Raw genomic sequence first — 110167 nt, 5'->3', positions numbered from 1 at the left:
GACGTGTACCAGCGGCTTTTGTCGCTGCTGATCGCGTCATGGATGCGGTCGGAATAGATCATCGCACCCAGCGGCAGGTAGCCCGATGTCAGGCCCTTGGCCGAGCAGATGATGTCGGGCTGCACGCCGAATTCGTCCCGCGACGCGAACCAGTGGCCAAGGCGGCCCCACGCGGTGACGACCTCGTCCGCGACGAAGAGGATGCCGTGGCGCTGGCAGACCTCCCACATCGCCTTGAAGTAGCCTTCGGGCGGGACGATCACGCCGCCCGCGCCCATGATCGGTTCGGCGAAGAACGCGCCGACGCGGTCCGCGCCGACCTCGGCGATCTTGGCTTCGAATTCGTCCACCAGCCATTGCGTGAATGTGGCGTCGTCCATCCCCGCGCCCACGCGGTAGGGATAGGGGGCCGAGACGTGGTGGATCGTGTCGCTGAGGTAGTGGAATTCCGGTGCCCGGTCGCCGGGCTTGTTGCCGATCGACATCGTGGCAAAGGTCGACCCGTGATAGCCGTTGTCGCGGGCTATGACGTGGCACTTTTCCGGGCGGCCGATCGAGGATTGGTAGAACTGCACCATCCGGTAGGCGCTGTCGACGGCGGTGGAGCCACCGGTGGTGAAGTGCACGCGGTTCAAATCACCGGGCGCGAGTGACGCGATCTTGGCGGCAAGGAGCGCAGCGGGCGTGTTCGTCATGTCGACAAAGGTCGAGGAAAACGCCAGTTCGCGCACCTGGTCGGCAATGGCATCGGCCATCTCGTCCCGCCCCAGCCCGATATTGGTGCACCAGAGCCCGCCGACGGCGTCGAGGTAGCGTTTGCCGTCGATGTCTTCGAGCCACGCGCCGTCTCCGCGCGCGATCACAAGCTGCGGATCGGCTTCGAAGGCTTCGAAGTTGGTCCAGGGGCGCAGGGCGTGGCGTTTGTCATGTGCGGCGACGGTCGCGGCGAGGTTGGTCATGGGAGCTCCTTTCCCCTTTGCTGTAGCCAACTCAAAACTTGAAATCAATTCCAATTTGTGCGACCGAAGGTCATGGGATTGAGAGACGAGCAGAAATCGACCCGGCGGGCGGCCATTCTGGACGCGGCGGCGGGGCTTTACCTTGAACACGGGTTCGATCCGGTGCGGGCCGAGCAGATCTCGGATGCGGCGGGGGTGTCGACGGCGACGGTTTACAATTATTTCGACGGCAAGGGCGACATCCTGATGACACTGCTGGTGCGGGAGGCGGAGGCGGTGCTGGACGCGACCCGCGCCCTTGCAGGCGATCCGCCGCCCTCGGCCATGGAGGCGTACCACGCCTGTTTCGCCGCGTGGTTCGAGCCGCGCGACATGCTGGGCAATCGCGACCTGTGGCGGCAGGGGATCGCGCATGCGTTTTCGGAAACCGGGACCGAGGCGGCGTCGCGCTTTCGCGAGGTGGATCGCGAGCTGTGCGCCTGCCTTGTCGAGATGACGGTGCGGTTGAAGGAGCGCGGGGCATTGCGCGGCAATGTCACGCCCGCGCCCTTTGCGACGGCGCTGTTCAACACGGTGAACATGCTGTTCTTCGAGTATTCGCGGGACGCGGACATGACGCTTGATGCGTTGCGCGGGGCGGTGGAAGGCACCGTGACCGCCATCGTCAGCCTGGCCGAGCCGGGGCGGGTCGCACGCGGCTGAACGCGCTTGCCAATGGGCGGGTGCGCAGCCAATGTTGGCGCCGATCACCGATAGAGAGACCTGCATGCTGCCGGGCATCACGACATCCGAAATCTACGCCTCGCTTTACGGCGATGCCGAGGTCGCCGCCTGCCTTGATGACGCGACACAGGTGCGCGCGATGATCCGGGTTGAGGCGGCTTTGGCGCGGGCCGAAGGCGCGGTGGGCGTCGTTCCGGACGAGGCGGCCGCGCGATTGGCGGAGGCTTTGGATGGGATCGGGATCGCGCCGGGGGACCTCGCCGAAGGGGCCGCGCAGGCGGGCGTCGTGGTGCCGGCGCTGGTTGCGGCGTTGCGCAGGGGATTGCCGGACGACCTGGCGCATTGGGTGCACTGGGGGGCGACCTCGCAGGACATCGTGGATACCGCCATGGTCCTGTGTCTGCGGGACGCGATGGACGCGATCGCGGCGCGGCTTGTGCGGGTGATCGACGGGCTTCAGCGCCTGTCGAACGCGCAGGCGGTACAGGTAATGGCCGGGCGCACGCGGGGTCAGGTGGCGACGCCCGTCACCTTCGGCCTGAAGGCCGCGCGCTGGGCGCAGCCCCTGCTCGGGGCCGAGGCGGGGCTGGACGCCCTGGCGCGCGCGCTCTTCCGTATCCAGTTCGGCGGGGCATCGGGTGCGGGCACGGCGATCGCGCCGCACGGGCCCGCCGTGGGCGCGGCCATGGCGCGGGAACTGGGCCTGCATGACGCGCCGCCATGGCACACGGATCGCTCGCCCTACCTTGCGCTCGCGGCGTGGGCGCAGGGCGTGGCGGCGGGCCTGTCGAAATGCGCGGGCGACGTGATCCTGCTGGTGCGGTCCGAGATTGCCGAGGTCACGGCGGGCGCGGGTGGAGGTTCGTCCACCATGCCGCAGAAGGCCAACCCGGTCGGAGCAGAGGCGATCCGGGCGCTGGCGGTCCTTTGCGGGCAGGCGGCGCAGGGCCTTGCCGGGTTCGCGGCCCATGCCGAGGAGCGGGATGGCACCGCGTGGCCGCTGGATTGGGTGTATCTGCCGCAACTGGTGGTGAGCCTCGGCGCGGCCCTGCGGCATGCCGAGGCGCTGGTGACCTCGCTGGACCCGAGGCCGGACCGGATGGCGGCGACGCTGGCCGCGCATCCCGGCGTCATGGCGGAGGCCGCGAGTTTCGCGCTGGCACGCCACATGCCACGGGCGGAGGCGCAGGCGCGGGTCAAGGCGGCCCTTGCCGGTGAAACGCCGATGGCGCAGGCATTTGCGGATATAGACGAGGACTGGGCGGCGGTGCTGGACCCCGCATCGGTCATCCCGGCCTGCCGGGTGGAAGCAACGCGCGTCTTTGCCACGCGCCAGAGATGGAGCGGCTCATGGCCGAGGTGACTGCCGAAGCGCTTGCAGCGGAACTGGCCGCGTTGCCCAAGGGCAGGCGGACGCTGGTGGGGATCGCGGGGGCGCCGGGCGGTGGCAAGTCGACCCTGGCCGACATGCTGGCCGATACCCTGAACGCAGGCGCGCCGGGGCGCGCGGCGGTCATGGGCATGGACGGGTTCCATTTCGACGACCGGGTGCTGGAGGCGCGCGGCGACCGGGCCCGCAAGGGCGCGCCGCACACGTTCGACGTGGGCGGACTGGCCGCGATGCTGGCGCGGCTGAGATCGGGCAAAGAAGATGTCGCGGTGCCCGTCTTTGACCGCGAGATCGAGATCGCGCGGGCCGGGGCCGCGATCATCCCCGCCAGTGTCGACGTCGTGCTGGTCGAGGGTAATTACCTTCTGACCGACCAAAACGGCTGGGCCGCGCTGCGCGACGCCTTCGACCTGCGCGTCATGGTCGAGGTGGACCGCGACGAGCTGGAACGCCGGTTGATGGCGCGCTGGACCGGGTTGGGCATGTCCGTGGATGCGGCCCGCGCCAAGGTGGCCGACAACGACCTGCCGAATGGCGATTTCGTGCGGGAACACAGCGTCGGGATCGACCGCGTCGTGCGGGACGGATGACCGTGCAAGTCGCGCTGATCGGCCTGGGCATGGTGGCAGGCACCTATGCCGACGCTTTGCGCAACCTGCCGGGTATTTCCTTGCGGAGCGTCCATGCACGGTCGGAGGACAGCCGCGAAAGGTTCCTCGCCGCGCATCCCGATCTTGGCGCGAGGGCGGTGGCGGATATTGCCGGGATCGCCGCGGATGACGAGGTGGATTTCGCCATCCTCACCACCCCGCCCGACGCGCGCATGGAGGCGGTCGCGCGCCTTGCGGCGGCGGGCGTGCCGATCCTGATGGAAAAACCGGTGGAGCGCACGCTGTCTGCCGCCACCGCGCTGGTAGAGACCTGCGAGGCCGTGGGCGTGCCCCTTGGCATCATGCTGCAGCACCGCGCGCGGCCCGTCGTCGCCGAGTTGCGCGCGCGGCTGGAGGACCTTGGCCCCCTGCGCGCGGTCGAGGTCGCGGTGCCGTGGTGGCGGGAACAGGCCTATTACGACGCGCCGGGGCGCGGCAGCTATGCCCGCGACGGCGGCGGTGTGCTGATTTCGCAGGCGATCCACACGTTGGACCTGATGCTGTCGCTGGCAGGTCCGGTCGCGCAGGTGCAGGCCATGGCGGCCACGACCGGGTTTCACGAGATGGAGGCGGAGGATTTCGTCAGCGCGGGCCTGCGGTTTGCCAGCGGCGCGGTGGGCCAGCTGTTCGCGACCACGGCCAGCTTTCCGGGACGGGGCGAGACGATTACCCTGCACGGCGCGCAGGGGTCGGCACATCTGGAGGCGGGGGTGCTGCGGATCGACTGGCAGGATGGCCGGTTGGAGGAGATTGGCGCGGCGGCGTCCTCGGGCGCGGGGGCCGATCCGATGGCCTTTACCAGCGACTGGCATGGTCACGTGATCGCCGATTTCGCCGAGGCCATTGAGACCGGGCGGCCACCGCTGGTGCCCGGTCGCGCGGCGCTGGACGTGCATCGCCTGATCGACGCGCTTGAACGCTCTGCCCGCGCCGGGGCGGTTGTGGACGTGGCTTAGGTCGGGGGGGCGGGAATGGCGCTGAAACTGGGCGTTCTGGGTATCGATCACGGCCATATCTTCGGGATGCTGGGTCACATGCTGGCCGAGGGCTGCCGGTGCGAGGCGTGGTGGACGGATGGACCCGCCGTGACCGAGGAGAAGTTCCGCCAAACGTACCCCGATCTGACACGGGTGGAGGACCGGCGGCGCATCCTCGACGATCCGGCGGTGGACCTGATCCTGATCTCTGCCGTGCCTGCCGACCGCGCGGCGCTTGCCATCGAGGCGATGGAGGCGGGCAAGGACGTGATGGTCGACAAGCCCGGCTGCACGACGCCCGAACAACTCGCCGCGCTGCGCGAGGTGCAGGCGCGGACGGGGCGCATCTGGTCGGTCAACTTCTCGGAACGGTTCCAGGTGCCGGCGGTGACGCGGGCGGACGAGCTGGTGCGCGCGGGCGCGATCGGGCGGGTGGTGCAGACGCTGGGGATCGGGCCGCACAAGCAGAACCTCAAGACGCGGCCCGCGTGGTTCTTCGACCGGTCGCGGTATGGCGGCATCCTGTGCGATATCGCCTCCCACCAGGTCGACCAGTTCCTCCATTTCACCGGCTCGACCAGCGCGCGGGTTGTGCATGCGCATGTCGAGAACTCGACCGCTCCACAGCATCCCGGCTTCCAGGATTTCGGGGAAATGGGGCTGCGTTCCGACAAGGGGCATGGATATGTCCGGGTGGACTGGTTCACCGCGGACGGGTTGCCGACATGGGGCGACGGGCGGCTCTTCATCCAGGGCACGGACGGGTTCATCGAGTTGCGGAAATATACCGATATCGGGCAGCCGCACCGGACCAATACGCTGTACCTCGTGAACGGAGAGGAGAACGTGAGCATGGCCTGCGACGATGCGGGCCTGCCCTATTTCGCGCGGCTGATCGCGGATGTGCAGGACCGGACCGAAACGGCGATGCCGCAGGCCCATGCCTTCACGGCGATGGAACTGGCCATCGAGGCGCAGAGGATGGCCGAGGCGTGACGCGGCGGGTCGCCATCATCGGCGCGGGGATCGGGGCGCAGCATGTCGACGGGTTCGCGGCCTTGCCGGGCCGTTTCACGGTCGCCACGATCTGCGATCTGGACGGGGCACGCGGGAAGGCATTGGCCAGCGCGGCGGGCGCAGCGTTCACCACCGACATGCGGCAGGTGCTGGACGATCCCGGCATCGACATCGTGGATGTGTGCCTGCCACCGCATCTGCATCTGGATGCTTGCGAGGCGGCACTGGGCGCGGGCAAGGTGGTAATCTGTGAAAAGCCGCTGGTCGCGTCGCTGGCCGAGTGTGACCGGCTGGAGGCGGCGAGCCGCGCGGCCGGGCAGCCGGTGTTTCCCGTCTTCCAGTACCGCTTCGGGACGGGCAGCGCGCAGTTAAGGGCGCTGATCGCGGCGGGGCTGGCGGGCAGGCCGGTTGCGGGGTCGCTGGAGACGCACTGGAACCGGGATGCGGCCTATTACGCGGTGCCGTGGCGCGGGACATGGGCGGGCGAGCGGGGTGGTTGCGTGCTGGGGCACGCGATCCATATCCACGATTTGGTGTCGTGGCTGATGGGCCCGCCGGTGCAGGTGCAGGCAGCGCTGGGCAACCCGGTGCATGATATCGAGACGGAGGATAGCGCGGCCCTTACCTTCCGGTTGGAAGGTGGCGCGCTGGTCACGTCCTCGGTCACGCTGGGCGGGGCGGACGATCACTCGCGGTTGCGGTTGGTGTTCGAGGGCGTGACGGTCACCTCGGATACCGAGGCCTATGCCCCCGCCCGCGCGCCGTGGCGGTTCGTCGCCCGCGATCCAGTCGCGCAAGAGGCGGTGGACGCGGTGCTGGCAGGCGTCGGTCCGGTGCCGGCGGGATATGCGGGCCTGTTCGGGGCGGTGGCAGATGCGCTCGACGGCGAGCCCAGCGACGCGGTGACGCTGGCGGATGGGCGGCGGTCGCTGGAACTGGTCACCGCGATCTATCATGCGGACCGGACGGCGCGCGCGGTGGACCTGCCGCCTGGCCCCGGCCACCCACTTTATCACACATGGTTGCCGGAGGATGCGCGATGACCACCACCCATGACGCCGAGGAAGATGCCCGGAACCGAGACCTTTTGATCTGGGTGGATGGCGAGCTGGTGCATCGCGATGAGGCGAAGGTCAGCGTCTATGACAGCGGCTTCATGCTGGGGGACGGCATGTGGGAGGGGATGCGGCTCTATGACGGGGAGTGGGCGTTCTTCGATGCGCATATGGACCGGCTCTTTTCCTCGCTGAAGGCGGTGCGGCTGGACCTGGGGATGGGGCCGGAGGAGGTGCGCGCGCTGCTTGACCGGACGGCGGAGGCGAACGGGATGGTGGGTGACGCCCATTGCCGGCTGATGGTGACGCGGGGGGTGAAGGTGAAACCGTTCCAGCATCCGTCGCTGTCGCGGTCGGGGCCGACGGTTGTGGCGATTGTCGAGCATTCGCGGCCGGCCGAGGCGCTGTCGAAAGGCATCCGGCTGGCGAGCGTTCCGCAGGTGCGGGGATTGCCGCATAGTCAGGACGCCAAGTTCAACAGCCATTCCAAGCTGAACTGCGTGATCGCCTGCCTGCAGGCGGAAGCGGCGGGGGCGGACGAGGCGCTGATGCTGGACCCGCATGGCTTCGTGAACACGACCAATGCCTGCAATTTCTTTATCGTGCGGCGGGGGGAGGTTTGGACCTCGACCGGGGATTACTGCATGAACGGGGTGACGCGGACGAACGTGATCGCGATCTGCCGCGACGCCGGCATCCCGGTGTTCGAGAAGAACTATTCGCTGTACGAGGCCTATTCGGCCGACGAGGCGTTCCTGACCGGCACCTTCGGCGCGCAGACCCCGGTGTCGGCGATCGACGGGCGGGTGATCGGAGACGGCGCGGGTCCTGTCACGCGCGAGATCAGGAAGCGGTACAGGGCGCTGGTGGCGCGCAACGTGGCCGAACAGAAAGCCGCCCGCGGGCGCTGATCCCGAAAGGAGCGCGTGCCGCGCGCGTTTTCGATTGCGTTCAGGCCACGCAGGCCTTGGGGGACCAGTCCCCCAAACCCCCTGACATATTTCGAAAGAGAAGAAGCCCCCGTGCCGGGAGAAGCACGGGGGGCGGGGCGCATGGGCGCGCGACGAGGAGATCAGTGTCGCGTATGCATCAGGGGAGAGATGCGCTGGCCATGGGCCCGTCCTTGGTGGGAGCCATCATTTCCCACACGTACTTGTCGACCGCCGCCGCCGAGAGGACGCCGTAGCCCGGCGGAACGAGGGTGCCGCTGACGCCGTCCACGGGATCGCGGAAGGTGGTGCGGAAATCGAGGCCCCACGAGTTGCGGAAGATGAAGTAGCCGCCGCCCGGAGCATCCGTCACGGGGACGTAGCCGGTGAGGCAGACCGCGTGGCCGGAGGCGACGACCAGCGCCGCGTCGTAGACCTTGTCGGTACCCGGATAGGGGACGTAGCCCGTGCGCGTCGTGGCCGGTGCCGTCCAGTTCATGCGCGCGTCGGGCAGGAAGTAGACGGGCAGGCCGACGGCCACGGCGGAGCCGGACTTGAGCAGCAGGTAGGCGGCATCGCTGGCCGACACGCTGCCGGAGCCGCCCGGTTTGGGATAGGCCTGGCCCGGATCGATCATGCCGGTTTCGACGGTCATCTTGTGGTAGTAGAAATGCGCCTGCTTGCGCCGCGCCGCCGACCGGCGGTGCGATTCAGAAGGGCGCGCGCCGTCGATGTCGAAGAGTGGCGTGGCCTGCTGGTAGGGGCGTTGCGCCTCGGTCAGGGTGCCGATTTCGCGTTGCACCATGAGGGCCTGCGCCAGCAGCGTGGCCCCCAGTTCGTAATCCGGCAGGACCGAGCGCACCCAGTCGAGATATTCCTGGCTGAGGCCGCCGCGCATGCGGTTGTAGAGGAAATCCTCGGACAGGGTTTCGGGCGTGGTGTCGCCCTTTTCCCTGGCGCGGAACAGCTCCAGCGCGGCGGTGGCGCAGAAGGCGACGCAGGTGTTGCGGTAGCGCTGGTCGCGGATCGGCCAGGCGCCCTTGGGCAGGACCGAAAGCGTCTTGTCGCGGGCCACGGTGGCGGTGGGGGCCGGTGCGGAGCCGGTCTGGAAGTCGAGGTTGGAATAGGTGCCGATGGCCTCTTGCGAAGGAGCGGCGCATCCGAAAAGTCCGGTCATTGGTCTGGCCCTCCCTTACTTCTGCTGTTCCGGCAGCGCGCCGAAGCTGGCGAGCGCGGCCTGCAGTTCGGCGGCCATGCCGTGGCGGGCGGTGATGCCGTTGGCATCGCCGAGGTGCATGCGCGCGATGTCGGGAGGCGCGGGCCATTCGGTGCCGGCGTCCTGGATCAGTTTCCACAGGAGCGGCGTCTTGGTCTTGTCGATCCAGTCGTCGAGCAGCCATGCGGCGATCTTCTCCCCGGCGAGGCTGTCGGCGGGGTAGTGCAGGCCGCCGATTTCGCGGTTCTCGGCGATGCGGGCGGCGAGCGCGTTGATCTGGGCACCGTAGCAGGTGACCACGTTGGCGGGCATCGCCTTGATCAGCAGGCCCGCGATCAGGTGCGATTGCAGCGAGTGGTTAGACGGGAACGAGGCGTGGCGCGGCGTCGGGATCGACGTCATCAGCGACGGCAGGAGCGTCGCGGGGCGCGCCACGGCGAACAGGTCCTTGAAGACCATGCCGACCATTTGGCCGATCGTGTAGCCCGCCACGATCAGGCCCGCCGTCTTGGGCTTGGTTTCCGGCGACATCGCCAGCAGCGTCGCCCAGTAGGCAAAGCTGTTATCGGCCTGGATCGTGATCTCGGCGTTGCGAGCAGCGCGCTGTTCGTTACGCGCGCGGACGAGGTTGCGCAGCTGGGGTAGCAGCCCTTCGGTCGTCAGCAGTTCCGAGCAGTCGAGGTCGAGGCTGCCTTTCTTGAACCGCGTGTCGGTCTTGACGTCGGGGTTGGCGAACCAGCCGGTGGCCGCGAATTCCGCCAGCAGGATCTGCGCGCGCAGTTCGGCGGGCAGCGTGTCCCGTTCGAAGCGGTGGCCATAAGGCACGTTCGGCCCAACCGTTTCGATCCAGTCCTCGATTTCGAGCACACCGGCGACGGGCAGGGCGGCGACGCCGAGGCTGGTCACGGTGGACATGCCGCCGTTCATCCCGCCGTTCATGCCGCCATTCATCCCCCCGTTCATTCCCCCGTTCATGCCGCCATTCATGCCGCCGTTCATCCCGCCGTTCATGCCACCATTCATGCCGCCGTTCATGCCGCCGTTGCCAAAGCCAATCATCGCCTGGTCCTTCCCCTTGATAAAATTACGTTTTGTGCACACTAAAATACCGCGCGTGACTATGCGCGGGCACCGTCAGGTTACTGTGAAGTTAACGTTTTGCAGGGTGCCTCCCCGTCAATCGGGCAGGCCGGCCTTGGCGAGCAACTTGCCGAAGGCCGCGCGTTTTTCGGAGCTGTTGAAGGCCTGACCCGAGATGAAATCGCGGATCCTGAAGTCCGGCGTGATCTCGTGGTGCAGATCGCGCAGGGGGGCGATTTCGTCGATCCGGTCAAGCCGTGCTAGTGCGCCCATGGTGGCGCGCAGGTTCGAGGTGTAGCGCGGGTTGCGTTCCATCGAGGCGAGGCCGTACTGCGCCGCCTCCTCGTACCGGCCGGCGGTGAAATGCGCGATAGAGGCGAAGTGTTCGAAGCGGAACATCATGGGGTCTTCGGGCGACAGGGCGATGGCTTTTTCGGCGTTGCGGATGGCGGTGTCGTGGTCGTCGGTGAAGGCAAGGACAGGGGTTGACCAGATCAGCGTCTCGGCATCGTTCGGCAGGGCATCGACGGCCTGTTCCACGGTTGCCTTGGCGCGGGGATAGGCGCGTTCGTATATGCCCACGTTGTGGCCCATCATCGCCATGGCGCGGGCATCGCGGGGGTTGAGGCGCAGCGCCTCGCCCAGGGCGGCCTTGATCGCGGCGGTGTCGGTCGCCGGGTCGGAAGACCAGTTCTGGCCGATCTGGATTGAGTGCACCTCGGCCAGCGCGACATGGGCGGGGGCAAAGCCGGGATGGGTGGCGGCGCAATCGCCCAGAAGGGTTCGCGCTTCGCCAAGGCTGTCGCGGTTGAGCGCATAGGTGAGGTGCCGGGCGCGCAAGAGCATCTGGTAGGCGTTGAGGTCGGAGGCGCGGAAGCTTTCGACCGCCTGGAATTCGGCGGCGTGGATATGGGGCACAAGCGCGCTGACCACCTTGCCCGCGATTTCGGCCTGCACGCCGAACAGTTCGGCATCGGAGGTGTCGAAGGTCTGGCCCCAGATCGCCAGCCCGCTTTCGCTGCCCACAAGCTGGGTGGTGACGCGGCACCGGCCCGAGCGCGCATCGCGGCGCAGGGTGGAGCGCAGGGCGTAGGTGACGCCGTGCTGGTCACGCAGGTGGTGGACCGGGTCGGGCGCGTCGGCAAGGTGGCGTGAGGTGGCGTTCGACAGGGTCGGCAATTCGCGGCAGGCGGCGAGGGAGCAGACGATGTCCTCGACGAACATCTCGCCCAGTTGCCGGGTTTCGATGTCGTTGCCGAAGGTCGCCATCGGCAGGACGCCCAGCACGGGCTGGCCATAGCTGCCAAGCACGCGGGCGGGGGGACGGGCGGCATCGGTCGTCGCGCGCTGGCTTTGCTTGATCGCGACGGCAAGGTCCTGCGTGTCGTCCGAGGGTTCCATCCCCAGCTCTTCGTCCATCAGGGCATAGAGCCGGGCATAGACGTTCAGCGCCTGCGCCACGTCGCCGTCATCGGCCAGTGCCTGCATCGCGACACGGGCGGCGCGTTCGTTGAGCGGGTTGAGCCGCAGGGCGGCTTCGGCGAGGCCCCGGCGCTGGTCGGTCGTGGCGTCGGGATCGTCGAACCCGCGCATCAGGGTGGACACCAGCCGGTTCACGATCACGTCGCGCGTTTCCGCAAGCCAGTCGGCGAAACTCTCGCCAAGGTCCTCGTAGCCGTAGAGAAACTGGGGGCCGAGGTTGGCCGGAATCAGGCGCAGGCCTGCCACGTCGGCGCGTTCGGCGGCCCGCATCAGCCGCCAGAGATCGCAGGTCACGCCATCGGCGCGCAGGGCGACCGCCTGCCGCGTGACGTCGAGCGCATCGGTGAAGGTGGCGCTGACGGCGCGCAATTCCGACAGGGTCTGGCGCAGGGAGGCGCGGGCGCGGGCATCGTCCACTTCTGACCAGATGGTCGAGGCGATCAGTTCGCGGGGAACGGGCTGGCCTTCGGCCACGGCCAGCATCGCCAGCACGGCGAGGGAGCGCCGCGCGGTCACGCTGCCATCCGGTGCGGGTGCCGTAGCACTTGCCGCACCGATCAGGCTGAGGCCGGGTAGTTCCGCCATCACGGGGTAAAGAGATCTCTTGCCCAGGGTTGTGGCGGCTACTGTTGCAAAGACGCAACCCTGCCGCAATCCCGGCTTTGCATCGCCGGCGGCAAATCTGCGCGATCTGTGTCGCGTGTGCCGCAAGCCACTGGAGGCTTGCGGCTTTTCCGCGCGTCAGGCGTCTTGCGCGATCCGTGCAAGCGCCTCGTAACTGTCGATCAGGGTGCCCGCGTTCGTGCGGATACCATCGCGCGGGTGCCAGCGGCCGTTCACCGACCCCGGTACGTGCCAGAAGCTGCCCGGCGTGTGCATGGCAAGGCCCAGCAGCGTTTCGGCCACGATCCGGCTGCCAAGCGGGCCGAAGGTATGGCCGGCTTGTGTTTCCATGGCTTCCTCGTGCAGGCCCGCCTGCAATCCCGCGCCGTCGGACGGCGCGGCGAAGGGCAGGCGCACGCCGATCTGCCGCAGGTGGCCGTGACATTCGGCCATGCCGGGCAGGGCGATGCCGGGCAGGTGGGGCGGCGTGGCCGTCACGCGGTGGGTGCGGCGCGCGTCAAAGCTGCCGTCCATGTTGAACTGTGGTCCCGTATCGTCGCTCCAGCGGACGCGCCCGTGGGGCGCGGGTTCGGCAAAGCGCAGATCGCCGGTCACGTCGTAGAGCGAGGTCACCGAGGGGCCGCCGCTGCGGGCGGGTTCTGGCCGGGTATCGGTGCCGAAGGCGGCGCAGAATTCCAGCGGGACCGGCAGCCGCCCGAGGAACCCGTCCGCGTTCAGCCGCGCGAGGAACGCGCGGTAGACGGGGGCACCGTCGGCAAGCGTGTCCGCCAGCACGTCCGCCTCGCACAATTGCGGCAACAGGTCGTTGACGATCAGCCACTGATGCGTCCAGCGCACCTGCTGGCGGGCGAAGTCGAACCGCGCATCGGCCCCGCCCGGAGGAGCGGCCTCAAGCGCGAGCGCGTGCAGGCGGGCAAAGGCTTGTGCCACGGCGCAGGGCCGTGGGGCGTCGTCGCGGAACCGCACACCGCCCGAGGCATCGCGGGCGAACCGGTCGTACAGCATGTCGAGGTCGAGCGCGCCGGTGCGTAGGTTCACGGGCAGGCTGCCATCGGTGTCGAGCGCCATGCAGCTGATGTCGGATGCGACGAACCGCGTGATCATGTCGAAGATGCCGGGGCGCGCCAGCGCCGCGTCGGCCTCCGCGTACATGCGCGCCGTGGGCACCGGATCGGGCCGCACGGGCAGGGCGGTGATGTCGCAATAGGTGGCGTAGCAGCCGCGCGCGACGAAGGCGTCGCGCGGACGCGCCTGAACGTGCGGCGGCAGATGATCTTTGGAGCCGAGTGCCATCGGTAATCTCCTTTCCCGGTTGTAGACACTGCGGGCGGTTGAGAGGGCCGGGCAGCATCGACGTCAGGATGCCCGATCTACCGTCAAGCCATCATCAACCCGCGTCTGACGCTGGCGCCCGCAAGGCCGCTCGACCCGCGCCAAACGCGGCTTGGCTTGGCGCCGGAGGAGGTTTAGGCAGGAGGCATGACCCGTGTTCTTGTCCCTTCCGGCGCGCTTGGCCTTGGCTATGACCGGGAAGCGCTTGACCGCGGCATCGCGGCGCGGCCCGACATCATCGCGATCGACGGCGGATCGACCGACAGCGGGCCGCATTACCTCGGCACAGGCACGTCGAAATACTCTCGCGCCTCGACCCGGATCGAGTGGGCGGGCCTGATGGAGGCGCGCGCGCGGGCGGGCTGCCCGCTGGTCATCGGAACGGCGGGCACCTGCGGGGCGGACAGCGCGGTGGACTGGCTGGTCGACATCACGCGCGAGATCGCCGCCGAACGCGGCGAGGCGGTGAAGGTCGCCGTGCTGAAATCGGGGCAGATTGCGGGCGACGTCGCCGCCGCGTGGCAGGCGGGCCGGGTCACCCCGCTCGAGGTCGCGCCCGAGGTCGATGCGACAACCTTCGCCGGATGCACCAACATCGTCGCCCTGGCGGGCGCCGAACAGGTGCAGGCGGCGCTGGCGACCGGCGCGGATATCGTGATCGCGGGGCGCACGACGGACACGGCTATCATTTCGGCCCTGCCGTTGCAGAACGGCGATCACGCTGGTGGCGCGTGGCATGGGGCGAAGATCGGCGAATGTGGGGCCTTGTGCGCCACCAATCCGCAATCGGGCGTGATCCTGATCGAGTTCGACGCGGACGGGTTCACGGTGCATCCGATGGCGGACGGCGCCCGCGCGACACCGCATACCGTGTCGGCGCACATGCTGTACGAAAACTCCGACCCGTTCATCCTGTATGAACCGGGCGGGCATCTGGATGTGACGGGTGCCGGGTACACGGCGCTGGACGACACGCGGGTGCGGGTCGAGGGATCGGTCTGGCATCCATCCGACCGCTACACCGTGAAGCTGGAAGGCGCGCGTCAGGCGGGGTTCCAGGTGGTGTCGCTGGTGACGGTGCGCGATGCGCATTACGTCGCCAATATCGACAGGTGGGTCGCCGACATCGCCGCCAAGTGCCGCGCCAAGGCAGAGGCGCGGCTGGGCACCGATGATTTCGGGATCGAATTGCGGGTGATCGGTCGTGACGCGACGCTGGGTGCGCTGGAGCATGCGGCAGGTACGGCGCACGAGGTCGGCGTTCTGGCCATCGTGACCGCGCCGGACGCGGCGCTGGCGGGCGAGATCGCCAAGATGCTCAACCCCTACCTGCTGCACTATCCATTGACGGCGGAGGAGGAGGTGCCGACCTTTGCCTTTCCCTTCTCCCCGCCCGAGATGTCGCGCGGCATGGTGTACGAGTTCTGCCTGAACCACGTGATGACGCTCGACCATCCGATGGATGCCTTCCGGCTGGACGTGGTGGAGGTCGGCTGATGGCGCGGCTGGGGGACGTGGCGGTCAAGGTTCGGTCCAAGAATGCCGGGCCGTTCTGGGTGACCATCGACATCTTCTGCGGCTCTGCCAAGGCGTTCGACCGGGTGCGCGCGGCGATCACGGCAGAGCGCGCGGCAGAGGTGTTGCAGACGCCCACGCAGACGCTGAAGCGGTTCGAAATCCCCGACCTGAAAGTGGTCAAGCTGTCGATTCCGCGTCCGGCGGTGCAGGGCACCGTGGCGGACCGGGACATGCACGGCGCGGCGCTGGGCGCCCTGATGGCCGAGGTCGAGATCTGAGCAGTCAGACCGCGTCGAAATCGAGCGTGACGGCGTCCGCCGAGGGCCGGAACTGGCAGGCGAGCACGTAGTCGCGTTCCAGCTCCCAATCTTCCAGCGAAAAATTCTGTACCATCGCGCCGGTGCCGCGCGTCAGCTTGCAGCGGCAGGTCGCGCACATGCCGTTGGCGCAGGACCACGGCAGGTCGAGCCCGGCGCGGTGTGCCGCGTCCAGCAGCGGCTCACCCGGATCCATGCGAAAGCTGCGCGTTGCGCCGTCGATCACCACGTCCACCCGCGCGCCAGTTGCCTCGGGCACGGTGGCGCGGGCGCTGGAAGTCGGCAGCGGGGTGGAGGGCGTGAACAGTTCGAACCGGATGCGATCCTCGGGCGTGCCAAGGGCCTTCAGCGCCGCCGCCGCGCTTTCGATCATGGGCTGGGGGCCGCAGATGAAGACCGCATCATAGGCGGTGGGGTCGATCAGGCCGCGGGTGGCCAGCGTGTTCAGTTTTTCCGCGTCGAGCCGCCCGTTGAACAGTTCCACGTCCTGGGCTTCCTCGTCCATCACGTGGGTCAGGAGGAACCGCGTCATGTAGCGGTCTTTCAGGTCATCAAGCGTACGGCGGAACATGACCTGATCGGTCGTGCGGTTGGCATAGGCAAGCGTGATGGTGCTGTCCGGTTCCTCTTCGAGCACGGATTGCGCGATGGACAGGATCGGGGTGACGCCCGACCCGGCGGCCAGCAGCAGGTAATTGTGCTTCCCGCCCAAGGGCGCGCCGAACCGGCCTTGCGGGGTCATCACATCGAGCGTGTCGCCGGCCTTGAGCGTCAGGGCGTGGGTGGAAAAGGCGCCGCCCTCGATCCGCTTCACCCCGACCGAGATGTCGCGCGCCGAGAGGGGCGAGCAGATGGAATAGGAGCGGCGCACCTCTGCCCCGTCAATCGTCGCGCGCAGGGTCAGGTATTGTCCGGGCGTGAAGCGGTAGGCCTCGCGCAGATCGTCGAGGATGGCGAAGGTCAGGCGCACGGCGTCCTGCGTTTCTGGCGTGACGGAGGTGAGCGTGAGGCTGTGGAAACGCGGTGCGGCCATGGGTCAGAGACACTTGAAATAATCGAAGGGTTCGGCGCAGGCGGTGCAGCGGTATTGCGCCTGACAGGCAGTCGCCCCGAATTCGGAGACGCGGGTGGTGGCCGATGATCCGCAGCGCGGGCAGGCGACGGTCGGTTCGGAGAAGAGCGCGGCCTTGCCCGATGCCTTGACGGGTGGCGCGATGCCGTAGGCGCGCAGTTTCTCGCGCCCATCCTCGGTGATCCAGTCGGTCGTCCATGCGGGCGACAGCACGCGCTCGATGCGTGCGTCGAACCCGGCCTCGCGCAACGCGGCCTCGACCGCGAGTTCGATGGCAAGCACGGCGGGGCAGCCGGAATAGGTGGGGGTGAGGCGCGCGGTGGCGGTGTCCCCCTCGACAGAGACGGACCGCAGGATGCCCAGTTCCGCGACCGTCAGCGCGGGTACTTCGGGGTCGAGCACGGATGCCGCGGCAGACCATGCCCGCGCCTCGGTGAGATCGGTCACCATGTCAGCCCCGGATAGGCGCGCTGCATGTAATGCAATTCGGCCAGCAGGTATCCCATCCCCTCGGTATGCACGCCCTGCCGCCCGCCGGTATGGGCAAAGCCGAGGTCGGGCATGGGCAGCAGCGCCTGGTCGAGGATCGGGGTCATGTCGGCGATCCAGCCCGATTGCAGCGCGGGCGGGTCCGGCCAGATTCCGTCGGCACTCAGCGCATCGGTCACGGTGTCGGCTTCGAACAGCTCACCGATATAGGGCGCGAGGTAGGTCGCCGCGTCGCGCATCCGGCGGGTGCTTTCGTCGGTCCCGTCGCCCATGCGGATGACCCATTCGGCGCTGTGACGGATGTGATAGGCCGTCTCTTTCCGCGCCTTGGCGGCGATGGCGGCGAGGGTCGGGTCGGAAGACGTGACAGCCGCCTCCCAGAACCGACCCATGAACACCGCGAACACGCATTGGCGGTACATGGTGCGGGCGAAATCGCCGTTCTCGGTCTCGCAGATCAGCGCGTTCACGTAGCCGCGTTCGTGCCGGCCATAGGCGAGCGCGTCCTCGTCGCGGCCCGCGCCTTCGACCTCGCCGGCATAGGTGTAGAGCGCGCGCGCCTGCCCGATCAGGTCGAGCGCAATGTTGGGCAGGGCGAGGTCTTCTTCGAGCATCGGCGCATGGCCGCACCATTCCGACAGGCGGTGGCCGAGGATCAGGTGATCGTCGGCCAGACGCAGCAGCGCGGTGAAGAGCGGCGTCGCCATCACATGTGCCCCACGTCGTCGGGGATGTCGTAGAAGGTGGGGTGGCGATAGACCTTGTCATCCGCCGGATCGAACGTTTCGGCGGCATCCGCCGGGTCGGACGCGGTGATCTGCGCCGATGGCACGACCCAGATCGAGGTGCCTTCGCCCCGGCGGGTATAGACGTCGCGCGCGGCCTGCACGGCCATCTCGGCGTCAGCCGCATGCAGCGACCCGCAATGGCGGTGCGCCAGCCCGTTGCGGGGCCGGATGAAGACTTCCCAAAGGGGGATTTCAGGGGATTTGTCAGCCACGTCCACGATCCTCGTCCAGACCCGGTCCGGGCACCGGTGACAGCGATTGACCAAAGGCGATCCTTTGGCCGTCGGGGTCGATCATGTCGAAATCGATGCAGCCGTAATGATCGGGCCGGTGCATGTCGGTGGGGTCCAGCCCGTGTTCCACGAACTCGGCGCGCAGGGCTTCGGCATCGTCGACATAGATGTAGGCGGCCCACCACTGGTTGCAGGCGACCTCTCCATCCTGCGCGCGATCAAGGCCAAGCGTCACATCGCCTCGCTGGACGATAGAGAACCCCGGCGGGTCTCCCCATGCGCCATGGCTGGCAAAGCCCAGCCGTCCGTAGAACGCGACCGAGGCGGCGACATCCGTCACTTGCAGCACCGGCATGGCGCGCAGGGCGGTCATGTCGTACCTCGGGGCGTCACGACCGGGATCATTCCGCCGCCATCTGCGTCTTGCGCTTTTCGACGTGGGCCATTGCGGCCTCGCGCACCCATGCGCCGTCCTCCCACGCCTTCCGGCGGGCGGCGATCCTGTCGACGTTCATGCGGCCCTGTCCCTTGACCACGCGCCAGAACTCGTCCCAGTCGATCTCGCCAAAGTCATAGCCGCCCTTGTCATCGTTCCATTTCAGGTCCGGGTCGGGGAAGGTGAGGCCCAGTTTTTCGCCCTGCGGTACGGTGGCGTCGACGAATTTCTGGCGCAGTGCGTCGTTGGTGAAGCGCTTGATCTTCCAGCGCGTCGACTGGTCAGAATGCTGGCTATCACCGTCGGACGGGCCGAACATCATCAGCGACGGCCACCACCAGCGGTTCAGCGCGTCCTGCGCCATCTCCTTCTGCTCGTCCGAGCCGCGCGAGAGCGTCAGCATGATCTCGTATCCCTGCCGCTGGTGGAAACTTTCCTCCTTGCAGACGCGGATCATCGCGCGGGCATAGGGCCCGTAGGAACAGCGGCAAAGCGGCACCTGGTTCATGATCGCCGCGCCATCGACCAGCCACCCGATCGCGCCGATATCGGCCCAGGTGAGCGTCGGGTAGTTGAAGATCGAGGAATACTTGGCTTTGCCCGACAGCAGCTCTTCGGTCATCTGGTCGCGGCTGATGCCGAGCGTTTCGGCGGCGGAATAGAGGTAGAGCCCATGCCCGCCTTCGTCCTGCACCTTGGCCAGCAGCGCGGCCTTGCGGCGCAGGGTCGGTGCGCGGGTGATCCAGTTGCCTTCGGGCAGCATGCCGACGATTTCGGAATGGGCATGCTGGCCGATCTGGCGGATCAGCGTCTTGCGGTAGGCGGCGGGCATCGGGTCCTTCGGCTCGATCTTTTCGTCGGCGTCGATGCGGGCCTGGAAGGCGGCGAGGAATTCGGGCGTTTCTTCGGTGTCCTGCGACGAGCCGATCAATCCTTGAGCGTACATGGGCGGGCCTCCTGTTATGGAGTATATATTACGAAGTGCACGCAAGCAACGTGTGTTGGTAATGTTTCATCCGCGCGTCGGGCGCAGACGGGCCGCCTGACCTCTCAGGTGAACCGGTCGGGGGCCCCGCCCAGCCGATGATACACGGCCGCAATAGCGTCATGGGCAGCGGGCAGGGGCCAGATGTCGGCGGCAAGGGGCGCGTGGATCGGGGGGTAGCGCAGGACCAGACGCCGCCAGAAGTGCAGCGCGAGGATGCGCAGGGCGGCGGCTTCCTCGGGATCGGCAGGGGGCTGCCAGCCTTCGCGGCCCAGCACTTCGACCAGCAGGGCGGCCATGGCGGTATTGATGCGGGGCGCGTGATGCGTCGTGGTCCATGCCGGCCGCTCGCCATCAGGCAGGTCCAGCCAGACCACGTCGCGCCCGGCAAGGCGTTCAGCATCGCTGGCCCACGGACTTCCAGACGGCCAAACCAGCAGCGCGTCGCCGAGGCCGAAGGGGTGCGTGGGTGCGAGGCGGTCGATCAGGGTGGAGCGGTCAGGCGCCGGGGGCAGGAGGGCAGCGCGCCAGCTGCCGACCTTTTTCGGGGCTGCGTAGACGAGGGGTGCGGCGGCGCGGTAGTCGGCAAGCGCGGACACGGAGAAGCGGTAGGCAGAGGTGCGGCCGGTCCGTTCGCCCTCGACCAGCCCGTCCTTCACCAGCCGCGACATGGCGGTGCGCACGGCCTGCTCTTCCACCCCGATCCGGCTGCACAGCGCGAGGCAGGTCTGCATTTCGACCAGCCCGCCGAGGTCGCCGAGGATGGTGACGAGGATCGACCAGACGCGCGGGCGTCCTTCGGAGGCGAGGAAGGCGGAAAGGCGGTCAAGGTCGGTCATAGGCGACCATGGTGTGCAGTTCGTAGGTGGCGACGGGCTCGTCTGACTGGTTGGTCAGGGCGACGTGCCAGCGGACCTCGCCATAGCTGTCGGTGCGGCGCGTCTTGCGCTTGACGGTCAGCGCGGCGGCAAGGCTGTCACCGGGGGAGACGGGCTTCTGGAAGGCGAGGCCTGTCAACCCAGTATTGGCCAGCACCGGTCCCGGATCGGGATCGACGAACAAGCCCGCCGCGAAGCTGAGCAGCAGGTAGCCATGCGCCACGCGGCCCGGAAAGAACGGGTTCGCCTTGGCGGCCTCTTCATCCATGTGGGCATAGAAGGTGTCGCCGGTGAAATGCGCGAAATGCTCGATATCGTCGAGCGTTATGGTGCGGGAGGCCGTGTGCAGCGTGTCGCCGATGGCAAGCTCGTGGAAGGTGCGGGTGAAGGGGTGCGCGGGCGGTTCGGGTTGCGCAGAACCCGGCACGAATTGCGCGGTGATCGCGGTCAGCATGTCGGGGGAGCCCTGCACGGCGGTGCGTTGCATGTAATGCATCACGCCACGGATGCCGCCCATCTCTTCGCCACCCCCCGCACGGCCCGGCCCGCCATGCACCATGTGCGGCAGGGGCGAGCCGTGGCCCGTGCTTTCCGCCATCGAGGTGCGGTCGTTCAGGTAGACCCGCCCGTGATGGCGCGCTGCGTCGAGCGTGAACGTGCGCGCCGTGGCCGGGTCGTGGGTGACGAGAGAGGTGACAAGCGCACCGCCTGCCCGAGCGGTGAGCCGCGCGGCATGGGCGATGTCGGTGTAGGGCATCAGCGTCGCGACGGGGCCGAAGGCTTCGGTCCTGTGAATTTCCGCCGCCCCATCGGGGTCGTCACAGCGCAGGAGCACGGGTGACAGGTAGGCGCCGTTGGCATCCGTCCCGGCGGACGTGGCGTCGGGGTCGCCGTGGATCAGCGTGGCTTCGGACATGAGCGTTGCGGTTTTGCTGCGCACGTCGTCGCGCTGGCCGAGGCTTGCCAGCGCGCCCATGTCGGGGCCTTGGCGGGGGTCGCCGATGGTGAGCGCCGAAAGACGCGCGGACAGGTCCGCGCCCAGCCGGTCGATCTGTGCATCGGGGACGAGGATGCGACGGATCGCGGTGCATTTCTGGCCCGCCTTCGCCGTCATCTCGGTCACGACCTCGCGCAGGAACAGGTCCCATTCCGGCGTGTCGGGCGTGGCGTCGGGGCCGAGGACGGAGGCGTTGAGGCTGTCCTGTTCGGCGATGAACCGCACCGCCTCTGCCGCGATATTGGGGGCTTGCCGCAGGTGCAGGGCGGTGTCGGCGGAGCCGGTGAAGCTGATGACGTCCTGCCCGCCCAACTGGCCCAGCAGGTCACCGGTGCCGCCCATCACAAGCTGCACCGCGCCGTCGGGCAGGATGCCGCTGTCGATCATCAGGCGGACCGCGGCCTGGGCGAGGTAGGCGGTGGAGGAGGCCGGTTTCAAGATGGCGGGCATCCCTGCCAACAGGCAGGGGCCAAGCTTTTCCAGCATCCCCCAGACCGGGAAGTTGAACGCGTTGATATGGACGGCCACACCGTCTAGCGGTGTGCAGATGTGCTGGCCGACGAAAGTGCCGTTTCGCGACAGCTGCTCGACCGCGCCGTCGACATAGACGTCGCCGTCCGGCATCTCCCGCCGTCCCTTCGACGCGAAGACCAGCAGCGTGCCGATGCCGCCGTCGATGTCGATCTTACTGTCGGCAAGCGTCGCGCCGGTGAGGTAGGACAGCTGGTAAAGCGCTTCGCGGTGGTCGCGCAGGTGCAGCGCGAGCGCCTTGATCCTGCGCGCGCGGTCGTGGAACCCCATCGCCCGGAGCGCCGGAGCGCCGCGTCGGCGGGCATGGTCGCGCATCGCCGCGAAGTCGAGCGCGCCCGATCCGATTTGTCCCAAAGCCGCGCCATCGAGGGCTGAGGCGACGGGCCGCAGGTCACCCGACGGGGCGACCCAAGCGCCGCAGGCATAGCTGGAAAAGTCGATCCCTGTCATGGCGCGCCCCCCGCGTTTCGATGCGCGGGGCAAAGCATTGACCGGGCAGACATTACATGCAAGCGTCGGTACGCCGGATTTTGAAAGGTTTCCCGTGAGCGACGCACCCGACCTGACGCCTGAGGCCCGTGCGCAGCGCGCGGCGCGGGCGATGTGGGAGGGTGACGCGGCCTCGAAAGGGCTGGGGATCGAGATGGGGACGGTCGCGCCGGGGATGGCGGAGACACGGCTGAAAGTCGAGGCGCGGCATCTGAACGGGCATGGCATCTGCCATGGCGGCTTCATCTTTACGCTGGCCGACACGGCCTTTGCGCTGGCCTGCAACAGTTACAACCTCGTCACGGTGGCGCAGCAGGGACGGGTCGATTTCATCGCGCCGGGCCAGCCGGGGGACACGCTGACCGCGCGCGCGGTGGAGCGGCACCGCGCCGGGCGCTCGGGCATCTACGACGTGACGGTGACGCGGGACGACGGCACCGTGATCGCCGAGTTCCGGGGCCTGTCGCGCACCATCCGGGGCACGCTGTTCCGCGAAGAGGAGACGGACGCATGAAGGACCTCACGCCGCGCCGGGAGGATTTGGACCCGATCGAGATTGCCAGCCGGGACGAGATCGCGGCGCTGCAACTGGATCGCATGCGCTGGTCGCTGCGCCACGCCCATGACAACGTGCCCCATTACCGCGCGGCGTTCGAGACGGCGGGGGTGCATCCCGACGACCTGCGCTCGCTCGACGACCTGGCGAAGTTTCCCTTCACGACCAAGCAGGACCTGCGCGCCAACTACCCGTTCGGGATGTTCGCCGTGCCGCGTGAGCAGGTGGCGCGCATTCACGCCTCGTCCGGTACGACGGGGCAACCGACGGTCGTGGGCTACACCCGCGCCGATCTGGAGATGTGGGACGAGGTGGTCGCGCGCTCCCTGCGGGCCAGCGGATTGCGGGCGGGGGATGTCCTGCACAACGCCTATGGCTATGGCCTCTTTACCGGTGGGCTTGGCATCCATGGTGGGGCCGAACGGCTGGGGCTGACGGTGGTGCCGGTGTCCGGCGGGATGACCGAGCGGCAGGTGCGCCTGATCGAGGATTTCGGCGCGGGCGGCATCACGGTCACGCCGTCCTACTGCCTGTCGATCCTTGACGAATACCGCGCGCAGGGGCGCGATCCGGCGAAATCGCCGCTCAAGGTCGGCATCTTCGGCGCCGAGCCGTGGACCAACGCCATGCGGTCCGAGATCGAGGAGGCGTTCGACATGCACGCGGTCGACATCTACGGCCTGAGCGAGGTGATCGGGCCGGGCGTATCGAACGAATGTGTGGAGACGAAGGATGGCCTGCACATCTGGGAGGATCACTTCTATCCCGAGGTGATCGACCCGGCGACGGGCGAGGTGCTGCCGGATGGTGAGCTGGGCGAGCTGGTCTTTACCTCGCTCACCAAGGAAGCCTTTCCCATCGTGCGCTACCGCACGCGCGACCTGACGCGCCTAATGCCGGGTACGGCGCGGTCGATGCGGCGGATGGAGAAGGTGACCGGCCGTTCGGACGACATGATGATCCTGCGCGGCGTCAACGTCTTCCCGACCCAGATCGAAGAGCAGATCCTGAAGCTTGACGCGCTGGCGGCGCATTTCCAGATCGAATTGCGGCGCGAGGGGCGGATGGACGAGATGGTCGTGCACGTCGAAACCCTTGAAGGGGTCGATGCCACCGGGGCGGAGGCGCAACTGGCCGGCCTTATCAAGGAGGCGGTGGGCCTCAGCGTCGCGGTGAAGGCCGGTGCGCCGGGATCGGTCGCGCGGTCGCAGGGCAAGGCCGTGCGGGTGGTCGACCGGCGCGGTGACGGCTGATCAGGCCCCGTTGATCGGGCAGATGCCGTTGGTGTCGAGGTAGACGGAATAAAGCGAACTGGTGCCGCAGATGAACAGCCGGTTCAGGCGCGCACCACCGAAGCAGACATTAGCGACCACTTCGGGGATCAGCACCTTGCCGAGCAGCGTGCCGTCGGGGTCATAGCAATGCACGCCGTCCTCGGCCGACGTCCAGATGCGTCCGCTGCGGTCCACGCGGAAGCCGTCGAACAGACCCGCGGTGCAGGTGGCGAAGACCTCTCCACCGCCGAGCGTGCCATCTGCCGAAACCGTATGGCGGCGGATGTGACGCGGGCCGTCGGGGTCGTGCGAGCCTCCGGTATCGGCGATGTAAAGCACGCTTTCGTCGGGCGAAAAGGCCAGCCCGTTGGGTTTGACGTAGTCATCGGCGGCGATCGCGATCGTCCCGTCAGGCGCGACGCGGTAGACGTGGCAGGCGCCGATCTCGCTTTCGGCGCGGGCACCTTCGTAATCCATCATGATGCCGTAGGGCGGATCGGTGAACCACACCGCGCCGTCCGAGGACACGACCACGTCGTTGGGCGAATTGAGGCGCTTGCCTTGCGAGTTATCGGCGATCACCGTGATCGACCCGTCATGTTCGGTGCGGGTGACGCGCCGGGCGAGGTGTTCGCAAGTCACCAGCCTCCCCTGCCGGTCAACGGTGTTGCCGTTGGAATTGTTGGCGGGCTGGCGAAAGGTGGAGACCGAGCCATCCGCCTCGTCCCAGCGCAACATGCGGTTGTTGGGGATGTCTGACCAGACGAGGTAGCGCCCGGCGGCGAACCATGCCGGCCCCTCGGCCCAGCGTGCGCCGGTCCACAGCCGTTCGACCCGCGCGTTGCCAAGCAGGCAGGCGGCGAACCTTGGGTCCAGCGTTTCGAACCCCGTGCCCTCGATCACTCCGAACATGGCAGCCTCCTGTCCCTTTGCGCCCAGCTTACAGCGAGGCGGTGATCCCGCCATCGACATAAAGCGTGTGACCGTTGACGAAACTGGACGCGTCCGAGGCGAGGAAGACCGCCGCGCCCGCCAGTTCGTGCACCTCTCCCCAGCGCCCGGCGGGCGTGCGCTTGGCGAGCCAGTCGGAAAAGTCCGAGTCGGCCACCAGAGCCGCGTTCAGCGGCGTGTCGAAATAGCCGGGCGCGATGGCATTGCATTGCAGCCCGTGCCGCGCCCAGTCGGTCGCCATGCCCTTCACGAGGTTCGCCACCGCGCCCTTGGTCGCGGTGTAGGGCGCGATCCCCGGCCGGGCGAGGGCCGACTGGACCGACGCGATGGCGATGATCTTGCCCGCCTTGCGCGCGATCATGTGCCGCGCGGCGGCCTGCGCGGTGTGGAATACGCTGGCGATGTTGGTCTGCAACAAAGCCTCGAACGCGTCGGGCGGGAAGTCTTCGAGTGGACCGCGATGCTGCATCCCGGCATTGGCGATGACGATGTCGAGCGGGCCGAGGTCACCCTCGATCCCGTCGATGGCGGCGCGCACGGCGTCATGGTCGGTCACGTCGAAGGCTCGTGTGGCGACGTCTGCGCCTACCTCCTGCAGGCTCTCGGCTGCTTCGTTGAGCTTGTCCTGCGACCGACCGTTCAGCACCACCGATGCGCCCGCCTCGGCCAATCCCTTGGCAAGCGCGAACCCGATCCCTTGCGATGAACCCGTCACAAGGGCACGGCGGCCCGTCAGATCAAAGAGGTGCGACATGGTGCAAGCCTCGGCATCGGTGCGCGGCTGTCAAGCGGCTTGGGCCTGCGCCTCTTTCACCTGTGCGTCCCGCACCAGCGCGGCAAAGCGGTAGGCGCCGTGCGCCATCTTGGTGTAGGGCGTCAGCACGAACAGTGCGAAGACCGCGCCGAGATGCAGCGCAAGCGCTGGGCCCATGCCGCCGGTGTCGCGCAGGGCATAAAGCGCGAGGCCGCTCAACCCGACGAACCCCAGAAGCGCGACAAAGGCGGTGTCGGCCCGCGCGCTGGGCTGGTCGGACAGGTGACCATCGGCCCGTGACTTGAGCCACAGCATCCATCCGCAGCCGAGGGTCAGGAGGATGCCGCCGGGGATGCCGAACGCCTTGGGGATCGACCAGAGCGGGTAGGGGGCGGGCGCATCGGCAAGGTAGTGCAGGATCGTGCCAGATGTCGTCGAGGCAAAGCACAGAAGGAAACCCCAGAGGATGAGCTGATGCGCATACCGGCGGGATTGGCTGAACCGCTCGCCCTGTTCGAAATTGCACCCCTCGCCGTGCCCGCCCGACAGGTCGGCCATGCGCGCGGTCCGCTTCGACGCTGCCGCAACGTGCCGCCAGCGCACCGGCGTGCCACCTACGTCCCGCCAGTACCGGCGGACGCCAAGGGCGAGCGCCGCAAAAGGTAAGAGGAAAGCGGGTGCGAAGATCGCGACCATGACCGAATGCGGCATCCACGCATAGAACCCCGCACCGTCGCCCGCGCGCATCAGCGCGACGATCAGCGCAAAGCCCAGAACCAGCACCGCCGTCACGGCCCATGCGCGGGTGTGGAAGACCCGCCCAAGCACGGCGGGCACGGCATACTCTTCCCAGCTTTCGCGGCGCACGGTGGCAAGCGCGGCGGGCAGGTTCAGGTCGAATTCGTGGGGCGCGGTGTACTGGCAGGCGTAATAGCAGCCCCGGCAATTGTGGCACAGGTTGGCAATCTGGGTGATGTCGGCATCGGCGAAGGCGCGCAGCCGCGTGATCGCGGGAAAGGCCGAGCAATAGCCTTCACAATACCGGCAGGCATTGCAGATTTCGAGCTGCCGGCGGGCTTCGGTGACGGCGTCAGTTGACATGGGCGGCGGCCTCCCGTCCCGCGATGTGACCAAAGACCGACCCGATCGTCATGCCGAACCCGGCGAGGTAGCCTTGTCCGAGGATCGAGCCTGCCATGATCTCCCCGGCGGCCCAGAGGTTCTGCATCCGCCCCGCTTCGCCCGACACGCGGGCGGTGTCGTCGACCTTGAGCCCGAGATAGGTGAAGGTCACGCCGGGGCGGAGTTGGTAGCCGTAGAAGGGCGGTTCGATCAGCGGGCGCGCCCAGTTGGTTTTCGGCGGTTCGATGCCTCTGGTGGCGAGGCCGTCAAGTTCGGTGGGGGTGAAATCACCTTCGCCGCAGGCGGCGTTGAAGGCGTCGACCGTCTGGGCAACGGCGTCGGGTGGCAGGCCCAGCTTGGCGGCAAGTTCGGGGATCGTGTCGGCCACGACCGGCGGGAAGACCGACGGCATGAAGAGGTCACGCGCGCGGGCGTCGATCAGGGCATAGGCCACCTGATCGGGTTGCGCGGCGACCAACCGGCCCCAGATCGCGTAGCGTTTGGGCCAGACGTCTTCGCCTTCGTCATAGAACCGCGCGCCGTCGCGGTTCACCACGACCGAGAACGGCACGCAATCGAGCCGCGTGACGATGCCACCATCGAATTGCGGCGCGCGTCCGTCGATGGCGACCGCGTGGCACTGCGTCGGATCACCAACCGAGGACAGGCCCTGGTCCAGCAGGTCCTTCAGCACCACGCCGCGATTGTAGGGCGTGCCGCGGATCAGGAAGTTGCGCGCGGCCGGCCCCCATGCGCGCGCCAGCCAGTCGAGATCGGCCTGGAACCCGCCCGACGCGACGACGACCGCGCGGGGGGTGAACACCTGCTCGGCCCCGTCGATGTCCGCGATGACCCGTGCGACGCGGTCCCCGTCGACCTCCACATGGCGCACGGGCGCGTCGTAGTGCACGGTGATCCCGAGGTCCTCGGCGCGGGCGTAAAGCGCGTTGACCAGCGCCTTGCCGCCGCCAAGGAAGAAGGCGTTGGTGCGCGACAGGGACAGGGTGCCTGACAGCGACGGCTGGAACCGCACGCCATGCGCCTCCATCCAGCGGTAGGCATCGGGGCTGGACCGGATGGCGAGGCGGGCGAGGTCGGGGTCGGTGTCGCCCTTGGTGACGCGCAAAAGGTCGTCGAAATATTCCTCGTCGCCGTAATCGCCCGTCAGCACGCCAAGCGGCCCGGCATGCATGCAGCGGAAGTTTCGGGTGTGGCGGCTGTTGCCCCCGCGATAGTCGCGCGGCGCGGCTTCGAGCACGGTGACGGATGCGCCGGTTTCGCGTGCGGTCAGCGCGGCGGTCAGTGCGGCATTGCCGCCGCCGATGACGAGGATATCGGGTGCGAGTCGGGTCACGCCGCTCTTGTATCCGTTTGGATACAATTTGCAACGCCCCGCGGCGTCAGGTCGCCACTTCGGGGTTGATGACGTGGATCGGATGGCCCGCGGCGAAGGCGTTCACCTGTTCGAAGATGTCGGTGAATTGCAGGTCGAACTCGTCCTCGGTCACGTATCCGATATGCGGGGTCGGCAGGACGTTGGGGTGGGTGAGCAAGGGGTGCGAGGTGTCGGTGAGTGGTTCGGTATCGAACACGTCGACCGCCGCGTGGATGCGCCCGCGCTGGATTTCGGCCTCCAGCGCGCCGGGGGCGATCAGCCCGGAGCGCGAGGTGTTCACCAGCAGGCTGCGCGGCGCCATCGCGGCAAGGTCCCCGGCCGTGACGATCCCGCGCGTGGCCGGTTTCAGCCGGACATGCAGCGACACGATGTCGGAGGTGGCGAAGAACGCTTCCCGGCTGGCGGCGACCGTCTCTCCGGTGGCCTCCGCGCGGGCGCGGCCCTCGTCCGAGGCCCACCATTGCACCTTCAACCCCAGCGCGCGGGCATATTCGGCCACCGCTCCCGCGATGCGGCCATAGCCGTACAGCCCCAGCGTCCTCCCGCGCAACGTGCGCCCGACGCCCGCCTGCCAGCGCCCCGCGCGGATCGAGGCGACCTGTTCCGGAATCTGGCGGTAGCTGGCGAGGATGAGCGCGAGCGTGTGTTCCGCGGCGGCGTAGGAGGGCGTGCCGGAATGCATGTTGGAACACAGCATGACACCGCTCTGCGTACAGGCGGGCACGTCCACATGCGGGTAGACGCTGCGTTGAGAGATCAGGCGCAGGTTCGGCAGGCGTTGCAGCAGGTCGGCGGTGATCGCCGTCCGCTCGCGGAACAGCACCAGCGCCTCGGCCTCCTGCACCCTGTCGGCAAGGCGGGCGGGATCGGGTTCGTGATCGGTCCAGACGGTGACGTCGTGATCCGCCAGCAGGGCAAAGCAGGGCAGGGAGCGCAGGGTGTCGAACCAGTCGTCTAGGATATGGACCTTCACCGGCTTTCCACCCCGGCAAAGGGTTCGGGCGTGCGGGGCGTCGCGACGAAGCGCGGCGCGTCGAGCGACCGCAGGGCATCGGTGATCGACCCGCGCAGGCCGATCAGGTGGTTATACTGGGCATCGCAGCCCGAAACCGGCGTGGGATAGGCGCGCAATTCGTCCTGGATCAGCGCGCGGGCCGTGGCGAGTTCCGCACGCGCGACGGTGAGGCAATCTTCGTAACTCATGCGTCCCTCCAATTCTGTATACTATTGCATACTAAAAATACACGTCGCGCTCAACCGCTCCAGACATGCCGGGGTACGAAGACCTCGCCTCGGGCGAGGAGGCGCGCGGTTCTGACCAGCCCGGCGGAGTTGACGGTGAAGGGGTCGTCGCGGTTCACGTCCATCACGACGTGCAGCTGCCCCATCGGGTGTTCCAGCGCCATCGCCACCGGGTTCTCGTTGGGGGCGGCCATGATCCCTTCGGCGACCGTGCCGGGGCACAAGAGGCACGCGGCCATGCATTGCGATCCGGTCACGGCGAGGCTCGGGTGGCAGTTCCACGGCATGAAATACCGCACCGCCGCCGCGCCACCGTCGCGCGCGGGCGCGACAAGGCCGAATTTGGGCGTCACCGATTGCGAGACATCGCCCATCCCCATGCGCCGGCCTGCCTCGCGCCGGATCGGCTCCATCCGGTCGTAAAACGCGCGGTTGGCATCCAGTTCCTCGGCGGTCTCGTACCCGGTCAGGCCGAACGCGTCGGCGCGGGCGATGGCCATGGGCATGGCGACGTCCATGCAGGTGACGTCGATCCCGTCGATCGTGTCGACCTTGGCCCCGGTCGGAAACAGAGCGCCCGTCGCACCGCCGGTCACGTCCATGAAGTTGAGCGCGATGGGGGCCGCCGTGCCCGGCACGCCGTCGATCGCGGCGTCACCGTCATAGGACACCGCGCCGCCCGGCGTCTGCACCCGCGCCATCACCCGCGCGCCGGTGTTGACGGCGCGGATGCGCACCTCGGTCTCGTCCCCGGTGGGCGCGATCAGGCCCATCTCAAGCGCCGCGGGCCCGACGCCGACGAGGATGTTGCCGCAGGTGGGTTTGAAATCGACCAGCCGGCTCTCCACGCTGACCTGCGCGAAGAAGTAATCGATGTCGGCCCATTCGTCGTCGGATTTCGACAGCATAGCGACCTTGGTCGTGACCGCCGCGCCGCCGCCGATCCCGTCGATGTTGAGAGGGTGGCCCGACCCGACCATGGCGATCAGCACCTCGGCCAGCGTCTCGCGGTCCTCGGGCAGGTCGGCGCGGTCGAGGTAGGGGCCGCGCGATGTGCCGCCGCGCAGGAAGTGAAAGGGGATGGCCGTCTGGCTCATGTCGGTGTCTCCATCCGCGCGGCGACGGCCGCACCAAATTCGCGGGTTCCCATCGTGCCGCCCAGGTCGGGCGTGCGCGTGGACGGGTCCTTGAGTAGATCGGCGACCGTGCCTTCGATGGCCGTGGCGGCCCCGTCTTCGTTCATATGCCGCAGAAGCATGGCGAGGGACAGGATCAGCGACACCGGGTTGGCGCGGTTCTGACCGGCGATGTCAGGGGCGGATCCGTGCTGCGCCTGTGCCGCCGCGTGGTGCGGGCCGACATTCAGCGACGCGGCAAGCCCCAGCCCGCCCGCGAGTTCCGAGGCGAGGTCGGACAGGATGTCGCCGAACATGTTGGTCGTGACGATCACGTCGAACCGCGATGCATCACGCACGAGGTGCGCGGCGGCAGCATCGACCAGCACTTCGTCATAGGTGACATCCGGATAGCCTTGCGCGACGTCCCGCACGCAGTCGAGGAACAGACCATCGCTCAGCCGCATGACGTTGGCCTTGTGCACCGCTGTCACGTGCTTGTCGGGCCGGTCGGCGGCCAGCCGGAAGGCGGCCTCTGCGATACGGCGGGAGCCGTCGGCGGTGATCTTGCGGGTGGCAAGAGCGACGCCCGGCACGGGCATGACCTCTCCGACGCCCGCATGCATGTTGCGGTCGGCATAGAACCCTTCGAGGTTCTCGCGCACCACGATCAGGTCGACGGGGCCATTGGCGGGGGCTGGCACACCGTCCATCCGACGGGCAGGACGGATGTTGGCGTAAAGCTCCAGCTCGCGCCGCAGCACGCCCGAGGGGTTGAGCCCGCCGTCCTCGCGCGGGGGATAGGCGTTGTGGGAGACCGGGCCCAAGAGCACGCCGTCCGCGGCCTTCGCGGCGGCGATCACGTCATCCGGGATGGTCGAGCCCGAGGTTTCGAGCGCGGCAAACCCGATATCCGCGCGGGTGACGCGGATCGGGGTGCGCAGCCTTGCGGCGTCCAGCACGGCGAGGGTCGCGGCCATGATCTCTGGCCCGATCCCGTCCCCGTCAAGCGCCAGAAGCTGCCGGGTCATCCCAGCGGCCAGGGCAGTTTCACCGCCTCTTGCAACAGTCCTGCCGGGAAGTCCCGGTTCAGAAGCCACGCCATCGCGCACATGAAGGCAAGGCCAGCCGTGGTGTAGAGCGCGGCGAAAACCGGCGACCGGCCCGCGCGCCGCCAGATGAAGAGGAACAGGAACAGCGTCAGCGCGATGATGAACCCGGCAAGCGCCGTCAGGACCAGGAGCCCCGCGAACCAGGCCAGCGTCGACCAGAGCCCGTGCTTGTTGTTCTCGGAATTCCCGGCCTCGCGGTCGGCAAAGAGCGGGTGGGATTCCGGCCGGAGCATCATCTGCACGACAAGGATCAGCGCCCCCACGATGGCGACGCCTGACACGAAACGCGGGAAGACGCGGTCTGCCGCGGCATAGTCGGGGATCAGGGAGGCATTGGTGAAGGCCACCAGCAGGTAGGCCAGGATCGCCAGCAGGAAAATCATCGGCGCGCGTTTCGCGCCCGACTGCACCGCGCCTTCGGCCATGATGGTCTTGGCCTGCCGCAGCCCCACGATCACCGAGATCACGGTGATGACGACCAGCACGATCACGATGGGCGAAAAGACGTAGTCGATCCCTTCCTCGAACCCCTTGCGGAAGCGGGAGCGGGCGATCTGGACCGCCTGGTTGGCGTAGGTTTCCGCCGGGTTCGACAGGACGAAGCCGATCAGGAAGGCCGGGCGCGACCAGTCGAAACGGCGCATCAGGATACCGAGGAGGCCGATGGCGAACAGCGCCACGAGGTCCATGATGTCCTGTCCCGACTGGAACGCCGCGAAGGCGATGATCATGAACAGGAAGGGCGCCAGAAGGGCGAAGGGGATGGTCGTCAGCCGCGCGATGCCGCCCGAGGCCGCGATGCAGATGACGGTGCCCACCACGTTGGCGAGCGCCAGCAGCCAGACGATGGCATAGGTGACGTCGAGGTTGTTCTTGATCATCGAGGGCCCGACCTCGATCTGGCCCGATCCCAGGAGGGCGATGGCGCCGATGAAGATCGCCATGGACCCCGATCCGGGGATGCCGAACAGAAGGGTGGGGACCAGCCCGCCGCCTTCCTTGGCGTTGTTCGAACTTTCCGGGCCGATCACGCCACGGATTTCACCCGACCCGAACTTTGCCTTGTCGGGCGTGGTCTGCACCGTGTGGCCATAGGCGATCCAGTCGACAACCGATCCGCCGAGGCCGGGGATCACTCCGACGATCACGCCGATGATCGAGCATCTGACCGACAGCCACCTGTTGCGGAACCAGTCGCGGACGCCGGTGCTCCACCCGCCGCCAAGCGGCGCGCGGTCGGAAATGGCGCGGTCCTGCCGTAACAGCGCGACGATTTCGGGGATGGCAAAGATGCCGAGGCCCACGATCACCAGCTTCAGCCCGTCGATCAGGTAGGGGATGTCGTAGGTCGCCATCCGAAGCTCGCCCGCGCTGTCGCCTTCGCCGATCGTGCCGATCATCATGCCAAGCCCCGCCGCGACGAGGCCCTTGATGGCGACGCGCCCGGCGAGGATGCCGACCATCGACAGCCCGAAGAGCGTGATCATCAGCAATTCGGGTGTTCGGAACTCCAGCACGATGGGCCGCGCGACGAGGATGAAGAGCGTCAGGAAGGCCGCGCCGACGAGGCCGCCGAAGAGCGACGAGGCAAAGGCGGCGCTGAGCGCGCGGGCCGCCTCGCCCTTCTTGGCGAGCGGGAAGCCGTCCAGCACCGTGGCCTGGCTGGCGGAGGAGCCGGGGATGCCCATGAGGACCGATGCGAAGGTGTCCGACGTTGGCACGACTGCGACCATGCCGATCATCAGCGCGAGCCCGAGGATCGGGTCCATCCCGAACATGAAGGGCAAGAGCAGCGAGAGGCCGGCGATCCCGCCGAGGCCGGGAAAGACGCCGATGCACAGGCCCATCACGACGCCGCCCACGAGGTAGGCGAGCACGATGGGTTGCAGGATCAGGGTTGCCGCATCGCCCAGCGCGGGCCCGGCGACTGCCAGAAGGTCCATGGGTCAATCAGTCCGGGTCCGGGTTCGGGGTGTGCGGACGGGCCATGCCGGCCCGTCCGCTGCCTGTCGATACCCGCGCGGGCCTCCCTCCGGCAAGCTGCCGGACCCGCGCGGGTGTAGGTCGGGTGCTTGCACCCGACCCCTGCCTCAGTTCAGCGAAACGCCGTAGCGTTCCTGCAGCCAGTTGACGACGAACGCCTTGGCGCTGTCCGGCACCTGCGTGGCAGATGCCAGCGCGGCCGCGGCCTCGTCACCCGTCATCTGCGGGTACTTGCCGAGGCGCTTGGCCGAGATTTCCGCGAAATCGGCGCGCGCCTTCACCTCTTCGAAGGCCTTGGTGTAGCTCACGATCGCGTCGTTGGACGCGCCCGCGGGCAGGAACACCATCTTCTGCGCCGGGAAACCCGCCACGAAGAAGGCTTTCCATGCTTCCCACTGGTCGCCGCTGGTTTCACAGCCATCGGTCGCCTCGCAGACTTCCTTGAAGGTCGGCATGTCGGGGAAGGTCGGGTCGCGGACGATGTTGCCGTCGGCATCCAGCGCGCCCCAGGACATCATCGGCACGGCCGAGCCGTCCTCGACCAGCGGCGTCACGCCTTTGAGGTACGAAGACGAGGTCTGGTAGTCGATGTTCGCCTCGCCCCGTTCGAACATCAGGCGGCCGTCGCCGCGACCCTTGATGCCGAACACCGGCTCGACGTTCAGGCCCAGCATTTCCCATGCCAGGAGCGGCACGAGGTCGAGGCGCGTGGCACCTTGCGAGCCGTAGATGAAATCGGTGTCCCTGAGGCCCGAGGCATCAAGCCCGTCCATCTTCGCGGCGAGGTCCGGCGGCAAGTAGGCGACGCCACCGGTGCCCGAGGCAAGGACCACGTTCCAGTCGTTGTATTCGTAACGCACCCGCGGATCGCCCAGCAGATAAGGGAATTGCGTCGACCCGGACGAGCCGAAGATCAGCGTGCCCTGCGTGTCTTCGTAGGTCTGCTCCTGGAACCAGTTCGCGCCCTTGGTCGACCCCGCGCCCGGCATGAATTTCACGACGACGGTGGGCTGGCCCGGCAGCGCCTCGCTCAGCAGCGGGGCGTAAAAGTTGGCCCACTTGGCGGATCCGCCGGTTTCAGAGAACGGGATCACCCATTCGACGGTCTTGCCGGTCAGGTCGATGCCGTGACCGCCCGCGGTGGCGCCGGTGGCGAAGGTCGCGGCGGCGGCGGCCACAAGGCCCATCGCCACCCGACGGGTGGTTTTGATTGCGTTCATGTTGTCCTCCCATGTGGCGCCGCCCTCCGCGGTCACCAGATCGACCCGGGCTAACCGGGTTCGCGCAGGACAATGGCGCGCGAAGCTTGCACGAAACTGTCATGCGCGCGAAAAAGTCGGCATGCGGATCACCGTCGTCGAAGACAATACCAGCCTGCGCAAGGGCATCGCCTATCGGTTGGAAGACGATGGCCATTCCGTCGATGCGCTGGCCGACGGCGATGCCGCCGACCAGTTCCTGCGGCAGGAGGCGAGCGATCTTGTCATCCTCGACATCAATCTGCCGGGACAGAGCGGGTTGGACATTCTGCGGCGGATGCGGGGCCGGGACGATCCGCGCCCGGTCATCCTGCTGACGGCCCGTGCCGCGACCGAGGACCGCGTGGCGGGGCTTGACCTCGGGGCCGACGATTACCTCGTCAAACCCTTCGCGATGGACGAACTGGCGGCCCGCGTGCGCGCGCTGGCCCGGCGGCGCGAGGTCGCGCCACGCCAGCACATCGCGCTGGGCGCGCTGCGGCTCGACCTCGATCCCCTGCACCTGCACGGGCCGGACGGGTCGATGGAGGTGCCCCGGCGCGAACTGACGCTGCTCGCCGCGCTGGCCGAGGCGCGGGGCGCGCCGTTGTCCAAGGACCAGTTGCTGGATCACATGTACGGCACCGGCAGCGCGTCGGACGAACGGGTGGTCGAGGTCTATATCTCGCGCCTGCGCAAACGGCTGGCGCCCTTCGGCGTGGCGATCCGGGTGCGGCGCGGGATCGGATATGCGCTGGACCTGGGCGCGGCGTGAGCGGCGCGTGGTCCCTTCGCGCGCGGCTGACGGCGATCATCCTGCTGCCGCTTCTGTCGCTCGCCACCGTGGCGGGGCTCTGGCAACTGACCAATGCGCGGCGCACCGCGGCGGAGGTGTTCGACCGGTCCCTCCTCGGCGCCGCGCTGGCGGTGGTCAACGACGTGGCAAGCTCGGGCGGTGACGCGCTGTCACCGGCGACGCGCGACCTTCTGGCCGATACGTCGGGCGGGCCGGTCTTCTACCACGTCTACGCGCCGGATGGCGTGATCGTCGCGGGATATGCCACGCCGCCGGTGGGTATCCCCCGGACGCCCGAGTCCGAGGTCAACCAGCCGACCCGATTCGAGGCGACGTATCAGGGGCGCAGGGTTTCGGGCGTGCGGTTGCAGACCCGGACCAGCATCGAGGGGTTCACGGGCATCTTCACGACCACGGTCTGGCAGGACGCGGCGGTGCGCAGCGCTTTCGTGCGCGACCTCGTCCTGCGCTCCGTCGCGGTGATCGCGGGGCTGATCGTCTCGCTTGCCCTGATCGTGTGGTTCGGCGTCCGGTACGGCCTGCGTCCCCTGACCGATCTTGAAGACGCCATCGCGCAGCGGTCGAGCGATGAGCTGTCCCCCATCCGACGCCCGGTGCCGGGCGAGGTGCGCGGCATCGTGGCGACGCTGAACAGCCTGTTCGCGCAGGTGTCGCGCACGCTGGAGGCGCAGTCGGAATTCATTTCGAACGCGGCGCACCAGTTGCGCAACCCGGTGGCGGGCATCCTGTCGCTGGCCGAGGCGGTGGAGCGCGCGCCGGATGCCGAGGCCGCACGCGTCCGCGCCCGTGACCTGACCGTCGCCGCGCGGGAGGCAGCCGAGCTGAGCCAGAAGCTTCTGGTCCTCGAACGGGCCAGCGCGGTCAGCCCGTCGGCGGCGCGCGAGGATCTGGAACTGGCGGGCGCGTTGCGCGACTGGGTGGGGCGGATGCAGGTGCCCGAAGGCGTCACGATCGCGGTCCGGTCGGACCGTCCCGTGACCCTGCGCGCGGACGCGACCATGCTGCGCGAAAGCCTTGCGAACCTGGTCGACAACGCGGTGCGCCACGGCGGCGCGCGCCTGTCACGGATCGACGTGTCACTGGAAGTCACGGGCGACGAGGCGGTCCTGACGGTTGCCGATGACGGGGAGGGCGTCCGCGAACGGGACCTGCCGCGCACGCTGGAGCGGTTCGCGCAGATCGCCCCGACCTCGGCCAGCGGGGTGGGCCTTTCCATCGTCGAGGCGGTGGCACAGGGGCATCTTGGATGGATGAAGGTCGACGTGCCGGAGGGCGGCGGCTTTCGCGTGCGGATCGGGCTGCCGCGCAGCCTGTGACCTCACCCCGCGCCGGTCAGAAGGTCGAGCGGAGAGGTCGTTTCCGGAATGACACCGGCCTGCCGCATGAGGTCCCATCCGAGGACGAGGTTGCTGGACCAGACCGGGCAGTCGAGGGCAGAGGCCAGCGGCGCCAGCACGTCAAGCGCGCGCAGGTTGGTGCAGGACAGGAACACCGCGTCCACTGGCGCCTGTGCGGCGACCGCGCGGGCGGCGGCGTCGATCGAGGGTGCGTCGATGCGAGCAACGCGTGCCTCGTTCGCCTCGTCGAAACTGCCGAAGGCGGGCGTGTCGATCCCCGCCCCGCGCAGGACCGCGCGCAGGCGGTCCGACACGTCGGCTACGTAGGGCGACAGAAGCGCGATCCGGCCCGCGCCCGCGTGGCGGCAGGCGGCGACAAGCGCCGTGACCGGCGTGGTGACCGCGTCCGCGGGTACGCCGTGCCGGATGTTGCGCGCCACGGTTTCGGCCCCGATCACCGCGCTGCCGGAGGTACAGGCATATCCCACCGCGTCGAATGCGAGGCCGCGCGGGAACAGGCCCGCCGCGGTGGTGAGGTGACGCTCCATCTCGGCGAGAGTGTCGGTGGTGACCTCGGTGCCCGAAGGCACGCGGCTGACCAGCAGGCGCGCGGCGGGGGTGCAGAGGCGGTGCAGGTCCTCCTCGACCGTTTCATCCGATTGCAGGACGATCAGCCCGAGGGTGCGCCGCCGGTCGTCGGTCAGCGCATAGGGAAACGCGCCCGTCACGATCCAAGCTCCGGTATCGGGGCGGGTGCGGGGCCGGTGAGCCATTCGGCGGGGCCGTCGCGGATCACGATGTTTTCCTCGTGCACGAGGATGCGGCCCGCCGACGCCTCGACCACCGGTTCCAGCGTCAGCACCATGCCGGGTTCGAGCACGGTGTGGTCCGCAGGGATCAGCGACGGCCATTCGGTCAGTTGCATGCCCAGCCCATGCCCCAGCCGCCCGGTCGAGCCGCCGCCGAGCGCCCTGTCCATCGCGTGGAACAGGTCGGCGGCGGTGGCGCCGGGGCGGGCGATGTCGTGGGCGGCATGGGTGGCGTCGATCAGCCGGGCATGCGCGTCCCGCACCGTGCCGTTCGCGGGGCCGATGGAATAATTGCGGTCGAAATCGCAGTAATAGCCGTCCCACACGACGCCGGTGTCGAGCATCAGCACGTCGCCCATGGCGAGCGGCACAGGCGCGGCGGGAGAGATCACGTCGCCATACCCGCCCGGTCCGGCGGCGCCTGCAAGGTAGCCGACCCAGTCCGCGCCCTCGTCAAGGCAGAGCATCTGGAAGCGGCGGAAGACGTCATCGAGCCGGGCGCCGTCGCGGGCGATCTCGGGCACGCGGGCGAAGGCGCGCGACGCGATGGTGCAGGCCTGCGCGATCTTGCCAATCTCGGCGTCGGATTTCACCAGGCGCAGGCGGCGCAGGATGAAGGCGTCGTCGGTCAGCCGGTCGCCCGTGGCCCTTGCCAGCCTCGCATAGGCGTCCTGCGGCATGCGCAGGTGCGACTCGATCCCCATCGGCACGCCGATGCGGCCCGTGGGGGCCAGTTCGGCGAGGCAATCGGCCAGCAGGCTTTCGCCGTCATCGGCGTAATCCGGCGAATCCCACGTGCGAATGTCCGTCAGCCAGCCCTGCCGCATCAGGTGCGCGCCGATGGCGGGGATCACCGCAACGGGATCACCCGTCGCGGGAACGACGACGAACCATGGGCGCGTCGGGCTTTCCCAGAACCGGGTGAGAAAGCCGGTCATGTAGCGCACATGCGGTTCGGTCGTCAGCAACAGGGCGGAAAAGTCTGCCTGTGCCATCATCGCCTGCGCGCGGGCGAGGCGCGCGCGGTATTCGGCCTCGGGGAAGCCGCGAGGGGGTGTCACGCCTCGGGCCCTTCGGACAGGATCACGAAAACGCGCGCCTCTGGCGTCAGGCAGATCTGCCCGCGCGTGGCTTCGTCAAGCGCGGCAAGACCGCCAAGGCCCGCCGCGCCCGAAGAGGTCGACGACAGGCCCGCGGCCGCCGCCACGGCGGCGCCGGTCGCGCCCTCGTCCTCGGTCAGGGTGAGGAAGGCGTCGGCATCACGCGCGAGACCTTTCAGGGCGATCAGGGACGGTTCCTTGCAGTCGAGCCGTCCCATGTGCGAATCCGGTCCCTCGGCGACCACCGGCGCGCCGGCGGCGATGGACGCGGCAAGGGCGGGGGCGTTTTCCGGTTCGACCACTGTGATCACCGGCCCGTCACCCCATTGCGCGCGCGCTGCCGCCGCCGCCGCCCCGGCGAGCCCGCCGACGCCTGCCTGCAGGAAGATGTGCGTGGGCGGCGCTGCGATCTGGTCGAAGGCTTCGGCCATCATCACGAGGTAGCCTTCCATCAACCTGTGCGGGCGTTCGGTATAGCCCGCCCACGAACTGTCCGACAGAAGCCGCGCGCCGGAGGCGTCTGCCGAAGCGGCGGCGGCCTCCATGCTGGCGGCGTAGTCGTCGCCCGAGCGGACGACGGTCGCGTCGAGCGCGCGAAGGCGGTCGGCGAAGGCTTCGGGCACGGTGCGGGCGATGTGGATTTCAGCCCGTGCGCCGAAGGCCTGCGCACCGGCGGCGACCGACAAACCGTGGTTGCCGGCGCTGGCAGTCACGTAGGTCGCGCCACGTGCCGTGCCGTCCAGCGCGTCGCAGGCGATGACATAGGCCGCGCCGAGCGCCTTGAAGCTGCCAAGCCCCATGCGCCCGCGTTCGTCTTTCACGTCGATCTGGGCGACGCCCATCTGCGCGGCCAGCGCAGCAGCATCGACAAGCGGAGTCGTGTTGGCGCGCGGGCAGCGGGTGAGCAGGGCGCGCGGGCGGTCCCAGTCGGTGCTGGGTTCGGGCACGTCCGACAGGGACGGATGGTCGAGGCCTGCGCCCCGGTATGGATTGGATGTCAGCTTCATGGCCGCGACCGTGCGGCAGAACCGGCACCGGGGTCAATCGCACTTCAGTGCAGCTTCGACCGCGGCAAGGTCCGGCAGGGTTTGCAGGCGCAGGATCGTCCGCGCGTCCGGTTCGTCCGGTCCGCGCAGCTTGCGCCAGCGGTGGATGACGTGCCGCCGTTCCAGCACAAGCGCGCCCAGCAGGTCGAACAGCTCCGGATCGTACCAGCGAAAATCCTCCACCCGGCGGCGATTGCGTACGCCCGGATCGGCGGCGTGGGCGGTGTCGCCTTTCAGCTTGCTGATCCCGGCCGCCTCTGCCGCGATGGCCGCCATGCGGTCGCGGTCATAGGGCGCGCCCGCCGAAAAGAGCGCCACGACGGGTTCCATCGCCGCGACCGGGTCGGCGGCAAGATCCTCGTAGCGCAGCTGCACATGCTTCTGCGCGAAGTCCGAGGTGATCCATTTCGCGCGGAAGAGGCTGTAAGGCCCCCAGCGCTGGCTGGCATAGGTGGCGAATGTTTCGGCGCTGTCGTCGGTCTTGCGGTCGGGCGACAATTCATAGCTCGACACGACCGAGGGAATGAAGTCCCGCCACTGGATCACGTGGCGGATGCCGGGCAGTTGCGGGGTTTTCTGGCCGAAATCGTGGTTCTTCGACAGGTGGATGCGGTCCTGCCGGGCGCAGGGGAATTCCTTGCAGCAATCGGTGGGCTGGTGGAACTCGCAATACCCGAAGGACGGGCCGAAATAGGCCTGCAGCAGCCGGACCATCAGGTGATGGCCACTGCGTGGCCACGAGATGCCGGCGACATAGCCGGAAGGGGCGGGGATGGCAGACACGGTCGCGGCTCCGTTTGGGATCACGCGGCAGGTTAACGGCGCATGGGCGGGGTGCAACCGGCAACCGGCGGTGGCCTACAATTCCCGGCCTGCACGCCGTTGCCCCCACCAGATCCGCGCGCGTGCGGCGGGCGTCGACAGCCATGCGGGCGGCAGGCGGTCGGGCAGGTCCTGCGCCCTGGCGCGGGTGAGCGCATCGGACGCGATGCCGCTTGCATCCTCGGCGGCCAGAAGGCCCGCAAGCGTGCCGCGCACCGTGCCAAGACCGTTCTGGCAGCAGGCGGCATAAAGGCCCTCGTCAATCTCTCCGATCACCTGCGCGCCGTTGCGGGCAAGGCACAGGCGACCGCCCCAGCGGTACTCTATCGAGACCGATCCGAGCATCGGGAACCGCGCGGCAAAGCTGGCATCGTGGCGGCGCGTGATCGCGGCCTGCCAGCCCGGTCCCGCCTCGCAGCCGGGATCATAGGTGACGTGGTTGCGGATCACGATGCGGTCGCCGCCCGTGCCCGAGACCCGGCGCACCGTGGTGCCCAGCGGGTCGGCGGGCGTGATGCCCCAGCGCGCCGCGCCGCCCAGCGTGGCTACCTCTGCCGCGGTCAGGGGCCGGGTGATCGAGGCATAGGTGTGCACGTGCACCAGCCGCCGCGTGGCATGGCCAAAACGTTCGAGATGGCCGTTCACGGCGAGGATGACGCGGGGCGCGGTGACGCGGCCCCGTTCGGTCGTCGCCACCCAGTCCCCGTCGCGGTGCAGGCCGGTGACGGGGGATGCTTCGTGGATCGTCACCCGGTTCGACACGAGGCCCGACGCGATACCGCGCACGAACATCGCCGGTTGCAGCATGACGGTGCCGGGCGTGAACAGGCCGTCGCGATAGAAGGTCGTGCCGGTGACCTCCCGCATGTCCTGCGCGTCGAGCCTGCGGTGGTCTTCTTGCATCGTGGCGAGGTGGCGCGCGTAATCGGCATTGTGCCGCGCCCCGGCCTCCGTCGCGGCACCGTTGATCTTGCCGCAGGGGTCGAAGGCCTCGCGGGGCAGGTCGAACTCTTCGGCCATGCGTGAGGCGAAGGCGATGGCGCGGCGATTGTCGGCGGTCGTGGCGCGGTCGCGCGCGATCTGTCCGGCGTAATCGGAACTGCTGAGGTCATGCGGCAGGTCGATCATGAAGCCCGAATTGCGCCCCGCCGGCCCGTCACCGATGCGGGTGGCGTCCAGGAGCGTGATGCGGTCGCCGGGGTGCAGCTCTGCCAGTCGCCGCGCCGCTGCCAGCCCGGCAAACCCGGCGCCGATCACCAGCCAGTCCGCCGTCTGCGCCCCGTCCAACGGTTGCGGCGGGCGCGGATCGGGCAGCAGGCGGTTCCACGCCGCCGGGCCGGGATCGACGGGCGGACGGATCATGGCAGCGGCAGTTGCGCGGTGCGCCCGCCGTCGATCGTGTAGACCTGTCCCGTGACGAACCGCGCATCATCAGAGGCAAGCCAGCAGATCAGTTCCGCCACCTCGTCCGGCGCTCCCGTCCGGCGCAGCGGGTGCACATCGAGAATTTTCGTACGAAAATTCTCGGCGTCCGGCTGGGAGGCGATGAAATCCTCGTTGAGCGGCGTGTCGATCCAGCCCGGTGCCACCGCGTTGCAGCGCACGCCGTCCGGCCCGTGATCCACCGCCACCGCGCGGGTCAGGCCGTGCAGGCCCGCCTTGGATGCGCCATAGGCGGGGTGGCGGGGATTGTTGCCCAGCCCCTCGATACTGCCGACGTTCACGATGGCACCTTTGGAACGTTTCAACAGCGGCATCGCGTGGCGCGTGAACAGGAACGGGACGGTCAGGTTGAGGTGCAGTTGCGCGTGCCAGTCGTCGAGCGATGTTTCCTCGACCGTGCCTTCGCGCATCATGCCGGCGCAGTTGACCAGGATGTGCAGATCGGTCCCGAGCGCCTGCACGAAATTGATGACCTTGCGCGGTGCGTCGGGGTCCATCAGGTCGGCCTCTATATCCTCGAACCCGGCATTGCGGCGTTGCGCGGTGAAGACCCGTGCGCCCCGTGCCGCCAGCATCCGCGCCGTGGCCGCCCCCATGCCGGAGGACGCACCCGTCACCAGCGCCGTCTTCCCCTCGAATCTCATGTCACCGGCTTCCCGCCATTCACCTCGACCAGCGCGCCGCACATGTACCGCGCGGCGTCCGAGCACAGGAACGCCACCACGTCGGCGATGTCTTCGGGCTGCGCGATGCGGCCCAGCGGGACCGAGGCATCCAGATCGGCAATTGCGGTGTCGGGGTTGAGGCCCCGCGTGGTGAAGCCGGTGCGCAGCATCGGCGTGTCGACCTCGTTCGGGCAGACGGCGTTCACCCGGATGCCCTGATGCGCATGGTCGCGGCCAAGGCATTGGGTCAGCGAGGCCACGGCGGCCTTGGTCATGATGTAGACGGGATGGTTCGGCCCCGGATGCACGCCCCAACAGGACGCGGTGTTCACGATGGTCCCGCCACCCTGCGCCGCCATGATCGGGATCGCCGCGCGGCACAGGCGAAAGGGCGCTTCGACGTTGATGGCAAGCGAACGGCGCAGGTCGTCGTCCGTCGCCTCGGTGATCTGGCCGCGCGTGATGATGCCCGCGTTGTTGCAAAGGATATCGAGCCGCCCGTGCGCGTCGGCCACCCGTACGGGCAGCGCATCGCAGAAGGCGGCGTCCATCAGGTCGCCGTCGAAATCGCTGCCGGCGCGGTCGGTTGTGGCGACCGTCGCCCCCTCCGCGCGCAAGACGGCGACGATGGCCTTGCCGATCCCGCCGGAGGCCCCGGTGACCAGTGCGACCTGCCCCGCGAACCGCACCGCTCAATACTCCTGGTTCAGTGCATCGGCGGCGGGGATTTCCCGCTCGCGCCGGGCGATGTAGTCGCGCAGGGCCTCGTCGACGCCTTCGTCGAGCTTGGGCTCTTCATAGGCCGCCAGCAGGTCCTTGGCGCGGTTCAGTGCGCGGCCCGTGATCTCCACCGAGCCTTCGGCCATCCATTGCTCGATCGAGTTGTTGTCGAACATCTCGGGCATGAAGAACGCGCGCTGGAAGTTTTCCAGCGTATGGGGGTGGCCGAGGTAATGGCCGCCGGGGCCGATGTCGGCGACAGCCGCCAGAGCCTCGTCGAAATCGTCCCAGCGCACGCCTTCGGCCATGCGGTAGCCCATCGCGCACATTTCGGCATCGACGATGAACTTGGCGGTGGAGCAATGCATCCCCGCCTCGTTCCAGCCCGCCGAGTGCCACATGTAGTTGGCCCCGGCCATCAGCACCGCGTTCAGCGTCATGGCGCTTTCATACCCCGCCTGCGCATCAAACGTCTTGGCCCCACCCAGCGTGTTTGAGGTGCGCCACGGCACGCCGTAGTAGCGCGCCATCTGGCCGATCATGAAGTTCATCAGGCTGATCTCGGGCGTGCCCGCCATCGGTGCGCCGGACTTCATGGAAACCGTCGACAGGTAGTGACCGTAGATCGCCGGTGCGCCCTTGCGGATCACCTGCGTGTAGGCGAGCGCCGACAGCGCTTCGGCATTCAGCTGCGCCACCGTGGGCGCGACCGAGGCGGGTGTATTGGCGCCGCCCAGCACGAAGGGAGAGCACAGGACCGGCTGGTTCCGGCGGCAGAAGGCCCGCATCGCGCCCAGCATGGTCTCATCCCAAACGAGCGGCGAGTTGCCGTTGCAGTTGCCGGTCACGACCGGGTGGGTGTCGATGAAATCCGCGCCGAACAGGATATCGCACATGTCCATCACGTCTTCGGCGTTCTTGGGCGAGGTCGTCATGCCCATGAACGTCTTGTCGGAATGTTTCATCGACGAATAGGTGATCCGCAGGTGCCGCTGGCTGATCGGGTGGTCGTAGGGTTCGACGATGTGGTGCGCGGACGAGTGCATCGCGGGCAGCATGTGCGCCAGCTTGTGGAACATCGCGAGGTCGTCGAGCGTGGGGTTGCGGCGTTCGTCCTCCAGATCGCGCAGGTAGGGCGCGCCGGTCATGGGGATGAACATGCCGTGGTCGCGCCCGAACGGCAGGCTCTTGCCGGGATCGCGGGCGTGGTAGGTGAAAGTTTCGGGGATCGTGGCGATCAGTTCTCGGACGTGATGACGGTCGAGGTAGACCATCTCGCCCTCGACCTTGGCGCCTGCCTTTTTCCAGTCGGCCAACGCGATCTCGTCCCGGAACTGCACGCCCACGTTTTCGAGGATGTGCATGGAGGCCGCGTCGATCTTCTCGACCTGCTCGGGCGTCATCGGTTCGGTCAAGGGCAGCTTGCGGTGAAGCGCGGGCAGCATGGTGGTGTCGAACGCCACCCGGTTCGCCTTGCGCGCGCCGCGCCCGCGACGAACGGTGCCTACCGCTTCGACGCTCATTGCGTGTGTCCCTGAAGGCGCGTCGGCTGGCAAGCAGCCGACCTACGGGGGTGCGGTGTAGGTCGGCTGCTTGCCAGCCGACGCGCCTTATCCAACATTGTCGCCATCCTTCGGATCGCTCAAGTCGATCCAGATCGTCTTGAGCTCGGTATACTGGTCATGCGCATGCATCCCGTTGTCGCGCCCGCCGAAACCGGATTGCTTGTAGCCGCCGAAGGGCGTCGCAAGGTTGCCTTCGCCATAGCAGTTGACCGTGACCGTGCCTGCCCGGATGTCCCGTGCGGCCCGCAGGGCGGTGCGGGCATGGGATGTGAAGACCGAGGCGGTGAGGCCGTAGGACGTGTCGTTCGCCACCGCGATGGCCTCGTCAGTCGAGGCGACGGTGATGACGGACAGGATGGGGCCGAAGATCTCGTCGGTCGCCTTGGGATCGTCCTTGTCGACTTCGTAGACCTTGGGCGTGATGAAGGGGCCGTCGGGTTTGTCACCCTTCGCCAGATAGCCTACGACTTTCTTGCAATGCGCCGCGTCGATCAGCGCGCCGAGGTGGTTCGCGGGGTCGAGCGGGTCGCCCGTTTTCCAGTCGCGCAGCCGCGCCTCGATCCGCTCCATCAGGGGGGCTTTCACCGCCTTGTGCACGATCAGCCGGGACGCGGCTGAGCAGTTCTCTCCCATGTTCCAGAAGGCGGCGTTCACCACGTGCTCGGCCACGTGGTCGAGGTTCTCGGCATCTTCCAGCACCACCGCCGGGTTCTTGCCACCGCATTCCAGCGTGACCTTCTTCAGGTTCGACTCGCCCGCGTAGGTCAGGAAGCGTTTGCCCGTCTCGGTCGAGCCGGTGAAGGTTACCATGTCGACATGCATGTGCCTCCCGAGAGGTTCGCCAACCGATGGTCCGTCCCCCGGCAGGACCTGAAGAACCCCGCGCGGGACGCCTGCCATATGCGCCAGTTCCGCGATGCGCAGGGCGGTCATCGAGGTCTGTTCGGCGGGCTTCACGATGACCGAGCACCCGGCGGCCAGCGCGGGCCCGATCTTCCATGCCAGCATTAAGAGCGGGAAATTCCACGGCAGCACGGCGGCCACCACGCCGATGGGTTCGCGCACCACCAGCGCCATCGCATCGTCGCCGGCGGGGGCGGTCTGGTCATAGATCTTGTCGGCGGTCTCGGCGTGCCATTTGAGGCAGGCCATCGCCTCGGGCAGGTCGATCCCTTCGCAGTCGCGGATGGGTTTGCCGGAATCGAGGCTCTCCATCACCGCCAGTTCGTGCCGGCGGCGGGTCATATATTTGACCAGCTTGATCAGCACCTCCTTGCGGTGGCCGGGATCGGCGCGGGACCAATGCCCCTGGTCGAAGGCCTCGCGCGCTTTGAGCACGGCAAGGTCAACGTCCTCCGGTCCGGCGGTCGCGATCGTCGCCAGCCTTTCCCCGGTGGCGGGGTTCAGAGTATCCATCGCGGGGCCGGACCCGGCGCGGAACTTGCCGTCGATGAACGGTGTGCGCGGCAGGTCCAGATCGGCGGCGATGGCGGCGTATTCGGCGCGGGTGAGGAGATCGGTCATTGGGCGGCTCCTTCGATGGCCCTAAGCGTGGTGTTCATCGTGCGGATGACCTCTTCCAATTCGCGGCGGGCGTCCTTGTTGAGCGGTTGCAGCGGTTTGCGTGGCGGGCCTGCATTGATGCCGCGCGTGGTGAGGCCGTGCTTGATGCACTGGACGAAGGCCCCGCCCTGTTCGAGCACGCGCATCAGGGGCAGCATTGCGGACATGATGGCGCGGCCCTTGGTGAAATCGCCTTCGACCGCGCAGGCGCGATAGAGCGCAATATGCGCCTCGGGCGCGAAGTTCGACCCGGCGCACACCCAACTGCGCGCGCCCCATGCGAAGAATTCCAGCGCCTGGTCGTCCATGCCGCATGACAGGCCGATATGGGGATAATCCCGCGCCAGCATGTGAAGGCGGTTGATGTCGCCCGAGCTTTCCTTGATCGCGCGGAAATTGGGGGAGCGTCCCAGACGGTCGAGACATTCCTCGTCCATGTCCACAGACATGCGGCCGGGGTAGTTATACAGCATCGCGGGCAGGTTCGCGGCGCGGTCGATGGCGAGCGCGTGCAGGGCGATTTCGCGGCCCGTCGGGTAGGCATAGGGCGGCGTGGCGATCAGCAGCGCGTCGGCCCCGACCTTCACCGCCTCTTGCGCGTACATCACCGAATCCTCGGTGCGGATCGCCCCGGTGCCGACGATCATCGGCACGCGGCCCCCGATCAGCGCCTTGACCCGGCCCATCATGTTGATCCGCTCTTCCGGCGATTGCGCGTAATACTCGCCCGTCGTGCCCGCAACGATGATCCCGTGCACGCCCGCGCCGATCAGCAACTCGACCGTGTCGGCCAAGGCACCCTCGTTCAGCGTGAAATCCGCGTGGTAGGGCGTGACGAGCGGCGTGTAGATGCCCTCAAACTGCATGGCTTTTGTCCTTGAAGGGGATGACGTCCACCGGAAGGGGATCGGGGCGCACGAAGCGTTCCAGCCGGTCGCGCGACAGGTCCCAGTGCTGCAGCGTCAGGTCGGTGACCAGCGCGGGTTCCTGCGCCTCGATGGCCGAGATCATGGCGTCGTGCTGGTCGCCCGCCTTGACCACCAGCACCTGTTCGGCGGGCGAGGCCGGGCGATAGAAAGTCTGGCTGAGGCGGGTGTGGTCGATCAGCAACCGCGCGAGCGCCGCCGTGAGATACGGGTTGTGCGCCATTTCCCCGATCACCGCGTGGAACTGGTGGTTGGCCGCGGCCGTCGCCCCCGGATCGCGCGCAGCCACGCCATTGCGGAACGCGGTTTGCGCGGATTTGAGGTGGTCGAGTTGTTCCGGCGTCCGGTTCTCGGCCGCGAGGCGACCGATATTGGCATAAACCATCGGCGCAGTCTGGAAGAACGTGCGCATCGCGACGACGTTCATCGGCGCGACCTTGGCGCCCCGGTTCGGTTTCAGCGTGACATATCCGTCCCCGGCCAGCCGTTGCAGCACCTCGCGCAGGGGCGTGCGGGACAATCCGTAGCGGTCGGCAAGCGACACTTCGTCAAGGTCGGCCCCCGGCTCCAGATCGCACATCAGGATCCGGTGGCGGAGGTTTTCGAGGCAGAGGTCCTTGGCAGGGCGGGGCATCACGATTCGCACATGTTGTGCGCAAAGTGTATACAAAAGTCATGCGACAGCAAATACCTTGTCCCCTGCCAGCAGCGACAGCGAGTGGCCGCGCGTCAGTTGCCGTTGGTGTCGTCGGAGAATTCAGCAGGCTTGAACCGCAGGCGGAACTCGTAGTGATCCGGAGTATCCGAAACCTCGCTTGTGCCTTCGAGTTGAACGATGAAGGCCGCCATCAGGCGCGTGCCAAGCCCGGTGGCATCGGCGTCATCCCCGTTCCCTTCTTCCGGCAGGGCCATTTTGCCGGGTGACCGCGAATTCCGCACCCACAGGTTCAGCATGCCGTCGGCATCGCAGAACAGCCGGACGCGGACCTCTGGCTGTTTGCCATCGTCGGCAGCCGTGTATTTCCACGCATTGGTCAGCGCCTCGGCCAGCAGCATCGACAGGGGAACGGCCTGGTCGGGGTACAGCATGGCGCTTTGCAGGTCGGTATGCACGCGCGGGGCGACATCCGTACGTCCGGCGATCAGGTCCATCTGGTTGACCATGTTGTCGACCAGCTGGGCCGCGTCGACCTTGGTGAGGTCCGGCGTCGAGTAGAGGCTTTGGTGTATCGTTGCCAAGCCGCGCACGCGCCGTTGCAATTGCGACAGGACGCGTTTGGCCTCGGGCGTTTCGACCTGTCGCAACTGCATGTTGGTGATCGACGCGATCAGTTGCAGGTTGTTCTTCACGCGGTGATGGACCTCGCGCAGCAGGACCGTCTTGTCATGCAGGTCGGCCTCGCGGCGCTGTTCGGAATCGGTGAGGATCGCGACCATGCGATTGAACGCGCGCGCCGTCTGCGCCAGCTCCTCCGGCGGGTTTTTCAGCTTGAGCGGTGGGGCCCCGCGTTCGCCCAACGCAAACCGCCGCATCGCGTCGCGCAGCGTGTGGATGTGACGGATGACGAGGTTGTGCATGCCCAGCCATGCCACGGCGATCCCGACAAGCCACATGAGCAGCGGAAAGGCGAGGGGCGCGCTGGCATTGATCGAGCGCGCGCCGGGTTGCGACGCGTTGATGGGCCAGCTTCCGATCGCGTGGACCCGGCCTTCGAAGACGGGGATGACCGCGTATTTACGCCGCTCGCCGCCGGTGCTCATCGCATCGAAGACCTTGCCGTGGCGGGCAAAGATATCTTCCGGGCTCAGGTTTCGGGGCAAAAACCCGGAGGCGTTGGATGCCCCGCCCGACGCGGTGAGGATGTCACCGCGCGCGTTGATCGTGGCGACGTGGAAATCGCCGAATAGGCTCGCTTCGGGCAGAAGGTAATCTGCGAGCGTGTGGGGGATCGAGATCGAGATGTAGCCCTGGAACCCCTCGTCGGTATTGACAGGCTGGCTGGCGATCAGCACAGGGGCGCCCGTGACGGCCCCGCGCGGGTTGGCCTGCAGCTGGATCGAGGGGTCCTCACTTGCCGCCTCCCAATCGGGGCTGGTCGAGAAATCGACGGCATCCCCTCGCGAGGCACATTCCATGACGCCATCGGGGCCGATGTAACCGGCAAAGACGAATTTCGGATGACCTTCGACGAATTCCCGCATCACGCTGCGGCAGGTTTCGGGATCGTCCCGCGTGGACAGCACCGCGGCGCCGAGTGCCTGCGCCGCGCCGTAAGCCTCTTGCAACAACTCCCTTTCGTTGCGCACGGCGCGCTGCGTCTCGGCCAGAAGAGCAGTGCGCGACAGTGTTTCCGCCTCGTTCACGACGGCCTGTGTCTGGTAGAGTGAGATCAGGGCAAGAGGGAACAGGGCAAACGTCAACAACCCCAGGAGCCGGGCTGTCAGACTTCGCACTCGGTCGGATCCCTCCTGCGCCATGAACCGAGGTCAGGCAGGCGCACTGTTGACAATAGACTGTGTCACCTGGTCCGTCATCTCGATTGCATCGTCTTCGTCGAGGTGCATGAGTTCGGCCAGACGCGCACGGGCGCGGTTTACGCGGCTCTTGACGGTTCCCACGGCGACGCCCGTCATCTCGGCGGCATCCTCGTAAGAAAACCCTTCCGCCCCGACAAGCACCAGCGCCTCGCGCTGTTCGTCGTTCAGTTGCGCGAAGGCGGTTTCGAAATCGCGCATTTGCAGCAACCCGTCATGCGCCGGTTTCTCTGCCAGCTTGCTGGCCATCGTGTTGTCGACGTCGGGCACTTCGCGTTTCCGCTTGCGCAGCATCGAGTAGTAGGTGTTGCGCAGGATCGTGAACAACCATGCACGCATGTTCGTCCCGACCTGGAACTTTTCGATGTTGGTCCACGCCTTCACAAGCGTGTCCTGCACAAGGTCATCTGCGGTTGCGGAATTGCGCGTCAGCGACATCGCGAAGGCCCGCATCGCGGGGAGGTGGGTGACAAGCTCGTCACGCGGATCCGCGGGCTTCATTGGCTGTTACCGTCGTTTGACTGCGAAGCCTTGAGTTGTTCGAGAAGCTGCGCAAACCGGTCCGGTAATTCGCTGTTTGCAACTTCGCCGTACACGCGCCGGAGGTTCTCGTCGATCTGGCGCTGCACGCTTGATTGTTTTTCAGGTTGCTTCATGTCGTCGACTGCATCCAGTTTGCACATGCGTTAAATTTCTGGAACCGAACGCCCCTGCCGGCGTTTGGTTCCCGTCGTGACACGAAATAATGGGCGAAAAAAATATGACAGCCATGGCCAAGGGTGACTTCACTGCTGAAATCGCCAAGATGTTGCCTTACCTCCGCAGGTACGCGCGGGCGTTGACAGGGTCGCAGAGTTCCGGGGACCAGTACGCCGTCGCCACGTTGGAAGCGATCCTTGCGGACGGAAATATCTTTGATCGTCAACTGGATACGCGGACTGCGTTGTTCAAGGTGTTCCATTCGATCTGGACGTCGACCGGCGCTCCGATCGGGTCGGAAACGGAGGATGGAAACGGTGTCGAGAGCCAGGCGCAAAAGCACCTGTCGCGCCTGACGCAAAATACGCGCGAAGCGCTTTTGCTTCACACGATCGAGGAACTGACGATGTCCCAGATCGCGGAAGTGATGAAAATTACCGCGGACGAGGCCGAGAGCCTTGTCGACATCGCCTACCGCGAAATGGGGCAGGCCTTGTCGGGTCGCGTCATGATCATCGAGGACGAGGCGATCATCGCGGTCGACCTCGAAGCCATCGTCGCCGAGATGGGGCACCAGATCACCGGGGTGGCCCGGACGGCGGACGCGGCGCGCGACCTGGCCCGCAAGGAAAAGCCCGATCTGATCCTGTCGGACATCCACCTTGCCGACAATTCGTCCGGCATCGACGCGGTCAACGATATCCTCGGCGACTTGGGTGACATGCCGGTGATCTTCATCACCGCCTATCCCGAACGGCTGCTGACCGGCGAAGGGCCGGAGCCGGCTTTCCTCATTTCGAAACCCTATGCGCCCGAGCAGGTGCGTTCGGCGGTGTCGCAGGCGATGTTCTTTGCCTCGACCGAGACGTTGAAAGTGTGATGTACCACGACGAGCAGGCCCGGTCAGGGCCTGCTCGTCATGTCTTCGAGTTTTCCTTGGATGTTTTCGGCGGGCATGGTTGCCCGCAGGGAGCGGATTTTCGGGTCGCCAATCCCCTGTCCCCAGAGGTATTCGATTTTCACGACCCGACCGGTTGATTTGCTGTCACTGATCGCGGCGCGAGATACTGGCGGCGAAAGCGATAACAAAAAGCAGGAAAAACAATCCGAAAAGGATTTGCGCTACACCTGCCGACGCAACGGCCATTCCGGAAAATCCGAAAAAACCGGCTACCAGTGCCACGACCAGGAAGAGAATTGCCCATGCAGTCATGGCGTTCCTTTCCTTGGCTGTCACGCTATCCGAACGCCCGTTGACTGTCTTTGGTTCCTGACAGTTTTCGAGGGAACCAACAGGTTCATCAGAGCGTTTAAAATCCGACATGACACTCTGGAAAGGAGGGCGTTTTCCGAACTCCCGATGACGCGCGAAACGCGCCATCGGCCAGCAACCGGTTTCGTCCGTAAGGTGCAATAATGCCGAGATTTTTCGTTGAATATGTCAGATCTTCACGACCCTCCCGAGAGAGGGAACTCGTGGACGTGCTCGCCAGCCGTGGCTTGATGTTCGCCGGCGCGACGCTCGTGCTCGCGGCGCCGATTTTCGGGCTGGTTGCGATGGGCGTATGTCTTGCCGTGGCGACGGCTTTCGCGGCGCAATCGTGGTCGCACCGCGTGCGCTTTCGGGATCAGAGCGCGTCGAGAATTTTCGCCACGTCTTCGTCAGTGAAGGGCCGGGTCAGTACGGCTGCATCCGGCTGACTACCCTGCGGACCGTCGATCAAGATGACCTGCACAGAATTGGAACGGGCCCAGTACCGAAATGCCTCGAATTGCGGATTGCTGCGTGTCAGCCCAAGGAAAAGCGCAAAGGGCAACCGCCCTTCATGGATGCCGTCCGGCCACAAGGCCCCGGCCTGCATTTTCAGTCGCGCCATGTCCGCGCCGCGCTGGGCGGCAACCATGTCCGCAAGGTCCACCGCCTCAACTTCGTTTTCGGTCGCTATCGCGAAAATGGGATCGAACACGAAATCGCGCCCCCCGTGGCTAGCAGAAGCACCAGCCTAACGGCAGCTCGCGGGTCGTGCATTTAACTATGACATACGAAAGGCACTAAAATGCCGATAAACTGCAAAAACTGTCCCCTCCGTCGTCACGAACTGTTCGCGACCATGTCTTCGGACGATGTCGCCTTCATGCAGGACATGAAGCAGGGCGAGCAGCATGTGGCTCCCGGCACGGTCGTATTTTCACAGGGCGACAAGCCCGATCACCTCTACACGGTGCTTGAAGGCAAGGGGTTGCGTCACAAGACCTTGCCAGACGGGCGCCGGCAGGTGGTGAACTTCGTCATGCCGGGCGACTTCATCGGGTTGCAGGCGGGCGTGATGGGCGAAATGCGCCACGCGGTCGAAGCGACGACGGCGATGACGCTGTGCATCTTCAACCGGTCCGACCTGTGGAAGGTGTTCCAGAACAACCCGTCCCGCGCCTATGACCTGACCTACCTGGCGGCGATCGAGGAGCATCTGCTTGGCGATGCGCTGTCGCGGATGGGGCAGCATGGCGCGCGGGAGCGGGTCGCATGGAGCCTTCACCGTCTGTACCGGCGTGACGTGGCCATCGGCGCGGTCGCCGGTGACGGGTCGATCTCGTTGCCCTTCCGGCAGCAGGACCTCGCCGACGCGCTTGGGCTGTCGCTGGTGCATACGAACAAGACGCTGGCGCAGCTGAAGGCAGAGAATGTCGCGCGGTGGGAGCGCCGCCGCCTTTTTGTTCATCAACCCGAGACGCTGGCACAGATCGGTCTGGTGGAGCAGCTCCAGCCCGAAACCCGGCCCTTGATGTAAGGATAGTGTGATATGGCGAATATTCCGGCCGACGACCAGGAACTGACACGCGAGTTTTCCGAGCGGGAGGCGGTCGAACAGGCGACTGGCCTGTCCGCGCGGCTCGTTTTCGAAACGATCCGGCGCGAAGGCGAGGAGGAGCTGCGGCGGCCCGCGCTGTCGCTGTTCTGGTCGGGCGTGGCGGCGGGCATCCTCATCAGCTTTTCGGTTCTCGCCGAAGCGGCCCTGCGCATCTCGCTGCCGGACGTCCCGTGGCGGCATATAGTCGAGAATTTCGGCTACTCGATGGGGTTCCTGTTGGTCATCCTTGGCCGGATGCAGCTTTTCACCGAGAACACCATCACGACGGTGGTGCCGACGGTGATCGACCCGCGCGGGTGCATCACCTGCCTACTGCAGCTTTGGGGCATCGTGCTGGTCGCGAACGTGATCGGCGCCTTCGCGATTGCGACCTTCCTTGCCCACACACCAGTTCTGTCACCGGAGCTGAGCGACGCGGTCACGGCGCTGTCGGTTCACGCCACGCACATGGAGCCGCTGGTCGGCTTCGTGCGCGGTATCCCCGCCGGCATCCTGATCGCGGCGCTGGTCTGGATGCTGCCATCGGCGCAGGGCGGGCAGGTCGCGCTTATCGTCCTGTTCACCTGGCTGATCGCGCTGGGCGATTTCACCCATATCATCGCCGGATCGGTCGAAATGGCGTTCCTGCTGGTGACCGGGGACCTTTCCATCGCCCGCGCGACCTTCGGGTTCTTCATCCCGGTACTCGCGGGCAACGTGGTGGGCGGCACGCTTGTCTTCACCATGCTGACCTGGGCGCAGGTCAGGCACGAGATGTCGGAAGAGTGACACACGAAAAAGGCCGGTCAGTGACCGGCCTTTTTGCTTGAATGAATGTGGGACGGCGCGGCGTCAGTTGGTTTCGATGACCACGCCGGGTGCGACCTGTTCGGTTTCGCTGCCGCCTTCGACGGGCGTGGTTCCGCGTTCGGCCAGGATCAGCACGTAGCCGAGGTAAAGCACGCCGACAAAGAGCAGGCAGGCCGCGATCCCCGCCAGCGGGCCGATATGGCGGCGGGTTTGCTTCTCGATGTTCGTGTTGGATGCAGACATTGCAGCCTCCTTTCGCAAATACGTCGTGGGATAAACGCGAAATGCAGCGGATCGTTCCCAGAAAGGCGCCAATCGATGCGGACCGCACTGTGCAAAACGCAGCCGAAAAAGCTGTCGTCACGTCATCTCGACAGTTGAAAACGCATGTCTCTTGCCCCACGCTGGCCCGCGACAGACGGAGGGAGACGAACATGCGGACACGCGCAGCAGTGGCGCTGGAAGCGGGCAAACCGCTCGAAGTGATGGAGGTGAACCTCGACGGCCCCAAGGAGGGCGAGGTCCTGGTCGAGATCAAGGCGACCGGCATTTGCCATACCGACGAATTCACCCTGTCGGGCGCAGACCCCGAGGGGATGTTCCCCGCGATCCTTGGCCATGAAGGCGCGGGCGTCGTGGTGGAATGCGGGCCGGGCGTGACGTCGCTGAAACCCGGCGATCACGTGATCCCGCTTTACACGCCGGAATGCCGTGAGTGCGAATACTGCCTGCACCCCAAGACCAACCTGTGCCAGGCGATCCGTTCGACGCAGGGGCAGGGGGTGATGCCGGACGGAACCTCGCGGTTCTCGATGCTCGATGGTACGCCGATCCTGCACTACATGGGCTGTTCGACCTTTTCGAACCACACGGTTCTGCCGGAAATCGCGCTGGCCAAGGTCCGCGAGGACGCGCCGTTCGACAAGATCTGCTATATCGGCTGCGGCGTGACGACGGGCATCGGCGCGGTCATCAACACCGCCAAGGTCGAAATCGGCAGCCGCGCCATCGTGTTCGGCCTTGGCGGGATCGGCCTGAACGTGATCCAGGGCCTGCGCCTTGCGGGCGCGGACCAGATCGTGGGCGTCGACCTGAACCCCGACAAGGTCAAGATGGCCACGCATTTCGGCATGACCGACTTCGTGAATCCGTCCGAGGTGGACGGCGACCTTGTCGCGCACCTTGTCGATCTGACGAAAGGCGGCGCGGATTACACGTTCGACGCCACCGGCAACGTGCAGGTCATGCGCGCGGCGCTGGAATCGGCGCACAAGGGCTGGGGCGAGTCGATCATCATCGGCGTGGCACCCGCCGGGGCGGAGATCTCGACGCGGCCCTTCCAGCTGGTCACCGGCCGCGTCTGGCGCGGCACGGCCTTTGGTGGCGCACGTGGGCGGACGGACGTGCCGCAGATCGTCGACTGGTACATGGATGGCAAGATCGAGATCGACCCGATGATCACGCATACCCTGTCGCTCGACAACATCAACGAGGGCTTCGACCTGATGCACGAAGGCAAGTCCATCCGTTCGGTGGTGGTTTACTGACGGAACTTGAGCAGGGCGGCGGGACCGCCCTGCCTCACCGCCGCTTGGCCTGCCGTTCGCGGTGCAGGGTATAAAGGCCGCTGACGATGATGATCGCGGCACCGATCCACGTCCAGATGTCGGGCAACTGGCCGAAGACGAGCCATCCCCATGTCGTGCCCCAGATCAGCAGCGTGTAGTGGATGGGGGCGAGGACGACCGCCTCTGCCAGTTCCAGCGCCCGGATGATCATGGTCTCTGCCACGCCCGCGAGGATGGCAAGCAGCGCGATGAGGGCGAAGGCCTGCCAGTTGCCCGGCGTTTGCCAAACGAACAGCATCGGGACGGTCAGCACGGCCGAGGCCGTGATCGCGGTATAGGCCACCGTCGTGCGGGTCGGGTCGGCGGAGCCGAGGACCCGCGACGCGATCTGCCGCAGCGCGAAGAACAGCGCCGCCAGAACCAGCAGGCCCGCCGCCGGGTGCAGCACGCCCATTCCCGGCCGGATGATGATGAGCGCCCCGAGGAAACCGATGGTCACCGCCGTCCAGCGCCGCAGGCCGACCTGCTCCTTCAGCAGGAGCGCGCCCAGCACGGTCACCATGAAGGGCGCAACGAAGGTGATCGCGACGGCATCCGCCAGCGGCACGTAGGCGACGGCATAGATGAACAACGTGGCCGACGCGGCGGCCAGCACGCCGCGGGTGATCTGCAAGCCGGGTGCCTTGGTCCGCAGCAGCGTCATGCCCTGCGCCGCCATCATGACCAGCACGCCCGCCAGCAGCCCAAGCTGCCGCATCCAGACGATCTGAAGCGGGTGGAACGTGTCGGTCAGGAACTTGGCCGTCGTGTCCACGATCGAGAACAGGAAGAACCCCAGCGCCATCGCGCCGATGCCCAACAGGCGCCTGCGGCGATGCGCGTCGCTGTCGTCGGCCAGCGCCGGGTCGGTCATGTGCTGCGGCATGTGCGGTCCTCTGTCTTCCGCGTAGCGCGGGCGGGCCGTGCTTGACCACCCGTTTGCGACATTCAAGGAAATCAACCAGCTTCCGCCGCCCCATTGCGCTTGGCCACCGCAAGGTTATGTTCCACCCAACCAGACATCATGAGGCCCCGGTAATGAGCGACGAGTCAAAGACACCCGAAGCAGCAAGTGACGATATCGAGAAGCGGTTCTTCAAATCGCGTAACGTGTTGATCACGGGCGGTATCGACGACAAGCTGGCGCAGAAAACGGTGCGCCACCTTCTGGCGCTGGCCGAAGATAGTGACGATCCGATCAACTTGTTCATCTCGTCCCCCGGCGGGCACGTTGAATCGGGTGACATGGTTCATGACATCATCAAGTTCATCAAACCGCGCGTGCGCTGCATCGGGTCGGGCTGGGTGGCGAGCGCCGGGGCACTGATTTTCGTGGGCGCGCCCAAGGAAGACCGCTACTGCCTGCCCAACACGCGCTTCCTGCTGCACCAGCCGTCGGGCGGGATCGGCGGCACGGCGTCCGACATGGCGATCCAGGCCGAACAGATCATCGCGATGCGCGACCGGTTCCACCGCATCTTCGCCGAGGCGACGGGCCAGACGCCCGAGAAGATCGCCGAGGACACGCAGCGCGATTTCTGGCTCACCACCGACGAGGCGATCGAATACGGCCTTCTGGGCAAGGTGATCCGGTCGGCGGACGAGCTTGGCTGACCTGACGATCCGCCCGGCCCGGTCGGGCGATTATCCTGCCATCGACAGGCTGATCTCTCCGGTCTTCGCGGCCGGTGAGACCTATGCCGTGGACCCCGGCATGACCGGTGCCGCCGCCGTCGGTTACTGGTTTTCGGGCGGGCGGCGTGTCTTCGTGGCCGAAGATGGCGGCGTGCTTGGCACCTACTACATCCGCCCCAATGGTGAGGGACATGCCGCGCATGTGTGCAATTGCGGCTACATCACGGGCGCAGAGGCCCGCGGGCGTGGCATCGCGACAGCGATGCTGCTGCATTCGCAGGACGAGGCCCGGCGTTTGGGCTACACTGCGATGCAGTTCAATTTCGTGCTTGCAACGAACGTGAAGGCGGTCGCGTTGTGGGAAAAGCACGGGTTCGACACCGTGGGCCGCCTGCCGGGCGCCTACATGCACCCTAACGCGGGGGCGACGGATGCCCTCGTTATGTTCAAGACGCTGACGAAAGACTGACATGCCAGACCGTTCCCGCCCGCTTTACGCCGTCCTGATCGACGCCGACAACATTCCCGCGAAATTCGCGGGCGCGATCCTGAAGGAGATCACGTCTCTCGGCGAACCGGCGCTGCGGCGGGTCTATGGCGACTGGTCGTCCGGGCGGCTGAATTCGTGGTCCAAGACGGTGCGCGACCTCGGCCTTGTGGCGCACCAGGAAACCGCGAACACGGTGGGCAAGAACGCGTCCGATATCGGTCTTGTCATCGACGCGATGGACATCCTGCACACGGGCCGTTTCGACGGCTTCGTGCTGGTGTCGTCCGACAGCGATTTCACCGCGCTGGCCAACCGGATCCGCGAACAGGGCATGGACGTGATCGGCATTGGCGAGGCCAAGGCCCCCGAAGCCCTGCGCAACGTGTGCAACAGGTTTATCCTGATCGAGAACATCGTCGACGAACCCGCGCCCAAGGGCAGCGGGTCAGACACCAAGGCCGAACCGTCGACCAAGCGCGACGTCAAGGACGCGATCCCGCTGATCCTGAACGCGATGGAACAGATCGAACAGGACGACGAATGGTACGCGCTTGGCCCGCTGGGCCAGTATATCCAGTCGGCCATCCCCGATTTCGACACGCGCACCTATGGCAAGCGCAAGCTGAGCGACCTGATCCAGTCCATCAAGCGGTTCGAGACGCGCAAGGATGGCAATCAACTGATGGTGAGACGCCGGGATTGAGGTTTCGCGTCACGCCAACCTAATGGTAGGTAGGCTACATGAGTACGCAGACGACACTCCTTGACCACGCCGAAACGCTGGCGCGCACACGCGGATACGACGCCTTCAGTTTCGCCGACCTCGCGCGGCACGCGAAGATCGCGAAACCCAGCGTGCACCACCATTTCCCGACCAAGGGATCGCTCGCCATCGCGCTGGTGACCCGCTACGCGGCCCGCGTCGCGGCCGAACTGGACGACATCGCCGGAACCGCGCCGACGCCCCGCGCCTGCCTTGAACGCTTCGTGGCGCTTTACCGCGACACGGGCCAAAACGGCCGGGCGCTGTGCCTGTGCGTGGCCTTCGGAACCAGCCGAGACAGTTTCGACGAGGACGTTCTGGAAGCGCTCGCCGCCTATCAATCGGGCGTTCTGGCGTGGTTGCGCGCGGCCTTTGCCGCACACGGCTGGTCGCAGGCGGAGGCCGAAGGGTGCCTTGCGCTCTGCGAAGGCGCGCAGGTGCTGGCGCGCACCGCGCGCGACATCGCCCTCTACGACGCGGCGACCGGGCCCTTCCTGAAACGGCTCGCGGAAACGGAGGAGTGACGGGATGCGGTTGAACGCGGATTTCTCGCAACGGGTCGTGTCGCGCCCATCCGACCGGGATTGGGTGTCGTCACCCGCGGCGGGCGTCGACCGGCAGATGCTGGACCGCATCGGCGACGAGGTGGCCCGCGCGACAACGCTTGTCCGGTTCGCGCCCGGTTCGGCCTTTGACGCGCACACCCATGGCGGGGGCGAGGAATTCCTCGTCGTCGACGGCACGTTCAGCGACGAAAGCGGGGATTTCCCGGCGGGCACCTATGTCCGCAACCCCATCGGCACGGCGCACGCGCCGCATACCGACGAGGGCTGCACGATCCTCGTGAAACTGCACCAGTTCGACGCGGACGACCGCGCGCATTTCCACGTCGACACGCGGCAGGCCCGGTTCGAGCCGACGGCAGATGCGGGTCGGACGGTGCTGCCACTCCACCGGCACGGGACCGAGAGGGTGGTGCTGGAACGCTGGGACCCCGGCACCGCGATCCCGGCGCACGTGCATGACGGCGGGGCAGAGGTTTTCGTCCTCGAAGGCCGGATGCAGGACGCGGACGGGACGTATCCGGCAGGCACGTGGCTGCGGCTGCCGCCGGGGTCGCGCCATGCCTCGCGGACGGAAGACGGCTGTCTGCTGTGGATCAAGACGGGCCACCTGACGAAAGAGGCGCTTTCGCGCTGGTCGAGCAGCGCGTGACGCCTCGCGTCCCGCGCGAAACGGGTTAGAATAGGCGCATGTCGGCCACCCGTACCATTGCGCTTTATCCCTGGTTCAAGTTCTTTCAGAACCTCATTTTCTGGCAGGCGATCTGGTTTCTCTACCTGCAGCAGGTGCTGACCCCGTCCGAGGCAATCCTGCTTTACGCGGTCTACGACATCTCGACCACCGCGCTGGAGGTGCCGTCGGGCTACCTGTCGGATCGCGTTGGGCGGCGGTTCACGCTGCTGGTGGCCGCAATCAGCGGTGCCGTCGGATCGGCCCTTCTGGCCGTTGGAGACAGTTTCGCGGCCTTCGCGGCGGCGCAGTTCATGCTTGGCGCGGCGGCGGCTTTTGCCTCGGGCACCGACAGCGCGATCCTGTACGAGTCGCTCGACGATGCGGGACGCAGCGACGAGGTGGAGCGGCAGGAGGTCCGCGCGTGGCGCTTCACCTTCGCGGCGCTTGCCGTGTCCGCGATCATCGGCGGCGTCATGGCGCGGGCAGCGCCGACCTTGCCCTTCACCGCCAGCGCACTGGCTTTCGTCGGGGCGATCTGGGTGGTCTGGCGCATGGCCGAGCCGCGCCGCGCCGTACAACGCTCTGCCGCCGACACGCGCCGCGCCCTTGTCCGGGCGCTTGTGCATCCCGCCTTGCGGTGGCTCTTCGCGCTGAGCGTGCTGATGTACGGGTTCAGCCACCTGCCCTTCGTGTTCGGCCAGCCCTTCATCCTCGAAGCGCTGGAAGGCGCGGGGCTGGGCAGCGAGGCGCCGATCGTCAGCGGGACTGTGACGGCAATCATGATGACGGTTTCGGTTGCGGCATCCGTGGTCGCCGTGCGCTTGCGGACGCGGCTGGGCCTGACACGGCTTCTGCTTCTGGCCTTCGGCCTTCAGATCGCCGTGGCGGCGGTGCTGGCGGCGACGAATTCGATCATCGCCATCGCCATCCTGTTCCTGCGCATGGTGCCGGACAGCCTGTCACGCCCGTTCCTTCTGGCCCGCGTGCAACCGCTGCTGCAATCGGCAAGCCGGGCGACCTACCTGTCGTTGCAGGGGTTCTTCGGACGGCTGTTTTTCGCGGCGTCGCTGCTGGTGGCATCGACCGGCGCGCAGACGGCGAATACGCTCGCATGGGAGGAGATCCGCGTGATCCTTGGCGGCTACGTGCTGGCCGGGCTGGTGTGCTGGATCACGCTGGCGCTGACCGCGCGCGGTGCGCGCCTTGATCCTGTTCAGACGCCGTAGCGGGCAAGGAACGTGTCGACCGCACCGTCGACGATGCGGGTGATTTCATCTGCTGCGAATTCGCGCTGGATGCCGAAGACCTTCTTGGTCCACAGGTCCGCCTTGCACAATTCGGCGAACTGGTCGGCGGCGAGACCGGGATCATCCATCCGCAACTCGCCACGCTCCATCGCGCCGTTGAAATAGTGGATCATCACGTCGCGGATCAGCATCGGGCCGGACTTGTAGAAGGCCTGCCCGATCTCCGGGAACCGGTCGCTTTCCGCCACGCAGATGCGAAAGATCTGGCCGCCCAGTTGCGACAGGATGAAGGACAGGAAATGCTTGCCCGTCCGCGTCAGGACCTCGCGCGGGGGCGCGGTCATGTCGATGTCGCTGATGCCCTTTTCGGCCTGCAGCGCGCATTCGGTCGTCGCGACCTCGATGAACAACAGGCGCTTGTCGGGGAAATAGCTGTAAAGCGTCGCCTTGCTGACGCCGGCGGCGCGCGCGATGTCGTCGACGCTTGCCCCCTCGAACCCGTCGGTCATGAAGACCCGCCGCGCACCCTCCAGCACGTCATCGTATTTACGACCCTTTCGGATCGTTGTGCTGGGTGCGTTCATGGATGTCCTCCACCGACAGGACCCGAGTATAGGTGTACCCGGGCCCTGCGGGCAAGCGTGCCGCCGGGGAACGGCGCGGCATCACTTGCCGGCTTCACCGGGCACGGGCAGGAGAATACCCGACTGGGTGGACAGGGTGCCGCCGGTTTCACCGGGGAAGGTCAGCAGCGGAAGATCGGTCATGTAAGAGCCTGCTGCGGCACTGAAGGCACCGGCGGCGGTCAGAATGGCGGCCAAGAGAAGCGGTTTCATCGGGCGATTCCTTTCCAGAAGTGAACTGATCTGTTCAGTTCAATCCATATCTAAACCGATCGGTTCAGATTGCAAGGAAAAAATGAACCGAACGGTTCAGTTATTGCCGTCGCGCCACGAGGAACAGCGTCGGTGCAAACCCGCCATAGGTGTGTTCCTCGATGATCGTGAACCCCGCACGCTCGATCCGCCGTTTCAGGCCGCCCGTTGTGAACCAGCGGATATAAGGCGCGCGCCCGAACACCTGCATCACCTTGATCAGCGGCCACATGATCGGCGACCGCGATGCCACGCAGGCGGATTTCGAGATGAAGACGCCGCCGGGTTTCAGCCCGTCATGGATAGCCGCAAGCGCGTCATCGATGTCCTTGACGAGGTGAAGCAGGTTGAAGCCGGCGATCGCGTCATACGGGCCGTCCGCGCAGGCCTCGGCAATGGTCGCGGTCCGGAACGTGACGTTCGTGACAGGCACCTCTGCCAGCCGTTCGTTGGCGATCTCGACCATGCCGGCGGCAAAATCCGTCGCCGTGACCTGCGCGACCGACCCGGCAAGGGCAAGCGCCGTGGGGCCGGTGCCGCAGCCAAGCTCCAGCAGGTGATCGCCCGGCGACAGGTGCGCGCGGGTGCGGGTGAGGGTGTCGTTGTAATTGTCGGGGTTCGAAATCGGGCTGGCCGCGTATTTGCGAGCGGCTTTTGTCCAGAATGCCGGAGCGGTGCTCATTTTTTGTGTCCATGATTGAGATGGCGCCTGTTTATCCCCGTATGGATTGCGCCGGAATTGCGGAATTCCGTGGATTTGGTATGCAATTTCGCATGAAACCTCCGGCCTTCGACTTCGACTGGAACCAGGCGCGCGCCTTTCTGGCGACGGCGGAAGAAGGGTCTTTGTCGGCGGCGTCGCGGGCGCTGGGCCTGACCCAGCCGACGCTTGGCCGACAGGTCGCGGCGTTCGAGGAGAAGCTGGGCGTCGCGCTGTTCGAAAGGGTGGGGCGGTCGCTTTCGCTGACGCCCACGGGCCGGGACCTCCTGCCGCATGTAAAGGCGATGGGTGCGGCGGCCGAAGAGCTGACGCTGACGGCGACAGGCCGCAGCCAGGCGATGACGGGCACCGTGGCGATCAGCGTGGTCGATGCCGTGGCCGTGACGCTGATGCCGCCCATCCTCGAACGCCTGCAGGCCGAGGCGCCGGGTCTGATCATCGACCTTGTCATCACCGACAGCCTGTCCGACCTGCGGCGGCGGGAGGCGGACATAGCCATCCGCCACGTCCGCCCCGAGGACCCGGACCTGATCGCGCGCAAGGTCCGGGAACGGAAGGCCGCGCTGTACGCCACGCCCGAGTTCCGGGACCGGCATGGCGGATTGCGCAGCGTGGCCGACCTCGCCGGCGTGCCGATCATCGCCTTCGACGACATCGACCGGATGATGTCGGATTTCGGCAATCTTGGCCTCGATCCCACGCCCGACCAGTTCCGGGTGATCGCCCGCAGCGGCGCGGTCGGATGGGACCTCGTGCGGCGCGGGTTCGGGGTTGGCGCGATGATCGACGACGTGGCCGAGCATTTCACCGATGTCGTGCCCGTCTGCGAAGACTTCACCCCGATCCCCGTGCCCTACTGGCTGACCGTGCACCGGGAGTTGCGCACATCGGCCCGCATCCGGCGCGTGTTCGACATACTGGCGGACGCGCTGGCGCCTTGACGGGCCTTGCGTCCGTGGTACCACCAAGGTCATGGCCGAGATATTCCTGAAGACGCTGCCGTTTTTCGCGCTGATCGGCCTTGGTTACGGCGCCGCGGCCAGCCGCTTTTTCGCCGAGGAAGCCACCGCGTGGCTGACCAAGTTCGTCTTCTACTTCGCCCTGCCCGCGATGATCTTCCGCTTCGCCGCCTCGCTGTCGCTGGGCGAGATCCTCGACTGGTCACTCGTCGCGGCGTACCTGTGGGGGACGCTGTTCGTCTACGGCTTGGCGACGCTGGTCGGACTGCTTCGCGGGCTTGACGTGGCGACCAACGCGGTCGAGGCGCAATGCGCCGTGATCGGCAACGTGGGCTTCCTGGGCCTGCCCATGCTGGCGCTGCTGCTCGGCGATGCCTCCATCGGGCCGAACCTCCTGGTGCTGGCGGTGGACCTGATCGTGTTCTCGTCGCTCATCGTGATCCTGATCTCCATCGGGAAGACCGGGCGGCTGGACCTGTCGATATTCCGCACCATCGGGCGCGGCCTGATCGAGAACCCGATGATCGTGTCCATCGTGCTGGGCCTTGGATTCGCCGCCCTGCCCATCGAGATGCCGGAGGTCGCCAACGAATTCCTCGTCACGCTGGGCAATGCCGCGACGCCCTGTGCGCTGTTTGCCATCGGGGCCTCGCTGGCCTCCAAATCGGCGGAACGGATTTCGATCGCTCTGTATATCTCGACCTTCAAGCTGGTGCTGCACCCGGCCTTCGTGGCCTTCGCCGCGCTCTACATCTTCGAGGTCGACGCCTTCGGCGCAGGCGTCATCATCTCGGCTGCCGCCCTGCCGGTTGCGGGCAACATCTTTATCCTCGCGCAGCATTACGGGGTTGCGCCGCAGCGGGTCAGCGCGGCAATCCTTGTGTCGACACTCATCAGCGTTTTGACCGTTTCGGGCGTGATCGCCTGGGCGGCGACGCTCAACTAGGGAGCGCCCATGCAGACGCAATCGGAAAACCGCTGTTTCGGCGGCACGCAAGGGGTCTACACGCACGCGTCAGAGGCCTGCGGCTGCGACATGACCTTTGGCCTGTTCCTGCCGGCCGAGGCGGCGGATGGCCCCGTGCCGGTGCTGTGGTACCTGTCCGGCCTGACCTGCACGCATGAAAACGCGATGGTGAAGGCGGGCGCGCAAGGCTGGGCGGCCGAGCAGGGAATCGCGCTGATCTTCCCCGACACCTCGCCGCGTGGCGAAGACGCGGCCGATGACGAGGCCTATGACCTGGGCAAGGGCGCGGGGTTCTACGTGAACGCGACCGAGGCGCCGTGGGCACCGCATTTCCGCATGTGGGACTACGTGGCCGAGGAACTGCCCGCGCTGGTCGGCGAAAACTTTGCGCTGGACATGGAGCGGCAGGCGATCACCGGCCATTCCATGGGCGGTCACGGCGCGCTGACGCTTGCCATGGGCCTGCCGGGGCGGTTCCGCTCGGTTTCGGCCTTCGCGCCGATCAGCAATCCCACCGCGTCGGACTGGGGGCGCAAACAGCTGAATGCCTACCTCGGCAAGGACGAAAGCACGTGGGCGCGGCACGACGCGAGCCTGCAAATGGCAGAGGTCGGATTCGACGGGCCGATCCTGTGCGACACCGGCACCGACGACCAGTTCATCGACCTGTTGCGCCCCGAGGCGTTGGCCGAAGCGGTGGCGAAACGCCGTCAGGAAGCCACCCTGCGCCTGCAGAAAGGGTACGATCACAGCTATTTCTTTGTCTCGACCTTCATGGAGGATCACGTGACCTTCCATGCCGAGGCGCTTTACGCGTGACGCTGTGGATCGACGCGGATGCCTGCCCGGTCAAGGGCGAGGCGGAACGCGTCGCGACGCGCCACAAGACGCGGATGAAGCTGGTGGCCAATGGCGGTCTGCGCCCGCCCGCGAACCCGTGGGTTGACCTCGTGATCGTCGCCGATGGTCTCGACAAGGCGGATGACCACATCGCCGAGAATTGCGGCCCCGGCGACGTCGTGGTGACGGCGGATGTGCCGCTGGCCGCGCGCTGCGTGGCGGCGGGCGCGGACGTCATCAACCATGACGGGGAGCGGTTCACCCCAGCCAATATCGGATCGAAGCTCGCCACCCGCGACCTGATGACCGAGGTGCGCGCCGCCAACCCGCTGGCGCAGGGCGGCGGCGGGCGCCCGTTCTCCAAGGCCGACCGGTCCCGTTTCCTGAACGCGCTGGAGCAGGCCATGCGGCGGGCGGCGCAGGTGGCTGGCTGACAAGCCGCGGGTCCTCCACGCCATGGCCGACGTCGCAAACGGGCCAGACGCCGCGGCGCGGTGCCGTCACACACGGGGCATGATCCCCGCATCCTCCAACCTGCGCGGCGCCGCAAGTGCATCGCTCGCCGTGATGTTCTTTGCGCTGGTCGACAGTTCGATCAAGTTCCTGAGCGACACCTACGCGCTGCACCAGGTCGTGCTGATCCGGTCGCTCGTGGCGCTTGCCCTGTTCCTGATCCTCATCATGCCGTTCTACGGCGGCTGGCAGGTGTTCCGCACCAAGCGACTGGCCCTGCATATCCTGCGCGGTGCCTGCGTCGTGTTCGCCAACCTCACTTTCTTTCTTGGACTGGCCGAGATCCCGCTGGCCGATGGCGTCGCGATCTTCTTCGTCTCGCCCCTGATCATCACGGTCATGTCGGTCCTGTTCCTGCGCGAAACGGTCGGGCCGTGGCGGTGGACCGCCGTGGGGTTGGGGCTTGCGGGCGTGCTTGTCATGGTTCGGCCCGGCACGACCGCGTTCCAGTCCGCCGCGTTGCTGCCGCTGGCCGCCGCGTTCGGTTACGCCATGCTGTCGGTCCTCACCCGCAAGATCGGGACGACGGAATCGGCGGCGACCATGTCGGCCTATATCCAGATCGTATTCATAGCGGTCTGCGCGGTGTCGGGGCTGATCCTGGGTGACGGTGCCTTTGCCGGCTCGACCCGCCCCGCTCTCGATTTCCTATTCCGCGCATGGCCCGCCCTCGATGCGGTGGACTGGTGGCTGTTCCTGCTGATCGGGGCGGGAAGCTGTTTCGGCGGGTTCCTGATCAGCCAGGCCTACAGGCTGGGCGAGGCCAATTTCGTGGCGCCGTTCGAATACGTGGCGATGCCGATTTCGGTTGTGACCGGCTTCCTGGTCTTCGGCGATCTGCCCGATCTGCTGGGCTGGTTCGGCATTACGCTGATCATCGGGGCGGGTCTTTTGCAGCTGTGGCGCGAGACGGTGAATGCCCGCAGGCTGGCCGCCGACGCACCCACCCTGCGCCGTGGTTGAACCGGCGCGCGCGGGCTGGGATAAGGAGGCAAAGGAGCCCTTTTCATGCACGTCACCGCCGTCGTTTTCGATATCGGCAACGTCCTCATCGATTGGCAGCCCGAACGCCACTACGACGCGGTGATCGGCGCGGACCGCCGCCGCGCCCTGTTCAACGCGATCGACCTGCACGACATGAACAACGACATCGACAAGGGCGCGGATTTCCACGCCCGCGTGGCCGAGGAAGCGGCGAGGCATCCGGCATGGCATGCCGAGGTCATGATGTGGCACGACGATTGGCTGAAGCTTGCAGGCCCGCCCATCCCGCGCTCGGTCCGGTTGCTGCGCGCCTTGCGGGCAAAGGGCGTGCCCTGCCTTGCCCTCAGCAATTTCGGGATCGGCACGTTCGAGATCGCCGAGGCCGAATGGCCGTTCCTGGCAGAGTTCGACCAGCGCTTCATCTCGGGGCACATGGCGCTGGTGAAACCCGACCCGCGGATCTACGCGGCGGTTGAAGAGGAAAGCGGGCACGCGCCGGGCGGCTTGCTCTTTGCCGACGACCGGGCCGAGAATGTCGCCGCCGCGCAGGCGCGCGGGTGGCAGACGCACCTGTTCGACGGTCCCGACGGGTTCGCGGCGCGACTGGTCGACGACGGGATTCTGAGCATGGCGGAGGCGGCATGAGCCTGCCGTTTATCTCTTTCGAGGACGCCGACCCGCTGCTGGACTGGAAGGCACTGGGCGCGGCGTTCGAGGCCGGCCACACGCGCCCCAAGGCCGAGATCGCCGACAGTTTCCTCTACCGCGACCCGGACACGCTGCTGAACCGGGCGGCGTGGATCGACGGGCTGGGGCTTGCGGTGAAATCCGCCACCGTCTTTCCCGGCCGCGATCCGATGATCAATGGCGCGGTGTCGCTGTTCAACGACTCGTCCGGCGCGCCCGAGGCGATCCTCGATTTCCACCTCGTGACGAAATGGAAGACGGCAGGCGACAGCGCGTGGGCGGCGTCTCGCCTTGCCCGACCCGACAGCCGGAACATCCTGATCGTCGGCGCCGGAACGGTGGGCCGGTCGCTTGTCGCGGCCTATCGCGCGTGGTTTCCCGGTGCGCGGTTTTCCGTCTGGAACCGGACGCCCGAGACGGCGGAGCGGTTCGCGCGCGATCTCGAGATCGATGTGGCTGATGCGCTGGCTGACGCCGTCGCGCGGGCGGATATCGTGTCCTCGGCCACCATGACGACCGAACCCCTGATCGACGGGGACTGGCTGCGCCCCGGCACGCATGTCGACCTGATCGGGGCCTACCGTCCCGACATGCGCGAAGCCAACGATGCCGCGCTGCTACGCGCGCGCGTCTTCGTGGACAGTTTCGACACCACGCTGGGCCATATCGGCGAATTGAAGATCCCGCTCGAGGCGGGCGTGATCCCCCGCGAACACGTGCTGGCCGATTTCTACGAGGGCCCGTTCGCGCGCGGTTCGGATGACGAGATCACGCTGTTCAAGAATGGCGGGGGCGCGCATCTGGACCTGATGACATCGCGCTACATTCTCGACGCGTGGAGGGCCGCGCGGTGATCTGGCTGATCCTCGTCCTGGGGGTGATCGCGGCGGCACCCTTCGTGCGCGAGGCGCTGCGCTCGAAGATGGGGCCGGGCGTGCGGGCGCGTGCTCCGGGCAGGTTCGCAGAGCTGCCGTCGGGGCTGACGCATTACGACTGGATCGGACCGTCGCGCGGACCTGTCGCCGTGTGCGTGCACGGTCTGACGACGCCGTCCTTCGTATGGCGTGCGCTGGGCCCGATGCTGGCGACGCTGGGGTTCCGCGTGCTGATCTACGACCTTTATGGGCGCGGCTTTTCGGATCGCGTGCGCGGGCGGCAGGACGCGGCCTTTTTCCTGCGCCAGCTGGAAGAGCTGCTCGATGACCAGGCCATCCGCGAGCCTGCGACATTCGTCGGCTATTCCATGGGCGGCGCTATCGTGACCGCCTTTGCGGCGGCGCATCCGGGCCGGGTGCAGCGACTGGTATTGCTGGCCCCGGCCGGGATGGAACTGAAGATGGATGCCATGGCGCTCATGGTGCGGGATGTGCCGCTGGTGGGGGACTGGCTGTTCCACGCCTTCTGGCCGTCACGCTTCCGCGACGGGGTTCTGTCCGATCCGCGACCTTCGGCCGTCGACAACATCGCGGCCCGGCAGCTGGAGGAATTGGACGTGCAGGGGTTTGTCCCCGCCGTCCTGTCGTCGACGCGGGGCCTTCTGGCCCGGTCGCTGGCCGAGGAACACCGCGCGGTGGCGGCAGACGCGATCCCGGTTCTGGCGATCTGGGGGCGCGACGACGACGTGATCCCCCTGCGCGCCGTGGGCCGTCTGACCGAGTGGAACCGGGACTGCCGCCAAGAGGTGATCGACGGGGCGGGGCACGGGCTGCCCTATACCCATCCCGCCGAGGTGACCGAGGCGATACGCCGGGCAATGCTCGACGGGTTCTGACCGGCTCAGGCGATGGCCGCCCAACCCAGACCAGCCAGCACCGCGCCGGTGAAACCGAGGCCCAGGTAGGCGGCGAACACGCGCGGTTTGACCAGCGCCCAGACGGCCACCGCAGCCGGGATGCAGCTGACGCCACCCGCGATCACGAAGGACATCGCGGCCCCTTGCGCCATCCCCTGGTCGAGCAGGGCATCGACCAGCGGCACCGCCGCATACCCGTTGAGGTAGGCCGGAGCCCCCACCAGTGCGCCAAGGAGGATCGGCACGACACCGTCGCCGCCCAGCACCTGCGCGATCCATTCGGCGGGAACGTAGTTCAGCATCAGCGCCTCGATGACGTAGGCGACCGTCAGCCATTTCAGCAGGAACGCGCCGTTTTCTAGGACGGCATCGCGAAAGGCGGTGCGCCGGGGCTCCTCGGTCCAGAACGACCAGACGGGTCTGCCTTCGAACGGTTTCCGTGCACTACAGCATCCGCTGATCTGCGGTTTCGCGCGCAGGGGGTCGGCAAAGACGGGGCCGGAGGCGAACAACTTGACCACGAAACCGCCTGCGATGCCGAGGGATACGGCCGACACCGCCTTGGCCAGCGCGAATTCGTATCCGAGCGTACCGGCGGTGATCGCGAACATGGCCGGGTCCATCAGCGGCGAGGCAAGCCACAGCGCCATCACCGCGCTGAGCGGTGCACCGACGGCCAGCAGGGCGGCGATGAAGGGGATGATCTCGCACGAGCAGAACGGGGACAGCCCGCCAAGGATCGCGGCCATGAAGATCATCTGCGTCTCGCGGCCTTCGAAGGAGCGCGCGATCAGCGTTTCCGCTCCCGTCGCCTTGAGGTAGCCGACCGCGAGGATCGCGAACAGGATGAACGGCGCGGTATTCACCAATGCGCCCGCTGTGAAGGTGACCGTGGGCCAGAATTGGGCAGGGTCGAGAAGTGCGATGGCCACGAGGAGCGCGAGGATGGTCAGAACCACCCGGTCGAGTTTCCGGGCCCGTGACCACAGGGACGGGCGGGGTGCGGGGAGGGAGCTGTCAGCCATGCGAGTGATCCGTTTCCGCCGCGTCGGCGCAGCACGAGTTGAGGAGGTAATCGGACAGGGCCTGCACCGTGTCATAGGCAACCGCGGCGCAGATGATGGACCGGCCCTGCCGCTGCTGGGTGACAAGCCCGGCCTGCGCCAGAAGCTTCACATGGTGCGTCAGGGTGGACCCGGTCACGCCCGACCGCTGGCCGAGTTCGCCGATGGTCAGCCCGTCGGGCCCGGCGCGTACCAGCGTCAGAAGCACCGACAGGCGCTGTTCGGAGCCAAGGGCCGCGAAGGTCGATGCGGCGACTTCGAGCGACATGTTCTGAAACGATTCCTTTTTCATATTTCTAGAAATATAGAAATGAGTGATGTGTCGCAAGTCATTTCGAAGAATTTCGAAATGTTCGCCATTGCGGTCCGGGTCCCGGCGCGCTAGCTGCGCGGGATGGATGCCCTGCTGACAGACCTGCGCGCCTGCCGCCTGTGTGCGGATCGGTTCGCCGCGACGGAAACGGCCCATGCGCCGCGCCCGGTGGCCTGGGTTGGCGGTTCGGCGCGGATCCTTGTCGCGGGGCAGGCGCCGGGTCTGCGCGTGCACCAGTCCGGCAAGCCGTTCACCGACCCGTCGGGTGACAGGTTGCGCGAATGGATGGGCGTGGACGAGGCGACGTTCTATGACACGCGCCGCATCGCCATCCTGCCCATGGCGTTCTGTTTTCCCGGCTACGATGCCAAGGGTAGCGACCTGCCGCCGCCGCCGGTCTGCGCGCGGACGTGGCGCGCGCGGTTGCTCGACGCGCTGGGCGATGTGAAGCTGACGCTTCTGATCGGGGCCTATGCCCAGCGCTGGCATCTCGGGTCGCGGCGCGGTGTGACCGAAACGGTCGCAAACTGGCGCGAGCACGCGCCCGCGACCTTCGTCCTGCCGCATCCCAGTTGGCGCAATACCGCGTGGATCCGGAAGAACCCGTGGTTTGCGGAAGAGGTGCTGCCCGCGCTGAGGCGGCGGGTGAAGGAGGTATTGGATGGCTGATCTGACGCCGCTCGACGAGGCGCATGCGATCATGGCAGCGAACGAAGGCGACGAGGCCGCGCGGATGGGGTTCTTCGCCCGGCTCGTGGCGTCGGAACTGTTCGTTCTTCTGGAGAGGGAGGCCGAGGGCGACCGGATCGAGCCGCAGCTGGTGCAGCACGAGGGGATGACCTTCGCGCTCGTGTTCGACCGGGAGGAACGGCTGGCGGAATTCGCGGGCGAGGTCGCGCCGCTGGTCGCGCTGTCGGGGCGGGTCCTGACGCAGCTTTTCCACGACCAGGACATCGGGATTGCGCTGAACCCGGATGTGGCGCCGTCATCGGTGCTGTTGCCGGCCGACGTGGTCGATTGGCTGGCCGAAACGGTCGCGCAGGAGGCCGAGGCGGGCGAAGGGCGCGTCAGCCGGGTGACCCCGCCGAAGGACGTGTCGGACGCGTTGCTGCTTACGCTCGACCGCCGCGTTGCCTCGTTCGTCGGGCGGGCGCACAGGGCCTATCTTGTGGGGGCGGACTATGACGACGGGCGCAGCGGGCTGATGCTGGCCGTGGTCGGGGCGGTTCCGGAGGCCGAGGCGGCGCTGGCGCAGGCCGTGACCGAGGTTGTGGCCTTCTCCCCCGAGCCGGTCGCCTTGGACGTGGCCTTCTTCGATGCGCGCGACATGGCGCTGGGGCCGATCTCGGACGTCGGGTTGCGGTTCGACGTGCCGGTGGAAGACCCGCACGCCGTGGGCCCGTCGGCGCCGGGCATGGATCCGGACGCGCCGCCGAAATTGCGCTGACCGCTCGTCGGGCCCTTGCGTGCCCGCCTCGCTGGGCGCGCGCCGCTGCCGATGGTGGCGCGGTGGGCGGGGGCGGGAGCCTCCGGCGGACATATTTTCAAAGAGAAGAAGATGCCGAAGGGTCAGTATCCGGCGTCTCGGTTCACGAGGTGGAGGAACGGCTCGCCCGCTTCGCCGCGCCGGATGTTTTCGGCGATGACCTTCGCGGCGGAGGAGGCGCGGGTTTCGGAGGCGATGTGGGGGGTGACGGTGACGTTTGGATGCGCCCAGTAGGGGTGATCGGGGGGCAGGGGTTCTTCGCGGAAGACATCGAGCGTGGCTTGGGCGACGCCGCCGGCGTCCAGCGCGGCAAGCAAAGCGGTGTCGTCGATCAGCGGGCCGCGGCCGGGGTTCAGGACGAAGGCGCCCGGTGCGAGGTGTTGCAGGGTTGCGGCGTTGAGCGTGTTTTCGGTGGCGTCGGTCAAAGGCAGGAGAAGCACGACGATCCCGGCACCGGCGAGCGCCTGGGCGAGGCCGTCGGGGCCGGAGAGGCAGGTGATGCCGGGCACGTCTTTCGGCGAGCGGCTCCATCCCCGGACCGGGAAGCCCAGTTGGGCGAGCGCGGTGCCGCAGGCGGTGCCGAGGGCGCCGAGGCCGAGGATCGTCACCGGGCGGTCTTCGGCGAGCGGAGGGACGTGGCGGCGCCAGATGCCGTCCTGCCCGTTGAGGTGGATGTCCATGCCGAGGTGCAGGCGCATGGCATGCCCCACGACCCATTCGACCATGCCCTGTGTCAACCCGTGGTCGACCATCCGCGCCAGCGGCTGCGTGAGGGTCCGGTTGCCGGTGATCCCTTCGACGCCGGCCCAGAGGTTCAGCACGGCCTTGCACCGCGTGTAGGCGGTGAAGTCCTGCAGGTGGGAGTTGGGAGCGTAGACGATGTAGTCGACGCTCTCGGGCGGAAGAGACGCGTCCTGCGTGTAGTTCTCCATCCGGTAGTCGAGGCCATGGGCATCAAGGGCGGCGCGCAAGGGTGCCTCGTATTCGGCCCAGCGCAGGGAGCGGGCGGCAAACTGGATCTGTATCATCTGGGGTCAGGTCTATCGCAGGCGGTGGACATGGGCGGACTGCACGAGCCCGAAGCCGATCAGCAGGATCAGCATGGCCGATCCGCCATAGCTGACGAGCGGGAGCGGGACACCGACAACCGGTGCAAGTCCCATGACCATCGACATGTTCACGGCGAAGAACAGGAAGAACGTCGTCGCGACGCCAAGGATCAGCAGCGAAGAGAACCGGTCGCGGTTCGACAGGGCCGAGGTGATGCAGAACACGATGATCAGGCCGTAAAGCACGAGCAGGGATATGGCACCGAGGAAGCCGAATTCCTCGGCGAGGGTGGTGAAGATGAAATCGGTATGCTTTTCCGGCAGGAAGTTCAGGCGCGATTGCGTGCCCTGCATGAAGCCGCGGCCTCCCCAGCCTCCCGATCCGAGAGCGATCTTGGATTGCGTGATGTGGTACCCTGCACCCAGCGGGTCGGACGAGGGGTCGAGGAAGGTGTCGATCCGGCGGTACTGGTAGTCCTTCAGGAGTTGCCAGTCTGTGCCGCGGCTAAGGAAGACCGCGGTGACGAGACCGCCGATGCCTGCAAGGACGGTTGCGAAATAGGCCCAGTGCACGCCGGCGAGAAACATCATGATGCCCCCTGCTGTCAAAAGCAGGACCGCGGTGCCGAGATCCGGTTGGCTGAGAACGAGCGCCGTCGGGACAAGAATGATGACGATCGGCAGAAGCACCCAGAACGGGCGTGATGTTTTCTGGATCGGGAGCCAGTCGTAATATGCGGCCAAGAGCAGGACGAGCGCGATCTTCATGGCTTCCGACGGTTGCAGGCGCATGAAGCCAAGGTCGATCCAGCGCTGTGCGCCGCCACCGGTCGCGCCGGTGAATTCGACGGCGACCAGCAGGAGCACGGTGCCCGCGTAGGCCAGAAGCGCCATGTTGCGCCAGAACCAGATGGGCACCATGGCGATCACCAGCATCAGGACGAAACCCACCGCGAACCGCTTGATCTGAGTGTCGGCCCAGGGCGAGTAGGAGCCACCGGCGACCGAGTAGAGCATCAGGAACCCGATGCAGGCGACGGCAACGATCAAGAAGGCCAGCGGCCAGTTGAGGTAAAGCACCTTCCGCAGGCCGGACGGGACGTATTTGACGGAGTATTCAAGATAGCTCATGCGCGGTTCCCCGATCCTGGGCGTTCGCTATCGCGGCGCAGCTTTTTCAGTTCCGCCTGTTGCCGCCTGATCTTTTCGCGGTCCTTCGTCGGGTAGGCGTCAAGCGGCGGGTCCTCGCCGTAAAGGGCCTGCAGCGTGATATCCCGCGCGATGGGCGCGGCAGAGGTCGATCCGCCACCGCCATGTTCGACGACCACCGAAACGGCGATCTTGGGCGCGTCGGCCGGGGCGTAGTTGACGAACAGCGCGTGGTCGCGGCGCTCCCACGGCAGGTCCTCGTTGCGGGTCACCCCGCGGCGGCGTTCCTCGGCGGTGATGTTGCGGACCTGGCTGGTGCCGGTCTTGCCCGCAATGCGCAATCCGTCGGCGATCACGCGGCTGCCGTAGGCGGTGCCGCGACGGTCGTTCGAGACCGCGTACATCGCCTTGCGCACCAGCCGGAGGTGGTTTTCGTTCAGATCCAGCGGCGCGCCGGCGCCGGTTGGCTGTTCGGCCCCGTCCACGGTTTTCACCAGCCGGGGCGACACGGCGCGGCCGGTGGCGATCCGCGCGGTCATCACCGCAAGCTGCAGGGGCGTGGTGGCGACGAAGCCCTGCCCGATGGAGGCGTTCACGCTGTCACCGATCACCCAGTCCTTGCCGAACCGCGACCGTTTCCATTCCCGTGTCGGGGCGACGCCCGCGGATTCCGCCGACATGGGGACGCCGTGCCGTTCTCCAAGCCCCAGTCGCCGTGCCATGGCGGTGATCCGCTCGATCCCGACTTTCAGCGCGAGGTCGTAATAGTAGACGTCGCAGCTTTCCTTCAGTGACCGTTCGAGATCGACATTGCCATGACCCGCGCGTTTCCAGCAGTGGAACTTGCGCCCCGAGATTTCGAGGAACCCGTTGCACTTGACCGTGTCGTTCGGGCCGACCAGCCCGGCTTCGAGGCCCGCCAGAAGGGTTGCCATCTTGAAGGTCGAACCGGGGGGATAGGTGTCCTGCACGGTTTTCGAGGCAAGCGGGCGGCGATCGTTGTCGCGCAGGGCGCCGTAATCCGCAACCGAGATGCCCTCGACGAACTTGTTGGGGTCGTAGGTCGGGGACGACGCGATGGCGAGCAGGTCGCCGGTTTCGCAATCGATCACGACGGCGCTGGCGCTTTCCTCGCCCAGCCGGGCCTGAACGTAGGATTGCAACTGGTGGTCGACCGTCAGTTGCAGGTCGGCGCCGGGCGTGCCCTCGGTCCGGTCAAGCTCGCGCATGACGCGGCCGGTATTGTTGACCTCGACACGCTTGGTCCCGGCGACGCCGCGCAGGACCGATTCAAGCTGCGCCTCGACGCCGACCTTGCCGACCTGGAAGCGGGGGATACGCAAAAGCGGCGGAGGGTCCTCGTACCGGGCGAGGTCGCGGTCGGAAACCGGACCGACATAGCCCGCGACATGCGCGAATTCGGGGCCGAGCGGGTAGATGCGGCTTAGCCCCACTTCGGGCGCGACGCCGGGAAGCGCCGGGGCGTTGACGGCGACACGGCTCACATCGTCCCACGTCACCCGGTCGACGATCGTGACGGGCAGAAGCGGCGTCGCGCGCGATGCCTTGAGCGCGCGTTCGCGGTCTTCGTCCGACAGCGGAAGGATGCCCGACAGCGTGTCGAGCATGGCTTCGACATCGGGCACGTCCTCCCGCACCATGACGATCCGGTAGGACGGCTCGTTGTCGGCGATGACCACGCCGTTGCGGTCGAAGATCTGGCCGCGAGCGGGCGGGATCAGGCGGATGTTGATGCGGTTCTCGTCGGCCAGAAGGCGGAAGGCGTCGGCCTCCTCCACCTGCATCTTGCGCATGCGCGCGCCAAGCACGCCCATGAAGGCAAGCTGCGCCCCGCCAAGGATCAGCCCGCGGCGCGAGATGCGCCGGGCGGAGATGGCGGTATCGCGGGGTGAGCGTCTCATATCCTGCGCCCCAGCTTGTCGACCTCTCCCAGCGCGGCGCGGTGCACGCCCAGCCCGTAGCGGGAGAACAGCATCATCACCGGGATGGACGCGGCGGTGAAGATCATCTGGATCAGCGTGAGCGCGAGCGAGGGCAGCGGCACGAACAGCACCAGCAGCACCAGCCGGTAGATGACCGTAATGGTAACAAGTGCCGTGATCGCGGTCATCCATTCGATGGTCCACGGAACCTCGCGCATCTGCCGGGCGCGCCCCTTCAGCCATTCCACCGCCAGCACGACCAGCGCGGCCCAAAGCCCCGGAGGCCGCTGAAGCAGCAGGTCAACCAGCAGGAAGACCCCCGCCACGAGGAAGAAGGGCACGTAAGAAGGCCGCCGCAGAGCCCAGACGAAGACAAGCGCGACCAGCAGGTCAGGCCCCGGCCACCGGCCCGGCTGGGTTTCCAGCGGGATAAGCTGCAGAAACAGGATCAGGGCGGACAGCGCCACGAACAGCATCCGCATCGTCCAGACCCGGCCGGAAGCTCCGAACTCAGCCATTGCCGCCTCCGGTTGTCGTGGTGGGCCGGGCAGGGCGCAGCGGCGCGTCGGGGCCTTCGGGCAGCGTTTCGGGCCGGATCAGGGCCGCGGCGGCGGGCCGCTCTCCCAGCCCGTGGTCGCGCAGGACGCGCAGGAATTCGAGACGCTCGTAATCGGCGGCAAGACGCACACGCATCCGCCCGCCCGAGTCGATCACCACCTCGCCCAGCAACAGCCCCGGAGGAAACACGCCGCCGTCGCCGCTGGTCACCACCCGGTCGCCGGGGCGGACCTGGTCGGGGTTCTCGATGAAGTCGATGGGCGGCGCGACCTGGTTGTCGCCGACCACCAGCGCCTTCTGGCCCGAGGGCTGGATCGTGCTGGGCACCCGGCTCGACCCGTCGGTCAGCAGGATCACCCGCGCCGTCGACTGCCCCACGCCCGAGATGCGGCCCACCAGCCCCAGCCCGTCCATCGCGGCCCATCCATCGCGGATGCCGTCGCGCGCCCCGATGTTCAGAAGCACCGTCTGCCGGAAGGGAGACCCGCTGTCGGCAAGCACCACGCCGGTCACATAGGTCAGGCGCGGGTCGAGCCGCACGTTGTTCAGGTCAAGCAGGCGCGCGTTTTCCTGTTCAAGCTGCAGCGCGGCCTCTTTCCACGATTTCATCTGCTGCAATTCGCGGCGCAGCTCGCGGTTCTGTTCGGCCAGCCGCTGGTAGGATTGCACGTCGCGCACGAGGTTCACCGTTGCCGTCACCGGGACCATCGCCCAGCCGAACCCCGGCATGACATGGTCGATCACCGCCGCGCGGAAGCGTTCAACGCGCGGACTGTCGATGCGCCAGACCAGAAACAGTGCCAGAAGGCACAGGATCACCACCCCCGCCAGAAGCCGTTTCAGCGGGCCGCCAAATTCCTGCGAATTGCGCGCATCTCTCGCCATTCATCCCTTTCTGCAAAGGATCTAGCTGTCGTAGTCAATCGCGTGGCGCAGCTGCTTTTCGTATTCTAGCGCCTTGCCGGTGCCCATGGCGACACAATTCAGCGACTCGTCCGCGATGGACACGGCCAGCCCCGTCTGCTCGCGCAGCGCGAGGTCCAGATCGCCCAGAAGCGCGCCACCGCCCGTCAGCATCACGCCCCGGTCGACGATGTCGGCAGCAAGGTCCGGCGGGGTCGCTTCGAGCGCGGTCATCACCGCCTCGCAGATCGCCTGCACCGGCTCCGACAGCGCCTCGGCCACCTGCGCCTGCGTGATGTCCGTTTCCTTGGGCACGCCGTTCAACAGGTCACGGCCCCGGATCTGCATCGACGCGCCGCGCCCGTCGTCGGGCATGCGGGCGGTGCCGATGGAGGTCTTGATGCGTTCGGCGGTCGATTCACCTACCAGAAGGTTCTGCTGACGCCGCAGGTAGCTGATGATCGCTTCGTCCATGCGGTCACCACCGACGCGGACCGAGCGGGCATAGACGATGTCGCCCAGCGACAGGACCGCAACCTCGGTCGTGCCACCGCCGATGTCGACGACCATGCTGCCGGTCGGGTCGGTGATGGGCATGCCCGCGCCAATCGCCGCCGCGATGGGTTCGGCGATCAGGCCGGCGCGGCGGGCACCAGCCGACAACACCGACTGACGGATCGCGCGCTTTTCCACGGGCGTCGCACCGTGCGGGACGCAGACGATGATCTTGGGTTTCGAGAAGGTCGAGCGCTTGTGCACCTTGCGAATGAAGTGCTTGATCATCTCCTCGGCCACGTCGAAGTCGGCGATGACGCCTTCGCGCATCGGGCGGATCGCCTCGATGCTGCCGGGCGTCCGGCCCAGCATCAGCTTGGCATCCTCGCCCACGGCCAGCACCTTCTTGACGCCGTCCTTGACGTGGTAGGCCACCACAGAGGGTTCCGACAGGATCACGCCCCGGCCTTTCACGTAGACCAGCGTGTTCGCGGTGCCGAGATCGATCGCCATGTCTGACGAGAACAGGCCGAAAATATCGGACAATGCCATGGGTGGAGGGCCTTTTGAGTTGTCTTTCCCCTGGGTCCGCGACTCTCAGGGGGCGTGGACCACGCGGCCTTATATCGGTGCGCCACAGCGGTTTGAAGGGGGCGACCGGCGCAAATCAGCGCAAATCCGCTAAGCTGCTGAGAAGCGGAGAAATAGCATCCACTGCTTGCACGGTTCGGAATAAGGCGGCTTGGCAAATCACCAAATCGACGCATATCTTGGGCAACTTGCTGCATCCAAAGGCTCACGACGCCGCCATGACGACTCACTCGCGGACACAGGTTGCCTCGCCCACCAGACTGGATGATGTCGGCCGTCTTGCAGCGCTTCGGCAGACGGGGCTTCTTGATACCCTGCCGGAAGAGGCGTTCGACCGCGCGGTCCGCCTTGCCCGTGCCATCATCGACGCGCCTGTGGCCCTGATTTCGCTGGTGGACGACCAGCGTCAGTTCTTCAAGGCACATTCCGGCCTTCCGGAGCCTTTTGCCACGGCGCAGGGGACGCCGCTGACCCATTCCTTCTGCCAGCACGTCGTGACGCAGGATGCGGAACTGGTCGTGCAGGATGCGCGCGAGGACGTGATCCTGCGCGACAACCTTGCCATTCGCGATCTCGAAGTGATCGCTTACCTCGGCGTCCCGCTGCACGTGAAAGGGCACGCGATCGGGTCGTTCTGCGCGATCGATTCCCGGCCCCGCGAATGGACTGAAAGCGATCTGCAGGCCCTGCGCGACATCGCGGCAACGGTCGAGACCGAAATCAACTTGCGGCAGGCAGTGTCCAAGAGCCGGTTGCTCAACCGTGAACTCAACCACAGGGTCGGCAACCTGTTCACCATCATCGGCGGCATGATCGCGATGACGGCGCGGCAGGCGGCGACGCCGTCCGACATGGAGACCGCGCTGCGCGGGCGGATCTCGGCGCTGGCCAAGGCGCATGACCTGATCCGGCCCGACGTGGTCGATGCGCCGGTCGCCCTTGTTTCAAGCGGGTTGTCCGATATCCTGCACCGCCTGGTCGAGCCGCACGTGACCCGGATCGACGACCAGTTGTCGGTCGCGGGTCCGGAGTTGCGCCTGAAACCGGAGGCCACGACAGATCTTTCGCTGGTGGTGCACGAACTGGCGACCAACGCGGCGAAATACGGGGCGCTGGCCACGCAGGGCGGCAGGGTCGAGGTATCGTGGCAGCGCGACGGTGACACGGTGCGCCTGCGCTGGACGGAACGCTGCGGCCCGGCCATCGTCTCGTCACCCTCCCCGTCGGGGTTCGGATCGAAACTGATCCGCGTTTCGGTCGAAGGCGGGTTGGGCGGGCGGCTCGACAGCGATTGGCGCCCCGATGGCGTGGTCCACGACATCTGCATCGCGCTTGACCGGTTCGAAGACGCCTGACCCGGCTCGTGCCCGGATGGACCGCCGTTTACGTCGGCCAGGCCTGCGGCACCCGGTCCTTCACCTTCTTGGTCTTCAGCAGGTCCATGTAATTGTCGATCTTGTGATCCTCGCCCAGTTTCAGCGGGTCGGGGCTCAGCCAGTAGCGGCTGCCGATCGTGCGGAAGCCGAGGATGCGCGGCGGCTGGTGGCAGACATCGTCATCGACGCGGCAGATGTTCACCACCCAGCCCTCGCCCGGCATCCGCGTGCGCGACCGGCAGGTCTGGGGCGACGCAAAGGCGATGGTCGGCGTTCTGAGAGACATGCCGACGATCTGCGCCGAAGCGGCGCCCAGCGAATGACCGACGATGAACTTGGGCCGCAATCCCTTGGCAAAGCTGTAGACGATCTGCGCATGTTCGAGGAACCCGGCATGCCACTTGGTGCCGCTGTCGCCCGAGACGACCTCGAACCCGTGGCCGTCGCCGCCCTGGCCGAACATGTTGAGGTTGAAGTCAAACCAGTCGCGGAACTCGTTGGTGCCCGGAATGACGAGGACCCCGGAATTGAGGTAGGTCGCCTGCACGCCGCGCACATCGATCTCGGTATGCACATCCGTCAGCCGCTTGGCATAGGCGTCTTCGATCAGCTTGGCGGCTTCCATTACGTTGAGCGTGGCCATGTCTAAAATCCCTGTCTCTGTCCCGGCGTTATTGCCACGGCGCGCATGACGCAAAGTCAAGCGTCGTGGCGGGCCGCCGTCCAGTAGGGCAAACCTGACCCGGAAGGCCGGTCAGCCTGGCCAGCGGTCGGGCACGCGGTCGCCGCGATGTCCTTCGTCGAGGATCGAGACATAGTGCGGCATCTGGTGATCGCGTCCGAACCGCCGCTGGAAGGGCACCAGCGTGACGGGGCGGCCAAGCGGGCGGAACCCCATGGGCCATGGCGGCAGCTTGGTCACGTCGTCATCGACACGCATCACGTTCAGCACGTTGGATTCGCGCGGGTCCCGGCGCCGCGACCAGCAGGGACGCGGAGCACCGAAGCTGATCACCGGCACTTCGAGCACAAGGCCCGCAATCTGCGCGGCGGCCCCGCCCAGCGAATGCCCGATGATCGCGCGCGGCCTGTGCTGCAGCGCCAGGTCATAGACCACGCGCGCATGTTCGAGGATGCCGCCGTGAAAGGTAAGCCCGTGCCGCCGTGCCTGCGGTTCAAGGTCATGCCCGACCGGCGGCTCCGGCCCGATCACCCCGAACGGGTCGAGGCTGTTGAACAGCCAGTCCTTCCAGCTGTCCTGCCCGAGGATGACCATCACGTCATCCTCCATCATCCAGCCGGTCACGCCGTGCCCGCGCAGCACCTGCGCGGTGTCCGGGACCTGGCCGAGATAGGCCTCGTTCAATTGTCGTGCAGCGGTGCGGACGGTGAGCGTCATGGAAAATGGCCGGGTCATGTAACGGGCCGATGATTTGCCAAAGTCGTGGGGTCTGTCCAGACCCGTCAGGGCCCGATCCTGCCGGTCAGCGGGCAGGCGGCGGCGATCCGCCCGGCAAATGTCGTTTTTGGGCCGAAGGGGTCGACTCCTTCCACCGGCCCGGTCCTGTGCTTCGCTAAACCCGGTCGCGACAGCAGACGGAGGGTCGGGCAATGAAGACGCATGTGAAGGCGCTGGTTGTGGGCGGCGGTGCGGTGGGCACGTCGATTGCGTATCACCTGGCCCGCGCAGGCTGGGACGACGTGATGCTGCTGGAGCGGGACGAATTGACCTCCGGCTCGACCTGGCACGCGGCGGGGCTTTTGCCGTATTTCAACATGTCCTACGCCACCACTCACATCCACGACTACTCGATCAAGTACTACAAGACGCTTGAGGAAGAGACCGGGCTGAACGCCGGGTTCTATGTCGTCGGCAACCTGCGCATGGCCCAGACCGATGCGCGGATGGACGAATACATGCTGTACGCCTCGACCGCCGAGACCTGCGGTGTGCCGTTCGAATGGCTGTCGCCCGCGCAGATCAAGGAGCGGTATCCGCTGGTGCGGACCGAGGACCTGAAAGGCGCGATCTATCACCCGACGGATGGCTACATTAACCCGGCCGACGTGACGATGGCGATGGCCAAGGGGGCCCGCCAGCGCGGCGTGATGATCGAGCGCAAGTGGCAGGTCGACGGTTATCACTGGACGGGCGATCACTGGGACGTCACCTGCACCAAGATGGTGGAAAAGGGCGGTAACCTCGTCGCCTCGGACGAGCAGATCGTGATCCATGCCGAACACGTCGTGACCGCCACGGGCAACCACGCGCAGCGCACCGCGCAGCTCTTGGGCATCAAGATCCCCGCGATCCCGGTCGAGCACCAGTATATCGTGACCGAACCCGACCCCGCGCTGGTCGAATGGCGCAAGTCGAACCCCGAACACCCCGTCCTGCGTGATGCCGATGCCAAGTGGTACGTGCGCGAGGAACGCGGCGGCTGGATCCTTGGTCCTTACGAACGCAACGCGCCCGCGCGGTTCGAATTCGGCTGTCCCGACAGCTTCCGCGCCGACCTGTTCCCGCTGGACCTCGAACGGATCGAGGAAGAGTACATGTCCATGATCCACCGTATTCCGACCTCGGAAACGGTGGGGCTGAAGGACGATTTCAACGGCCCGATCTGCTACACGCCCGACGGCAACCCGCTGGTCGGACCCGCGCCCGGCTTGCAGAACATGTGGCTGGCCGAAGGCTTCTCGTTCGGGATCACCGCGGCGGGCGGCACGGGGTATTACCTTGCGCAGATGATCGTCGAGGGCGAGGCCGAGATCGACATGGCCTCGCTCGACCCCAAACGCTACGGCTCGTGGATGACGACCGAGTATGCCGCGCGCAAGAACGAGGAATGTTACGAGCACGTCTACATCCTGCACCACCCCGATGAAGAGCGGGCGGCCTGCCGCCCCCTGCGCACCGCCCCCGCCTATGACCGGCAGAAGGCCGCAGGCGCGCAATTCGGGCAGGTGAACGGGTGGGAGCGGCCCAATTACTACGGACCTCTGGATGCGCCGGATTCGTTCGACCATGACGCGCGTTCGTTCCGCCGGGGCGGCTGGTGGCAGTATGCCAAAGGCGAGGCCGAGGCGGTCCGCAACGGCGTTGGGCTAATCGACGCGACAGCGTTCACCAAGCACCGCATCAGCGGGCCGGGGGCGACGGCGTTCCTCGACTGGTTCACCTGCAACAAGCTGCCCAAGGTGGGCCGGATCAACCTGACCTACGCGCTGACCTCGGCCGGTACGACGCGCACCGAATACACCATCGTGCGGAAGGGTGAGGATGACTATTACCTCGTCTCCGCCGGCGCGTGGCACGCCTATGACCAGGATTACCTCTACAAGGCGATTGTCGAGAAGGAGGCCGAGTTCGGCCGGATCAACGCTCAGGACGTGACCACTCAGTGGGGCGTCTTTGCCATCGCGGGGCCAAAGTCGCGCGATGTGCTGAAGGAGTTGATCGTCGACGCGGACCCGGACACGGCGCTGTCGAACAAGCGGTTCCCGTGGCTGTCGGCGCGCGACATCGAGTTGAAGATGTGCCCGGTGCACGCGATCCGCGTCGCCTATACCGGTGAGCTGGGATGGGAGCTGCACCACCCGATCGAGATGCAGACCTACCTGTGGGATCAGTTGAAGGCTGCCGGAGAGAAGCACGGCATGAAGCTGGTGGGCGCGCGGGCGCAGAACTGGCTGCGGCAGGAGAAATCCTATCGCGCCTTCGGGACCGAGTTGGGCCGCGACGCGACGCCGCTGGAGGCCGACCTGCCCCGCTTTGTCGACCTGTCCAAGGACTTCCATGGCAAGGCAGAGATGGAGGCGCTGGGCGTCCGGTCGAAGTGCTGCACTCTGCTGATCGACGGGCCCGAGGATGCGGATCCGTGGGGGCGCGAGGCTTTGTACGACGGGGACACCCGCGTCGGTCGCCTGACCTCGGGCGGGTATTCGGTGCATTTCGGCAAGTCCATCGGGATGGGCTACCTGCCGCCCGCGCTGGCCGTGCCGGGGACCCGCGTGCAGGTGCGGATGCAGAACAGGCTGTGGGATGCCGAAGTTGTCGAGGACAGCCCCTACGATCCCAAGAACGCCAATATCCGGGTGGACGGCTGACCTCACAGCGGGGTCGGCTGGCGAGCAGCCGACCTACATCCAGGTTTTCACGTAGGTCGGCTGATCCTCAGCCGACCCCGCCCGCGATCAACGCCAGCCCGACAACGACAAGCATCGACGCCGCCATCCCGACATTGATCGCGCGCTGCTGGCGTGGCGCTAGGTTCAGGCGGCGCAGGGACGCGCCGAACCAGCACCACAGGATATGCAGCGGCAGCCAGATCGCGTTGAACACGATGGCCTTCACGATCACCTCGGTCACGTAGGCATCCGGGTACAGCGGGAAGTTCGCAAACAGGAACGTGTTGACCACGTAGGCCTTGGGATTGATCGGCTGTAACAGGAACCCGCCCAGCACGCCCGGTTCGCGGTCGGCGGCGATGAACGACACCTGCGCCCCGGCAAAGGCGATCTTGGCCGCGAGGTACAGCAGGTAGGCCGTCGACAAGACCATCAGCACCGTGCGGATCACAGGGCTGGCGAGGATCAGCGCCGCCAGCCCCGTGATCACCGCCAGCATCACCGCCGCGTTGCCGATCATCAGGCCCAGAACATATCGCAGACCCGCTCGCATCCCGAACGCCGCGCTCACACCCGCGGCAGACAGGACGCCCGGACCGGGCGAGATGATGAGAAAGAAGATCGCCGCAGCGAAGGTCAGCATGGGGTGTCAGACTTGTTCCGGGTGTCCTGACCCTGTGCCGCAAACATCCAGCTTGGCAAGACGGTGTCTACGCGGTCTTGGCAGCAACAGCCGCGGCAGACCTTCGGATCGCCTCGTCCGGCGGCACGAATTCCATCCCCATCACCGACTGCGCGCGCGAGGTGTCGAATTCGGGCATCGTGCCGAGATTTGGAAGGATGGAACGGATTTGTGCGTCGAAGAGCGCCAGAAACCGGACAAGCAGATCCGGTGCGCGCGCGGTCTTTATCCCGCGGTCGGGGTAGGCATCCTTGAGCACCTTGGCGATGTCCGGAAGCATCATGCTGCCACCCGACGCGATGAAGCGCTGGCCGGCGGTGTCCTCCCGTTCCATCGCCTTTACGTGCATCGCGGATACGTCGGCCACATCGACAATCCCGAAGCCGAAACAGGGCAACATCGGGTCCTTGCCCGACATGAGCCGTTCAATCAGTTCGAGCGATGTGCCGAACCTTTGGTCAAGTGGCGAGCCCAACACCAGCGAGGGGTTGATCGCGGTCAGCGCCATGTCCGGATGCGCCGCAACGAAGTCCCACGCCGCGCGTTCAGCCAGTGTCTTGGATTTGAAATACGCGGTGGATCTGGGATGGGCGGGATCGGACCAGTCGTTTTCGTCGAACGGCGCGCCCTTGTCGTTGGCTTCAATGGCCACGACCGACGACGTCATGATCACCCGCGTGACGCCCGAGGCCTGTGCGGCCTTCAGCGCGCGCAGGGTTCCCTCTACGGCAGGCGTGATCAGCTCGTTTTCGTCCTTTGGCATCGACCCCGGAAACGGTGACGCGGTGTGCATCAGCACGTCGATGCCCTGCATTGCAGCGTCCCAACCGGCGTCCTGTGTCAGGTCGGCCTCGGCAAAGGAGAGCCTGTCCAGCGAAGCGGGATCAGAGACGTGCGCCGCCAGCGCATCAGTCACTTCCTGGGCGCGGGACATGGACCGCAAGGTGCCGCGTACGACGTGGCCCGCGTCTAGCAAATCCAGCGCGATACGTTTTGCGATGAACCCCGATATGCCGGTGAGCAATACAGACCTGGCCATGAAATCCCCCGTTCAAATATTCTGAAAAGTATAAACGGTGTCGACGCAGCATGGAAAGGATCGCGTGCGGCGGGACGTCCAAGGGCGCCGGATCAACGCCGGCACGTCTGATTGTTCACCAACGGATTCTCGGATCGTGTCATTCGATCCAATGCGTTACGTCTTCGCAGGCCGCGCATTCGGCGAGCAATTGTCGGGGATACCCGATGACGTCCACGTGGTTAGAGACAAAGGAGCCGTCGCGCAGCGTCAGGATCGTCTCGCCTGAATGCGTCACGCCGATTTCCGTCACCTTGCCTGTATTCATCAATTCCAACGCCTCGGCACGTGTGACGTGCCTGGACTGGGTGGTGGAGCAGGCGGTCAAGCCGACGACGGCGATCACCAATGCGCGGGTCCTAAACATCAGACCGGACCTCGTTTTGTGCTTCGAATCCATCCTTGAGGCTGATGGCAGTGCCTATGGGGATCCGGTGAAAATGCCGGGAAAAGCAACTGCAGAGCCAGATCATGCTGAAAGCACACTTGGATAATTAGTCTGTGACGTGTTTGTCGAGGGGTTTGGCGGTGTTTCTGATTTCCGGTCGAGTTTACTGTTGATAATGAAAGTATAACAAAATTACCGTGAGGAAGGCTTTAGTCTTTCGAAGGAATTTCATCACCATGAAGTCAGTAACATTTGCCCTGATCCTGTCTTTCCTCGCAGTGCCCGCTTGGGCGCAGTCCGGTCCCTATGACGTGTGGTACCAGCTGACCACGAAATGGCAGGGCGAGGGCATGTGCCTCGACGTGATCCGGTCCGGCCGTCAGAAGAACAAGCTGGTCATGAAGAAGTGCCGCAAATCCGCCAGCCAGCTCTGGCGTTTGCGTCCCGGGAAGAACGGATACGTCTCCATTTCGAACAAGAAACTGGGTGATGGCGCCTGTGTCGACGTGTTCAACGGCGGCGACAGCGACAACGAGACCGATATGCGCAGCTGTGGCAACTACACCGGGCAGGAGTGGAAGATCACGCCTGCGTCCGGGTTCAACCGCCTGACGACCCGCTTCCGAGGTTCGGATATGTGTCTGGACCTGTTCAACGGCGGCCCGAGGGACCTGCAGCCGCAACTGCGCCCTTGTGCGTCCTACACCGGCCAATTCTGGTCGCTCCGGCCGGTGGCGAAAATCAAGTAGGACACGCGATCCTACCCTTCTGAACGCTGCCGATCTGGCCCAAACCACGGCTACGCGGTTTGGGCTTTTTACTCAGGCCAGCAGGCGACGCGCGATGACCTGGGCCTGGATTTCGGCTGCACCTTCGAAGATGTTCAGGATGCGGGCGTCGCACAGGATGCGGCTGACCTTGTATTCCAGGGCAAAGCCGTTGCCGCCGTGGATTTGCAACGCGTTGTCCGCAGCCGACCATGCCACGCGGGCGCCCAGCAGCTTGGCCATCCCGGCCTCGAGATCGCAGCGGCGCTCTTCATCCTTCTCGCGGGCCGAGAAATAGGTCAGCTGGCGGGCGACCATGATCTCGACCGCCATCATCGCCAGTTTCGAGGCGACGCGCGGGAATTCGATCAGGGCCTTGCCGAACTGCTTGCGGTCCTCGGCGTATTGCATGCCGACGTCGAGCGCCGAACACGCTACCCCCACGGCGCGCGCGGCGGTCTGGATGCGGGCGGATTCGAAGGTCTGCATCAGTTGCTTGAAGCCCTGACCCTCGACCCCGCCGAGCAGGTTCTCACCCTTCACGGCGAACCCGTCGAAGTTGACGGTGTATTCCTTCATGCCGCGGTAGCCCAGAACCTCGATCTCGCCGCCCGAGATACCGGGATCCTGCCACGGCGCGTCATCGGTGCCGGGGGTCTTTTCGGCGAGGAACATCGACAGGCCCTTGTAATCGTCGGTGCCGGGCACGGAACGGGCGAGGACGGTCATGACATGGGTCCGAGCGGCGTGGGTGATCCACGTCTTGTTGCCGGTGATCGTCCAGTCGTCACCGTCGCGGGTGGCCTTGGTGCGCAGCGCGCCAAGGTCCGATCCGGTGTTCGGTTCGGTGAAGACGGCGGTGGGCAAAATCTCCCCGCTGGCGAGGCCCGGCAGCCATTTCTGTTTCTGGTCCTCGGTACCGCCGCACAGGATCAGTTCTGCCGCGATTTCCGAGCGGGTGCCGAGCGAGCCGACGCCGATATAGGCGCGGCTGAGTTCCTCGGAGACGACGCACATCGACGCCTTCGACAGGCCCAGCCCGCCATATTCCTCGGGGATGGTCAGGCCGAAGACGCCCAGTTTGGCCATCTCGTCGATGATGTCCATCGGGATCAACTCGTCCTTCAGGTGCCATTCATGCGCATGCGGCTCCACGCGGTCGAGCGCGAAGCGGCGGAACTGGTCGCGGATCATCTCGAGCTCGTCATCGAGGCCCGATGCGCCGAAGGTGGTGTTCGCCTTCTGCTCCTGCATCAGGTCCACGAGCTCAAGGCGCGCGGCCTGCGTGTTGCCCGACTGCGTCAGGGTCATCACCGCCGGGTGCATCAGGGAGCGCTGGTCGGCCTGCGTGAGGCCGAGGTCCTGAAGGCGAATGACCTCGCCCTGGTTCATCTGGATGCCGCCGTACACCTGCCAGAGGTATTCGCCAAACGCGATCTGGTGGATCAGCTGCTCGATCCGGCCAAAGCGACCGTCGGCCTGCAGCGCCATCGCCCAGTTCTGCATCTGGTGCAGGCTTTCCACGTAGGTGGCGAGCCATGCGAGCCCGTGCGCGGCGGTCTGGTGCTGTTCGATCAACGCGCCCGAGACGCGGCCATTGTCGGTGACCAGCGCGGCCACGCTGGCCTTGGCGCGTGCAAGAATGTCATCCATGGCAGGCAACGCGGCTGCCGTGGTGTCGAGAAGGTCGGGCACCAGCACCGGGATTTCGGTCGTCACGTCCTGTCCGTCATGGGCCATGGGAATCTCCTCGATCGATGTTGCAGTTGCATAGTGTATTTCGCAGTTGCAGCGCAACATAAATACATTCCGCCTTGTCGAAGCGTTTTAAAGTTTCGCATCCGATTTTCGATGTGGCGCGCTGACGCGGCTGGTATCAGGGGTCATGGACCTTGTTTTCGGCGCGATATCACCGGGAATACTGGCGCTGGCGGCTGCCGTCGCCGTTCTGGCGGGGCTGGTCAAGGGGCTGGTCGGGTTCGCGATGCCGATGATCATCGTGGCCGGGCTTGGCAGTTTTGTCGCGCCTGACCTCGCGCTTGCTGCGCTGATTCTGCCGACGCTGGTGACCAACGTCATGCAGGCGCTGGCGCAGGGACCACGCGCGGCTTGGCGGGACGCGCGGCGCTTCATGATCTTCATGGTGGTGGGCGCTGCCTTCCTTGTGGCCGTGGCGCAGTTCGTACCGCTCCTCGATCCTGCGACGTTCTTCGTCGCGCTGGGCGTGCCGGTTGTCCTGTTCACACTGTCGCAGCTCGGCGGCTGGCAGCCGCCCCTGCATCGCCTGCCCCGCGCTTGGGCGCAGGCGGGCACGGGGATGGTCGCGGGGACGCTGGGCGGGTTGTCCGGCGTCTGGGGCCCGCCGACGGTGATGATGCTGACGGCCTTCGGGACCGAGAAGGCCGTTCAGATGCGGGTGCAGGGTGTTGTCTATGGCCTTGGCGCCGTCCTGCTGGTGGTGTCGCATCTGCACTCGGGCATCCTCGACGAGGTTGGCACGCGGCTGTCACTTCTGCTGATCCTGCCGGCGGTGGTCGGGATGGCCTTGGGCACCGCGATGCAGCCGCGCATCGATCAGGCGATGTTCCGGCGGCTGACGCTGGGTGTCCTGCTGATCGCGGGTCTGAACCTGATCCGGCGCGGCTTTTTGGGGTGAGGGATGCCGGCACGTCGCCCGCATCCGTGCGGACGTGTCAGACGGGGCCGGTATACTCGCCCCGCGCCGGGTAGCTCTTTTCGATCGCGAAATCGAGCGCGCTGACCAGTTCCGAGAAATGCGGCCGCACGAACGGCATGGTCTGAACCGATCCGTAATAGAGCGTCTGTTCCGGGGTCACCATGAAGAGGCCCGGTTCCGAGAAGAGCGCCGGTTCCTCGATCCCGATCGACGTCTTGCCGCGCGAGGTGGAGATATAAAGCCCCCAGTCGCGGGCAACCTGCAGGGGCAGGTCATAGCCGATGCGCAGGTTGGCGTTGCCGATCTTGTCCGCCATGGCCTGCGCGCGCTCCTGCCCGTCCGAGGACAGCGCAAACACGTCCACGCCACGTTCGGCGAAGTCAGGCGCGCGCTTGTCGAACTCTTTCAGGTAGGTCGCGCAGATCGGGCAATGCAGCCCGCGGTAAAAGCAGATCACGGTGCCGCGTTCGGCGGTTTGGCGTGACAGGTCAAAACCCGCACCGTCAAGCGTGGGAACGGAAAGCAGCGGTGTTTTCTGGCGGGGGATGAGCATGCGGGAACCTCGTTCATTGCGTGCCGCGACGCTGCCCCAGACGCGCGGGCGGTGCAATCCGGCCTCACGGGCACGTGTGTGCGCGGAACCCCATTGGGCTGTGCGGAATTGCTTGCCTGACACCTGACGGAAGGATGGACACGGCGATGAGCGAGAAATCGAGAGAGCAGATCTGGGACGAATGGCGGGAGCTGGTGAACATGGCTCCGCAGGAACTGGAAGACTGGCTGGAGACCGAGGAGAGCCGGTCGGTGGGCGACAGCGACGACGGCGAGAGCACCGGCCACAAGTCGGGTCGCCGGATCGTGAAAATCAAGCGCACCAACAAGGACGAGTTGTCGGATGACCAGTGGGACCACATGGCGACGGTCGTGGGCTACATCAAACGCCACCTCAGCCAGGGCGGGCCGGAGGAGGATGTGGAGAGCTCGGCCTGGCGCTATTCGCTGATGAACTGGGGTCACGACCCGCTGTAGGACGGGTGACCAAAAGGAAACGCCCCCGTGCGGGGGCGTTGCTGTATCCTGGTGCCTCTGGCCTGTCGGCGGCCAATGGAGATCAGCCGATGGCGACGGCTTTCACGTCGTCGTCGATATAGGGCAGGTATTGTTCGAAATTGTCGGCGAACATGCCGACCAGTTTCGCGGCCATCGCGTCGTAGGCGGCCTTGTCCGTCCACGTGCGGCGCGGGTCGAGCAGCACTTCGGGCACACCCGGCGAAGCGACGGGTACGTCGAAGCCGAAATTCGGATCCTTGCGGAACTCGGCATCGGCCAGCGACCCGTCGAGCGCTGCCGTCAGCAGCGCGCGGGTCGACTTGATCGGCATCCGCTCGCCCTCGCCGAAGGCGCCGCCCGTCCAGCCGGTGTTGACCAGCCAGCAGGTGGCGCCGTGCTTGGCGATCTTTTCTTGCAGAAGCTTGCCGTAGACCTCGGGCCGGCGCGGCATGAAGGGCGCACCGAAGCAGGTCGAGAAGGTGGGCTGCGGTTCGGTCACGCCACGCTCGGTGCCGGCCACCTTGGCGGTGAAGCCCGAAAGGAAGTGATACATCGCCTGCGCCGGCGTCAGTCGCGCGATGGGCGGCAGCACGCCGAAGGCATCGCAGGTGAGCATGATGATGTTCTTGGGATGCCCGCCAAGCGCGGTTTCGGACGCGTTGGAGATGTAGTGCAGCGGGTACGCGCAGCGCATGTTGGCCGTCAGGCTGTCATCGTCGAAATCGAGTTCGAAGGTTTCGGGGTCGAACACCATGTTTTCGATGATCGTGCCGAATTTCGACGTGGTAGCGTAGATTTCGGGCTCGGCGGTGGGCGACAGGTTGATCGTCTTGGCATAGCAGCCGCCTTCGAAGTTGAAGGTGCCGCGATCCGACCAGCCGTGTTCGTCGTCGCCGATCAGCACGCGTTCGGGATCGGCGCTGAGCGTCGTCTTGCCCGTGCCGGATAGGCCGAAGAACACGGCGGTGTCGACCGGGTTGCCCTGCGCGTGATTGGCCGAGCAGTGCATCGGCATGATGCCTTTCTCGGGCAGCAGGTAGTTCAGCAGGGTGAAGACGGATTTCTTGTTCTCGCCCGCGTATTCGGTGCCGCCGATCAGGATCAGCTTCTTGTCGAAATTCATCGCGATCACGGTTTCCGACCGGCAGCCGTGCTTGGCCGGGTCGGCCTGGAAGCTGGGGCAGTTGATGACGGTGTAGTCAGCGACGAAGGCATCGAGGTCGGCCCGTTCGGGGCGGCGCAGCATGGTGCGGATGAACAGCGAATGCCACGCCAGTTCGGTCACGACGCGGACGTCGATCGAATGGGCCGGATCGGCACCACCGACAAGGTCCTGAACGAAGTAGTCGCCGCCCTTCATGTGCGCGAGCATGTCGGCATAGAGCGCGTCAAAGCCCTCTTCCGACATCTCGGCATTGTTGTCCCACCAGATGCTGTCGGCGACCGAGGCCGATTTGACGACGTGCTTGTCCTTGGGCGAACGCCCGGTGAACTTACCGGTGGTCACAAGCAGCGCGCCGCCGTTGCCCAGCGTGCCCTCGTCGCGCTTGAGCGCCTCGGAGACCAGCGCGGGCTCGGCATAGTTGTAATAGACGCTTCCGAGGTCGGCGATCCCCTGGTCGGAGAGTTTGAATGTCGGGTTGACGCGTCCGTGGTCCATGTCGGGGTCTCCTGAGACTGGTCCGGTTATGCCTTTGCTTACGCCCATAACATGACGTTTTCAGGAGATAACAGGACCGTTTCTTGCAGTTAGCGCCACCACGGCAGGTGTTTGCGCAATCATCTTGCGGCAAGGCCGGGCCGGTAGGGGCCTACTGAGGCATATTAGCCATTCATTCAGGAATTGTGGTGGAAATTGGGCACAGGACCCGAGTGATTCGCAGTTGGGGATTGATCGAAAAGGTGAAAACGGCTCATATGACGCAAAAATATAAGAATTGAGCAGTGTAAAGGATCAGGCAATATGTCGAAGATCGCCCTTGTGGACGACGACAGGAACATCCTGACGTCGGTCTCCATGACTCTCGAGGCGGAAGGGTTCGAGGTCGAAACCTACAACGATGGACAGTCGGCTCTCGACGCGTTCAACCAGAAACTGCCGGACATGGCGGTGCTGGACATCAAGATGCCGCGCATGGACGGAATGGATCTGCTGCAGCGGCTGCGGCAGAAAACCACGATGCCGGTGATCTTCCTCACCTCGAAAGACGACGAGATCGACGAGGTTCTGGGCCTGCGGATGGGCGCGGACGACTACGTGAAGAAGCCGTTCTCGCAACGCCTGCTGGTGGAACGCATCCGCGCGCTGCTGCGTCGCCAGGATGCCGTTGCCGGCGACCTGTCGGGCGAGGTCGAAGAGGCCAAGCTGATGGTCCGCGGCGAGTTGACGATGGATCCGCTGCGCCACGCCGTCACGTGGAAAGGCAAGGACGTCTCGCTGACGGTGACGGAATTCCTGCTGCTGCAGGCGCTGGCCCAGCGGCCCGGTTTCGTGAAGTCGCGGGACCAGCTGATGGACGTGGCCTACGACGACCAGGTTTACGTGGACGACCGGACAATCGACAGCCATATCAAGCGTTTGCGCAAGAAGATGCGCAATGTCGACGATGACTTCTCGGCGATCGAGACGCTGTACGGCATCGGCTACCGCTACAACGAAGAATAAGGCGAGGATCCGGGAATGGCTCTCGCCGAACGGATCGACCTTGGACACGACACCCCGCAGCGCAGCACGCGCCGCGGGGCTGACGTCGTTCTGGGGGACGACTGGGTCGCGCCGCGCGGCGTGGTCGAGGAGGAAGTGCAGGAGCGGCGCGCGCGGCGCGGGCTCTTCAGCCTCAAACGCTCGCCACTGACGCGCAAGATCATCACCTTCAACCTGATCGCCCTGAATATCCTGGTGGTCGGGATCCTTTACCTGAACTCGACCCGCGACAACCTCGCGCTGGAACGCGCGGCGTCGCTGGCGTCCGAGGCGGCGCTGGTCGCGGACGTGTTCGAGGCGCAGATCGCCGGTGGCGGCGCGCTGGATCCGCAGGCGACGGTGGATGCGCTTGACCTGCGGAAGGGCGTCGACCTGTTCGTGTTCGATACCGACAGGTCGCTGGTCGCGCAGGGCGTCGGAACCCGGCCGCCCGTGATCGAGCGTCAGACGGACAGCCCGCAATCCACCGTGATCGTCGACGGCCTGTCCTGGCTGTGGAGCAGCGCAACGGGTTTCCTGGCCGGCGCGCCGGAAACGCCGGAACCGCTTGAAACGCAGCTGGTTGGCATGATCGATGCGGGCCTTGACGGTCGCACGCAGGTCGAGATGGCGGTGGGGCAGGATGGCGGTTCGGTCTACACGGTGAACACGCCCATTGTCGGGCCCACGGGTGCCGTCATGGGCGTCGTGGCGCTGGCCAGCGAAGCGGGCGAGCTTGACACGACCGTGCGGGAAGAACGCGAGGCGATGCTGCAGATGTTCGTGATCGCGACGCTTGTGTCCATCGGCCTGTCTCTGGTCCTCGCATCGACGATTTCGAACCCGTTGTCCGACCTCGCGACCGCGGCGGAAGTGGGGCGGTCACGCGACCGCGGCAAGTATTCTTCGGGCCGCATCCGCATCCCCGATCTCACCGCGCGACCGGACGAGATCGGTCGATTGTCGGGTGCTTTGCGCGGGATGGTGTCGGCGCTTTACGACCGGATCGACGGGAACGAGCAGTTCGCGGCGGACGTCGCGCACGAGATCAAGAACCCGCTGGCATCCCTGCGGTCGGCTGTCGGCACGCTGCGCGTCGCCAAGCGTGACGACCAGCGCGAAAAACTGCTCGACGTGATCGATCACGACGTGCGGCGGCTCGACCGCCTGGTGAGCGACATCTCCAACGCGTCACGGCTTGACAGCGAACTGGTCAAGGAAGAGCAGGAGCCGTTCAACCTGCTGGATATGCTGGGTAATCTGAGCCAGTTCCTTGGTGAGGACGCGAAGTCGAAGGGCATCGACTTCATAACCGACCTGCCTGCCGAACCGATCGTCATCGACGGGCTCGAAGCGCGGCTGGCGCAGGTATTCGTCAACCTAATCACCAACGCGATCAGCTTCTGCGAGCCGGGAGACGCGATCCGCATCTGGGCGCGGCGCAAGGACAACCGGGTGCTGGCCGTGGTCGAGGATACCGGCCCCGGCATCCCCGAAGAGGCGCTGACCAAGATCTTCAAACGCTTCTATTCGGAACGACCTGCGGGTGATTTCGGCAACAATTCGGGGCTGGGTCTTGCCATCTCGAAACAGATTGTCGAGGCGCATGGCGGCGTGATCTGGGCCGAGAACATCCGCCCGACCGAGGCCGATGTCACGTCCGAGCCGCTGGGCGCCCGGTTCGTGGTGGGCCTTCCGGTCTGACGAGAGATGGACCTGGCCGCGCGCGTCCGGGACGGAACCTTGCATGGCAGCGCCGTGGCCCTCGATCCGGGCCGCGGCGTTCTCATTCTGGGGCAGTCGGGAAAGGGCAAATCCGCCCTCGCATTGGCGCTGATGGCCTACGGTGCGCACCTCGTCGCGGATGACCGTGTGATCCTTGCCGCGAAGGATGGCCACGTCGCGGCGCGGGCACCCGCGACCATTGCCGGGCGGATCGAGGCGCGGGGCATCGGTATCCTGAAGGCCGACGCCCTGCCGGAATGCCAACTGCGGCTGGTGGTCGATCTGGATGAAGAAGCGCAAAAGCGCATTCCCGACGCTGCGTCCGCGCGGTTTCACGACTTGGCGATCCCCTTGATATCGGCAGTGCCGCACGCCTATTTTGCAGCTGCAGTGTTGCACGCCCTCAAATATCCTCCGAGTTCCTGACAGATGTCCTCCGCCACAGACCCCGCCGCGCGCCTCGTGCTTGTCACGGGACCGTCCGGTGCTGGCCGGTCCACGGCCATCGCGGCGCTTGAGGACCTTGGGTACGAAACCATCGACAACATGCCGCTGACGCTGGTGCCACGGCTGCTTGATGCCGAGGGGTGGGCCGAGCGACCGCTTGCGCTGGGCCTCGACGCCCGCAACCGGGATTTCACGCCCGAGGCCGTCATGACCCTGCTGGGTGACCTGACGGCGCGGTCGGGTGCCGCGCCGGAATTGCTGTACCTCGACTGCCGCCGCGAGGTGCTGTTGCGCCGGTTCTCTGAAACCCGGCGCCGCCATCCGCTGGCGCCGCAGGACGCCCCCGAACTGGGCATCGCGCGCGAGGCCGAACTGCTGGCACCCGTCCGGCCCGAAGCCAGCCACGCCATAGACACGTCGGACCTGAGCCCGCATGACCTGCGCGCCGAGATTGCCCGCCGTTTCGGGCTGCACGGGGCGCAGCGCCTTGCACTGTCGGTCATGTCGTTTTCCTACAAGCAAGGCCTGCCGCGCGGGGCGGACATGGTGTTCGACTGCCGGTTCCTCGCCAACCCGCACTGGGTGCCCGAGCTGCGCCCGTTGACCGGCCGCGATCCGAAGGTGGCGGCCCATGTCGCGGGCGATCCGCGATACGCGGCGTTCCTCGAACAGGTGCTGGGCCTGCTGATCTTCCAGCTTCCCGCCTGTATCGAGGAGGGAAAGACCCATTTCACGGTCGCCTTTGGCTGCACCGGCGGGCGTCACCGGTCGGTCACGCTTGCGGAAACCGTCACGCGCGGCCTTGCAGAGGCAGGGTGGCAGGTGTCAGTAAGGCATCGGGAACTGGAGCGCCAAGGGATCGCGCCAGGTGGACAGGGAAACACGGCGGCGATGGACGAGGCGGCACAGTGATCGGGATCGTGATCGTTGCGCATGGCGGTCTCGCCCACGAGTACAAGTCCGCCGTGGAACACGTCGTGGGGCGCAAGGACGGGATGCGCGCGATCTCCATCGCGCCGGAAGACGACCGCGCGGCGAAACAACTCGAAATCTGCGCGGCGGCGGACGATGTCGATACCGGTGACGGGGTTGTCGTGGTGACCGACATGTTCGGCGGCTCTCCGTCGAACCTCAGCCTCAAGGCCTGCGCGCCGGACAACCGGCGCATCGTTTACGGCGCGAACCTGCCGATGCTGATCAAGCTGGCGAAGTGCCGCTGTCTCGAGGTCGACGACGCGGTTGACCGCGCGCTGAATGCTGGTCGAAAATACATCGACAGCAAGAACGTCTCCTGAGCCGAGCCTGTCATGTCCGAACCAACCTGCCGCACACTGGAAATCTGCAACACCAAGGGCCTGCACGCGCGGGCCTCGGCCAAGCTTGTCGAACTGGTGGAAGAGCACGATGCGCGCGCCGAGATATCCAAGGACGGGCTGAGCGCCGAGGGCGACTCGATCATGGGTCTTTTGATGTTGGCAGCGTCCAAGGGAACCTTTATTGAAGTCCAGACTTCGGGGCCGCAGGCCGCCGAACTGGCCGAGGCGATCGAAAACCTTGTCGCCGCGCGGTTCGGAGAAGAGGACTGAACGCCCCATGGGGTGCGAGGGAGGCACGAGTCGCTTGGTGGATGGGACCCAGCCAAAACCGGTACTGATGCACAATCATCCCTCTGAACGGCGTCTGGCCGGGCAGGGCGATGGTGGCAATCTTGCGGACGAGGCGTATGACAGACGACGCCTGAGTTACGCCAACACCTTCGAAAGCTGGTGGGCGCGCAAGACCATCCAGACGATGGAGCTTATCACCGGCAAGATCCGCCTTCTGCGCCTGATCCGCCGGTTCGAGGCGATGGGCGTCCCGCACGGGCAGGGCTTCTGGAAGCAGGCGCTTGACGTGATGGGGATCAAGCTGACCACGCCTGCGCACCAGATCGCGCGCATTCCCAAGGAAGGCCCGGTCGTGATCACCGCCAACCACCCGCACGGTCTGGTGGACGGCATGGTCCTGGCGGAACTGATCGGCAAGGTCCGGACCGATTACAAGATCCTGACGCGGTCCCTGCTGACCGGCGTGGGCGAGATCGAGCAATTCATGATCCCGGTGCCGTTCCCGCACGAGGAAGACGCGCTGCAGCAGAACCTTGAGATGCGGAAACAGGCGATGGATCACCTGAAGGCGGGTGGCGTGATCGTCTTGTTCCCGTCGGGCGTGGTGGCCGCGTCCGAGACGTGGTTCGGACCGGCGATCGAACGGGAGTGGAACCCGTTCACGGCCAAGATGATCCACCGTTCCGGTGCGCAGGTGCTGCCGATCTATTTCCCCGGCCAGAACTCGCGCTGGTACCAGATGGCCAACAAGACCGCGGCGGTGCTGCGGCAGGGCCTGCTCTTGTACGAAGTCGTGCATTCGCTGAACAAGCCGCAAGCCCCGGTCGTGGGTGAACCGCTTCAGCCCGAAGACGTCAAGGAATGGGCCTCCAACCCGCGCGGCTTCATGGCGTGGCTGCGCGAGCGGACACTGGCGTTGAAAGACGAAGCCTGAGCGCTGCGAAAGCACGATTGGCTACGCCCGAACGACTGCACAGCATCGGATCGCGCTGGATTCAGCGGGTCGGGACCGGTGCCTCGCCCCGGTAATCGTAAAAGCCGCGCTTGGTTTTCCGGCCCAGCCATCCGGCCTCGACGTATTTCGTCAAGAGCGGGCAGGGCCGGTACTTGGTGTCCGCCAGCCCGTCATGCAGCACGTTCATGATGGCAAGGCATGTGTCGAGCCCGATGAAATCGGCAAGCTCCAGCGGGCCCATCGGGTGGTTGGTGCCCAGCTTCATCGCCATGTCGATCGAGGTCACGTTGCCGACCCCTTCGTACAGGGTGTAGACCGCCTCGTTGATCATCGGCATCAGGATGCGGTTCACGATGAAGGCCGGGAAGTCCTCTGCCGTGGCGGCGGTCTTGCCCAGCTTCTCCACCACGCCGCGGCAGGCTTCGAATGTCGGCTCGTCGGTCGCGATGCCGCGGATCAGTTCGACCAGCTGCATGACGGGCACCGGATTCATGAAGTGAAACCCCATGAACTTCTCGGGGCGGTCCGTGCGGGATGCGAGCCGTGTGATTGAAATTGAAGACGTATTGGACGTAAGAATCGTGTGCGGTTCAAGGTGCGGGATCAGGTCCTCGAAGATGGCCTGCTTGATCGTCTCCCGCTCGGTCGCGGCCTCGATCACGAGGTCGCTGCCCCCCAGCTGGGTCAGGTCCGGAGTGGTCGCGATCCGCCCCAGCGCGGCGGCCTTGTCCTCGGCCGAGATGGTGTCGCGGGACACCTGCCGTTCGAGGTTTTTATCTATCGTTTTCATGGCGTTGGCCAAGGCGTCAGACGAGATGTCGGTGACGGTCACGTCATATCCGGCCACGGCCATGACATGGGCGATTCCATTGCCCATCTGCCCTGCGCCGATCACGCCGATGCGCTGGATATCCATGCTGGCCTCGTCCTGCTGATGCGTCCGGTGGAGCATATGTGCGCGCGGGCGGGGTCTCAAGCCGGGTCTTCGGCTTTTTACCTTTAGCCCGCTGATAAGATTTGGTCGTCAGGGTCGCCGGTGGGATGGATAGGGGTGAGTGATGGCCTTTGAGGGAAAGGCGCCAGGGGCGCTTGAATACGACGTGTACCGTTTCGGCGGGTCGATGCTGCCCATGCGCGGGCCGCAACGACCCGTCACCGGGGCAAGCGTGGCGTGTCTTGGCGGGACAGAGACGTTCGGGAAATTCGTGCCAGAGCCGTATCCGGCGCTGGTAGAGCAACTGACCGGCGTGCCATGCGTGAATATGGGCGTGGTCCACGGCGGCGTGGGGGCGTTTGCCGGGGATTCGGCGGTCCAGTACGCGGCGCGGGATGCGGGGTGCGTCGTTGTGCAGGTGATGGGCGCGCAGACGCTTAGCAACCGTTACGTGCGCGTGCATCCACGCCGGAATGACAGGTTCATCGGCCCGACCGAGGCGCTGGTGAAGCTCTACCCGGACGTGGACTTCACCGAGTTTCATTTCACCCGCGCATTGCTGTTGCGGTTGCGGCAGGTCTCGCGCCGCCGGTTCGCCAAGGTCGTGGAGGAGATGAAGCGCGCCTGGACACTGGCGATGCGCAGTCTTGTCGCGGCGGTGGAACGCCCCGTGATCCTGCTGTGGGTGTCGGACGCCGCGCCGCCCAAGTCGGACGACATGCGCATCCGGCGCGATCCCCTGTTCGTCGATGCCGACATGATCGGGGCGTTGCAGGCCGATGAGGTGGTCGAGGTCGTGTTGAGCCCGTCGGCGCTTGCCTGCAACACGCGCGGCATGATGTTCGGGCCGATGCAGGCCCCGATGGCCGCCGAGTTGCTGGGGCCCGCAGGCCAGTGCGAGGTGGCGGTGGCGCTTTCCGGCGTGGTCAGCCGGATCATGGACCGCCCCAAATGAAAATGCCCCGCCGAAGCGGGGCATTTCGAAAGCGTCTCGTGGAAGCGATCAGCCGAGTTTCTGGGTCAGTTCCGGCACGGCGTCGAACAGGTCCGCGACCAGCCCGTAATCGGCCACCTGGAAGATCGGGGCTTCCTCGTCCTTGTTGATCGCGACGATGATCTTGGAATCCTTCATGCCCGCAAGGTGCTGGATCGCGCCCGAGATACCGCAGGCGATGTAGAGATCCGGTGCGACGACCTTGCCGGTCTGGCCAACCTGCCAGTCGTTCGGGGCATAGCCCGAGTCGACGGCGGCGCGGGATGCGCCAACAGCGGCATTCAGCTTGTCGGCCAGCGCTTCGATGATCTTGAAGTCTTCTTCCGACCCGACACCGCGGCCACCCGACACGACGATGCCAGCCGAGGTCAGCTCGGGGCGGTCGGTTTCGGCAACCTTGTCCTCGACCCATTCGCTGAGGCCTGGATTGTCGGCGGCGCCGATCGTCTCGACCGAGGCCGAACCGCCCATCTCTGCCGCGTCGAACGTCGCGGTCCGGATGGTGATGACCTTGACCGCGTCCGCCGATTTCACGGTCTGGATCGCGTTCCCGGCATAGATCGGGCGCTCGAACGTGTCGGCATCGACAACGCCCGAGATGTCCGAGATCACCATCGCGTCGAGCAGCGCCGCAACGCGCGGCATGACGTTCTTGGCGTCGGTCGTCGCGGGCGCGACGATGTGCGAATAGTCACCCGCCAGCGACACGATCAGCGCCGCGGTAGATTCCGCAAGGCGATGGCCGAGCGAGGCGTCTTCGGCGCACAGCACCTTCGACACGCCGGCAATCTTGGCGGCTTCGGCGGCGGCATCGGCGGCCGAGGCACCCGCCGCCAGCACCGTGACGTCACCCATCTTCTTGGCGGCCGTCATGGCCTTTGCGGTGGCGTCGACATTGAGTTCGCCATTGTTGATTTCGGCAATCAGCAGAACAGCCATGTTACACAACCCCCGCTTCTTTGAGTTTCTCGACCAGTTCGTCGACCGACCCGACCTTGATGCCGGCAGCGCGGGCTTCGGGTTCGGTCGTCTTCACGATTTCAAGGCGCGGGGAGGCATCGACGCCGTAATCGGCGGCGGTTTTCTCATCCAGCGGTTTCTTCTTGGCCTTCATGATGTTCGGCAGCGATGCGTAGCGCGGCTCGTTCAGGCGAAGGTCCACGGTCACGACGGCGGGCATCTTGACCTTGATCGTCTGCAGGCCGCCATCGACTTCGCGGGTCACGGTGGCGCTGTCACCATCGATGTCGACTTCGGAGGCGAAGGTCGCCTGCGACCAGCCCATCAGCGCCGACAGCATCTGGCCGGTGGCGTTCATGTCGTTGTCGATTGCCTGTTTGCCGCACAGCACGAGGCCCGGCTGCTCTTCATCGACGACGCCCTTGAGGATCTTGGCGACGGCAAGCGGTTCGATATCGGTGTGCACGTCATCGGCGGCGACGACGAGGATCGCTCGGTCGGCGCCCATGGCCAGCGCGGTACGCAGGGTTTCCTGCGCCTGCTTGACGCCGATGGAAACGGCGACGACTTCGTCGGCCTTGCCGGCTTCCTTCAGGCGGATCGCCTCTTCGACGGCGATTTCGTCGAACGGGTTCATCGACATCTTCACGTTGGCGAGATCGACACCGGACCCGTCCGCCTTGACGCGGACCTTCACGTTGTAGTCGATCACGCGTTTGACGGGCACGAGGACCTTCATCAGCGCTCTCCTGTTGATCTTTCACAGACTTCGATTGGAGGGTGTGATACTCTGCCAAGCACGGCTGAAACAGGTCAAAATCGCCGCACCGGGGCGTTCCGACGTCGCGTTTCGGCGTTGCGGTGCCCGCGTGGTGAGGATCGGAAACCATGGAACGTGTTCTGGGAATTGGCGGATTCTTCTTCCGGTCGCGTGATTCGGATGCGCTGGCCAAGTGGTATCGTGACCATCTGGGCATCGATCTTGTGCCGACGGATGCGGAGGGAACGCCGTGGATCACCGAGGGCGGCGCAACCGTGTTCGCGCCGTTCGCGGCCGACACGACCTATTTCGCGCCGGACAAATCCTTCATGCTGAACTTCCGGGTGCGCGACCTCGACGCCATGATCGCGCAGCTTGAAAAGGCCGGGATCGCGGTGACGCGGCACGAGGACATGCCGGGGATCGGCAGGTTCGCGCATTTAACTGATCCCGAAGGCACGCCGCTTGAGTTGTGGGAGCCGGAGGCCTAGCGCCCCTGGACCATCAGCGGTTCGCGCCTGGAACCCACAGGACGTCGTCGGCGCCGTTGCCGTTGACCACGCGCGACGCGACGAAGCACCAGTCGCTGAGCCGGTTGAGGTACTTGACCGCCGCCGGGTTCACCGCCTCCATCGTCGCCAGTTCGACCGTCAGCCGCTCGGCCCGCCGGGATACGGTGCGGCACAGGTGCAGATGGGCGGCCAGCGCCGAACCTCCGGGCAGGATGAAGCTGCGCAGGGGGGCCAGGTCGCTGTTCATCGCGTCGATTTCGGATTCGAGCCGGGCCACCTGCGCGTCGGACATGCGCAGGGGCGGATACTCGGCCTCGGCATCCTTTTCCATGTCCGGGCGGCACAGGTCGGCGCCAAGGTCGAACAGGTCGTTCTGGATCGCGGCCAGCCGGGCGTCGATATCACCGGTCGCGTGCAGGCGGGCAAGCCCCACGGTCGCGTTGGTTTCATCCACCGTACCGTAGGCCGTCACACGCATCGAATGCTTGGCCACCCGCGCCCCGTTGCCCAGCGCGGTTTCCCCGGCATCGCCGGTCTTGGTATAGATCTTGTTGAGAACGACCATCCGTTCAGCCCCCCGACTGTCGCCGCACGTAGACGAACAGCAGGATCAGCAGGACGGCGATGAACTGGGCGGCGAGACGCCAGCGCATGATCTTGTTTGCGTTGCGGCGGTTGAACTCTCCGCCCTTGGCGAATGTTCCGATGCCGAAGATCAGGATGCCGGCCACGGCCAGCACCGCGACGGCGACAACGATGAAAAGTGGATCGTCGAGCATGGTGTCTCCTTCAGTGTTCCGCCCGATGTAGGCGTCGGGATGGGAAAGGCCAGAGCGGTTCAGCCTTTGCTCAGCACCCAGTCCATCGCGCGGCGCGGCAAAACGCGTTTCAGGGCCGCCATCATATAGGTGGGCGTCGTGACCTTGTAGTGGCTGCGGGGTCGCAGGCTTTCAAGCGCGTGCACCAGCTTGGCGGTCACGGCCTCGGGTTCAAGTTCGAACGGGGTGCCTTCCTGCCCCTTGTATAGCGCATCCAGAAGGCCCGAGCGATACTGGTCAACGCGGGCGGAGTTTTCCCAGTCCACCCATTTCTCGAAATGCGGGATCGAGTTTTCGCGGATCTTCGTGCGGATCGGGCCGGGCTGGATAAGGACGATGCGGATGCCGGTATCGGCCATTTCCATGCGCAGCGTGTCGGCCCAGCCTTCAAGCGCGAACTTGGTCGAGTTGTACGCGCCGCGCCAGCGCATCGGCGCAAAGCCGAGGACCGAGGAATTCAGGATGATCCGGCCGTGGCCCTGCGCGCGCATGACCGGGATGATCCGGCAGGTCAGGTCGTGCCAGCCAAAGAAGTTGGCCTCGAATATCGCGCGCATCCCGTCCGTCGGCAGGTCCTCGACCGGGCCGGGCAGGGCGTAGGCCCCGTTGTGGAACACCGCGTCGAGTGTTCCGCCGGTGTCTGACAGGACGGTTTCAAGACCGGCTTCAAGACTGGCCGGATCGGCATAGTCCATGCGCGGGCTTTGAAAACCCAGCTCTTCGAGGCGCTTGCAGTCCTGCGCCTGCCGGCACGAGGCAAAGACGCGCCAGCCGCGCTCCCGCAGGCCGATGGCCGCATCGTACCCGATGCCGGACGAGCATCCGGTGATCAGAATCGACTTGTCGGTCATGTCCCGCGCCCTGAATGACAAAAGCGCGGCAGGTGTGCCCGCCGCGCCGTGGATTGACAAGAGGGATAGGGGTCAGCTGGCGGAGGTCACAAGCCAGTCGGCGATCCAGCCGACCGTGTCGTCTTCGATCACGCGCAGTTTCAGCCAGCCATTGCCGGGCGCTTGCAAGACTTCGACCTCGGCCCCCTGGTTCAGCTTGGTCACGACGCCGAATTCGGTACCGGGGCCCTGCCGCATGTTGACGCGGTTGCCGACGATTTCGCGCAGGTCCAGCGCGGGCGCGGTCGTGACCGTTTCGGTCTCGGCAGGCTCGGCAAGAATATCGGCCACGACGCTGTCGACCAGTGCCGCGGGTTCAGGCGCGGCTTCCGGCTCCGTCGCCGGTGCCTCCACCGACGCAAGCGTCACCCCGGCCTTGGCTTCGTCTTTCTGCGGAGAGATGGTGGACACGGTTGCCGCCCGCGTGACGGTATCGGCAAGGTCGGTCGCCTCAAGCGGTTGCTCGTCCACCTCTTGCGGCGCACGCGCCTGAACCGTCGGCTCGAAATCCGAACCACCGCTCAATTCCCAGAAGGCCCATCCCAGGAACAAGAAACACACGACCATGAACCGAACCATGTCCGGAACCCCCGAAAAACGTCAACGTGGAATGACAAGTATCATCTTGAGAAGATTCGATTAAGGGAAAATCGGGAAACAATTTCCCCGCCCACATCTTGTTGCGGTTTTGCGCCGGCGGTACACAGAATGTATGAGCGACACGGTTGATCCTCCCGAAAATTCCGACCTGACACTGGCCGAACCACTGCGCCGCGCGATTGGCGAGCGGTACCTGACCTATGCGCTCAGCACCATCATGCATCGCGCGCTTCCGGACGCGCGGGACGGGTTGAAGCCCGTTCACCGCCGCATCCTCTATGCAATGCGCGAGTTGCGTCTGAGTTCCGGCGGAGGCTTCCGGAAATCGGCCAAGATCTCGGGCGACGTGATGGGCAACTATCACCCGCACGGCGACGCCGCGATCTATGACGCGATGGCGCGGCTGGCGCAGGATTTCAACGTCCGCTACCCGCTGGTCGACGGGCAGGGGAACTTCGGCAACATCGACGGCGATAACCCCGCCGCCAGCCGGTATACCGAGGCGCGGATGACCTCGGTCGCCGAGGCGCTGCTGGAAGGGCTGAACGAGAACGCTGTCGATTTCCGCGATAATTACGACGGCACGCTTACCGAACCGGTCGTGCTGCCCGCGACCTTCCCGAACCTTCTGGCCAACGGGGCCGCCGGGATCGCGGTGGGGATGGCAACAAACATCCCGCCCCATAACATCACCGAACTGGTCGATGCCTGCCTGCACCTGATCAAGACGCCGGATGCGCGCGACGACACGCTGCTGAATTATATCCCCGGCCCCGATTTCCCCACCGGCGGAATCATCGTGGAGCCGAAGGAGGCCATCGCGCAGGCCTATCGCACCGGCCGGGGCGGGTTCCGCCTGCGGGCGAAGTGGGAGGTGGAGGATCTGGGTCGCGGCCAGTGGCAGGTCGTCGTGACCGAGATCCCCTACCAGGTGCAGAAATCGAAGCTGGTCGAGAAGCTGGCCGAGTTGATCCAGACCAAGAAGGTCCCGATCCTCGCCGATATCCGGGACGAGAGTGCCGACGACATCCGCATGGTGCTGGAGCCGAAAACGCGGAACGTCGACCCGGACGTTTTGATGAACATGCTCTACCGCAATTCCGATCTGGAGGTGCGGTTCTCACTCAACATGAACGTGCTGATCGACGGGGTCACGCCCAAGGTCTGTTCGCTGAAGGAAGTGCTGCGCGCCTTCCTCGACTTCCGCCGCGAGGTGCTGTGCCGCCGGGCCGAGCACCGGATGGAGAAGATAGACCACCGGCTGGAAGTGCTGGAGGGGCTGATCGTCGCCTTCCTGAACCTCGACCGGGTGATCGACATCATCCGGTACGATGACGAGCCCAAGCCCGCGCTGATGCGCGAGGACTGGAGCCGGGATTTCGTGCGGGCGACCGATGAAAGCGATTACCAGTCGCCGCCCGCAGGCGAGGGGGAGTTGAGCGAGGTTCAGGTCGAGGCGATCCTGAACATGCGCCTGCGGTCGTTGCGGCGGCTGGAAGAGATGGAGCTCTTGCGCGAGCAGGAAGAGCTGATGCGCGAACGGGCCGAGCTGGACGATCTTCTCGTCGATGAAGGCCTGCAATGGGGCCGCATCTCCGAGCAGTTGAAAGAGGTCAAGCAGACCTTCGGCAAGGATTATGCGGCAGGCGCGCGCCGCACCCAGTTCGCCGAGGCGGGCGAAATCGAGGACGTGCCGCTGGAAGCGATGATCGAGCGGGAGCCGATCACCATCGTCTGCAGCCAGATGGGCTGGGTCCGCGCCATGACCGGCCATATCGACCTGTCCCGCGAGTTGAAGTTCAAGGATGGCGACGGGCCGCGCTTCATCTTCCACGCGGAGACCACCGACAAGATCATCCTGTTTGGCTCGACAGGCCGGTTCTACACGCTGCAGGCGTCGAACCTGCCGGGCGGGCGCGGGATGGGAGAGCCTGTGCGGCTGATGGTCGATCTTCCGCAGGAGGCCGAGATCGTGGACCTGTTCATCCACAAGCCGGGGCGGAAGCTGCTGGTCGCGTCGTCGGCGGGGGACGGGTTCATCGTGCCGGAGGACGACATCATCGCGCAGACGCGGTCGGGCAAGCAGGTGCTGAACGTGCGCGCGCCCGCCGTGGCACGTGTGTGCCGGCCCGTCAGCGGCGACAGCGTCGCGGTCGTGGGCGAGAACCGCAAGGTTCTGGTCTTCGACCTTGAAGAACTGCCTGAAATGGTGCGCGGCAAGGGTGTCCGCCTGCAGAAATACCGCGACGGCGGCTTGTCGGACGCGATCACGTTCACGCTGGCCGACGGGCTCAGCTGGCATGACCCGGCAGGGCGCACGCGGACCGAGGTGGCGCTTGACGAATGGCGCGGCAAACGCGCCGGGACGGGCCGCATGGCACCGCGCGGTTTCCCGCGGGACAACACGTTTACCTGACAAGGCCGGTCAGACTGGTTCAGCCATCAGCCAGACGCCGCCTTCGGGGCGAAGCGTGAGGATCATCACCGGTTTCGGGTCGCGCCCCTTCACGGCGGTGAAGCGGAAGCGCGAGATCAGCGTTGCAAGGATGATCACGGCCTCCGACAGGGCGAATGACGCCCCGATGCAGATGCGCGGGCCGTCGCCGAAGGGCAGGTAAGCGTAACGCGGGATCGCGGACCGGTCGAGGAACCGGTCGGGATCGAACGCATCCGGGTCCGACCACAGCTTGCGGTGTCGGTGGATCGCGTAGATCGGGATCATCACGGTGTCGCCGGGACGGATGTCCGCACCGAGGATCTCGTCGGCCCTTTGCGCCGTGCGCGACACGACGCCGGCAGGTGGATAGAGGCGCAGCGCCTCGTCCACAATGCGGCGGATCAGGGGCAGGTTGGGGACGTCCGCGCCCGTCGCCGGACCGGACAGCACCGATTGCGCCTCTGCCCGCGCGCGGTCCTGCACCTCGGGATCGAAGGCCAGCAGGTAGAGCGCCCATGACAGCGCCAGCGCCGTCGTCTCGTGCCCGGCCACGACGAAGGTCAGAAGGTTGTCGCGCAACTCCTCGGTCCGCATGTGCCGCCCCGTTTTCGGGTCCTCGCCGGCCTGCAGGAGGTCTAGCAGGTCCGGCACCTCTCCCGCGCCGCGCTGCGCCCGTGCCGCGATCATCGTGTCGGCGGCGCGCTTCATCTGGGCCAGCGTTCCGGCCGTCCGGACGCGGCCCGGTCGCGGGATCCAGTCCGGTGCGCCCAGCACGTCGAACAGGGAGATCTTGCCCGCATCGGCGATGTAGTCGTCGATCGCCCGGTGCACGGCGGCGGCGTCAAAGGAGTCGTCGCCTGAAAAGCAGACCTCCGAGATCACGTCGAACGTGGTCAGCACCATGTCCTCGGCCACGTCCACCGCGCGGGCGCCCGCTTGCGCGATACGCTCGGCCGAGCGTTCGGCGGCCGCCGTCATGATCGGCGTCAGCGCCGCGATGTTGCGGTGGGTGAAGACGGGTGCCGCCACCCGACGCTGCCAGCGCCAATGCGCGCCTTCGGCCACGAACAGCCCCTCGCCGACGGCGGGTTGCAGAAGCGCCTTTGTGACGGTGGATTTCGGATAATCCTCCAGCCGGTCAAGCAGCACGTGGCGCAGCGCGCCGGGGTCCATCACCATGTGCCACCGCGTGCCGGTGCGGCCCGACAGGATCGGCTCCTCGGTGGCCTGCTTCGGGATCAGGTCGATCACGTTGCGCCGCGCGGCCTGCCAGCTTTGCAGCAGACCCATGGGGGTATCGTGCAGGTGGACGCGGACGGGCGTGTCGCCGGTGTCGGTCAGATCGCGCATCTCGAACCTCGGATCGGGGCCATCCCCGAAAAAGCTAGGAAGCTTTCACACCGCTTCAAGCTGCGCTATCCCGAACACGGACCGCGTGACGAGGAGCCTGCCGATGCGCCGAGTGTTGATCCTGCTGACCCTGCTGACCGGGCTTGCCGCCTGCGCTTCGGGCAACGACCTTGACGAGGCGCCCGTGGCGCTGGGCAACTTCGCGCTGGGCCACAACGTGGCGGTGGCGGTCGATCCCAAATCCTCGGCCCTGTCCCGCAAGGTCGAGAACGAGGTGCTGACGGACGCGATGAAGGCAGCGGTCGATGCGCGGTTCGGTCGGTATGACGGCGACGACCTGCACCACATCTCGGTCGTGATCGACCAGTACGAACTTGCGCCTCCGGGCGTGCCGGTCGTGGCCTCGCCCCGGTCGGGCATGGTGATCCGCGTGACCGTCTGGCGCGATGCCATCGGCGCCAAGCTGAACGAGGAGCCGCACCAGATCATCGTGATCGAATCGACCAGCGGAAAGACGCTGTTCGGCTCGGGCCTGACCCAGTCCAAGGAGCAGCAGGTCGAAAGCCTCGCACGGTCGGCCGCGAAGCAGATCGAGTTGTGGTTCGTCAAGCAGATGGAGGCAGAGGGCTGGTTCAAGGGCGAAGACGATGCAACTGGCGAGGATGCGACGGACGTACCTGCTGCCGAAGACGCCTGACAGACCTGCGCAACCCGCTTGATTTTTCCCGGCCCGCGCAATATGTGCCGCGCGGTATGAACCATGGGTGGCCGACAACCGGCGCGCCCCAAAGCGACAGAGGGTGCCTCAGGCGATGGCAAAGGAAAAGTTTGAGCGGAGCAAGCCGCACTGCAACATCGGCACG

117 protein-coding genes (1 of these 117 cut by a window edge) are annotated in these 110167 nt (G+C 66.3%); 49 read left to right on the top strand and 68 right to left on the bottom strand.

Annotation, left to right across the window (positions count from 1 at the left end; translation table 11 throughout):
* Positions 1 to 959 carry the 5' portion of an aminotransferase gene (locus ATO11_RS12550; RefSeq protein ID WP_050531238.1) on the bottom strand. It extends 409 nt beyond the left edge of the window, so the window shows 959 of its 1368 coding nt (coding positions 1-959); its start codon is at positions 957 to 959; its stop codon lies off the left edge, out of view.
* Positions 960 to 1031: 72 nt separating this feature from the next.
* On the opposite strand from ATO11_RS12550, the gene ATO11_RS12545 reads away from it, so the two are divergent.
* From ATO11_RS12545 to ATO11_RS12515, 7 genes are read left to right on the top strand one after another with little or no spacing between them, the layout of a single operon-like run.
* On the top strand, positions 1032 to 1661 hold the full coding sequence (locus ATO11_RS12545; RefSeq protein WP_050531237.1) for a TetR/AcrR family transcriptional regulator: 630 nt from the start codon (positions 1032 to 1034) through the stop codon (positions 1659 to 1661).
* Positions 1662 to 1692: 31 nt separating this feature from the next.
* Entirely contained in the window at positions 1693 to 3045 is a 1353-nt protein-coding gene (locus ATO11_RS12540) for a lyase family protein (protein ID WP_050531236.1), read from the top strand.
* Complete coding sequence (locus ATO11_RS12535; RefSeq protein WP_207382967.1) at positions 3033 to 3662, top strand: nucleoside/nucleotide kinase family protein; 630 nt, start codon at positions 3033 to 3035, stop codon at positions 3660 to 3662. Before ATO11_RS12540 ends, ATO11_RS12535 begins: the two co-directional genes overlap by 13 nt.
* Positions 3659 to 4678 (top strand): Gfo/Idh/MocA family protein, encoded by a 1020-nt coding sequence (locus ATO11_RS12530; RefSeq protein ID WP_050531234.1) that lies wholly within the window; start codon positions 3659 to 3661, stop codon positions 4676 to 4678. The genes ATO11_RS12535 and ATO11_RS12530 overlap by 4 nt, the downstream gene beginning before the upstream one ends.
* Before the next feature lie 15 nt (positions 4679 to 4693).
* On the top strand, positions 4694 to 5695 hold the full coding sequence (locus tag ATO11_RS12525) for a Gfo/Idh/MocA family protein (RefSeq protein WP_050531233.1): 1002 nt from the start codon (positions 4694 to 4696) through the stop codon (positions 5693 to 5695).
* Positions 5692 to 6759, top strand: coding sequence for a Gfo/Idh/MocA family protein (locus ATO11_RS12520; RefSeq protein WP_050531232.1), 1068 nt, complete (start codon positions 5692 to 5694; stop codon positions 6757 to 6759). Before ATO11_RS12525 ends, ATO11_RS12520 begins: the two co-directional genes overlap by 4 nt.
* Entirely contained in the window at positions 6756 to 7682 is a 927-nt protein-coding gene (locus tag ATO11_RS12515) for an aminotransferase class IV (RefSeq protein WP_050531231.1), read from the top strand. Before ATO11_RS12520 ends, ATO11_RS12515 begins: the two co-directional genes overlap by 4 nt.
* 178 nt (positions 7683 to 7860) lie before the next feature.
* Here the strand turns inward: ATO11_RS12515 and ATO11_RS12510 are convergent, their stop codons facing one another.
* The 4 genes from ATO11_RS12510 to ATO11_RS12495 all read right to left on the bottom strand — a co-directional run bounded on the left by ATO11_RS12510 (position 7861) and on the right by ATO11_RS12495 (position 13395).
* Positions 7861 to 8877: a C1 family peptidase gene (locus ATO11_RS12510; RefSeq protein ID WP_050531230.1), complete on the bottom strand. Its 1017-nt coding sequence runs from the start codon at positions 8875 to 8877 to the stop codon at positions 7861 to 7863.
* Between the two features lie 15 nt (positions 8878 to 8892).
* Positions 8893 to 9975 carry a phosphatase PAP2 family protein gene (locus ATO11_RS12505; RefSeq protein WP_050531229.1) on the bottom strand — a complete coding sequence of 361 codons (1083 nt, stop codon included), beginning with the start codon at positions 9973 to 9975 and terminating at the stop codon, positions 8893 to 8895.
* Positions 9976 to 10092: 117 nt separating this feature from the next.
* Complete coding sequence (locus ATO11_RS12500) at positions 10093 to 12063, bottom strand: BTAD domain-containing putative transcriptional regulator (RefSeq protein WP_050531228.1); 1971 nt, start codon at positions 12061 to 12063, stop codon at positions 10093 to 10095.
* A 156-nt stretch (positions 12064 to 12219) separates the two neighbouring features.
* The gene (locus tag ATO11_RS12495) at positions 12220 to 13395 is read right to left on the bottom strand and encodes a peroxidase family protein (RefSeq protein ID WP_050531227.1); all 1176 of its coding nucleotides are present in this window, start codon (positions 13393 to 13395) and stop codon (positions 12220 to 12222) included.
* A gap of 186 nt (positions 13396 to 13581) precedes the next feature.
* On the opposite strand from ATO11_RS12495, the gene ATO11_RS12490 reads away from it, so the two are divergent.
* Both ATO11_RS12490 and ATO11_RS12485 read left to right on the top strand, forming a co-directional pair.
* Positions 13582 to 14931: an acyclic terpene utilization AtuA family protein gene (locus ATO11_RS12490; protein ID WP_050531226.1), complete on the top strand. Its 1350-nt coding sequence runs from the start codon at positions 13582 to 13584 to the stop codon at positions 14929 to 14931.
* Positions 14931 to 15230 carry a DUF4387 family protein gene (locus tag ATO11_RS12485; RefSeq protein ID WP_050531225.1) on the top strand — a complete coding sequence of 100 codons (300 nt, stop codon included), beginning with the start codon at positions 14931 to 14933 and terminating at the stop codon, positions 15228 to 15230. The genes ATO11_RS12490 and ATO11_RS12485 overlap by 1 nt, the downstream gene beginning before the upstream one ends.
* A 4-nt stretch (positions 15231 to 15234) precedes the next feature.
* Here the strand turns inward: ATO11_RS12485 and ATO11_RS12480 are convergent, their stop codons facing one another.
* The 8 genes from ATO11_RS12480 to paaZ form a co-directional block, all read right to left on the bottom strand.
* Positions 15235 to 16302, bottom strand: a complete 1068-nt coding sequence (locus ATO11_RS12480) for a 2Fe-2S iron-sulfur cluster-binding protein (RefSeq protein ID WP_050531224.1) — start codon at positions 16300 to 16302, stop codon at positions 15235 to 15237.
* 3 nt (positions 16303 to 16305) lie between these two features.
* Positions 16306 to 16791 carry a 1,2-phenylacetyl-CoA epoxidase subunit PaaD gene (paaD, locus tag ATO11_RS12475; protein WP_050531223.1) on the bottom strand — a complete coding sequence of 162 codons (486 nt, stop codon included), beginning with the start codon at positions 16789 to 16791 and terminating at the stop codon, positions 16306 to 16308.
* Complete coding sequence (gene paaC / locus ATO11_RS12470; protein WP_050531222.1) at positions 16785 to 17537, bottom strand: 1,2-phenylacetyl-CoA epoxidase subunit PaaC; 753 nt, start codon at positions 17535 to 17537, stop codon at positions 16785 to 16787. The genes paaD and paaC overlap by 7 nt, the downstream gene beginning before the upstream one ends.
* A complete protein-coding gene (gene paaB, locus ATO11_RS12465; protein WP_050531404.1) occupies positions 17537 to 17830 on the bottom strand; it encodes a 1,2-phenylacetyl-CoA epoxidase subunit PaaB in 294 nt (97 codons plus the stop codon). Before paaB ends, paaC begins: the two co-directional genes overlap by 1 nt.
* Complete coding sequence (locus ATO11_RS12460) at positions 17823 to 18224, bottom strand: VOC family protein (protein WP_050531221.1); 402 nt, start codon at positions 18222 to 18224, stop codon at positions 17823 to 17825. Before ATO11_RS12460 ends, paaB begins: the two co-directional genes overlap by 8 nt.
* Before the next feature lie 28 nt (positions 18225 to 18252).
* Positions 18253 to 19233: a 1,2-phenylacetyl-CoA epoxidase subunit PaaA gene (gene paaA / locus ATO11_RS12455; protein WP_050531220.1), complete on the bottom strand. Its 981-nt coding sequence runs from the start codon at positions 19231 to 19233 to the stop codon at positions 18253 to 18255.
* Positions 19234 to 19337: 104 nt separating this feature from the next.
* Complete coding sequence (locus ATO11_RS12450; protein WP_050531219.1) at positions 19338 to 20111, bottom strand: PaaX family transcriptional regulator C-terminal domain-containing protein; 774 nt, start codon at positions 20109 to 20111, stop codon at positions 19338 to 19340.
* On the bottom strand, positions 20098 to 22128 hold the full coding sequence (gene paaZ, locus ATO11_RS12445; RefSeq protein ID WP_050531218.1) for a phenylacetic acid degradation bifunctional protein PaaZ: 2031 nt from the start codon (positions 22126 to 22128) through the stop codon (positions 20098 to 20100). The genes ATO11_RS12450 and paaZ overlap by 14 nt, the downstream gene beginning before the upstream one ends.
* Before the next feature lie 112 nt (positions 22129 to 22240).
* On the opposite strand from paaZ, the gene paaI reads away from it, so the two are divergent.
* Both paaI and paaK read left to right on the top strand, forming a co-directional pair.
* Positions 22241 to 22681, top strand: coding sequence for a hydroxyphenylacetyl-CoA thioesterase PaaI (paaI, locus tag ATO11_RS12440; RefSeq protein ID WP_050531403.1), 441 nt, complete (start codon positions 22241 to 22243; stop codon positions 22679 to 22681).
* Positions 22678 to 23976, top strand: coding sequence for a phenylacetate--CoA ligase PaaK (paaK, locus tag ATO11_RS12435; RefSeq protein ID WP_050531217.1), 1299 nt, complete (start codon positions 22678 to 22680; stop codon positions 23974 to 23976). The genes paaI and paaK overlap by 4 nt, the downstream gene beginning before the upstream one ends.
* Here the strand turns inward: paaK and ATO11_RS12430 are convergent, their stop codons facing one another.
* The 10 genes from ATO11_RS12430 to ATO11_RS12385 form a co-directional block, all read right to left on the bottom strand.
* Positions 23977 to 24909: an SMP-30/gluconolactonase/LRE family protein gene (locus ATO11_RS12430; protein WP_050531216.1), complete on the bottom strand. Its 933-nt coding sequence runs from the start codon at positions 24907 to 24909 to the stop codon at positions 23977 to 23979.
* Positions 24910 to 24937: 28 nt separating this feature from the next.
* Positions 24938 to 25702, bottom strand: coding sequence for an SDR family oxidoreductase (locus ATO11_RS12425; RefSeq protein WP_050531215.1), 765 nt, complete (start codon positions 25700 to 25702; stop codon positions 24938 to 24940).
* A gap of 30 nt (positions 25703 to 25732) precedes the next feature.
* Positions 25733 to 26803 (bottom strand): tricarballylate utilization 4Fe-4S protein TcuB, encoded by a 1071-nt coding sequence (gene tcuB / locus ATO11_RS12420; protein ID WP_050531214.1) that lies wholly within the window; start codon positions 26801 to 26803, stop codon positions 25733 to 25735.
* A complete protein-coding gene (gene tcuA / locus ATO11_RS12415; protein ID WP_050531213.1) occupies positions 26793 to 28178 on the bottom strand; it encodes an FAD-dependent tricarballylate dehydrogenase TcuA in 1386 nt (461 codons plus the stop codon). Before tcuA ends, tcuB begins: the two co-directional genes overlap by 11 nt.
* Positions 28179 to 28224: 46 nt before the next feature.
* Entirely contained in the window at positions 28225 to 29193 is a 969-nt protein-coding gene (locus tag ATO11_RS12410) for a D-2-hydroxyacid dehydrogenase family protein (RefSeq protein WP_050531212.1), read from the bottom strand.
* Complete coding sequence (locus tag ATO11_RS12405) at positions 29190 to 29423, bottom strand: hypothetical protein (protein ID WP_050531211.1); 234 nt, start codon at positions 29421 to 29423, stop codon at positions 29190 to 29192. The genes ATO11_RS12410 and ATO11_RS12405 overlap by 4 nt, the downstream gene beginning before the upstream one ends.
* Positions 29424 to 29473: 50 nt before the next feature.
* Complete coding sequence (locus ATO11_RS12400) at positions 29474 to 30559, bottom strand: 4-oxalomesaconate tautomerase (RefSeq protein WP_050531210.1); 1086 nt, start codon at positions 30557 to 30559, stop codon at positions 29474 to 29476.
* Positions 30556 to 31608 carry an isocitrate/isopropylmalate dehydrogenase family protein gene (locus ATO11_RS12395; RefSeq protein ID WP_050531209.1) on the bottom strand — a complete coding sequence of 351 codons (1053 nt, stop codon included), beginning with the start codon at positions 31606 to 31608 and terminating at the stop codon, positions 30556 to 30558. Before ATO11_RS12395 ends, ATO11_RS12400 begins: the two co-directional genes overlap by 4 nt.
* Positions 31605 to 33632, bottom strand: coding sequence for a tripartite tricarboxylate transporter permease (locus ATO11_RS12390; RefSeq protein WP_050531208.1), 2028 nt, complete (start codon positions 33630 to 33632; stop codon positions 31605 to 31607). Before ATO11_RS12390 ends, ATO11_RS12395 begins: the two co-directional genes overlap by 4 nt.
* Before the next feature lie 147 nt (positions 33633 to 33779).
* On the bottom strand, positions 33780 to 34865 hold the full coding sequence (locus ATO11_RS12385; RefSeq protein WP_423212711.1) for a tricarboxylate transporter: 1086 nt from the start codon (positions 34863 to 34865) through the stop codon (positions 33780 to 33782).
* 148 nt (positions 34866 to 35013) lie between these two features.
* Here ATO11_RS12385 and ATO11_RS12380 point away from each other — a divergent pair, with 148 nt between their 5' ends.
* On the top strand, positions 35014 to 35685 hold the full coding sequence (locus ATO11_RS12380) for a response regulator transcription factor (RefSeq protein WP_050531207.1): 672 nt from the start codon (positions 35014 to 35016) through the stop codon (positions 35683 to 35685).
* A complete protein-coding gene (locus tag ATO11_RS12375; RefSeq protein WP_050531206.1) occupies positions 35682 to 37043 on the top strand; it encodes a sensor histidine kinase in 1362 nt (453 codons plus the stop codon). The genes ATO11_RS12380 and ATO11_RS12375 overlap by 4 nt, the downstream gene beginning before the upstream one ends.
* A 2-nt stretch (positions 37044 to 37045) precedes the next feature.
* Here the strand turns inward: ATO11_RS12375 and ATO11_RS12370 are convergent, their stop codons facing one another.
* The 14 genes from ATO11_RS12370 to ATO11_RS22165 all read right to left on the bottom strand — a co-directional run bounded on the left by ATO11_RS12370 (position 37046) and on the right by ATO11_RS22165 (position 50914).
* Complete coding sequence (locus ATO11_RS12370; protein ID WP_050531205.1) at positions 37046 to 37837, bottom strand: maleate cis-trans isomerase family protein; 792 nt, start codon at positions 37835 to 37837, stop codon at positions 37046 to 37048.
* On the bottom strand, positions 37789 to 38934 hold the full coding sequence (locus ATO11_RS12365; protein ID WP_050531204.1) for a M24 family metallopeptidase: 1146 nt from the start codon (positions 38932 to 38934) through the stop codon (positions 37789 to 37791). Before ATO11_RS12365 ends, ATO11_RS12370 begins: the two co-directional genes overlap by 49 nt.
* Positions 38931 to 39980: a pyridoxal-phosphate dependent enzyme gene (locus ATO11_RS12360; RefSeq protein ID WP_050531203.1), complete on the bottom strand. Its 1050-nt coding sequence runs from the start codon at positions 39978 to 39980 to the stop codon at positions 38931 to 38933. Before ATO11_RS12360 ends, ATO11_RS12365 begins: the two co-directional genes overlap by 4 nt.
* Before the next feature lie 33 nt (positions 39981 to 40013).
* Positions 40014 to 40802 carry a hypothetical protein gene (locus ATO11_RS12355; protein ID WP_134643111.1) on the bottom strand — a complete coding sequence of 263 codons (789 nt, stop codon included), beginning with the start codon at positions 40800 to 40802 and terminating at the stop codon, positions 40014 to 40016.
* Between the two features lie 75 nt (positions 40803 to 40877).
* Complete coding sequence (locus ATO11_RS12350; protein ID WP_050531201.1) at positions 40878 to 42203, bottom strand: NAD(P)/FAD-dependent oxidoreductase; 1326 nt, start codon at positions 42201 to 42203, stop codon at positions 40878 to 40880.
* Positions 42200 to 42928, bottom strand: coding sequence for an SDR family NAD(P)-dependent oxidoreductase (locus ATO11_RS12345; RefSeq protein WP_050531200.1), 729 nt, complete (start codon positions 42926 to 42928; stop codon positions 42200 to 42202). Before ATO11_RS12345 ends, ATO11_RS12350 begins: the two co-directional genes overlap by 4 nt.
* On the bottom strand, positions 42925 to 43638 hold the full coding sequence (locus ATO11_RS12340) for an SDR family NAD(P)-dependent oxidoreductase (protein ID WP_050531199.1): 714 nt from the start codon (positions 43636 to 43638) through the stop codon (positions 42925 to 42927). The genes ATO11_RS12345 and ATO11_RS12340 overlap by 4 nt, the downstream gene beginning before the upstream one ends.
* Before the next feature lie 3 nt (positions 43639 to 43641).
* On the bottom strand, positions 43642 to 45192 hold the full coding sequence (locus ATO11_RS12335) for a trimethylamine methyltransferase family protein (protein ID WP_050531198.1): 1551 nt from the start codon (positions 45190 to 45192) through the stop codon (positions 43642 to 43644).
* 87 nt (positions 45193 to 45279) lie between these two features.
* Entirely contained in the window at positions 45280 to 46758 is a 1479-nt protein-coding gene (locus ATO11_RS12330) for an aldehyde dehydrogenase (RefSeq protein ID WP_050531197.1), read from the bottom strand.
* Entirely contained in the window at positions 46755 to 47663 is a 909-nt protein-coding gene (locus tag ATO11_RS12325; protein ID WP_050531196.1) for a dihydrodipicolinate synthase family protein, read from the bottom strand. The genes ATO11_RS12330 and ATO11_RS12325 overlap by 4 nt, the downstream gene beginning before the upstream one ends.
* A complete protein-coding gene (locus tag ATO11_RS12320) occupies positions 47653 to 48357 on the bottom strand; it encodes a GntR family transcriptional regulator (protein ID WP_050531195.1) in 705 nt (234 codons plus the stop codon). The genes ATO11_RS12325 and ATO11_RS12320 overlap by 11 nt, the downstream gene beginning before the upstream one ends.
* 95 nt (positions 48358 to 48452) lie before the next feature.
* Positions 48453 to 50144 carry a histidine kinase dimerization/phosphoacceptor domain -containing protein gene (locus ATO11_RS12315; protein ID WP_165586973.1) on the bottom strand — a complete coding sequence of 564 codons (1692 nt, stop codon included), beginning with the start codon at positions 50142 to 50144 and terminating at the stop codon, positions 48453 to 48455.
* A 66-nt stretch (positions 50145 to 50210) separates the two neighbouring features.
* The gene (locus ATO11_RS12310; RefSeq protein ID WP_050531193.1) at positions 50211 to 50759 is read right to left on the bottom strand and encodes an RNA polymerase sigma factor; all 549 of its coding nucleotides are present in this window, start codon (positions 50757 to 50759) and stop codon (positions 50211 to 50213) included.
* A complete protein-coding gene (locus ATO11_RS22165) occupies positions 50756 to 50914 on the bottom strand; it encodes a NepR family anti-sigma factor (protein WP_165586972.1) in 159 nt (52 codons plus the stop codon). Before ATO11_RS22165 ends, ATO11_RS12310 begins: the two co-directional genes overlap by 4 nt.
* 104 nt (positions 50915 to 51018) lie before the next feature.
* Between ATO11_RS22165 and ATO11_RS12300 the strand changes: the two genes are divergently transcribed.
* Positions 51019 to 51837 (top strand): response regulator, encoded by an 819-nt coding sequence (locus ATO11_RS12300; protein ID WP_050531401.1) that lies wholly within the window; start codon positions 51019 to 51021, stop codon positions 51835 to 51837.
* Positions 51838 to 52002: 165 nt separating this feature from the next.
* Here the strand turns inward: ATO11_RS12300 and ATO11_RS22575 are convergent, their stop codons facing one another.
* Positions 52003 to 52338 (bottom strand): DUF1328 domain-containing protein, encoded by a 336-nt coding sequence (locus tag ATO11_RS22575; RefSeq protein WP_423212709.1) that lies wholly within the window; start codon positions 52336 to 52338, stop codon positions 52003 to 52005.
* Between the two features lie 247 nt (positions 52339 to 52585).
* Positions 52586 to 52924 carry a hypothetical protein gene (locus tag ATO11_RS12295; RefSeq protein WP_050531191.1) on the bottom strand — a complete coding sequence of 113 codons (339 nt, stop codon included), beginning with the start codon at positions 52922 to 52924 and terminating at the stop codon, positions 52586 to 52588.
* 144 nt (positions 52925 to 53068) lie between these two features.
* On the opposite strand from ATO11_RS12295, the gene ATO11_RS12290 reads away from it, so the two are divergent.
* Together ATO11_RS12290 and ATO11_RS12285 are read left to right on the top strand one after the other, a co-directional pair.
* On the top strand, positions 53069 to 53746 hold the full coding sequence (locus ATO11_RS12290) for a Crp/Fnr family transcriptional regulator (RefSeq protein WP_242601411.1): 678 nt from the start codon (positions 53069 to 53071) through the stop codon (positions 53744 to 53746).
* 12 nt (positions 53747 to 53758) lie between these two features.
* Entirely contained in the window at positions 53759 to 54595 is an 837-nt protein-coding gene (locus ATO11_RS12285; protein WP_050531189.1) for a formate/nitrite transporter family protein, read from the top strand.
* 63 nt (positions 54596 to 54658) lie between these two features.
* Here the strand turns inward: ATO11_RS12285 and ATO11_RS12280 are convergent, their stop codons facing one another.
* On the bottom strand, positions 54659 to 54859 hold the full coding sequence (locus tag ATO11_RS12280) for a hypothetical protein (RefSeq protein WP_050531188.1): 201 nt from the start codon (positions 54857 to 54859) through the stop codon (positions 54659 to 54661).
* A gap of 191 nt (positions 54860 to 55050) precedes the next feature.
* Here ATO11_RS12280 and ATO11_RS12275 point away from each other — a divergent pair, with 191 nt between their 5' ends.
* A complete protein-coding gene (locus tag ATO11_RS12275; RefSeq protein ID WP_050531187.1) occupies positions 55051 to 56163 on the top strand; it encodes an S-(hydroxymethyl)glutathione dehydrogenase/class III alcohol dehydrogenase in 1113 nt (370 codons plus the stop codon).
* Between the two features lie 34 nt (positions 56164 to 56197).
* Here ATO11_RS12275 and ATO11_RS12270 read toward each other — a convergent pair whose 3' ends face one another.
* On the bottom strand, positions 56198 to 57109 hold the full coding sequence (locus tag ATO11_RS12270) for a DMT family transporter (protein WP_242601410.1): 912 nt from the start codon (positions 57107 to 57109) through the stop codon (positions 56198 to 56200).
* 152 nt (positions 57110 to 57261) lie between these two features.
* On the opposite strand from ATO11_RS12270, the gene ATO11_RS12265 reads away from it, so the two are divergent.
* The 6 genes from ATO11_RS12265 to ATO11_RS12240 are packed head-to-tail and all read left to right on the top strand — an operon-like array spanning position 57262 to position 61573.
* Complete coding sequence (locus ATO11_RS12265; RefSeq protein WP_050531186.1) at positions 57262 to 57837, top strand: ATP-dependent Clp protease proteolytic subunit; 576 nt, start codon at positions 57262 to 57264, stop codon at positions 57835 to 57837.
* Positions 57830 to 58327 carry a GNAT family N-acetyltransferase gene (locus tag ATO11_RS12260; RefSeq protein WP_207382966.1) on the top strand — a complete coding sequence of 166 codons (498 nt, stop codon included), beginning with the start codon at positions 57830 to 57832 and terminating at the stop codon, positions 58325 to 58327. Before ATO11_RS12265 ends, ATO11_RS12260 begins: the two co-directional genes overlap by 8 nt.
* 1 nt (position 58328) lies before the next feature.
* Positions 58329 to 59051: an NYN domain-containing protein gene (locus tag ATO11_RS12255; protein ID WP_050531185.1), complete on the top strand. Its 723-nt coding sequence runs from the start codon at positions 58329 to 58331 to the stop codon at positions 59049 to 59051.
* 38 nt (positions 59052 to 59089) lie between these two features.
* Positions 59090 to 59635, top strand: a complete 546-nt coding sequence (locus tag ATO11_RS12250; protein ID WP_050531184.1) for a TetR/AcrR family transcriptional regulator — start codon at positions 59090 to 59092, stop codon at positions 59633 to 59635.
* Between the two features lie 4 nt (positions 59636 to 59639).
* Positions 59640 to 60326, top strand: a complete 687-nt coding sequence (locus ATO11_RS12245) for a cupin domain-containing protein (RefSeq protein WP_050531183.1) — start codon at positions 59640 to 59642, stop codon at positions 60324 to 60326.
* 38 nt (positions 60327 to 60364) lie between these two features.
* Entirely contained in the window at positions 60365 to 61573 is a 1209-nt protein-coding gene (locus ATO11_RS12240) for an MFS transporter (RefSeq protein WP_050531182.1), read from the top strand.
* Here the strand turns inward: ATO11_RS12240 and ATO11_RS12235 are convergent.
* The 3 genes from ATO11_RS12235 to ATO11_RS12230 all read right to left on the bottom strand — a co-directional run bounded on the left by ATO11_RS12235 (position 61561) and on the right by ATO11_RS12230 (position 63151).
* Complete coding sequence (locus ATO11_RS12235) at positions 61561 to 62178, bottom strand: TetR/AcrR family transcriptional regulator (protein ID WP_050531181.1); 618 nt, start codon at positions 62176 to 62178, stop codon at positions 61561 to 61563. The two genes, ATO11_RS12240 and ATO11_RS12235, sit on opposite strands and share 13 nt — an antisense overlap.
* Before the next feature lie 81 nt (positions 62179 to 62259).
* The gene (locus tag ATO11_RS22160; protein ID WP_165586971.1) at positions 62260 to 62430 is read right to left on the bottom strand and encodes a hypothetical protein; all 171 of its coding nucleotides are present in this window, start codon (positions 62428 to 62430) and stop codon (positions 62260 to 62262) included.
* Between the two features lie 100 nt (positions 62431 to 62530).
* The gene (locus tag ATO11_RS12230) at positions 62531 to 63151 is read right to left on the bottom strand and encodes a class I SAM-dependent methyltransferase (RefSeq protein WP_050531180.1); all 621 of its coding nucleotides are present in this window, start codon (positions 63149 to 63151) and stop codon (positions 62531 to 62533) included.
* 92 nt (positions 63152 to 63243) lie between these two features.
* Here ATO11_RS12230 and ATO11_RS12225 point away from each other — a divergent pair, with 92 nt between their 5' ends.
* The 8 genes from ATO11_RS12225 to ATO11_RS12190 all read left to right on the top strand — a co-directional run bounded on the left by ATO11_RS12225 (position 63244) and on the right by ATO11_RS12190 (position 69911).
* Positions 63244 to 64131, top strand: coding sequence for a LysR family transcriptional regulator (locus tag ATO11_RS12225; RefSeq protein ID WP_050531398.1), 888 nt, complete (start codon positions 63244 to 63246; stop codon positions 64129 to 64131).
* A 31-nt stretch (positions 64132 to 64162) separates the two neighbouring features.
* Complete coding sequence (locus ATO11_RS12220) at positions 64163 to 65095, top strand: AEC family transporter (protein ID WP_050531179.1); 933 nt, start codon at positions 64163 to 64165, stop codon at positions 65093 to 65095.
* A gap of 9 nt (positions 65096 to 65104) precedes the next feature.
* Positions 65105 to 65935, top strand: coding sequence for an S-formylglutathione hydrolase (fghA, locus tag ATO11_RS12215; RefSeq protein ID WP_050531178.1), 831 nt, complete (start codon positions 65105 to 65107; stop codon positions 65933 to 65935).
* Positions 65932 to 66390, top strand: coding sequence for a YaiI/YqxD family protein (locus ATO11_RS12210; protein WP_050531177.1), 459 nt, complete (start codon positions 65932 to 65934; stop codon positions 66388 to 66390). Before fghA ends, ATO11_RS12210 begins: the two co-directional genes overlap by 4 nt.
* Positions 66391 to 66469: 79 nt before the next feature.
* Complete coding sequence (locus ATO11_RS12205; RefSeq protein WP_050531176.1) at positions 66470 to 67432, top strand: DMT family transporter; 963 nt, start codon at positions 66470 to 66472, stop codon at positions 67430 to 67432.
* 45 nt (positions 67433 to 67477) lie between these two features.
* Positions 67478 to 68098: an HAD family hydrolase gene (locus ATO11_RS12200; protein ID WP_050531175.1), complete on the top strand. Its 621-nt coding sequence runs from the start codon at positions 67478 to 67480 to the stop codon at positions 68096 to 68098.
* Entirely contained in the window at positions 68095 to 68994 is a 900-nt protein-coding gene (locus ATO11_RS12195; protein ID WP_050531174.1) for an ornithine cyclodeaminase family protein, read from the top strand. The genes ATO11_RS12200 and ATO11_RS12195 overlap by 4 nt, the downstream gene beginning before the upstream one ends.
* Positions 68991 to 69911 (top strand): alpha/beta fold hydrolase, encoded by a 921-nt coding sequence (locus ATO11_RS12190; protein ID WP_050531397.1) that lies wholly within the window; start codon positions 68991 to 68993, stop codon positions 69909 to 69911. Before ATO11_RS12195 ends, ATO11_RS12190 begins: the two co-directional genes overlap by 4 nt.
* 5 nt (positions 69912 to 69916) lie before the next feature.
* Here the strand turns inward: ATO11_RS12190 and ATO11_RS12185 are convergent, their stop codons facing one another.
* Positions 69917 to 70957: a permease gene (locus ATO11_RS12185; protein WP_050531173.1), complete on the bottom strand. Its 1041-nt coding sequence runs from the start codon at positions 70955 to 70957 to the stop codon at positions 69917 to 69919.
* On the bottom strand, positions 70950 to 71288 hold the full coding sequence (locus ATO11_RS12180; RefSeq protein ID WP_050531172.1) for an ArsR/SmtB family transcription factor: 339 nt from the start codon (positions 71286 to 71288) through the stop codon (positions 70950 to 70952). The genes ATO11_RS12185 and ATO11_RS12180 overlap by 8 nt, the downstream gene beginning before the upstream one ends.
* 102 nt (positions 71289 to 71390) lie before the next feature.
* Here ATO11_RS12180 and ATO11_RS12175 point away from each other — a divergent pair, with 102 nt between their 5' ends.
* Together ATO11_RS12175 and ATO11_RS12170 are read left to right on the top strand one after the other, a co-directional pair.
* Positions 71391 to 71978: a uracil-DNA glycosylase family protein gene (locus ATO11_RS12175; protein WP_050531171.1), complete on the top strand. Its 588-nt coding sequence runs from the start codon at positions 71391 to 71393 to the stop codon at positions 71976 to 71978.
* Positions 71971 to 72756: an SseB family protein gene (locus tag ATO11_RS12170; protein WP_050531170.1), complete on the top strand. Its 786-nt coding sequence runs from the start codon at positions 71971 to 71973 to the stop codon at positions 72754 to 72756. The genes ATO11_RS12175 and ATO11_RS12170 overlap by 8 nt, the downstream gene beginning before the upstream one ends.
* Before the next feature lie 122 nt (positions 72757 to 72878).
* Here ATO11_RS12170 and ATO11_RS12165 read toward each other — a convergent pair whose 3' ends face one another.
* From ATO11_RS12165 to ATO11_RS12140, 6 genes are read right to left on the bottom strand one after another with little or no spacing between them, the layout of a single operon-like run.
* Positions 72879 to 73823 carry a 2-hydroxyacid dehydrogenase gene (locus ATO11_RS12165; RefSeq protein ID WP_050531169.1) on the bottom strand — a complete coding sequence of 315 codons (945 nt, stop codon included), beginning with the start codon at positions 73821 to 73823 and terminating at the stop codon, positions 72879 to 72881.
* 12 nt (positions 73824 to 73835) lie between these two features.
* Complete coding sequence (rodA, locus tag ATO11_RS12160; RefSeq protein ID WP_050531168.1) at positions 73836 to 74975, bottom strand: rod shape-determining protein RodA; 1140 nt, start codon at positions 74973 to 74975, stop codon at positions 73836 to 73838.
* The gene (gene mrdA / locus ATO11_RS12155; protein ID WP_050531167.1) at positions 74972 to 76915 is read right to left on the bottom strand and encodes a penicillin-binding protein 2; all 1944 of its coding nucleotides are present in this window, start codon (positions 76913 to 76915) and stop codon (positions 74972 to 74974) included. Before mrdA ends, rodA begins: the two co-directional genes overlap by 4 nt.
* Positions 76912 to 77454, bottom strand: coding sequence for a hypothetical protein (locus tag ATO11_RS12150; protein WP_050531166.1), 543 nt, complete (start codon positions 77452 to 77454; stop codon positions 76912 to 76914). The genes mrdA and ATO11_RS12150 overlap by 4 nt, the downstream gene beginning before the upstream one ends.
* The gene (gene mreC, locus ATO11_RS12145; RefSeq protein WP_050531165.1) at positions 77447 to 78379 is read right to left on the bottom strand and encodes a rod shape-determining protein MreC; all 933 of its coding nucleotides are present in this window, start codon (positions 78377 to 78379) and stop codon (positions 77447 to 77449) included. The genes ATO11_RS12150 and mreC overlap by 8 nt, the downstream gene beginning before the upstream one ends.
* A 21-nt stretch (positions 78380 to 78400) precedes the next feature.
* Entirely contained in the window at positions 78401 to 79444 is a 1044-nt protein-coding gene (locus ATO11_RS12140; RefSeq protein ID WP_050531164.1) for a rod shape-determining protein, read from the bottom strand.
* A 257-nt stretch (positions 79445 to 79701) separates the two neighbouring features.
* On the opposite strand from ATO11_RS12140, the gene ATO11_RS21820 reads away from it, so the two are divergent.
* Positions 79702 to 80838: a sensor histidine kinase gene (locus ATO11_RS21820; RefSeq protein ID WP_050531163.1), complete on the top strand. Its 1137-nt coding sequence runs from the start codon at positions 79702 to 79704 to the stop codon at positions 80836 to 80838.
* 28 nt (positions 80839 to 80866) lie between these two features.
* Here the strand turns inward: ATO11_RS21820 and ATO11_RS12130 are convergent, their stop codons facing one another.
* Positions 80867 to 81502 carry an alpha/beta hydrolase family protein gene (locus tag ATO11_RS12130; RefSeq protein WP_134643109.1) on the bottom strand — a complete coding sequence of 212 codons (636 nt, stop codon included), beginning with the start codon at positions 81500 to 81502 and terminating at the stop codon, positions 80867 to 80869.
* A gap of 111 nt (positions 81503 to 81613) precedes the next feature.
* Positions 81614 to 82276 (bottom strand): alpha/beta hydrolase family protein, encoded by a 663-nt coding sequence (locus tag ATO11_RS12125; protein ID WP_134643108.1) that lies wholly within the window; start codon positions 82274 to 82276, stop codon positions 81614 to 81616.
* Between the two features lie 194 nt (positions 82277 to 82470).
* On the opposite strand from ATO11_RS12125, the gene ATO11_RS12120 reads away from it, so the two are divergent.
* Positions 82471 to 84969, top strand: a complete 2499-nt coding sequence (locus tag ATO11_RS12120; RefSeq protein WP_050531160.1) for a GcvT family protein — start codon at positions 82471 to 82473, stop codon at positions 84967 to 84969.
* Between the two features lie 67 nt (positions 84970 to 85036).
* Here the strand turns inward: ATO11_RS12120 and ATO11_RS12115 are convergent, their stop codons facing one another.
* The 3 genes from ATO11_RS12115 to ATO11_RS12105 form a co-directional block, all read right to left on the bottom strand.
* Positions 85037 to 85633, bottom strand: a complete 597-nt coding sequence (locus ATO11_RS12115; protein WP_050531159.1) for a LysE family translocator — start codon at positions 85631 to 85633, stop codon at positions 85037 to 85039.
* Between the two features lie 67 nt (positions 85634 to 85700).
* A complete protein-coding gene (locus tag ATO11_RS12110) occupies positions 85701 to 86711 on the bottom strand; it encodes an SDR family oxidoreductase (RefSeq protein ID WP_050531158.1) in 1011 nt (336 codons plus the stop codon).
* A 139-nt stretch (positions 86712 to 86850) separates the two neighbouring features.
* A complete protein-coding gene (locus tag ATO11_RS12105; RefSeq protein WP_134643107.1) occupies positions 86851 to 87099 on the bottom strand; it encodes a hypothetical protein in 249 nt (82 codons plus the stop codon).
* Between the two features lie 275 nt (positions 87100 to 87374).
* Here ATO11_RS12105 and ATO11_RS12100 point away from each other — a divergent pair, with 275 nt between their 5' ends.
* The gene (locus ATO11_RS12100; protein WP_082176285.1) at positions 87375 to 87887 is read left to right on the top strand and encodes an RICIN domain-containing protein; all 513 of its coding nucleotides are present in this window, start codon (positions 87375 to 87377) and stop codon (positions 87885 to 87887) included.
* Positions 87888 to 87959: 72 nt separating this feature from the next.
* Here the strand turns inward: ATO11_RS12100 and ATO11_RS12095 are convergent, their stop codons facing one another.
* A complete protein-coding gene (locus ATO11_RS12095) occupies positions 87960 to 89645 on the bottom strand; it encodes an acyl-CoA dehydrogenase family protein (protein WP_050531155.1) in 1686 nt (561 codons plus the stop codon).
* 145 nt (positions 89646 to 89790) lie between these two features.
* Here ATO11_RS12095 and ATO11_RS12090 point away from each other — a divergent pair, with 145 nt between their 5' ends.
* Positions 89791 to 90561, top strand: coding sequence for a sulfite exporter TauE/SafE family protein (locus tag ATO11_RS12090; RefSeq protein WP_050531154.1), 771 nt, complete (start codon positions 89791 to 89793; stop codon positions 90559 to 90561).
* Positions 90562 to 90598: 37 nt separating this feature from the next.
* On the opposite strand, the gene ATO11_RS12085 is transcribed toward ATO11_RS12090, so the two are convergent.
* Complete coding sequence (locus ATO11_RS12085; protein WP_050531153.1) at positions 90599 to 91135, bottom strand: peroxiredoxin-like family protein; 537 nt, start codon at positions 91133 to 91135, stop codon at positions 90599 to 90601.
* A gap of 146 nt (positions 91136 to 91281) precedes the next feature.
* On the opposite strand from ATO11_RS12085, the gene ATO11_RS12080 reads away from it, so the two are divergent.
* Positions 91282 to 91611, top strand: coding sequence for a DUF3140 domain-containing protein (locus ATO11_RS12080; RefSeq protein ID WP_050531396.1), 330 nt, complete (start codon positions 91282 to 91284; stop codon positions 91609 to 91611).
* Positions 91612 to 91693: 82 nt separating this feature from the next.
* Here ATO11_RS12080 and ATO11_RS12075 read toward each other — a convergent pair whose 3' ends face one another.
* Entirely contained in the window at positions 91694 to 93292 is a 1599-nt protein-coding gene (locus ATO11_RS12075) for a phosphoenolpyruvate carboxykinase (protein WP_050531152.1), read from the bottom strand.
* A 303-nt stretch (positions 93293 to 93595) separates the two neighbouring features.
* On the opposite strand from ATO11_RS12075, the gene ATO11_RS12070 reads away from it, so the two are divergent.
* From ATO11_RS12070 to ATO11_RS12040, 7 genes are all read left to right on the top strand, one after another.
* Positions 93596 to 94297, top strand: coding sequence for a response regulator transcription factor (locus ATO11_RS12070; protein WP_050531151.1), 702 nt, complete (start codon positions 93596 to 93598; stop codon positions 94295 to 94297).
* Between the two features lie 15 nt (positions 94298 to 94312).
* Positions 94313 to 96019: a sensor histidine kinase gene (locus ATO11_RS12065; RefSeq protein ID WP_050531150.1), complete on the top strand. Its 1707-nt coding sequence runs from the start codon at positions 94313 to 94315 to the stop codon at positions 96017 to 96019.
* Positions 96020 to 96025: 6 nt separating this feature from the next.
* The gene (locus ATO11_RS12060; protein WP_050531149.1) at positions 96026 to 96466 is read left to right on the top strand and encodes an HPr kinase/phosphorylase; all 441 of its coding nucleotides are present in this window, start codon (positions 96026 to 96028) and stop codon (positions 96464 to 96466) included.
* Between the two features lie 3 nt (positions 96467 to 96469).
* Complete coding sequence (gene rapZ / locus ATO11_RS12055) at positions 96470 to 97399, top strand: RNase adapter RapZ (RefSeq protein WP_050531148.1); 930 nt, start codon at positions 96470 to 96472, stop codon at positions 97397 to 97399.
* Positions 97396 to 97782: a PTS sugar transporter subunit IIA gene (locus ATO11_RS12050; RefSeq protein WP_050531147.1), complete on the top strand. Its 387-nt coding sequence runs from the start codon at positions 97396 to 97398 to the stop codon at positions 97780 to 97782. Before rapZ ends, ATO11_RS12050 begins: the two co-directional genes overlap by 4 nt.
* Positions 97783 to 97794: 12 nt before the next feature.
* On the top strand, positions 97795 to 98073 hold the full coding sequence (locus ATO11_RS12045; protein ID WP_050531146.1) for an HPr family phosphocarrier protein: 279 nt from the start codon (positions 97795 to 97797) through the stop codon (positions 98071 to 98073).
* Between the two features lie 67 nt (positions 98074 to 98140).
* Complete coding sequence (locus tag ATO11_RS12040; RefSeq protein WP_050531145.1) at positions 98141 to 99028, top strand: lysophospholipid acyltransferase family protein; 888 nt, start codon at positions 98141 to 98143, stop codon at positions 99026 to 99028.
* 61 nt (positions 99029 to 99089) lie between these two features.
* Here ATO11_RS12040 and ATO11_RS12035 read toward each other — a convergent pair whose 3' ends face one another.
* Complete coding sequence (locus ATO11_RS12035; protein WP_050531395.1) at positions 99090 to 99965, bottom strand: 3-hydroxybutyryl-CoA dehydrogenase; 876 nt, start codon at positions 99963 to 99965, stop codon at positions 99090 to 99092.
* Between the two features lie 142 nt (positions 99966 to 100107).
* Between ATO11_RS12035 and ATO11_RS12030 the strand changes: the two genes are divergently transcribed.
* Positions 100108 to 100938 (top strand): DUF6473 family protein, encoded by an 831-nt coding sequence (locus tag ATO11_RS12030; protein ID WP_050531144.1) that lies wholly within the window; start codon positions 100108 to 100110, stop codon positions 100936 to 100938.
* Positions 100939 to 100986: 48 nt separating this feature from the next.
* Here the strand turns inward: ATO11_RS12030 and ATO11_RS12025 are convergent, their stop codons facing one another.
* Positions 100987 to 101916, bottom strand: a complete 930-nt coding sequence (locus ATO11_RS12025) for an electron transfer flavoprotein subunit alpha/FixB family protein (RefSeq protein ID WP_050531143.1) — start codon at positions 101914 to 101916, stop codon at positions 100987 to 100989.
* A 1-nt stretch (position 101917) separates the two neighbouring features.
* Entirely contained in the window at positions 101918 to 102676 is a 759-nt protein-coding gene (locus ATO11_RS12020; protein WP_050531142.1) for an electron transfer flavoprotein subunit beta/FixA family protein, read from the bottom strand.
* Positions 102677 to 102825: 149 nt separating this feature from the next.
* Here ATO11_RS12020 and ATO11_RS12015 point away from each other — a divergent pair, with 149 nt between their 5' ends.
* Positions 102826 to 103188, top strand: coding sequence for a VOC family protein (locus ATO11_RS12015; RefSeq protein WP_050531141.1), 363 nt, complete (start codon positions 102826 to 102828; stop codon positions 103186 to 103188).
* A gap of 13 nt (positions 103189 to 103201) precedes the next feature.
* Here the strand turns inward: ATO11_RS12015 and ATO11_RS12010 are convergent, their stop codons facing one another.
* The 4 genes from ATO11_RS12010 to ATO11_RS11995 all read right to left on the bottom strand — a co-directional run bounded on the left by ATO11_RS12010 (position 103202) and on the right by ATO11_RS11995 (position 105478).
* Complete coding sequence (locus ATO11_RS12010; protein WP_050531140.1) at positions 103202 to 103774, bottom strand: cob(I)yrinic acid a,c-diamide adenosyltransferase; 573 nt, start codon at positions 103772 to 103774, stop codon at positions 103202 to 103204.
* 4 nt (positions 103775 to 103778) lie between these two features.
* On the bottom strand, positions 103779 to 103988 hold the full coding sequence (locus ATO11_RS12005; RefSeq protein WP_050531139.1) for a twin transmembrane helix small protein: 210 nt from the start codon (positions 103986 to 103988) through the stop codon (positions 103779 to 103781).
* A 59-nt stretch (positions 103989 to 104047) separates the two neighbouring features.
* Positions 104048 to 104878: an SDR family NAD(P)-dependent oxidoreductase gene (locus ATO11_RS12000; protein ID WP_050531138.1), complete on the bottom strand. Its 831-nt coding sequence runs from the start codon at positions 104876 to 104878 to the stop codon at positions 104048 to 104050.
* Between the two features lie 72 nt (positions 104879 to 104950).
* Positions 104951 to 105478, bottom strand: coding sequence for an SH3 domain-containing protein (locus ATO11_RS11995; RefSeq protein ID WP_165586970.1), 528 nt, complete (start codon positions 105476 to 105478; stop codon positions 104951 to 104953).
* 151 nt (positions 105479 to 105629) lie between these two features.
* On the opposite strand from ATO11_RS11995, the gene parC reads away from it, so the two are divergent.
* Positions 105630 to 107933 (top strand): DNA topoisomerase IV subunit A, encoded by a 2304-nt coding sequence (gene parC, locus ATO11_RS11990; RefSeq protein WP_050531136.1) that lies wholly within the window; start codon positions 105630 to 105632, stop codon positions 107931 to 107933.
* A gap of 9 nt (positions 107934 to 107942) precedes the next feature.
* Here the strand turns inward: parC and ATO11_RS11985 are convergent, their stop codons facing one another.
* A complete protein-coding gene (locus tag ATO11_RS11985) occupies positions 107943 to 109304 on the bottom strand; it encodes a cytochrome P450 (RefSeq protein ID WP_050531135.1) in 1362 nt (453 codons plus the stop codon).
* A gap of 103 nt (positions 109305 to 109407) precedes the next feature.
* On the opposite strand from ATO11_RS11985, the gene ATO11_RS11980 reads away from it, so the two are divergent.
* The gene (locus ATO11_RS11980; protein WP_050531134.1) at positions 109408 to 110001 is read left to right on the top strand and encodes a hypothetical protein; all 594 of its coding nucleotides are present in this window, start codon (positions 109408 to 109410) and stop codon (positions 109999 to 110001) included.
* The last annotated feature ends 166 nt before the right edge of the window (positions 110002 to 110167 follow it).

It is taken from the genome of Pseudaestuariivita atlantica (assembly GCF_001205715.1).
GTDB classification, from domain to species: Bacteria; Pseudomonadota; Alphaproteobacteria; order Rhodobacterales; family Rhodobacteraceae; genus Pseudaestuariivita; species Pseudaestuariivita atlantica.
Note: the sequence above shows the minus strand (reverse complement) of the source record. Positions and strands in the feature narration are given on the sequence as shown.

Excerpts from the sequence above, each read along its gene's own strand:
- ATO11_RS12015 (WP_050531141.1), top strand. The coding sequence starts at position 102,826 with ATGGAACGTGTTCTGGGAATTGGCGGATTCTTCTTCCGGTCGCGTGAT.
- ATO11_RS12345 (WP_050531200.1), bottom strand. The coding sequence starts at position 42,928 with ATGAGATTCGAGGGGAAGACGGCGCTGGTGACGGGTGCGTCCTCCGGC.
- ATO11_RS12025 (WP_050531143.1), bottom strand. The coding sequence starts at position 101,916 with ATGGCTGTTCTGCTGATTGCCGAAATCAACAATGGCGAACTCAATGTC.
- rodA (WP_050531168.1), bottom strand. The coding sequence starts at position 74,975 with ATGAGCTATCTTGAATACTCCGTCAAATACGTCCCGTCCGGCCTGCGG.
- ATO11_RS21820 (WP_050531163.1), top strand. The coding sequence starts at position 79,702 with ATGACGACTCACTCGCGGACACAGGTTGCCTCGCCCACCAGACTGGAT.
- mreC (WP_050531165.1), bottom strand. The coding sequence starts at position 78,379 with ATGGCGAGAGATGCGCGCAATTCGCAGGAATTTGGCGGCCCGCTGAAA.
- ATO11_RS12150 (WP_050531166.1), bottom strand. The coding sequence starts at position 77,454 with ATGGCTGAGTTCGGAGCTTCCGGCCGGGTCTGGACGATGCGGATGCTG.
- paaC (WP_050531222.1), bottom strand. The coding sequence starts at position 17,537 with ATGGCGACGCCGCTCTTCACCGCGCTGCTGCGTCTGGCCGACGATCAC.
- ATO11_RS12335 (WP_050531198.1), bottom strand. The coding sequence starts at position 45,192 with ATGAGCGTCGAAGCGGTAGGCACCGTTCGTCGCGGGCGCGGCGCGCGC.
- ATO11_RS12170 (WP_050531170.1), top strand. The coding sequence starts at position 71,971 with ATGGCTGATCTGACGCCGCTCGACGAGGCGCATGCGATCATGGCAGCG.
- ATO11_RS12460 (WP_050531221.1), bottom strand. The coding sequence starts at position 18,224 with ATGACCGCCCTGCGCGCCATGCCGGTGCTGCAAGTGACGGATGTCGCC.
- ATO11_RS12330 (WP_050531197.1), bottom strand. The coding sequence starts at position 46,758 with ATGACCGATCTCCTCACCCGCGCCGAATACGCCGCCATCGCCGCCGAT.
- ATO11_RS12205 (WP_050531176.1), top strand. The coding sequence starts at position 66,470 with ATGATCCCCGCATCCTCCAACCTGCGCGGCGCCGCAAGTGCATCGCTC.
- ATO11_RS12225 (WP_050531398.1), top strand. The coding sequence starts at position 63,244 with ATGAAACCTCCGGCCTTCGACTTCGACTGGAACCAGGCGCGCGCCTTT.
- ATO11_RS12090 (WP_050531154.1), top strand. The coding sequence starts at position 89,791 with ATGGACCTTGTTTTCGGCGCGATATCACCGGGAATACTGGCGCTGGCG.
- ATO11_RS12395 (WP_050531209.1), bottom strand. The coding sequence starts at position 31,608 with ATGACCCGGCAGCTTCTGGCGCTTGACGGGGACGGGATCGGGCCAGAG.
- fghA (WP_050531178.1), top strand. The coding sequence starts at position 65,105 with ATGCAGACGCAATCGGAAAACCGCTGTTTCGGCGGCACGCAAGGGGTC.
- ATO11_RS12510 (WP_050531230.1), bottom strand. The coding sequence starts at position 8,877 with ATGACCGGACTTTTCGGATGCGCCGCTCCTTCGCAAGAGGCCATCGGC.
- ATO11_RS12485 (WP_050531225.1), top strand. The coding sequence starts at position 14,931 with ATGGCGCGGCTGGGGGACGTGGCGGTCAAGGTTCGGTCCAAGAATGCC.
- ATO11_RS12220 (WP_050531179.1), top strand. The coding sequence starts at position 64,163 with ATGGCCGAGATATTCCTGAAGACGCTGCCGTTTTTCGCGCTGATCGGC.
- ATO11_RS12115 (WP_050531159.1), bottom strand. The coding sequence starts at position 85,633 with ATGCTGACCTTCGCTGCGGCGATCTTCTTTCTCATCATCTCGCCCGGT.
- ATO11_RS12035 (WP_050531395.1), bottom strand. The coding sequence starts at position 99,965 with ATGGATATCCAGCGCATCGGCGTGATCGGCGCAGGGCAGATGGGCAAT.
- parC (WP_050531136.1), top strand. The coding sequence starts at position 105,630 with ATGAGCGACACGGTTGATCCTCCCGAAAATTCCGACCTGACACTGGCC.
- ATO11_RS12280 (WP_050531188.1), bottom strand. The coding sequence starts at position 54,859 with ATGTCTGCATCCAACACGAACATCGAGAAGCAAACCCGCCGCCATATC.
- paaZ (WP_050531218.1), bottom strand. The coding sequence starts at position 22,128 with ATGACAGGGATCGACTTTTCCAGCTATGCCTGCGGCGCTTGGGTCGCC.
- paaD (WP_050531223.1), bottom strand. The coding sequence starts at position 16,791 with ATGGTGACCGATCTCACCGAGGCGCGGGCATGGTCTGCCGCGGCATCC.
- ATO11_RS22165 (WP_165586972.1), bottom strand. The coding sequence starts at position 50,914 with ATGAAGCAACCTGAAAAACAATCAAGCGTGCAGCGCCAGATCGACGAG.
- ATO11_RS12285 (WP_050531189.1), top strand. The coding sequence starts at position 53,759 with ATGGCGAATATTCCGGCCGACGACCAGGAACTGACACGCGAGTTTTCC.
- ATO11_RS11980 (WP_050531134.1), top strand. The coding sequence starts at position 109,408 with ATGCGCCGAGTGTTGATCCTGCTGACCCTGCTGACCGGGCTTGCCGCC.
- ATO11_RS12525 (WP_050531233.1), top strand. The coding sequence starts at position 4,694 with ATGGCGCTGAAACTGGGCGTTCTGGGTATCGATCACGGCCATATCTTC.
- ATO11_RS12450 (WP_050531219.1), bottom strand. The coding sequence starts at position 20,111 with ATGACCGACCTTGACCGCCTTTCCGCCTTCCTCGCCTCCGAAGGACGC.
- ATO11_RS12425 (WP_050531215.1), bottom strand. The coding sequence starts at position 25,702 with ATGTCGCACCTCTTTGATCTGACGGGCCGCCGTGCCCTTGTGACGGGT.
- ATO11_RS12065 (WP_050531150.1), top strand. The coding sequence starts at position 94,313 with ATGGCTCTCGCCGAACGGATCGACCTTGGACACGACACCCCGCAGCGC.
- ATO11_RS12360 (WP_050531203.1), bottom strand. The coding sequence starts at position 39,980 with ATGAAGCTGACATCCAATCCATACCGGGGCGCAGGCCTCGACCATCCG.
- ATO11_RS12200 (WP_050531175.1), top strand. The coding sequence starts at position 67,478 with ATGCACGTCACCGCCGTCGTTTTCGATATCGGCAACGTCCTCATCGAT.
- ATO11_RS12390 (WP_050531208.1), bottom strand. The coding sequence starts at position 33,632 with ATGGACCTTCTGGCAGTCGCCGGGCCCGCGCTGGGCGATGCGGCAACC.
- ATO11_RS12195 (WP_050531174.1), top strand. The coding sequence starts at position 68,095 with ATGAGCCTGCCGTTTATCTCTTTCGAGGACGCCGACCCGCTGCTGGAC.
- ATO11_RS12020 (WP_050531142.1), bottom strand. The coding sequence starts at position 102,676 with ATGAAGGTCCTCGTGCCCGTCAAACGCGTGATCGACTACAACGTGAAG.
- ATO11_RS12430 (WP_050531216.1), bottom strand. The coding sequence starts at position 24,909 with ATGTTCGGAGTGATCGAGGGCACGGGGTTCGAAACGCTGGACCCAAGG.
- ATO11_RS12005 (WP_050531139.1), bottom strand. The coding sequence starts at position 103,988 with ATGCTCGACGATCCACTTTTCATCGTTGTCGCCGTCGCGGTGCTGGCC.
- ATO11_RS12070 (WP_050531151.1), top strand. The coding sequence starts at position 93,596 with ATGTCGAAGATCGCCCTTGTGGACGACGACAGGAACATCCTGACGTCG.
- ATO11_RS12130 (WP_134643109.1), bottom strand. The coding sequence starts at position 81,502 with ATGGCCACGCTCAACGTAATGGAAGCCGCCAAGCTGATCGAAGACGCC.
- ATO11_RS12540 (WP_050531236.1), top strand. The coding sequence starts at position 1,693 with ATGTTGGCGCCGATCACCGATAGAGAGACCTGCATGCTGCCGGGCATC.
- ATO11_RS12380 (WP_050531207.1), top strand. The coding sequence starts at position 35,014 with ATGCGGATCACCGTCGTCGAAGACAATACCAGCCTGCGCAAGGGCATC.
- ATO11_RS12320 (WP_050531195.1), bottom strand. The coding sequence starts at position 48,357 with ATGCCCCGCCCTGCCAAGGACCTCTGCCTCGAAAACCTCCGCCACCGG.
- ATO11_RS12545 (WP_050531237.1), top strand. The coding sequence starts at position 1,032 with ATGGGATTGAGAGACGAGCAGAAATCGACCCGGCGGGCGGCCATTCTG.
- ATO11_RS12370 (WP_050531205.1), bottom strand. The coding sequence starts at position 37,837 with ATGGCTCACCGGCCCCGCACCCGCCCCGATACCGGAGCTTGGATCGTG.
- ATO11_RS12045 (WP_050531146.1), top strand. The coding sequence starts at position 97,795 with ATGTCCGAACCAACCTGCCGCACACTGGAAATCTGCAACACCAAGGGC.
- ATO11_RS12030 (WP_050531144.1), top strand. The coding sequence starts at position 100,108 with ATGGCCTTTGAGGGAAAGGCGCCAGGGGCGCTTGAATACGACGTGTAC.
- ATO11_RS12110 (WP_050531158.1), bottom strand. The coding sequence starts at position 86,711 with ATGGCCAGGTCTGTATTGCTCACCGGCATATCGGGGTTCATCGCAAAA.
- ATO11_RS12060 (WP_050531149.1), top strand. The coding sequence starts at position 96,026 with ATGGACCTGGCCGCGCGCGTCCGGGACGGAACCTTGCATGGCAGCGCC.
- ATO11_RS12535 (WP_207382967.1), top strand. The coding sequence starts at position 3,033 with ATGGCCGAGGTGACTGCCGAAGCGCTTGCAGCGGAACTGGCCGCGTTG.
- ATO11_RS12230 (WP_050531180.1), bottom strand. The coding sequence starts at position 63,151 with ATGAGCACCGCTCCGGCATTCTGGACAAAAGCCGCTCGCAAATACGCG.
- ATO11_RS12235 (WP_050531181.1), bottom strand. The coding sequence starts at position 62,178 with ATGAACGCACCCAGCACAACGATCCGAAAGGGTCGTAAATACGATGAC.
- ATO11_RS12165 (WP_050531169.1), bottom strand. The coding sequence starts at position 73,823 with ATGATACAGATCCAGTTTGCCGCCCGCTCCCTGCGCTGGGCCGAATAC.
- ATO11_RS12185 (WP_050531173.1), bottom strand. The coding sequence starts at position 70,957 with ATGGCTGACAGCTCCCTCCCCGCACCCCGCCCGTCCCTGTGGTCACGG.
- ATO11_RS12140 (WP_050531164.1), bottom strand. The coding sequence starts at position 79,444 with ATGGCATTGTCCGATATTTTCGGCCTGTTCTCGTCAGACATGGCGATC.
- ATO11_RS12300 (WP_050531401.1), top strand. The coding sequence starts at position 51,019 with ATGACAGCCATGGCCAAGGGTGACTTCACTGCTGAAATCGCCAAGATG.
- ATO11_RS12275 (WP_050531187.1), top strand. The coding sequence starts at position 55,051 with ATGCGGACACGCGCAGCAGTGGCGCTGGAAGCGGGCAAACCGCTCGAA.
- ATO11_RS12250 (WP_050531184.1), top strand. The coding sequence starts at position 59,090 with ATGAGTACGCAGACGACACTCCTTGACCACGCCGAAACGCTGGCGCGC.
- ATO11_RS12290 (WP_242601411.1), top strand. The coding sequence starts at position 53,069 with ATGTCTTCGGACGATGTCGCCTTCATGCAGGACATGAAGCAGGGCGAG.
- ATO11_RS12405 (WP_050531211.1), bottom strand. The coding sequence starts at position 29,423 with ATGAGTTACGAAGATTGCCTCACCGTCGCGCGTGCGGAACTCGCCACG.
- ATO11_RS12120 (WP_050531160.1), top strand. The coding sequence starts at position 82,471 with ATGAAGACGCATGTGAAGGCGCTGGTTGTGGGCGGCGGTGCGGTGGGC.
- ATO11_RS12265 (WP_050531186.1), top strand. The coding sequence starts at position 57,262 with ATGAGCGACGAGTCAAAGACACCCGAAGCAGCAAGTGACGATATCGAG.
- ATO11_RS12245 (WP_050531183.1), top strand. The coding sequence starts at position 59,640 with ATGCGGTTGAACGCGGATTTCTCGCAACGGGTCGTGTCGCGCCCATCC.
- ATO11_RS12495 (WP_050531227.1), bottom strand. The coding sequence starts at position 13,395 with ATGGCACTCGGCTCCAAAGATCATCTGCCGCCGCACGTTCAGGCGCGT.
- ATO11_RS12175 (WP_050531171.1), top strand. The coding sequence starts at position 71,391 with ATGGATGCCCTGCTGACAGACCTGCGCGCCTGCCGCCTGTGTGCGGAT.
- ATO11_RS12095 (WP_050531155.1), bottom strand. The coding sequence starts at position 89,645 with ATGGCCCATGACGGACAGGACGTGACGACCGAAATCCCGGTGCTGGTG.
- ATO11_RS12240 (WP_050531182.1), top strand. The coding sequence starts at position 60,365 with ATGTCGGCCACCCGTACCATTGCGCTTTATCCCTGGTTCAAGTTCTTT.
- ATO11_RS12125 (WP_134643108.1), bottom strand. The coding sequence starts at position 82,276 with ATGACCCGGCCATTTTCCATGACGCTCACCGTCCGCACCGCTGCACGA.
- ATO11_RS12075 (WP_050531152.1), bottom strand. The coding sequence starts at position 93,292 with ATGGACCACGGACGCGTCAACCCGACATTCAAACTCTCCGACCAGGGG.
- ATO11_RS12505 (WP_050531229.1), bottom strand. The coding sequence starts at position 9,975 with ATGATTGGCTTTGGCAACGGCGGCATGAACGGCGGCATGAATGGTGGC.
- paaA (WP_050531220.1), bottom strand. The coding sequence starts at position 19,233 with ATGTACGCTCAAGGATTGATCGGCTCGTCGCAGGACACCGAAGAAACG.
- ATO11_RS12325 (WP_050531196.1), bottom strand. The coding sequence starts at position 47,663 with ATGCAGTTTGAGGGCATCTACACGCCGCTCGTCACGCCCTACCACGCG.
- ATO11_RS12350 (WP_050531201.1), bottom strand. The coding sequence starts at position 42,203 with ATGATCCGTCCGCCCGTCGATCCCGGCCCGGCGGCGTGGAACCGCCTG.
- rapZ (WP_050531148.1), top strand. The coding sequence starts at position 96,470 with ATGTCCTCCGCCACAGACCCCGCCGCGCGCCTCGTGCTTGTCACGGGA.
- ATO11_RS12255 (WP_050531185.1), top strand. The coding sequence starts at position 58,329 with ATGCCAGACCGTTCCCGCCCGCTTTACGCCGTCCTGATCGACGCCGAC.
- tcuB (WP_050531214.1), bottom strand. The coding sequence starts at position 26,803 with ATGTCAACTGACGCCGTCACCGAAGCCCGCCGGCAGCTCGAAATCTGC.
- mrdA (WP_050531167.1), bottom strand. The coding sequence starts at position 76,915 with ATGAGACGCTCACCCCGCGATACCGCCATCTCCGCCCGGCGCATCTCG.
- ATO11_RS12000 (WP_050531138.1), bottom strand. The coding sequence starts at position 104,878 with ATGACCGACAAGTCGATTCTGATCACCGGATGCTCGTCCGGCATCGGG.
- ATO11_RS12100 (WP_082176285.1), top strand. The coding sequence starts at position 87,375 with ATGAAGTCAGTAACATTTGCCCTGATCCTGTCTTTCCTCGCAGTGCCC.
- ATO11_RS11985 (WP_050531135.1), bottom strand. The coding sequence starts at position 109,304 with ATGCGCGATCTGACCGACACCGGCGACACGCCCGTCCGCGTCCACCTG.
- ATO11_RS12180 (WP_050531172.1), bottom strand. The coding sequence starts at position 71,288 with ATGAAAAAGGAATCGTTTCAGAACATGTCGCTCGAAGTCGCCGCATCG.
- ATO11_RS12040 (WP_050531145.1), top strand. The coding sequence starts at position 98,141 with ATGCACAATCATCCCTCTGAACGGCGTCTGGCCGGGCAGGGCGATGGT.
- ATO11_RS22575 (WP_423212709.1), bottom strand. The coding sequence starts at position 52,338 with ATGGCGCGTTTCGCGCGTCATCGGGAGTTCGGAAAACGCCCTCCTTTC.
- ATO11_RS12010 (WP_050531140.1), bottom strand. The coding sequence starts at position 103,774 with ATGGTCGTTCTCAACAAGATCTATACCAAGACCGGCGATGCCGGGGAA.
- ATO11_RS12515 (WP_050531231.1), top strand. The coding sequence starts at position 6,756 with ATGACCACCACCCATGACGCCGAGGAAGATGCCCGGAACCGAGACCTT.
- ATO11_RS12500 (WP_050531228.1), bottom strand. The coding sequence starts at position 12,063 with ATGGCGGAACTACCCGGCCTCAGCCTGATCGGTGCGGCAAGTGCTACG.
- ATO11_RS12310 (WP_050531193.1), bottom strand. The coding sequence starts at position 50,759 with ATGAAGCCCGCGGATCCGCGTGACGAGCTTGTCACCCACCTCCCCGCG.
- ATO11_RS12490 (WP_050531226.1), top strand. The coding sequence starts at position 13,582 with ATGACCCGTGTTCTTGTCCCTTCCGGCGCGCTTGGCCTTGGCTATGAC.
- ATO11_RS12270 (WP_242601410.1), bottom strand. The coding sequence starts at position 57,109 with ATGCCGCAGCACATGACCGACCCGGCGCTGGCCGACGACAGCGACGCG.
- paaK (WP_050531217.1), top strand. The coding sequence starts at position 22,678 with ATGAAGGACCTCACGCCGCGCCGGGAGGATTTGGACCCGATCGAGATT.
- ATO11_RS12085 (WP_050531153.1), bottom strand. The coding sequence starts at position 91,135 with ATGCTCATCCCCCGCCAGAAAACACCGCTGCTTTCCGTTCCCACGCTT.
- ATO11_RS22160 (WP_165586971.1), bottom strand. The coding sequence starts at position 62,430 with ATGAAACCGCTTCTCTTGGCCGCCATTCTGACCGCCGCCGGTGCCTTC.
- ATO11_RS12480 (WP_050531224.1), bottom strand. The coding sequence starts at position 16,302 with ATGGCCGCACCGCGTTTCCACAGCCTCACGCTCACCTCCGTCACGCCA.
- ATO11_RS12080 (WP_050531396.1), top strand. The coding sequence starts at position 91,282 with ATGAGCGAGAAATCGAGAGAGCAGATCTGGGACGAATGGCGGGAGCTG.
- ATO11_RS12400 (WP_050531210.1), bottom strand. The coding sequence starts at position 30,559 with ATGAGCCAGACGGCCATCCCCTTTCACTTCCTGCGCGGCGGCACATCG.
- ATO11_RS12530 (WP_050531234.1), top strand. The coding sequence starts at position 3,659 with ATGACCGTGCAAGTCGCGCTGATCGGCCTGGGCATGGTGGCAGGCACC.